We start from the raw sequence: 115,343 nt of genomic DNA, 5'->3' as shown, positions 1-115,343 counted from the left end.
GCGGTAACGATACAGATCCGGCAACGCTCGATCATCACCGGACGTCCACTGTTGCCGAAGGCAACGTATTGCGCGACCTCTATGACGGTCTGACCATTCAGGATGCGGACGGCAAGGCAATTCCTGGTGTCGCCAAGTCATGGGATATTTCCGAAGACGGGACTGTCTACACATTCCATCTGCGCGACAATGCCAAATGGTCAAACGGCGATCCGGTAACAGCAGGTGATTTCCAGTTTACCTTCCGCCGTCTGATGGACCCCAAAACGGCTGCCGGTTATGCCAGCATGCTGTTTGTCATCAAGAACGCTGAAGATATTGCAGGCGGTAAAAAGCCTGTCGACCAGCTTGGCGTCGAAGCTGTCGACGACCACACGCTTAAGATCACACTGAATGCCCCTGCTCCATATTTTCTAGAACTTCTGACGCACCAGACCGGCTTTCCGCTCAATCAGAAAAGCGTTGAGGCCAATGGCGACAAGTTCACCACGCCTGGCAAGATGGTGACCAACGGCGCTTATATGCTCGAAAGCTTCACGCCGAACGACAAGATCGTTATGAAAAAGAACCCGTATTATTACGAGGCCGATCAGGTCAAGATCGATACGGTAAACTGGATTCCCTTTGAGGACCGCGCCAGCTGCATGCGTCGCTTCGAAGCCAAAGAAGTGCAGATTTGTTCCGACGTTCCCGCCGAGCAGATGGACTATGTGAAGAAAAATCTCGCCAAGGAATTCCGCATGGCGCCTTATCTCGGCGTCTATTACCTGCCGGTCAAGGGTAAGTCGGCCGACAGCAAATTAAAAGACGTGAAAGTGCGTCAGGCGATATCGCTGGCTATCGACCGTGAATTTCTGGCCGATCAGGTCTGGCAGGGAACCATGCTGCCTGGTTATTCCATGGTGCCGCCCGGTATAGCCAACTATCTGAAAGACGCGCCGAAGCTCGATTATTCCGACGACATGCTGGAGCGTGAGGACAAGGCCAAGGAGCTTCTGAAAGAAGCGGGTGTCGAGCCCAATACGCTCAAGATCGAGTTGCTCTACAACACGTCCGAAAACAACAAGAACACCATGGCGGCCATTGCCGACATGCTGGGCAATATCGGCGTGAAGGCCTCGCTCAATGAAACTGAAGGCGCCACCTACTTCAACTTCATGCGCGATGACGGGCCGTTCGATATCGCGCGTGCCGGCTGGATTGGCGACTACAACGATCCTCAGAACTTCTTGTTCATCAGCCAGGGAAATGTCAGCTTCAACTATTCCAAGTGGAAGAACGCAGACTATGACGCGCTGATGGCCAAGGCGGAAAAGACCACCGATCTGGGTGAACGCGCCAAGGTTTTGGGCGAAGCCGAAAAAATCCAGCTCGACGAAGTGGGCAATATTCCTATCCTCTATTATTCGTCGCGCGCGCTCGTTTCCGATAATGTCGCCGGTTGGAACGACAACCTTATGGACAGCCACAAGACCCGCTGGCTTTCCCTCAAACAGTAATTTTAGACAGGGCTGCGCTTGATCGCGCGGCCCTTTTTTTGGGCGGAAGAGAGCTAGACACCCCTCTCCTGCCAGCGTTTCCGTTTTCATTCGGCAACAGATGACAACGGAAAAAATATTAGAAAACAATAATCTAAAAGCCCTTAGTGGGATTTGCCCGGCGGCTCTGTGCTGTCAGGCAAAGAAGGGACAAAGACATGCTGGGCTACACGTTCCGACGATTGGGTAGTGCGATACCCACGATCTTCATTATCATCACTCTGACATTCTTCCTCATCCGCCTTGCACCCGGCGGTCCATTCGACCTCGAACGCCCCCTCGATCCGCTGATCCTCGCGAACCTCAAGCGCGCCTACAATATGGATGCGCCGCTCTGGCAACAGTATCTGGTGTATCTTGGCAATCTCGTGCAGGGCGATCTCGGCCCGAGCTTCACGCGCCGCGATTTTTCCGTAAACGACCTGTTTGCTTCTGGTCTGCCGGTGTCGATCATGCTCGGCACTCTGGGTCTGACGCTGGCCGCGATCATCGGCACGTTTCTCGGCACGCTTGCCGCGCTGAAGCAGAATTCCGCTGTTGATTATTTCGTGGTCGCGCTCGCGACTTTCGGTATCACAACGCCCAATTTCGTTGTCGCCCCGCTACTGAGCTTGCTGTTCGGTGTCATTCTGGGCTGGGTTCCCGCAGGAGGCTGGTCATCGGCCAATGTCACCTACTGGATATTGCCGGTGTTGACGCTTGCCTTGCCGCAAGTAGGGGTTATTGCGCGTCTGGTGCGAGGTGCAACTATTGAAGCGCTGCGCGCCAATCATGTTCGTACCGCCCGCGCCTATGGCCTGCCGTCGCGTGTCGTGGTTGGCGTGCATGCATTGCGCGCCGCCATGCTGCCCGCTGTTTCCTATCTCGGACCAACTGCTGCCGCCCTCCTCACTGGCTCAGTTGTGGTTGAAACGATCTTCGGTATTCCGGGCATTGGCCGATATTTCGTGCAAGGCGCACTCAGCCGCGACTACACGCTCGTCATGGGCACGGTTGTGGTGATCTCGATCTTCGTCGTTGTGTTCAACCTGATTGTTGATCTTCTCTATGCATGGCTTGATCCGAGGGTTCGCTATGACTGATCTGACCGTACCAACGGAAACTGCCGAATTGAGCATGCCAAGCCGCTCGCTCTGGCAGGACGCATGGCTGCGCCTGCGCAAGAACAAGGCTGCCGTCGCCAGCGCAATAGTGCTCATGGTTCTGGCTCTTGCAGGTATTTTCGGGCCGATGCTCAGCCCGCATCCTTATGACAAAATCTATCCGCAGTTCGTGCGCGTTGCGCCAAGCCTCGAGGCCTATCCGCGGGCGGATACGATCCTGCCGGGGCTTGAGCGGGAACTGGCTCGTGCGCGGTTGAAGGCCTCCGCAGAGCCTGAACTGACTGGCAACACCATCGTTGTCGATTTCACGGCGCAGCGCCCGACCGACGACCGTGTTCTGCGTTATTTCCAGCGCTCCGACCTGTTCAGCAATCCGAAGGTGGAACTGGCCGCCGACGGTCTGAGTGGCAAGCTGACGCTTGATGTGACGCGCAATTATTTCCTGCTGGGCACCGATAATCTCGGTCGCGATCTGTTGACGCGCATCTTCATTGGGGTGCGTATGTCGCTGGCGATTGGCTTGCTGGCCTCGGCCATGTCGCTGGTGCTGGGTGTCTCCTTCGGCGCGATTTCCGGCTATCTCGGCGGACGTATCGACAATGTCATGATGCGTGTTGTCGATATTCTCTATTCGCTGCCCTTCATCTTTTTCGTAATTTTGATGCTTGTTTTCTTCGGGCGGTCAATATTCATCATCTTCATCGCCATTGGTGCTACGGAATGGCTGGATATGGCGCGCATCGTGCGCGGACAGACATTGAGCCTTAAGCGGCAGGAATTCGTGCAGGCGGCGGAAGCGCTTGGCGCGACGCGACGGGGGATTATCACCCGCCATATCATTCCAAATGCGCTCGGCCCGGTGATCGTCTTCGTCACCTTGCTGGTGCCGAAAGCCATCTTACTGGAAAGCCTCCTCTCCTTCCTCGGCCTCGGCGTGCAAGACCCCCTCACCTCGCTCGGTCTGCTGATCTCGGAAGGTGCCCAGAACATGCGCGGCGCGAGCTGGCAGTTGATCTGGCCCGCCGCAACATTGACCATCATTCTGTTTGCGCTGAACTTTCTGGGCGATGGCCTGCGTGATAGTCTTGACCCGAAGGATCGCTGAGATGACGAAGGAAACCATTCTGAGCGTTCGCGATCTGCGCGTAACCTTCGATACCCATGATGGTCCCGTTCCGGCTGTGCGTGGTATCAACCTCGACGTCAAGGCCGGTGAAACGGTGGCCATTGTGGGGGAATCCGGTTCCGGCAAAAGCCAGACAACCATGGCGCTGATGGGACTGTTGGCGCGCAACGGCAAGGCAACGGGACAGGCGCTCTATCGCGGTCAGGACCTGATCGGCATGTCCGACAAGGCGCTGAATACTATTCGCGGCGCGAAAATCACCATGATCTTTCAGGAGCCGATGACCTCGCTCGACCCGCTCTATCGCATCGGCGACCAGCTCGCGGAGCCGCTGCGCTATCACCGTGGCATGAGCAAGAAGCAGGCGCGTCCGCGCATTCTGGAACTGCTGAAACTTGTCGGCATTCCGGAGCCGGAACGCCGCATTGACAGCTATCCCTATGAGCTGTCCGGCGGGCAACGGCAGCGCGTGATGATCGCCATGGCGCTCGCCAATGAGCCGGATATCCTGATTGCCGACGAGCCGACTACAGCGCTCGATGTTACTATTCAGGCGCAGATACTCGACCTTCTCGCCGATCTGCAACAGCGTCTTGGTATGGCCGTTGTGTTCATTACCCATGATCTCGGCATTGTGCGCCGTTTTGCCGACCGGGTTTATGTGATGCGCTCCGGCGAAGTGGTCGAGAGCAATCAAACGGAGACGCTTTTTACCGAGCCGCAGCATCCCTACACCCGGATGTTGCTGGATGCGGAACCGGAAGGCGAAAAGCTGCCGCCGCCGGATGAAGCGCCCGTCTTGATCCGCGCCGATAATGTGAAGGTCAATTTCCTGATCCACAAGCCGTGGCTTGGCGCGGCCAATTATATGACCGCCGTGAATAATGTCTCACTGACGCTCAAGGAAGGTCAGACCATCGGCATTGTCGGGGAATCCGGTTCGGGAAAGTCCACGCTGGGACGCGCCATCCTGCGACTTCTCGATTCTGAAGGCCGTATCGCCTATCTCGGCAAGGAGCTGCCGCGCGATCCGCAAGCCATGCGTCCCAAACGCCGGGAATTGCAGCTCGTCTTTCAGGACCCGTTCGGTTCGCTCAGCCCGCGCATGACGGTTGGGCGCATCATCACCGAAGGGTTGCTGATCCACGAACCGCAGCTTTCCGCCAAGGAGCGTGACCGCAGGGCGCAGGAAGCGCTGAAGGAGGTCGGGCTGGACCCTTCCATGCGCAATCGTTATCCGCATGAGTTTTCAGGCGGACAGCGCCAGCGTATCGCAATTGCCCGCACGATGATCCTCAAACCCCGCGTCATCGTTCTGGACGAACCGACAAGCGCGCTCGACCGCTCCGTGCAGAAGCAGATCGTGGCGCTCTTGCGTGATCTGCAGAAAGAGCACGGCCTTTCCTACCTGTTCATCAGCCACGACATGGCAGTGGTTCGCGCCGTGTCGGATTATGTGGTCGTGATGCGCAATGGCAGGATCGTCGAACAAGGCGATACCGAGCAAATCTTCGATCATCCTCGCGAAGACTATACCAAAGCGCTGATGGCGGCAGCGCTCAGCGAGGAACGCTTCGGTTCAGCAAGCTGACGAAATCAACATCTCAGATAAGATCGTAAGAACGGGGCTTTGGCCCCGTTTTTTATTGCCGTTCACCTCCTGTTCGCGCTGTCCTGTTTGCAATTGCGAAGAAATATTTCGACAGAATTATTTAATTGGGATCAATAGATTAGGAGCAATTCATAGCGATTGCACAATATATTCTAAAATGACCAATGTGTCTTATTCCTAATAAAAAGAAGTAAAGTCCGAATTTAATTATTAGGATGTAAATAGATATTATTAGATCTTGAATATATGCGGGGGAAAATTATCAACAATTGAGAGAGGGAATCATGCGGAATTTCTATCCAATCGTTCGATTATTAACCGTGACTATAATTCTATTTCCTTCATCTTCTTATGCGCAGCAGGCAGAGCCAAATAAGGCATTCAGGTCCGATGCCGAATATAAGGCAAATTGGGCCTTGCCGATGATCAACGCAACGCCAGCCTATCAGCGCGGCTTTACAGGCAAAGGCATCACTGTGGCCGTGCTGGACACGGGCATTGATATCTACCATCCGGAATTTGCCGGAAAAGTGCATCCATGGTCGAGAAATTTCGGCACATATATGGGCGAACAAGACGTTCGGGATCTTCAACAAAATGGCAGACCGATTGGGCACGGAACGCATGTGAGCGGCATTATTGCCGCAGCCCGCAACGGAACCGGGATGCATGGCGTTGCCTATGATGCACAAATCCTTGCCTTGAGGGCCATCGTACCGGACCGAAAATATGATGCCATCAATAGAGCGCTGCGCTACGCGTCAACAACCAAGGTGAAGGTTCTGAATGGCAGCTATGGCCCATACGTTTTTCCTACCCCTTACGACAACCCAAATTACCAGCGGCTGAGCTATCAGCCGATCCTGTATGGCGGCTATCTCAAGAATGATTATGAAGCACTGAAAGTGGCCGCAAAAGCCGATATCGTCATGGTTTTCGCGGCGGGCAATGACTACAAGGTCCAGCCGATTTCGTCAGCGCATCCAAGTGGCAGCGCACTGTTTCCCGCAATCACTCCGCAGAACACTGCAATCGGAAAATATAAGTTCGTGGATGGACGCCGACGCGATCTCGACATGAACAACCCGAATACGTTTCACCTGCTCGCACCAAATGATCCGGCGGTTGCCAATCTCGACTTTTCGGATTTGAAAGGCTCCCTTATTGCCGTCGTTTCAGTTGGTCCGAACAGACAGATAGCGAGCTATAGCAATCGCTGCGGTATTGCCGCCGAATGGTGTATGGCGGCTCCCGGTGGCGATAATGGAGGCCCCATCTACTCGACCTATCCCGGGGGGAGTTATCAATATATGCAAGGTACATCCATGGCCTCGCCGCATGTGGCGGGTGCTGCTGCAGTCGTCCGGCAGGCCTTTCCCTACATGAATGCACGGCAGACCATTGAAACCTTGCTGACCACTGCCACCAATATCGGCCCCACCGAAATTTACGGTCAGGGATTGTTGAACCTCGGCGCTGCCGTCAACGGACCGATGAAATTTCGTTATGCGGAAGGTTTCGACGTCGACACACAAGGCTATTCGTCAATCTGGTCGAATCCCATTTCGGGCATTGGCGGTCTGATCAAGCGCGGCGTTGGCGAATTGCGTCTCACCGGTGACAACAGCTTTACCGGTAACTCCGCAGTCGTGGGCGGCACACTGATTTTTGATGGTGACAATGCTACATCTGTTCGTGTGGCCAGGGCTGGACGGTTAAGCGGCGTCGGCAGCGTCAACTCCGTGACCAATGAAACCGGTGGCGTAGTAGCGCCGGGCGAAAACGGAATTGGCACACTGACCGTCAAAGGTAATTATATCGGCAAAGGTGGCACGGTCGAAATTGCCACGGGCGTGGGAGCAAATAACAGCGAGACCAGCCATCTTGTCATCCGTGGCGATAGTTCCGGCAGCAGCCAGTTGAGACTGGTTTCCTATGGCGAGGCCAGCACGCAGATTGCTGATGGCACGAAGATCATTGAGGTAGCAGGCAATCCTGCGGGCACATTCGAACTGGCGGGCGATTACACAACGGCGAATGGCGAAGCGGCTGTTGTAGGGGGCGTCTATGCCTATGAAATCACCGCAACTGCCGATGAACCGACCGAAGCCCCCTTGGCCGCGGCAGCTGATGCACGCTCTTCGTCGCCTACCGTGAATAGTGTGGCTCTGTCGGGCGATGGCGGCTTTTATCTGCACAACACGGCGGCGAATGGCGAGACGCGCTACAATCCTTCAATGCCGATCTATGAAGGCTATGCGCGTAACATGCAGGCCTTGAACCAGATGCCGAGCTTGCAGCAGCGCGTCGGCAATCGATACTGGAACAATGATGCAATGCCGAGCGAAGATGTTAAGGACGGTCATGCGACGGCAGGTCGGGATATCCCCATCGACAAATATGGCGTCTGGGGACGCATCGAGGGAGCGCACAGCAAATTTGCTGCCAACGGTTCCACGGCGGGTGTGACGCAGGACATTGGCGTCTTCGTCATGCAGGCAGGTATCGATGCGCTGTTTCAGGAAAGCCAATCCGGTCGCCTGATCGGCAGTTTCATAGCGCAATATGGCAAAGCGAGCAGCGATATCTCGTCATTTAGCGGCGATGGCACCATCGACACAGACGGTTGGGGATTGGGTGGCGCCCTCACCTGGTACGGCGATACTGGCTACTACCTGGACGGACAGCTTCAACTGACCTGGTATGACAGCAAGCTGGTTTCCGACACGCTCGAAAAATCACTGGCCGATGGCAATAAGGGCTTTGGCTATGGCCTCAGCCTCGAAGGCGGACGCCGTATTGAAGTCAACGAGCATTGGTCGATTACGCCACAGGCGCAACTTGTCTGGTCGTCGGTGGATTTCGACAGCTTCCATGATGTTGCAGGCGTGCCCGTCGATCTGCGCAATGGCGACAGTCTCAATGCCCGCATCGGGCTGGCGGCGGAATATCGCAATGCATGGCGAGACGGTTACAACCGGCTGACCCAGACCAATCTTTATCTCGCAGCCAATCTCTATCAAGAGTTCATGGACAACTATAAGATCAGGGCTGGCGGCGTTGATTTCAAAAATGGCAATGACAAAACCTGGGGCGGGATCGGCGCTGGCGGAACCTATGCCTGGGCTGATGGCAAATATGCGGTTTTCGGCGAAGGCGTGGTCAAGACCAGCTTCGAGGATTTCGGCGATACTTATAGCCTTAAGGGAACCCTCGGTTTCAAGGTGAGTTGGTAGTCTCACCAGATAACAATCCGAAGACCCCACAAGGGGTCTTCAATTTGAAAGCAGAATTCGGGACGTTTCCACGCCGCTTTGTGCTAAAAAGCCTTATGAGAGATTTGTTCGATCAGCTTGAACCTGTTGAGATTCTTGCGCCCGGCGCTGTGCTTTTGCACGGATTCGCATTGCCGGATGAAGACGCCATTTTGAAATCAGTGGCGGAGGTGAGTGCAGCCGCGCCGTTTCGGCATATGGTGACGCCCGGCGGTTATCGCATGTCGGTCGCCATGACCAATTGTGGAAAGGCAGGCTGGGTGACCGATAAAAGCGGCTATCGATATAGCGCCGAAGACCCCGAAACCGGGACCCCTTGGCCCGCAATGCCGGAGGCCTTTCGCAATCTTGCGGAAAACGCTGCACAACAGGCCGGATATGCTGACTTTTCTCCCGATGCTTGCCTGATCAACCGATATGAGCCCGGCGCAAAACTCTCCTTGCATCAGGATAAGGACGAGCGTGATTTTACCAATCCGATCGTGTCCGTCTCGCTCGGCCTTCCGGCAACCTTTCAGTTTGGCGGTCTGAAGCGCAACGACCCGATCACCAAATATCCCTTGCACCACGGCGATGTGGTTGTCTGGGGCGGGCCATCGCGCCTTTATCATCATGGCATATTGGCGTTGAAAGATGGCAAACACGACAAGGTTGGCCGTGTTCGCCTCAATCTGACTTTCCGAAAAGCGCTTTGAGCCTTAAAGCAGTTGCGGAAAAAACGGAATCGTGGACCGCTCTTTCTATTTGTTTTACGCATTATCCCACGCAAAACCGCTTCGCACTTTTGCTGGAAATGCTCTAGTTCAAAGCCTGCTGGCGCGTTTCGACATTGATCAGGAAGGCGATCACGCCCGCCAGCGCCAAAAGCCCAGCAAACATTGCCACAGCAACATTGAAGCTTTGGCTGATGACGATGGTCAATGCTGATGGGGCCAGAAGGCCACCTAGTCGCGCCATCGCACCCGCCGCGCCCATGCCGCTGGCGCGAAGGGCTGTCGGATAAAGCTCCGGCGTGAAGGCATAAAGCGCCCCCCATGTGCCGAGCAGTGCGAAGCTCATGATGAGGATCGACGCGCCCACCACAGCCGAGCTATCAGCAATCGTGAACAAGGCGCAGGCCGCTGCGCTGATGAACAGGAAGGTTATCAGCGTCTTGCGACGGCCCCATGTTTCAACGCCATAGGCGGCAAGCGCGTAGCCCGGCAATTGCGCCAGCGCCACCACGACGAGAAAGCCGTAGCCTCGCACGAAACCGAAGCCGTCTCCGGCGAGCTTGGCCGGTATCCATGTGAAGATGCCGTAATAGGAAACGGAAACGAGAAACCAGATCGCGAGTGTTGCGAGTGTCCGCTGGCGCAGCTTTGGCGACAAAAGCCGTTCATTCGTTACAAGAAGTGGCGCTTCAAGCCGCGCCTTGGGCGGCAGTTCCGGCTTGCCATTGCGGCGTAGCACGCGGTTCATCACCGATTTCGCTTCATCCGCGCGACCGGATTTCAAAAGATGCATCGGCGATTCCGGCACCCAGAGGCGCAACCAGATCCCGATGAGCGCAGGCGCGGCGGTGACGACGAAAATATAGCGCCAGGCATCCTCGACACCGGCAAGACTTGCAGCCCATGCGGCAAGTGCGATGACGACGGTGCCGACTGCCCAAAAACCTTCAAGCATGACCAGCCAGCGGCCACGGTTCTTGGAGGGCAGAAATTCGGCCATCATGGCATAATCGACAGGCAGCGTTCCACCGACCGCCACGCCGGTCAGAAAACGCAAGGCCAGCAAAACTTCGAAGCCGGGCGCGAAGGCCGACAGCAAACCAAACACGGCATCGCAGGCGACCGTGACGAGCAGGACGCGGCGGCGGCCATATCTATCGGCAAGCCTGCCGAAAACGGCCGCACCGACCAGCATGCCGAAGAAGAAAAGCGTGCCGGTTTGCAAGGCTTGCGGCACCGTCAGCCCGAATGTCTTCGCTATGGAGGCAGCGGTAAAACCGACAGCCAGAACCTGCATGGCGTCCGCTGCCCAGACGAGGCCGAAGACGCCGAGCAAACCACGCTGGAATGCGCCCGTCCCCGCCTGATCAAGCGATTGTTCGATGGTGATCTTCATGCCGTCTATGTCCCTCTCCGGCTGAATAAAGTGCGAGCATTTACAGCGCTGCGCCTAGCGCCGTGTCAATCGCTGTTTTCTGAAACCGCACCGTCTTTTGCCTGCAAATAGGCCCACAGACTTTCGGCGCGCGGCGAAAGCGGTGCATCGTGACGGAAAATGCGAATTTCCGTCGTCAGATCCCAATAGGGATCAACCGATGCAGGCACCATATCGCCACGACTGATCTCATCCAGAACCAGACTTTCTGGTAGCCAGGCCATCCCCCATCCGGCCTGAACCATAGCCTTGAGTCCGATGGACATGGTGTTCTCATGCACGACCTTGCGGGAAAAATTTGGGCCGGACGCAAATTTATGCGACAGGGCTGCCCCGAAAAATGAAAAATCCCCATAGCTGAGATAGGGCAACGGAGCGCCGGTCTCGATCGCGCGATCCAGCAATGGCCCGTCGTCGGAAGGCAATGAGACCGGAATAAGCCGCTCTGTACCCAGAACGATGGACGGAAAGCGTTCTCGGTCGATGAGGATCGGCACTGATGGATGCGCATAGGTTAGGAAGAAATCGACCTCGCCTTCGGTCAGCGTGGCAATATTGTCTTCAAATCCGCCGCGATCTGGCGCCAGATGCGAATGAATATTACCGATGGCCGCATCGATCCCCTTTAGCCATTGCGGGAAGAATGTCACGGTCAAAGTGTGCAGCGCTGAAAATTTCAGCGCTGGATTCTGTCCCTGCCGACTTGGCTGAAGACTTTTGCGGGTGGCGTAAAACTGCCGGACGGTGTCCTCGGCGACGGGGAGAAATGTTTTCCCCTCACGGGTCAGCTGAGCGGGAAAAGTAGCGCGGTTGACCAGCGTTACCCCCAACCAGACCTCAAGCTGCTTGATACGCCGCGAAAACGCCGACTGCGTAACGTAGCGCGTCTCTGCCGCCCGAGAGAAACTCGATGTCGAAGCGAGCGCGATGAAGTCTTCCAGCCATTTCAGTTCCATGAGCGATCCTAGGGGAGTAGGTGAGTAGGGGAATAAGGCAGTAGGGCAGTATGTTCAGGTCGTGAATATGCGAAGCTATCCGCTTTTCACCTATTCCCTTACTCCCTTATTCCCCTACTCCCCTGCGCGTTATGCATTTTCTGCATAGTGATTGCAAAACATAGCATTGGCCAGCGAAATTCTTTTTTCCTACCGTCCTCCCAATCAAGAAATTCAGATGCCGAGGACGTATTTTGGCCAGAGTAATTTATTTGAACGGAGCCTTCGTCGACGAAAGCGAAGCGAAGGTTTCGGTGTTCGACCGCGGCTTTCTGTTTGGCGACGGGATCTACGAAGTCAGCGCCGTGATCGATGGACGTCTGGTCGATAATGAACTTCATCTCGCCCGGCTGGAGCGCTCGGTCAAGGAAATCGACATCGCCCTGCCCGTCTCTCTCGACGAGATACGCAAAGCGCAGATCGAACTCATCCGTCGCAATACCCTGCGCGAAGGCGTTGTCTATATGCAGGTCACGCGTGGCGAGGCTGACCGCGATTTCGTCTATGCAAGCGACATCAAGCCAAATCTGGTGATGTTCACGCAGGCCAAAAATCTGGCCAACGCACCGTCGGTGCTGAATGGCGTTCGCGTGGATGTCACGCCGGACACGCGCTGGGCGCGCCGCGATATTAAGACCGTCATGCTTTTGGCGCAGGTGCTGGCCAAGAAGCAGGCTAAGAGCAAAGGCTATCACGAAGTCTGGCTGGTTGAAGACGGTTTTGTCACCGAAGGCGCCTCATCGACCGCCTTCATCATCTCGCACGACAACGTGCTGGTGGCGCGTCCCAATTCCCATTCCATCCTGCCCGGCTGTACCCGCCGGGCCGTGATGAAAATCGCCGAAGAACAGAACCTCAAGGTCGAGGAGCGGCTTTTCACAGTGGAAGAAGCCAAGGCCGCCAAGGAGGCCTTTCTCACGAGTGCATCCAGCTTCGTGACGCCGATCATCGGCATTCAGGACCACACAATCGGCGATGGCAAGCCGGGTCCGCATACACGCCGTCTGCAGGAAATCTACATGGATCTCGCCCGCACGGGCGCAGAAGCAGTTCTCTAACCCAAAAGAAAGTAAGAGGGGAATATGACAATAAAAAACCTTTTAAAGACAGCAGCCTATAGCGCTTTGTTCGCAAGCGTCGCCGCAGTGGTGGGCGCAGGCAGTGCATCTGCTGCAACCGAAGGCTATGGCGATTGCCCGCTGATCGGCGACAAGGGATCGGCCACAATCACCCCCGCTGTACCGGGTCAGTTCACGGTCATCATCAACCTGCCCGCCATCGGCCAGTTCAATGGCGATACGCCGGAAACCATCAAGGACGGCTATGAATTCTGCATGGCCGTCAATATCGCGCATCGCCTCGGCCTTGAGAAGGTGAAGCTGGTCAATGCCTCGTTCGACTCCATCGTTGCCGGTCAGAACAAAGACTACGACATCGCGTTGGCGTTGATCTCTGTCACCGAACCGCGCAAGAAGGTGGTGGATTTCTCCACGCCATACATGTCTTCCGCTTATGGTGTTGCGGCCCGCGCCGACAAGCCGGTGACGGAAGCCGAAATGAAGACGGTGAAGATCGGCACGCAAGCCGGTACGACGCTGGTTCCTTTCGCGCAGGAAACGCTGAAAGTCGCGCATCTCGATGTCTTTGATGACACCGCGTCGATGTTCACCGCGCTTGCTGCTGGCAAGGTCAATGCCGTGATGACCGATCTGTCGATCATTCTCGGCCAGGTGAAGAACTCCAATGGCAAGCTTGCCGTTGTCGGGCAGTATGAATCCGGCGGCCAGACCGCAGGCATCTATCCGAAGGGCACGGAAAACAAAAAAGTCATCGATCAGCTGATCGCCGACATGGAAAAAGACGGAACGCTGAAGAAGCTGGAAACAGCTTATCTGCTACCGTCGTGGGGCACATCGCCGTCCGACGTTCCGGTTTGGAAGCCATGAGCTGATGATTTTCGGGCTGCAGCTACAATAGCTGCTGCAGTCCGGTCTTCCGATTTTGACACCGTGGCGGCACGCACCGCAAATGCAAGCGTGCGGCCACCTTGCCTCAGCGAGAATATCTATGTCCCATCCGGCACCGGAAGCCAGCGCCGAGCGCGCGCGGCAATGGCGCAGTCGTAACAAGGTCCGAACCCATAGCGGTCGGTCCCTGTTCGCATTCGCCTTTTCGTTCATCACCCTCCTGGCCTCCGCGCAGACCGTCTACAGCGTGACAAGCTATACAATCTCGCAGGGCTGGCCTGCGACACCCGTTCTCACCATCGGATGGGCACTGCTTTTGGCTCCGCTCTGCGTTTTGTGGTTCGCCTGGCGTGCTGTGCAGCTTTCCAGCCAAGCCGGAAAAAGCGCCGACATCTACAAGGGCCGTGAACTGGGTGCGCGCGCATCGGACGTGTCCTGGCAGGTTATTTCCTATGCCGTTGCCGTACTGATCTTCTGTGCGGGCGCATGGTTCATGATCGTCAATGACGCTGCGGTCAGCCGTACCTTCTTCGACGTCAATCTGATTGCCAAGTCGGCGGGAACGGTGCTCAAAGCCTTCGGCACCAACATCATCATCTTCTTTGTCGCCGCCATTTTGATCCTGATCTGGGCGCTGGTGATTGCGATTGCCCGCACGCTTCCGGGCAAGGCGGGCAAGCCGATCCGGCTGCTTGCCACCTTCTACAGCGATCTGTTTCGTGGCCTGCCTGCCATTATCACGATCTATCTCATCGGTTTCGGCCTGCCTTTGACGGGCCTGCCGATCCTGAAAGATCTGTCATCCAATGCTTATGCGATCATCGCGCTGACCCTGACTTATGGCGCCTATACATCTGAAGTTTATCGTGCTGGCATCGAAAGCGTCCATCCAAGCCAGATTGCAGCGGCGCGCTCGCTCGGTCTCTCCTATGTTCGCACCATGCGCTATGTCGTCGTTCCGCTGGCGGTGCGCGGCATCATTCCGCCGCTGATGAACAATTGCATCAGCTTGCAGAAAGATACGGCGCTGGTCGCGATCATCGGCACCATTGACGCCTTCAACCAGTCGAAGATCATCGCCAGCAACTATTTCAACCTGTCGGCTGTCACGACCGTCGCCATCCTGTTCATCCTGATCACCATTCCGCAGGCCCGTTTCGTTGATCGTCTGATCGAACGGGATCGTCGGAAAATGCGTTCGAGTATGTGAGGAATACGGATATGGCACTCGTTGAAATCGACAAGGCAATCAAACGCTATGGGTCGCTGGAGGTTCTGTCCGGCATCAGCCTCGACATTGAAGAACATCAGGTCGTTTGCCTGATTGGCCCGTCGGGCTGCGGCAAGTCCACGCTTCTGCGCTGTATCAACCGGCTCGAAACCATCGATGAAGGCGAAATTCGCCTGCATGGCGACCGCGTGACCGGACCGGGCGTTGACCTTGATGTCCTACGCCGCGAAATCGGGATCGTGTTTCAGGGTTACAACCTGTTTCCGCATATGACCGTGATGGAAAACGTCACGCTCGGCCCGACAAAAGTGCTGGGCATGCCGGTCAAACAGGCGCAGGAAAAAGGCCTCGCATTGCTGGCGCGTATCGGGCTCGACCACAAGGCGAAGGAATATCCTGACCGGCTTTCCGGCGGCCAGCAGCAGCGCGTCGCCATCGTGCGAGCGCTGATGATGGACCCGACACTGCTGCTGTTGGATGAAATTACCTCGGCGCTCGATCCGGAACTGGTGTCGGAAGTGCTTGATATAGTGCGCGATCTGGCGACAAAAGGCATGACCATGGTGTTGGCCACCCATGAAATGGGCTTCGCGCGGGAGGTTGCAGACAAGGTCTGTTTCCTGCAAAACGGCAAGGTCTATGAGGAGGGTCCGCCTTCGCAAATCTTCGGCAATCCGCAAGGCGAGCGCACGCAGGCCTTTCTCAAGCGTATTATCGAAGCCGGGCGTCTGTGACCCTGAGCCTTTATTAAAAACGGAACTCTGAAATGACTGCAACCGCGCGCGACTTCGGCATTATCTGTGGCATCATGCCGACAGGCAGCAAGAATGCCATTACCGATGTGCCGGGCGTGCGGGTCGGACACCACACTTTGCGCGATGGCGACATCAATACTGGCGTAACGGCCATTATGCCCCACGATGGCAATCTCTATCGGCGCAAGGTTCTGGCTGCCTGCGATGTCATCAACGGGTTTGGCAAAAGCACGGGTCTGGTTCAGATCGAGGAACTCGGCACGCTGGAAACGCCGATTCTGCTGACTAACACGTTTGGCGTCGGCACCTGTGCCAATGCCCTCATTCGCGAGGCGATTGCGGGCAATCCGGATATTGGCCGCACAACGGCGACCGTCAATCCGGTGGTACTGGAATGCAATGACGGTCCGCTCAGCGATATTCAGGCCTTGGCCGTGACCGAAGATCACGCACGCCTTGCGTTGAACGCGGCTGGCGAAAATGTTGCCCAGGGTAATGTGGGCGCTGGAACCGGCATGAGCTGCTTTGGTTTTAAAGGCGGCATCGGCACGTCGTCCCGGCAGTTCGTGCTGGATGGTTCAACCTATCATCTCGGCATTCTGGCGCTGACCAATTTCGGACGCGCGGGCGACCTCGTGCTTCCCGATGGACGCCGCCCCTCGCCCAAGGCCGAAGCGCAACCGGAAAAAGGCTCGGTCATTCTCGTACTCGCAACCGATGTGCCCATGGAGCACCGACAACTAAAACGCGTCACGCGTCGCTGCGGTGCGGGTCTGGCGCGGCTCGGCGCATTCTGGGGCCATGGCAGCGGCGATATTGCCGTCGGGTTTTCAACAGCAGTGACATTCGATCACGACGAGCCGCGCGACTTTATCCAGATATCGGCGCTCAATGAAAACCGCATCGATACGCTGTTTCGCGCGGCCACGGAAGCAACACAGGAAGCAGTACTGAATTCGATGTGCGCCGCCGAAGCCATGCGCGGTCGTGCCGCCAACCGCCGCTCATTGGCCGATTGGCTTGCCGCAAACGCCGCGTAGTCCGACCGCCCCTGCCATATCATTACAGTTCGACCGACTGGATGACGGGCAAATAGTTGGAATTGTCAAAGAGTTTCATATTTCATATTCCTAATCTGTTAGTTTAAAAATAATATTTAACTCTAATTGTGAGAATTGATTTGGATCCTATTTTTCCCATCTTATTCCCGGCATCGTAAATGTAGCGGGAATTTTTATTAAGATCATTCCGAGTACCATCGCCAGTATAGCTGATTTTTTAGCTAACAACTTAAAAGTTTTGGTGCCCATATACACTTATACAAATTCATACTAAAAAAATTGAATATTTTATTGCTTATTTTTTTGAGGAAATATCAAAATTACAAAAATTCGACTATGTGCGGTTTTGTTGTTTTTTCCTTTTGGCGCCGGATGTGTAGCAGTTGGACCGGATTATCGCTCACCTGTTATCAATACCCCTCCTGCGTGGAACAGTAAGGCCAGTACAGCGGCTCCGAATCTCGCAGACTGGTGGAAAAACCTTGGTGATCCAATTCTGGATCAACTCATTACTGACGGCATTGAGAGCAGTCCCGACGTTGCGACGGCAAAAGCGAAAGTGCGCGAAGCGCGCGCCGGTTATGCACTAGCTGGTAGTGTGCGTTATCCAGGCATTGACGGAACTGGCAGTTTCATGCGTGCTGGTGGCCATAGCAACGATGCCGCGAGCGCGTCGAGTTTTCGATTAAATCCCGCATGGGATATCGACCTGTTCGGCGCGAACCGGCGCGGTATCGAGGCGGCGTATTACGCAAAAGAATCGGCCAATGAACGCTTGCGAGCAGCGCTTGTCAGTCTGATCGGCGATATTGCAACCAATTACGTCCAACTGCGTGGCGTGCAGGCACAGATCGCAATCGCCGAGCGCAATGCCGCGTCCCAACGCCGAACCGTTGCGCTGACGCGCACGCAGCTGGATGCCGGCAACATATCGCAGGTCGATCTGCTTAGCGCACAAACGCAAGCGGATACCACAGAGGCTGAAATTCCTGCTCTGCGCATCAACTATGCAACTTATCTGAATAAACTATCCACCCTCACAGGGCGTTCATCGCTGGCTCTGACCACAATACTGGATAAGCCCCGCCCCTTGCCTTCCGTACCTCGCAGAATAGCAGCAGGATTACCGGCAAATCTCCTGCTCAGCCGTCCCGACATCCGCGCAGCGGAGCGGGATTATGCCGCCGCGACAGCCAGGATTGGACAGAGTCAAGCGGCACTCTATCCAAAGTTTTCGCTTGGCGGTGACATCAACACTGGTGGCGCGAATTTCGGCGATCTTGGCCGATTGTCGACAATAGGCTGGTCATTCGGCCCAAGTCTTTCACTTCCTGTTTTCCAGGGAGGCAAGCTGCTGGCTGATACTGATATAAAACGAGCCCAGCGAGATCAGGCATTTATCGACTATCGCAGCAAAATTCTCGTCGGCTTGAGCGATGTTGAAAATGCAAGCGTCGCGTTCAATCAAAACCGACTGCGCATCGCCCAGCTCCAGAAAATCGTCAGCAATAGCGCGAAGATCAATGCGTTGACGCTCGATCAGTTCAAGGCCGGATCCAAAAATTTCCTCGACGTCCTCAATGCACAACGCAGCCTGCTCGATCAGGAAAATGCGCTGGCGCAAGCGCGAGTGAACATTATCGACAACTATGTCGCTTTGCAAAAGGCGCTCGGCGGAGGCTGGAACGGCAGGATCGACGTCGCCAGACCCGAAGTCGTAGATGGCTATACCGGCCCCCATCTGGTGAAACCTCTCATGGCAACTGCGCCAGATCAATTTACGAGGCCGCAATGAATTCCTCGAAATCTGCATCGAAGCGACGTTTTCGCAAACGTTGGGGCGCACTTCTTCTTGTCTTGATGCCGACTGCCGGGCTGTCGTTCGAGCATTGGTCTGCCCATGATCCGCTGCCTGCAATGACAACAGTGGAGCGCGGCGACATTGAAAGTTCCGTCGTTGCAACGGGCACGTTGCGGCCTAAAAATCTGGTTGCAGTCGGCGCTCAGGTTACAGGCCGAATAATTTCGCTCAAGGTATGCCCCGGTCAGCAGATCAAAGAGGGCGACGTGATCGCGCTTATCGACGCAACCAATCAGCAGAACGAACTCGACAAGGCGCAGGCGACACTGCGTCAGAACGAAGCCACTCGCGAACAAAACCTCGCCGATCTGGAACTGGCGAGGCTGGACCTTGCCCGCAATCAGGCCATGATCGGGAAAAATGCAGTTGCGAGATCCGAATATGACAAGGCCGTTGCTGGGGTGAAGCGACAGCAGGCTGTGTTGGCTAATATAGAAGCGACCATCGCAGCGTCCAAAGTGGGGGTGCGCATAGCAGAAGCCAATCTGGCCTATACCCGCATTACAGCTCCCATTGATGGCACTATTCTTTCAACGGTGGCGCAGGAAGGTCAAAATGTCAACGCACAACAAACCGTGCCGACCATCGCAATCCTCGGCCAGGTCGATACGATGACGGTGGAGGCCGATATCTCGGAAGCTGATATTACGCAGGTGCATAGTGGTCTGCCGATTTACTTTACAATTTCTGGAAGAAATTCAAAGCGTTACGACGCACACCTCGAAGCCATCGAGCCTGCACCGGATTCCGTCGTGAGCGATAAGAGCTTCGGCCTCAGCAACGGCCTTTCCGCTGCAAGCGGCGTGACGGCCTCCGCCGTCTATTATAAAGGCAAGTTTAGCATTCCCAACACCGACGGTCTGCTCCGCACCTATATGACTGCCGAGATCCATATTGTTCTGGCGAAGGTCAAAAATGTATTGCTGGCGCCGGTATCGGCATTGAAACCGCTGGGAGATTCTGCCTCGAATGGCCCGGGCAAAGCGACCGTCCGCGTGCTGAATGCCTATGGAGCGCTGGAGGAGCGCACCGTGGAAACCGGCATTACCGACAAGATCAACACCGAAGTCCGCTCGGGCTTACAGGAAGGCGACAAGATCGTCACCGACAATCAAGAAACCGCTGGCACGGCTAACGGTGCCTGATATGAGCGATATGCCGTTGATTTCGTTGAAGTCTGTATCGCGTCATTATCCATCAGGCGACGGTTTCACCACGGTGCTGCGCAGTATCGACCTCACCATCCAACGCGGCGAGATGGTGACGATTGTCGGCGCGTCCGGCTCCGGAAAGTCCACGCTGATGAATATTCTTGGCTGTCTGGACCGTCCATCGGAAGGGCAGTATCTAATTTCCGGACGCTCGACTGCGAAACTTGACCCGGACGAACTGGCGCAGCTGCGGCGTGAGCATTTTGGGTTTATCTTTCAGCGTTATCATCTGTTGAATGAGCTGGACGCGGTCGGCAATGTCGAGATACCCGCCATCTATGCGGGACAGGCGCGCGAAGCACGGCGCGAGCGCGCCCATGCAATCCTGCGACGGCTTGGAATGAGCGGTCGGACGCACCACCGCCCCAACCAGCTTTCCGGCGGTCAACAACAGCGTGTATCGATAGCACGCGCGCTGATCAACGATGCCGATGTCATACTCGCGGACGAACCGACTGGCGCGCTCGACAGCCGAAGCGGTGAAGAAGTGCTCGACATTCTTCAGGAACTGAACCGTGAAGGCCACACCATCATCATTGTCACGCATGATCGTGCCGTCGCGGCGCGGGCAAACCGCATCATCGAAATTCATGACGGGGAAATTATAGCCGATGCAGTCCATCCTGATGGTTATCGCAAGGGACAGGACATATCTACGGTAACTGCATCAGACGCGCGAAACTCTAATCTTTTCAGTGGTATGCGCGATCGCTTTAAAGAAGCTTTTGCGATGGCCTTGCGTTCCATGAACGCACATCGCATGCGAACATTTCTAACCATGCTTGGGATCATCATCGGAACGGCCTCTGTAGTCTGCGTCACAGCGCTTGGACAAGGCTCGCAACAGCGTATCCTCGAACAGATCAGCAGTCTTGGCACCAACACTCTGTATATCGGCCCAGGTAGCGGCTATGGCGATTTGAAGGCAGCGCTCGTCACCACCCTGAGCGTTGACGATGCAAAAGAGCTGGCCAAGCTGCCCTATGTGGTTGCTGCGACCCCCGAAAGTTCCACGATGGGAACAGTCCGTGTCGGCAATAGGGAAGTCAGCATCACGGTCAATGGTGTCAGTGAGCAGTATTTTGCGACACGTAAAAGCAAGCTGATCGAGGGGCGTTTCTTCGACAGAAGAAGCCTCGATAATCTCGCACAGGACGCCGTGATCGACACAACTACCAAAAAGGAATTGTTCCCCAACGAACAGAGAGCCGTCGTCGGTAGAATAGTTTTTCTGAAACAGATTCCCGTGCGGATCGTCGGGGTGACCAAAGCCGACGAGCAAGGCATGTCGGGATCGAGCAAGCTGGAATTGTTTCTGCCCTACACGACTGTTCAGACGCGCATGACCGGCTCACGCGCCTTGCAATCGATAGCTGTCCGCATTCGCGACACCATGGACCCGGCGATCGCCGAAAAGATGGTGACGGCGTTTCTGGAAAGACGCCATGGCAAGAAGGATTTCTTCATCTTCAATACGGACACATTGCAGAAGACCATTCAGACGACGACGGCAATGCTTGCTCTTCTCGTCGCAAGCATTGCCGGCATTTCGCTTTTCGTCGGGGGAATCGGCGTGATGAACATCATGCTGGTCGCGGTCTCGGAAAGAATCAACGAGATCGGCGTGCGCATGGCAGTCGGCGCGCGGCCGAGCGATATCCTGCAGCAATTCCTTATCGAATCAATATTGGTCTGTCTGATCGGCGGCGTTGTCGGCGTGCTCATCGCGGGTGGCTTCGGCCTGCTATTTGCGCAGTTCAGCACAATGTTTCAGCTCGTCTATTCGCCGACATCCATTGTGGTCGCGCTGTTTTGCTCCAGCCTTATCGGCATTGGCTTTGGTTTCATGCCTGCCCGCAATGCCTCCCGACTCGATCCCGTCGTAGCGCTCGCCCGTGACTGATCCCTGCTCAAATGCCGCGCTGCGGGCGGCACCCTTTAAGGGAGTGTAATTATTTCAACAACCTAAACGGGTTTCTCCACTTTTCACATAGCGGATTACCTTTTAATCACAAGCATATGCTTTTAAATAATATTATTGATTCTGATCGAGATTTTTCCCCGTGAATGCTGACGGTTGACCGGACACACCCTGTCAGAATTTTCTGGGCATCCGCGAAATTATGAAGGGGGTTGTTAACCTTCATTTTTTATTACTTGGGCTCATTCAGGCGACAGTATCTATGGTTCAGGTATCATGCGTAATTTGAGAGAAAATTTCCCCCATTCCAACGGAAATCGTGCAGAGAACGCCTCGGACCCAAAGCCCCAGCGCGGCCAGACTGAGGCGCGTAATCCGACCGATGATGGCGCCTGGAAAATCCATTTTTCCCTTGGCGAGAATGTCCGTTTCACCCGTACGCCGGAAGTGGAACTGATGCGCCGTCGAGGCGAAGATTTGCCAGACGTTAATGCGCCGCGTTCGCAAGCTCAGCCCGTCGCGGAAGCGCCGGAAGCCATTGTGGAGAAAGTCGCGGAAGCCCAGCCTATGGCCGTAGCCGCATTGCAGCAGAGCGTTTCGCTCGGCATGGTGCAGCCGCCCGCCGTACCGGTTCCGCCTGCTCTGCCGGTTATGCCTGCTGCTATAGCAGCCCCTGCCGTTCAGATTTTGCCGGAACAAGCGGTAGTACAGCCAACCATCGCGCCCACAGCCGAGATCACCACGTCTGCTTTTGCCTTCATTTCCGACTTCGCCTTCTGGGAAGGTTGCGATGTCGACGCTAACCTCACACCAGCCGTGCCGGTTATGGCCGCAGCGCCTGTCGCCCCCAAAAAGCCAGCGCCGACCGTTGAATCCATTTTGGCGCAGTTTCGCATTCGTGAATGGAACAGCCAGCCCGAAGAAACGCCCATAGCGCCGCAGCCCGTGGCAAAAGTTCCGGCTCCTCAGCCTGTTGCAGCGCCAGAACCGGTCAGCGTAGCTCCAGCCATTGCTCTGGTCGCAAAGGCAATTGCTCCGAAGAAGGTCGAAGCTGCGCCGCAAATTGCGGAAGTTGCCGAGGTCTCCGGCGAAGCGACCGAAGACGATGTCGTGCTTGCCGTCGCGGAAGCTGAAGAGCACAGCGTCGAAGAAATCGAAGTGCCTGCCCCGGTCGCAGCACCAGCTCCGGCAAAGGCTGCGCCGTCGATTGCTCTTTATCAGCCTCAGCCCCTTCCCCGTGCTGAAGCGCCAGTGATCCATGGCGAATACGAATTCCCGCCGCGTGATCTGTTGCAGATGCCGCCTGCACTCGATGGCAATGTCATCACGCAGGAAATGCTGGAACGCAGCGCAGGCCTGCTGGAAAGCGTGCTGGAAGATTTCGGCGTGCGCGGCGAGATCATCCATGTCCGCCCCGGTCCGGTCGTAACGCTCTACGAATTCGAGCCTGCTCCGGGCGTGAAGTCCTCGCGCGTCATCGGTCTAGCCGACGATATCGCTCGCTCCATGTCCGCCCTCTCCGCTCGCGTTGCCGTCGTTCCCGGCCGCAATGTCATCGGCATTGAACTGCCGAACGCCAATCGCGAGACAGTCTATCTGCGCGAAATGATCGACTCCCGCACTTTCGAAGCATCGAATTATCGCCTGCCGCTTTGCCTCGGCAAGGGCATTGGTGGCGAACCGATCATCGCTGAACTGGCCAAGATGCCTCACCTGCTGGTGGCTGGCACCACGGGTTCGGGCAAGTCGGTTGCGATCAATACCATGATCCTGTCGCTGCTCTATCGGTTCAAGCCGGAAGAATGCCGTCTGATCATGGTCGATCCGAAGATGCTGGAATTGTCGATCTATGACGGCATTCCGCACCTGCTCACCCCGGTTGTGACCGACCCGAAAAAGGCCGTCGTCGCCCTGAAATGGGCCGTCCGCGAGATGGAAGAGCGCTATCGCAAGATGGCTCGCCTTGGCGTGCGCAACATCGAAGGTTTCAATGCCCGTGCGGCTTCCGCCAAGGGCAAGGGCGAAACCGTCATGTGCACCGTACAGGCTGGCTTCGACAAGGAAACAGGCGAACCCACCTATATTCAGGAAGAACTCGACCTGACGCCAATGCCATATATCGTGGTCATCATCGACGAGATGGCCGACCTGATGATGGTTGCGGGCAAGGATATCGAAGGCGCGGTGCAGCGTCTGGCGCAGATGGCGCGCGCAGCCGGTATTCACCTGATTATGGCGACCCAGCGTCCGAGCGTCGATGTCATCACCGGTACCATCAAGGCCAACTTCCCGACCCGCATTTCCTTCCAGGTGACGTCGAAGATCGACAGCCGCACCATTTTAGGCGAAATGGGCGCAGAACAGCTTCTCGGCCAGGGCGATATGCTGCATATGGCCGGCGGCGGTCGTATCGTCCGCGTCCATGGACCATTCGTCTCGGACGAGGAAGTGGAACAGGTCGTCAATCATCTGAAGGAACAGGGCCGCCCGGATTATCTGGCAACCGTGACAGAAGACGAGGACGCAGAAGAAGAAACTGCAGATTCCGCTGTCTTCGATGCGACGTCGATGGGTTCCGAAGACGGCGACGATGTCTACGATCAGGCGGTAAAGGTGGTGTTGCGCGACAAGAAGTGCTCAACTTCCTACATCCAGCGCCGTCTCGGCATCGGCTACAACCGTGCAGCCTCGCTTGTCGAGCGCATGGAAAAGGAAGGTCTGGTCGGACCCGCGAACCATGTCGGCAAACGTGAGATTCTCACCGGCAATCGGGACTGATCTAATCGATATAATAACTTTAAAAGGCCGGTTTGCGAAAGCGAATCGGCCTTTTCTTATCCAATCTCAAGCGCTTGCACGATGTTGCAAGAATGCCCTTGTCAATATGTAAATTATGATTAATACTTAGGATATTCGTACATTCTTGATGACCGGCCGGGGTAGCCCGGATGCTACTCTGTGCCCAAAAAACAGGGAGAATGGTTGATGAAGAGCATAATCATTGGGCCTACCGACAAGGATCGTACAGTTACGCAGCAAATACTGCATCGCATTCATGAGCAAATGCCAAAGCCGTCTGAAGACAAGACGCAAGTTTGCAATGTTTTACGCCGTTCGAAGGGCGGCTACTCGCATCGTCGGCACAAGATTCATAAGCTTGTCTGATTTTGCGTCATGAATTGAATATGTCGGTTTGTTCTCAGCGCCACATGCCATTCTCGGTTTGCTGGCGCTGTTATTTTATCCACTCCAAACTATCTAAATCCGCATTGCTGGTTTATGAGGGAGCATTGCTCCAGTTTCAGTAAATTCAGGAATGTGCGATGACGACCGAAGCCGATGGAAACGACGTGAAGAAGAAATCCGGTTTCTTCCTCGGTTTCATGGCGGTATTGGCCAGCCTGTTTTTTGTGCTGTTTGTCGGACTTGGCATCTGGCAGATCGAGCGTCTGCAATGGAAGCTCGACCTCATCGCCCGTGTAGACGCCCGTGTTCATGCCGAGCCTGTCGCAGCGCCGGGTAAAGATGACTGGGCCAATGTCAATCAGAAGGACGATGAATATCGTCATGTCACCATCACCGGCACGTATCTGAATGATAAGGAAGTACTGGTCAATGCGCTGACAGAGCGTGGAGCTGGGTATTGGGTTCTCACGCCACTGCGCACCGCAGATGGTTCGCTGACCTATATCAATCGCGGCTTCGTGCCGAGCGACAAGCGCGATCTGACAGCACGCCCGGAAACGCAAGTTGCAGGCGAAACAACTGTGACTGGTCTTCTGCGCATGCCGGAGCCGGACGGCTTTTTCCTACGGCCCAATGATCAGGCAAAAAACAGCTGGAACTCTCGCGACGTTGCGGCTTTCGCAGCAAAGGAGAACCTTGGCACCGTCGCACCCTATTTCATCGATGCGGATGCAAAGTCCAATCCCGGCAATCAACCTGTCGGCGGGCTGACGGTCGTATCCTTCCGCAACAGCCACCTGTCCTATGCAATCACCTGGTTTGCGCTCGCAGCCATGATCGTCGGGGCCGCGGTGTTCGTCTGGCGTTACGAGCGCAAATCGAAGTCTTAGAGCGGTTCCTGTTTTGACGGAATCGTCAGAACCGCTCTAAGTCTTTATTTTTACGCATTTCCGTACGCAAAACCGCTTCGCACTTTTGCTGAAAATGCTCTAGACATGCAACGCGTGGCCGAGTGCCTTCATGCTTGCCTCGGCAAAGCCCTCGCCCAATGTCGGATGCGCATGGATTGTTCCTGCAATATCTTCCAGGCGCGCTCCCATCTCAACGGCCTGCGCAAAGGCTGACGACAGTTCGGAAATACCGACGCCCACTGCTTGAATGCCCAGAATGACGTGATTGTCCGCCCGGGCCACCACGCGGATAAAGCCGTCTTCCCGTTCAACCGTCATGGCGCGGCCATTGGCCTGAAATGGAAAGATACCGATCTGCGTGTTATGGCCTGCTTTGCGCGCCTCATCAGGCAGCAGCCCCACTGTCACGATTTCCGGATCGGTGAAGCAGACAGCAGGAATGCAGCGCTTGTCCCAAGCCTGTTTGCCGCCTGCGATAATCTCGGCAACCATTTCGCCTTGCGCCATGGCGCGATGCGCTAGCATTGGCTCTCCCGTGACATCTCCAATCGCGTAGATTCCACGCATCGACGTACGGCAGCGATCATCGATGCGGATAAATCGCCCATCCATATCAAGCCGGATTTCGCTCAGGCCCCAGCCATCGGTCTGCGGTTTGCGTCCGACCGTCACCAGCACCTTATCGGCTTCGATGCGTTTCGCTGAACCATCAGCCGCCAACACTTCCAGCGCCTTGCCGTCGGCGGTCAGTCCCTTGGCCGATGTGCTGGTCAGCACGTCCACGCCAAGCGCCTTCAGGCGCGCCATAACGGGCCGCGTCAGCTCCGCATCATATTGCGGCAGGATGCGGTCGGTCGCCTCGACGACAGTGACTTTGGAACCGAGCTTGGCGTAAGCCATGCCGATTTCGAGCCCGATATACCCCCCGCCCACGACGGCCAGTCTTTCCGGTATCGAGCCCAGCGACAATGCTTCCGTGGAGGAGATGATATTGCCGCCAAAGGGCAGCGCCTCGATTTCAACCGGCACGGAACCGGTGGCGATCACGATATTTTCCGCATGAATGGTCTGGCGGCCCGTATCGGTGTCGACCAGCACGGTCTTGCCGTCCATAAAGCGCGCCTGCCCCTGAAACATGCGCACACGCGACCGTTTCAGCAGGTTGGCGACGCCACTATTCAGCCGGTTGACGATACCGTCTTTCCATTCAAGCGTTTTGACAAAGTCGATAGCCGGATTTTGCGCGGTGATACCGAGTGTGCCTTTGCTGGCAAAGGCGGTCAGGCGGTGGAATTCATCCGCAGCATGGATCAGCGCCTTGGATGGAATGCAGCCCACATTGAGGCAGGTGCCGCCGAGGCGCTTTCGCTCGACAAGCACGGTGTCGATGCCAAGCTGCCCTGCCCGGATGCCGCAGACATAGCCGCCGGGACCGCCGCCGATGATCAGAAGTTTGCAGTTAATCTCACTCATAAGTTCAGCCTTCCACAAAGATCATCGCAGGCGTTTCGATAAGGCTTTTCAGCTTCTGCACAAAGACAGCCGCATCCCAACCGTCGATCACGCGATGATCGAAGCTGCATGAAAGGTTCATCATCTTGCGCGGCACGAACTGGGTTCCGTCCCACATCGGACGCACGGCAATCTTGTTGATGCCGACAATCGCGACTTCCGGCCGATTGATGATCGGTGTCGTGGCTATCGCGCCAAGCGGTCCAAGCGACGTGATGGTGATGGTGGAGCCGGTAAGTTCCTCGCGCTTTGCGGTACCGTTGCGGGCGGCGTCGGTCACACGCGACAGTTCGGAAGCCGCTGCAAAGACCGTCATGCTTTCGGCGTGGCGCACCACGGGAACGATCAAGCCATTTGGCGTCTGTGTGGCGATGCCCACATGCACACCGCCGAACTGACGGATGATATCGGCTTCATCGTCGAAATGGGCGTTCAGACCCGGCTGCTCTTTCACCGCCTTGACGATAGCGCGGATGACGAATGGCAGCAGCGTCAGGCGCGGACGCCCTTCCTTTTTCTCATGGTTGAGACCGCTGCGCAGCTCTTCCAGCTGCGTGACGTCTACTTCCTCGACAATGGTGATATGCGGAATATGGCGCTTTGCTTCCGCCATACGCTCCGCGATCTTGCGCCGAAGCCCGATGACCTTGATCTCGTTGACGGTTGTATCGGCAGCATAGCCGGACAGTGCCGTTGCAGCTCCGCTTTCGGTCTGGAAGAATGCATCCAGATCTTCATGGGTGATGCGGCCCGCGGGCCCCGTTCCGCGAACACGCCGCAGATCAACGCCTGCATCGCGCGCCCGCAGTCGAACCGATGGGGTGGCTAGCGGCTTTTCACCTTCCGCCCGGACCGGGCCAGCACCCGCAAAAGCACGACCTGAGCTTTCACGCTTAGGCGCTTCTGATTTGGGTGGAACCGGCGTCTGCAACAAGACAGGCACTTCTGGCGTCTGCGGTTTGGGCGCTTCGACCGCTATCGGACTATGCGCAGGCTCTTCCGCTTTAGTTTCTTCGATTGCGCCGGAAGCACCTTCGACTTCAAGTCGCACCAGTTCGGAACCGACCGCGATCTTTTCACCCACTTCGCCATTGATCGCGATAACCTTGCCTGCGCGCGATGACGGGATTTCCACTGTCGCCTTGTCGGTCATGACCGCTGCCAGAAGATCATCCTCGCGAATGATATCGCCAACCTTCACATGCCATTCGACAAGTTCGGCCTCGGCAACGCCTTCACCGACATCGGGGAGTTTGATTGTAAAATGAGTCATGGTCTCTCCCCTCACGCTTCCATGATCGACACAAGTGCGCGACCGACACGATCAGGACCGGGGAAATAGGCCCACTCCTGCGCATGCGGATAAGGCGTATCCCAACCCGTCACGCGAATGACAGGCGCTTCAAGGTGATAGAAGCAATCGCGCTGCACGAGTGCGGCCAGTTCCGCACCATAGCCGCAGGTTAAGGTTGCTTCATGCACGATGACGCAACGACCGGTCTTGCGCACCGAAGCCATGATCGTCTCAGTATCGAGCGGCAAAAGCGTGCGCAGATCGATGATCTCGGCATCGACGCCGGTTTCTTCCGCGGCGGCCAGCGCCACATGCACCATGGTGCCATAGGCCAGAACCGTCACCGCGCTGCCTTCACGCCGAAGGGCGGCCTTGCCGAGCGGAACGGTGTAATAGCCCTCCGGTACTTCGCCCAGATCGTGCTTCTTCCAGGACGTCACCGGCTTGTCGTGATGGCCGTCGAAGGGGCCGTTATAAAGCCGTTTCGGCTCGAACACGATCACCGGATCGGGATCTTGAATCGCTGCAAGCAGCAAGCCCTTGGCGTCCGCTGGTGTGGACGGCATCACCGTCTTCAAGCCGGACACATGGGTGAAAAGTGCTTCCGGGCTTTGACTGTGCGTCTGCCCGCCATAAATGCCGCCACCGGATGGCATGCGGATCACGATGGGACACGTGAACTCACCTGCCGAGCGATAGCGTAGACGAGCGGCTTCGGAAACAATCTGGTCATAGGCCGGATAAACATAATCCGCGAACTGCACCTCAATGCAGGGGCGCAAGCCGTAAGCGGCCATGCCTATTGCCGTGCCGACAATGCCAAGCTCGCTGATCGGCGCATCGAAGCAGCGCTCCTTGCCGTATTTCTTCTGCAAACCGGCGGTGCAGCGAAACACGCCGCCAAAATAACCGACATCCTCACCGAACACGACCACATTCTTGTCGCGTTCCATGGCAATATCGTGGGCGTTCTGGATCGCCTCGATCATGGTCATTTTAGTCATGGATCAGAACCCCGCTTCCTGACGCTGGCGAACAAGATGCGGCGGCGTTTCTGCGTAAACATCCTCGAACATGTCACGCATGGAAGGCTTGCGCCCATCATGCAGGGTGCCGATGGCTTCCGCCTCGCGCTGCGCGCTGACGACAAGGTCCATCACTTCTGCTTCCGCCTGCTTGTGACGGTCTTCCGACCAGACGCCGCGCAGGATCAGATAGTTCTTCAGCCGCAAGATCGGATCGCCAAGCGGCCACGCATCGCTTTCGGCCTTGGGGCGATAGGCGGAAGGATCGTCAGACGTGGAATGCCCACCAGCACGATAGGTGACATATTCAATGATTGTCGGTCCGAGATTGCGCCGTGCGCGCTCGACCGCCCATTTCGCAACAGCATGAACGGCGAGATAATCATTGCCATCAACGCGCAGCGACGGAATGCCGAAACCGTGCCCGCGGGCCGCGAAAGTGCCCGAACCGCCCCGTGCAATGCCCTGAAATGTCGAGATCGCCCACTGGTTGTTCACGATATTCATTACCACGGGCGCCTTGTAGGTCGAGGCGAAGACGAGTGCTGCGTGAAAGTCGCTTTCGGCGGTCGAGCCGTCGCCGATCCAGGCTGCTGCGATCTTGGTATCATGGCTGATTGCAGAGGCCATCGCCCATCCCACAGCCTGCGTATATTGCGTCGCGAGATTGCCGGAAATCGTGAAGAAGCCGTGTTCCTTGGAGGAATACATCACGGGAAGCTGGCGGCCCTTTAGCGGGTCCTGCTCATTGGAGAAAATCTGGTTCATCATGGTGACGAGCGGATAATCATCGGCGATCAGAAGCCCCGCCTGCCGATAGGTCGGGAAGTTCATATCACCCTTGCGCAGCGCCTTTCTGAAAGCGCAGCTCACCGCCTCTTCGCCCAGATGCTGCATGTAGAATGACGTCTTGCCTTGACGCTGCGCCATCATCATGCGTGCATCATAGGCACGCAGGATCATCATGTGGCGCAGACCGTCTTTCAGCTCGTCATCGGTGAGCGTTCCAGCCCACGGACCGACCGCCTCGCCCTCGCGGTTCAGCACGCGAATGATGCTGAAAGCGAGATCGCGCATCGCTTCGGGCTTTTCGTCGATTTCCGGTCTTCTGACACTGCCGGCGCGAGGGATTTTGACATGGGAGAAATCCGGCGCATCGCCGGGCCGCCATTCCGGTTCGGGAACATGCAGGGATAGTACGACATCGTCGCTCATGCGGGCATACCTCGCAAAACTGGCATTGAATGTCGAACGGGTGGAATTCTGTTTGGTTCCGGCGGACAGGCTTCGTCGAAACCCGCTTTCCGGATGGCCTTTCATGCACAGATTGACCGCATTCCTCCCATGCGACGTGAAGCCGGTTTTCCTCCTCCGATTTCACTGCCATTCAGGGTGATACGGCTCTCAAAATAAAGCAAGATTATTTTTCTGCTATTTCCACAATCTCAAAATGAACAGTTCCGTTTGTGTACGTAAGCTCTATAAGGGGCTCAAAGAAATATGCTTATTTATCTGATATAAATACAATATTTTATGAAACGAATGCGCGGATTATACGTAATATAATTTCTTTTCCTTGGCCGCTAGATAAGTACCGATTGGTACTATAAGGGCGAACCAGACCGTTTTCAGATATTCGGAACAACATTAAAATTCCAAAACTCGGGCACGCCGCCTCACACCAAAGAGACGATTTTCCCTTGCCTTTACTGATTGAAGCATTGAAGCTGCCGCTTATGAGCAGGAAGAACCAACATGATCGCTACGGTCATTTCGGATATGCAAAGCGAAAGCTTTGAAACGCAACGTCTGTTCATCGGTTGTTGTGGCGTCGAGGACGCGCCTTCATTGAGCTCATTAATGAGTGCTGAGATCAGCCGGTGGGTTGCTTCCTGGCCTTTTCCCCTGACGCTCGGTCAATGCGAAAAGATGCTCCTGGCGAACCGCGCCGTTGCAAAAGAGGGAAAGGCTTTTCCCGGCATCATCATAGAAAAAAATACAGGGAGGATCATTGGTTGGATAAAGATCGCGGCCGCAGACGCATCCTGCCAGAGCTTTGAACTTGGTTACTGGATCGGTGAGAATTTTCAAGGCAATGGTTATGGATTTGAAGCAGCGAGCGGCGCTGTTGATTTTGCATTCACGACACTGAATGCGGCAAGTGTCAAAGCTGGTGCGCAGCTAGCCAATACAGCGTCCCATGAACTGCTTCGCAAGCTTGGCATGACGGAAGATGGTGAAACAGACATTTGGGCCCCGTCACGCAACCAGTTCGAAAGGTGCAAATACTGGAAGCTAGATCGAGTGAAGTGCACCGCTCCATGACGAGAAGCGGTGCACGCGATTTTTATCCTAGCGGATGGCCTTGCCGTCATCGTCAAAGCGATGCGTCTTGTCTGCTTCCGGCGACACGAAGATGATGTCATCTTCGGTGTAGTGGTGCTCACCGAACAGGCGAACGGTGATGAGGCCTGCCGCTTCGGTTTCCACATAGAGAATGGTATCTGCGCCGAGATGTTCGGCGTGGATGACCTTGCCCTTCCATTTGCCGCTTTCACGGCTGACACCGAGATGTTCCGGGCGAATGCCGATGGTCTTCGCACCGGTTTCGCCGATACGACCCGCATCGATGAAGTTCATCTGTGGCGAGCCGATGAAACCTGCTACGAACAGATTGTCAGGTTTGTTGTAAAGCTCCATCGGCGAACCGATCTGTTCGATACGGCCCGCATTCAGCACCACGATGCGGTCGGCAAGCGTCATTGCTTCGACCTGATCATGGGTGACATAGATCATCGTCGCCTTCAGCTCGCGATGCAGCTTGGCAATTTCCAAACGCGTCTGCACGCGCAGGGCGGCATCGAGGTTGGACAAGGGTTCGTCGAACAGGAACAGTTCGGGATCACGCACAAGTGCGCGACCAATGGCGACGCGCTGGCGCTGGCCGCCCGACAGTTCCGCCGGACGCCGTGCCAGATAAGGATCAAGCGACAGCATGGAGGAAGCGCGCGTCACGCGGCTTTCAATCTGCTCTTTCGGCGCTCCGGCCTGCTTCAGGCCAAGCCCCATATTGTCCTTCACCGTCAGATGCGGATAAAGCGCATAAGACTGGAACACCATCGCAATGCCACGCTTTGACGGCGGCGTGACGGTCACGTCCTTGCCGTTGATCAGCACCTGGCCCGAAGACACATCTTCCAGACCGGCTATCGAACGCAGCAGCGTGGACTTCCCGCAACCGGAGGGCCCCACGAAAATAACGAACTCGCCGTCGCGAACTTCCAGATTGATATCCTTCAGCACAGCCTGCGAACCGTAGCTCTTGTTTATCGACTTGAGTAGCAGCGATCCCACAGTCAAAAATCCCTTACAGTTTTACCGGCTGGCCAAGACGCACGCTTTCGTCGGCGGCGAGGCAGATACGCAGCGATTGCAGCGCATCGTCCATATGGCGGTTGAGATCGATATCCTCACGAATGGCTTTCAGCATGTAGGCCTGTTCGCGTTCGCACAATTCCTGATGGCCCGGCTCGTCCGACATGGACAGATCAGTATCCGGCTTCAGGAACTTCCCGTCCGCGCCGCGTTCGGCACGATGGATGCGGATGGTCGAGGTTTTGGTGTGGGCGTCCACATCGTCGGACTTGGTCACAGCCTCATTCATGACAATGGAAACACAGCCATTTGGCGAGATGACATCCTTCACAAAGAAGGCCGTCTCCGACATCATCGGCCCCCAGCCCGCTTCGTACCAGCCAATCGTGCCGTCATCGAACAGCACCTGAAGGTGGCCGTAATTATACATGTCCGGCTTGATTTCATCGGAAAGGCGCAAGCCCATGCCGCGCACTTCCACCGGCTTGGCATCGGTGATCTGGCACATGACATCGACATAATGCACGCCACAATCGACAATCGGCGACGTGGTGTTCATCAGGTTCTTGTGCGTTTCCCAGGTCGCGCCGCTGGACTGCTGGTTGAGATTCATACGGAAAACGTAAGGACCACCCAACTGGCGGGCTTCGGAAATCAGCCGCATCCAGGATGGATGATGGCGCAGGATATAACCGATGACGAGCTTGCGTCCGTTGGCCCGCGCGCAATCGATCACGCGGCGTGCGTCGTCCACACTTGTTGCAAGCGGCTTTTCAACAAAGACATGCGCGCCCTGCTCCATCGCGGCCACAGCATAATCGGCATGGCTTTCCGAATAGGTTGCGATGCAGGCCATATCCGGTTTCAGCTCTGCCAAGGCCTCGTGAAAGGACGGATGGATTTCATAGCCGGAAAGCTCATCCGGCAGGTCAACCTTGGTCCGGTTGACCAGCCCGACAATTTCGAAACCCCGATTGCGGTGATAGGCCAGCGCATGGCTGCGGCCCATATTGCCGAGACCGGCGGAAAGTACACGGACAGGATTTTGCGTTGCAGAACTCATTTTACAGCTCCGGCTGTGATGCCGCGGATCAGTTGCCGCGAGAAAATGACGTAGAGGACGAGGATCGGGAACATGGCCAGCGAAAGCGCCGACAGGACCGCATTCCAGTTGGTGACAAACTGGCCGATGAAAAGCTGCGACCCCAGTGTCACCGTCTTGGTGGCTTCGCTCGGCGCGAGGATCAGCGGGAACCAGAGATCGTTCCAGATCGGGATCATGGTGAAGACAGCGACCGTCGCCATGGCAGGCCGGATCAGCGGCAGCACCAGCTTGAAGAAGATGGCATATTCCGACATACCGTCTATCCGCCCGGCATTTTTCAAATCGTCGGACACGGTTCGCATGAATTCGGACAGGATAAAGATCGCAAGTGGCAGGCCCTGCGCCGTGTAGACGAGGATCAGCGAGGTGAGGCTATTGACCAGCCCCACCGCCACCATGCCCTGCAACAAGGCAACCGTTCCAAGCCGGATCGGGATCATGATGCCGATGGCCAGATAAAGTCCCATCAGCGTGTTGCCCTTGAACCGATATTCCGACAGGGCAAAGGCTGCCATCGCGCCAAAGAGGATGACAAAGAATATGCTCGCCACCGTGACAATGGTGCTGTTCTGGAAATAGGTCAGGAACGAGCCCTGTTTCAGCACCGTCTCATAGCCGATCAGGCTAAAGCTCTCAGGCGTTGGGAACTGAAGCGGCGTGCGGAAAATCGCATTGCGGTCCTTGAAGGAATTGATCAGCGTCAGCGCCACCGGAAAGACGGCGACAAGCATATAGATGATCAGCGCCGCATGAACGAATGTTGTGCGAAGGGGCGAAGTGCGTGCTTTCGACATGATTTCTCGCTCCTCAGAACTGATAGCGGCGCATGCGACGCTGGATGCCGAACAGATAGAGCGACACACCGGCGAGGATGATGAGGAACATCACGGCGGCGATGGTGGCGCCCATGGACGGATTACCAAGCTGAAGCTGGAAGCCGAAGAACGTGCGGTACAGGAAGGTGCCGAGAATATCAGTCGCCTTGTCCGGTCCCGCGAGCGCACCCTGCATCGAATAGACAAGGTCGAACGCATTGAAATTGGCGACGAAGGTCATGACCGAGATCAGGCCGATGGACGGCAGGATGAGCGGCAACTTGATCTTCCAGAACTGGCTCCAGCCGGTAATGCCGTCGCATTCGGCAGCTTCGATGATTTCATCGGGAATGTTGAGCAGCGCCGCATAGATCAGCATCATCGGAATGCCGACGAATTGCCAGACCGAGACAAGCGATACGGTCACAAGAGCCGACTCGGCCTTTCCCAACCATGGCGCGAAGGCCCATTTCATGCCGACCAGATCCATCATCCATGGCGCAACGCCCCAGATCGGGGACAGGATCAGCTTCCAGATGAAGCCGACAATCACGAAGGATAGAAGCGTCGGCAGAAAGATGGCCGTGCGATAGAAAGCGGCAAAACGCAGTCTCGGCAGCGACAGCATCGCGGCCAGCAAAATGCCGATCGGGTTTTGAACCAGCATGTGAATGCAGAAGAATATAACGTTGTTTTTCAATGCATTCCAGAAATCGCGCGACCAGTTTAAGTCGCCGAAAAGCGTCTGGAAATTGGCAAAGCCGACAAAGACGCGCTGCCCGTCAACGACATTGAAGAATGCCTGCCGCAATGTCTCGATCAGCGGCAGCACCATGACGGCGGTATAAACCAGCACGCAAGGCAGCAGAAACACAAGAATGTGCCAGCGCCTCGGGCGTTTTTGCTCAATGATTGGCAGGTCGGCAGACTGGCTCATCAACACTCGCTGTTCTTCGGCTTATGCGGTTCTTGCGAACATTCTTTTGCCGTGAGACTGACACGGATCGCGCATCGCGCGAAAGAAAAACTGCCCGCAAGACTATCCGGTAGGTCTGTTCGGCATCGAAAATGCACACGGGCGGCCCTGCTCTGTCGCAAAGCCGCCCATGCATTATTGCTTTACTTGGCTGGCTTGTACCAGCTGTCCAGGCCTTCCTGCAGCTTCTTGGCGGCATCTTCCGGCGTTACAGTGCCGTTGATGACGTTAGCCGACTGAACCCAGGTTTCGTTTTCGAGGTTCGGCGTGCCGCGCGACAGGATCTGGTAGGTCGAACGGATCGTCGGCTTGCACTTTTCGCGCCAGGACACGAATTCCTGCGCCAGCGGATCGGACATCTTCACAGCGGTCGAATTCAGGCTGAAGAAGCCCGGCAGCGCGTTTGCGTAGATTTCCGCGAATTCCGGTGAAGCGACCCAGTTCAGGAACACCTTGGCCTGTTCGGCATTTTTGCTCGAAGCATTGAGGCCGAGACCGATATCGTTGTGATCCGAAATGTAGCAGCTGTCGCCTGCATTCTTCACCGGCGGCGGGAATGCGCCCATCTTGAACTGCGCCTGCGTGTTGAACAGGCCGATTTCCCACGAACCGGCCGGATAGATCGCAGCGCGACCGAGCGTGAAGAGGTTCTGGCTGTCCGGATAGGTCTGCGCTTCGAAACCGTCGCCCAGATAATTCTTCCACTTGGCAAGAACCTTGAACGGTTCGACCCATGGCTCGTCGGTCAGCTTCTGCTGGCCAGCGATGAGCGCTTTGCGGCCTTCCTCGCCCTTCCAATAGGTCGGGCCGATATTCTGGTAGCCCATGGTTGCGGCTTCCCACATATCCTTGGTGCCCATGGCCATCGGGATATAGGTGCCGTCCGCCTTGATCTTGTCGAGCATCGCGAAGAATTCGGCTTCCGTTGCCGGTGCCTTCAGGCCGAGCTTGTCAAAAGCTTCCTGATTATAGATGAAGCCGTGAATGACCGAAGCCATCGGCACGCAGAAGCTCTTCTTGCCATCGTCGGTGGTCCACGCGGACTTGGCGACGTCGGAGAAGTTCTTCATGCCTTCAAGATCGGTGAGGTCGGCAAGCTTGCCCTTGTTGAACAGCTCCAGCGAGGTGTCGAACGGACGGCACGCAATAAGATCGCCGCCCGAACCAGCATCCAGCTTGGCATTGAGTGCGGCGTTATATTCCGTCGGCGCGCTTGGCGCGAAATTGATCTTGATGCCCGGATTCTTGGCTTCAAAGGCCGGAATGATCTTTTCCTGCCAGATCTGCAGATCGTCATTACGCCAGCTTTCAACCGTCAGCGTGACATCCTGAGCCAATGCGGCAGAACCCGACGCCAAAAGCGTCGAACCCAGCAGCATGAATTTCAAACTATTGCGAACCATTTGACCTTCTCCCGTTTTTCTGAACGCAGACGCACAAAAGAGGCGAGATACGCCTGTCCATTTCGAGACGCCACGGTTATGACGACGGCCCATCGCGGTGCGGGATAAATGCCGGCTCCGCCGGTCTTCGTTCCATCCCATTTCCGCGCGACCCTCGCCTGTCAACAACCTTTGGCGACCCCTGGCGGCATTGCGCTCCCCTTTGATTGAAATTAATGCCAAAAACGTACCAATTGTCCAGCGAAGTTTACGATATTCTCGCATAAAAATTGGAAGCAAGATAATTTACCTTATTTTATCAACACATTAATCAATTTTTCTCGGCTTCGCTGAATCTGCTTGGTTAATGGTATTTTTTTGGTATCTTCAAGTTGGAGGTATCTTCATGGCAGAGTTTTTCATTGGCGTGGATGGCGGCGGCACCGGATGTCGCGCTGTGGTGGCAGATGGCAACGGTGCGATTCTCGGAACGGGACGCAGCGGATCGGCCAATATCGTCACCGATCCGCAGACTTCGCTCGTCAATGTACGCGCAGCCATCGACAATGCCTTCGCCGATGCAGGGCTGGACCAGAGCCATTACGGCGAAAGCCATGCGGTGCTGGGCCTTGCTGGCGGCAATGTGCAGGGCGCGGGCCTGCCGATTGAACGCGGTCTCCCCTTTGCTCACGCCAATGTCGAATTCGACGGTCTCATCGCATTGCAAGGTGCGCTCGGCGATCAGGATGGCATCGTCGCCATTCTAGGCACTGGAACGGCCTATATCGTCCGCCAGCAAGAGCGCATTCATTCTGTCGGCGGCTGGGGTTTTCCGCTCAGCGATCTTGGCAGCGGCGCGCGGCTTGGACAAAGCCTGTTGCAGGAATGCCTGCTTGTGCATGATGGCATCCACCCTCGCAGCCGCCTGACGACAGATGTGCTCAACGAGTTCGGCAACAACCCCGACAATCTGGTCGAATTCGCCTGGACGGCCAAGCCCGGCGATTTCGGCAAATATGCGCCGCGTATTTTCCAATATGCCGCCGAAGGCGACGAGACGGCACGCATGCTTCTGGAACGATCGGCAGGCTATGTCAGCGAAACGCTGGAGATGCTGATTGCTCAGGGCGCAGAACGGATCAGTCTGTTGGGCGGCATGGCGCCGCTTTATGTGGAGTGGCTTCCCGCGAGCCAGCAAAAGCTCATTGTCCAACCGGCAGCTGACGCTTTGACCGGAGCATTGCAACTCGCACTCAAGCGCTATGGCCACAAGATGGATGAGGCGCGTGCATGAGCGGCAATTTCAGCGCCTTTCTCCCCAAGAACCTTCAGGGCACCGGGCCCTCTTCTGGCGCGGGACCGCTTTACATGCAATTGCGCCAGTCGCTGGAAGCAGCCATCCGTGCCGGGCATCTGGCCGATGGAGAAGCGCTGCCGCCCGAGCGGGACATTGCGGAATATGCCAATATCAGCCGGGTGACCGTCCGCAAGGCGGTGGATGATCTCGTCAAATCGGGACTTCTCGTGCGCCGCCATGGCTCCGGCACCTTTGTCGTGCGCCCCAGCGAGCGCGTGCAGCAATCGCTTTCCATGCTCACGTCCTTTACCGAAGACATGGCGCGGCGTGGCATTGCCACCCAATCCAAATGGCTGGAACGCGGCCTTTATTATCCCTCGCCCGAGGAAATGATGAAGCTCGGCGTTTCGTCTGAAACCCGGATTGCCCGGCTTGGGCGCTTGCGCATGGCAAGCGATCTGCCGCTGGCTATCGAACGTGCGACCTTGTCGAGCGAAATTCTGCCCGATCCGAACGCTGTACAGGGGTCGCTTTATGCTGAGCTCAGTCGTACCGGCTTTCGTCCGGTGCGCGCTGTGCAGCGTATATCCGCCTGTAACATCAAAGACCCCGATGCCCGGATACTTGGCGTCACGACTGGCGATGCCGGTTTGTCCATCGAGCGTATTTCCTATCTCGCATCGGGTCGCGCGGTGGAGTTCACCAAATCGCTCTATCGTGGCGACGCCTATGATTTCGTAGCGGAACTCTCGATACCATCGGCCTAAAATCCGAAATTAGCCGATACAAAAAACGGCCCGTTTCCGGGCCGTTTTCTTTTGTCTAATGATGCTTCGTGCCTTGGCGCGCCAGATCTGCAGTCGGATCGGCTGCAAGACGCTTGCGGGCACGGTCATCCATCAGCTCGTACCACATGGCATTGAGTACAGCAAAAGCTGCGGCGAGCGGCAGGCCCAGAAGCCAGGAAAAATACCACATATTGCTTTCCTTTCTTGGATTGAAAGGCGCGGACGGCTTGGCCGTCCGCGGCCCGATCAATAAGCGTGGTTGCTCTCGTCCTCGATCATTTCCTTTTCCACCTTGCCCCACAGCACCCGGTAAACCCAGGAGGTGTAGGCAACGATGATCGGCAGGAAGATCAGGGTCACGACCAGCATGATGAAAAGCGTCATATGACTGGAAGACGAATCCCAAACCGTCAGGCTTGCCCGGGGATCGAGCGAAGACGGCAGAATGAACGGGAACATCGAGACGCCGACCGATGAGATGATGCCGAAGATCGTAAGCTTTCCCAGCAGAAGCGGTGCAACTTCACGACCGCCGCGCAGCGTCAGGAACACCGCAATCGCACCCAGAATGCCAAGTGCTGGAGCAATCAGAAGGATCGGATGACTTGCATAGTTGGCGAACCATGCACTGTGATCCAGTTCCACGGTCTTGCGCAGCGGATTGGAAGGTCCATCAGTGACGATGGCGCTTGTGATACGGTAGCCTGACACCCAGAACCAGCTGGCAACGCCGGCAAGAGCATAAAGAACAAGCGTGAGAAGTGCAGCAATGCTGCCATAACGCCGTGCTCTTTGCTGGATCTCTCCCGAAGTTTTGAGAACCAGCCACGAGGCGCCATGCATCGCCAGCATGGTGACCGACAACACGCCGCACACAAGTGCAAAGGGGTTGAGCAGACCGAAGAACGAGCCCTCATAGAAAATCTGAAGATCATCGTTGAGACGGAATGGGACGCCCTGCAACACATTGCCGACTGCAACGCCGAAGATCAGCGCGGGCACGAAGCCGCCGATGAACAGGGCGATGTCCCATCCGCGACGCCAACCCTGGCCCTCGCGCTTCGACCGATACTTGAAACCGACCGGACGCAGGATGAGGGCAAAAAGGATAGCGAACATCGCCAGATAGAAGCCCGAGAAAGACACCGCATAGAGCGGTGGCCAGGCGGCGAAGATAGCGCCGCCGCCGAGGATCAGCCAGACCTGGTTTCCTTCCCAGACCGGGCCAATCGTGTTGATGATGATGCGGCGCTCGACATCTGTTTTGCCGACGACAGGCATCAGAATATCCACGCCGAGATCAAACCCGTCCATCGCGGCAAAGCCGATCAGCAGCACGCCGAGCAGTACCCACCAGATGATGCGAAGGGTTTCATAGTCCAACAATTCGCTGAGTATCATGGTCATTACTCCGCAGGCGCAATGCTAGCAGGTGCAAGCATGGCTTCAGGTTTGCTGTCGGGTTCCGGTCCAGCTTTGATCGCGCGTATCATCAGGCCCATTTCGATGATGAACAGGACCGTGTAGATCGCGCAGAACCCGATGAGGGTGAGCAGAACCGTCGATGCACCGAGATTGGAGACGGCAACCGCTGTCGGCAGAATACCTTCGATAATCCACGGCTGACGCCCGAATTCAGCAACGATCCAGCCCATCTCGGCAGCGATCCACGGCAGCGGAATTGCAAAGACCGCCACTTTCAAAAGGAAACGATGCTGATCAAGCTTGCGCCGCGCCGACAGCACAAAGAACGTGCCAGTCAGCAAAATCAGGAAGAACCCGATGGCGACCATGATTCGAAATGCCCAGAACAGTGGCAGAACGCCGGGCACCGTGTCGTTCGCGGCCCTGGTGATCTGTTCGTCGGTGGCCGTGCGCGGATCGTCCACATAGCGTTTCAGGAGAAGAGCGTAGCCGAGCCATTGGCTGTTATCGGCGAAAACGTCCTTCACATCCTGCGGCACTGTGCCGGTATCGCCAGCGGCGCGAATTTTCTGCAACGCATCATAGGCGACGATGCCGTTGCGGATATGGTTCTCAGCATTTTCGACCAGCTCGTTGATGCCCTGGATCGGTGTCGTCAGCGAACGTGTGCCGATCAGACCCATGACCCATGGAATATGCACGGCGAAATGGGTTTCGCGCGCTTCCTGGTTCGGGAAGCCGAAGACCGTGAACGAAGCCGGAGCGGGTTCTGTTTCCCACATCGCTTCAATGGCCGCGATCTTCATCTTCTGGTGTTCGTTGGCCAGATAGCCGCTTTCATCACCCAGAACGACGACCGAAAGCGATGCGGCCAGACCAAACGAAGCGGCAACTGTCATCGAACGCTTGGCGAGTTCCACCGAGCGGCCTTTCAGGAGAAACCAGGCGGAAACACCCAGAACGAAAATCGAAGCGGTTGCGTAACCGGCCGAAACCGTATGCACGAATTTGGCTTGCGCCACAGGATTCATCAAAACCGCGAAGAAATCGGTGATTTCCATGCGCATGGTTTCAGGGTTGAACGCCGACCCCACCGGGTTTTGCATCCAGCCATTGGCGATGAGAATCCATAGCGCGGAAAAGTTCGAACCTGCCGCAACGGCATAGGTCGCGATCAGGTGGCCGACCTTGGAAAGACGGTCCCAACCGAAGAAGAACAGACCAACGAAGGTCGCCTCAAGGAAGAAGGCCATCAGGCCCTCAATGGCGAGCGGCGCGCCGAAAATATCGCCCACATAGTGGCTGTAATAGCTCCAGTTCATGCCGAACTGGAATTCCATTACAATGCCCGTCGCGACACCGATCGCGAAGTTGATGCCAAACAGAGTACCCCAGAATTTCGTCATCTGTCGCCAGATGAGTCGCCCCGTCATCACATAAACGGTTTCCATGATGGCCAGCAGCACGGAAAGACCCAACGTCAGAGGTACGAAGAGGAAGTGATAAAGTGCCGTGATTGCAAACTGCAATCGCGACAGGGAGACAATATCGAGTTCCATCTTTTTCAGCCGGTAGTTCCCGGCCCTCCTAGAGCATTTGCGACCAGGAAATTCCCTGGCATCGCAGAATGCGACCAAAACGATTTAGTGTTGCACGTCGCATAAATCGGCAGACGCGACGCGCCTTCGCGTAACGGACCCCGTCATGACATTGTCCGTCTCGAAACGAAAAGCGGATGAGAAACCGCCCGTCGTTCCCATTCTCGATTGTCGGCAAAGCCCCAGTATCTGGGCTTTTGCCCGCCCGGTTCACCTCATGGATTCGAGGATTTCACCGAAACGTTGGTCACTCATGCGCACAGACTCAACGAGAGCGCCTTGATTCAAAACAATGATCCGGTCGCAAATCCGCGCTTCGCGCCGGATATGTGTCGCGACCAGCAGCGTGTGTCTGCCCGACTGCGTCCGCAATCGGGTCAAGACATCTTCGGCGGTTGCAGCATCCAGTCCTTCGGTCGGTTCGTCGAGCAGCCACAATGAAGAATCGCTTAAGAACAGTCGCGCCAGAGCCAGACGTCGCGCCTGCCCACCGGACAATCCCAAACCGCCCTCACCCAGCATCGTATCGAGGCCTGCCGGCAATGTTTCGACAAATTCTCCGAGACCGGCTGTGTGCAAAGCCTGCATCAGCTTCGCGTCATCGGCATCGGGTTTGGCGAGCCGCAGATTATCGCGCAGGCTATCCTGAAAAAGCTCGGTGCGCTGGGTCAACAAAGCGCTGGCCAACACTTCCGCGCTGTCATCCGTCCCCGGGATTTCGCCTGCGAGCAGGTTGAACAAGGTCGACTTGCCCGCGCCGCTGGTTCCGACAATGGCGACACGCTCACCGCTTTCGACAATGAGATTGATGGATTTCAAGGCATCGACGGCTGCGTCTTCATGGCGGACAGAAAGATTACGAAGCTCCACGGCAATGCCATCCGGTGGCGTTGGCAGACTTGTAATCGACGCTCCTTCACGCAATTTTGGCCCAACTCGCCGCGCAGCCAGAATGGTGCGCCCCAGTTCCATCGCACCGCGCCGCAGCGCCGCGAAAGGTTCCATCGCGCCGAGAATAACAAGCATCGCCAATGCGGCTACCGGAGCGCCGATTGTCCCGGCCTGAACAAGCCAGCCGGCGCCGATCAGTCCACCGGCCAGAAGTGCGGCATGTGCCACGCCGAGGCCAGCGCCGGTTCGAATCTCAATGCGATTGAGGGTGCGGTCCGCCGCTGCCACATAATTGTCAGCCCGGATGAGCGCTTCTTTTTGCGCCTGCATCCGTCCGGCCATGAGCAATTCCGTCTGGCCCGCGACCAGATCGATTGTGCGGGCGCGCAAGGCCTCGGTGCCCTTGGCTCGTCTGCGCATCGGCTTTTCCGAACGCAGCGCAGCCAATAACGGCAGGCTCAGGCCTACGATCAGAAGCACAAGTGCAACAGAAAGCCCGAACAGCGGGCTCATCAGCGCAAGCGCAATTCCCGCCACCAACGCGGTTGCAAGTGCGGCACCAATCGGCACGACGACACGCAGATAAAGCGAATCCAGCGCATCGATATCTGCGGTCAGACGGAATAGAAGACGCGCAGGGCGTTTCAAAAGTGTATTGGCCGCTGCCGGTTTTGCCCAGCTTCGAAACAGCTTTTCGCGCAATGCCGCCAGAATGGCGAGCGTTGCGTCATGCGTGACAAGTCGTTCGAGATAACGCGCGCCCGTCCGCACAATGGCAAGAAACCGGATACCGGCTGCCGGTGCAAAGACATCAAACACAATAGCCGTGGCGATACTCAAGCCCGCAATGGCCGTTGCCGTGATGAACCAGCCGGAAAGGCCAAGGAGCGCGATGCCAGCCAGAACAGTCACTGTCGCGGCTGCGATGCCTGCGTAAAGAGCAGCAGCTTTGGTTCTGAAAAACAGGCGCAGGATTGGACGGAGCGCTTGCAAACCGTTCATTCGGCTGCCCTCCTCTGCCACAGCGGATCGGTATTTTGATTGTCGTTCAATCGTATAATGCGGTCCATCCTGCGCGCCAGTCCCTCATCATGGGTGGCGACGATCAGGGTTTTGCCCTTGGCCAGCCGTAACAGGCTGTCGGCAATATGCGTGGCCGTCTCGTGATCGAGATGGGCCGTCGGCTCGTCGGCAAGAATGATATCGGCCTTGGGATCGACCGCGATGCGGACCAGTGCAAGCCGCAAGGCTTCGCCGCCCGAAAGCCCGGCACCGTTTTCCCCAATAACGCCGTGACCGGTGACGCCAGTCACATGCGCGAGCGCCATATCTTCGATGATGGTCGCGGTCGGTCTGGCAACAGCTTCACGCCCAAGCGTGATGTTGTGGCGTGCGGAGCCTGCAAATATATGCGGCTTTTGTCCGACCCAGCTCATGCGTTGGCGTAACGCCTCCGCATTTTCAGGTGCCATGCTCGTGCTGCCGATACGTATTGCGCCTGTTTGCGGCGCTGCCAGCCCGGCGATCAACGCCAGAATGGTGGACTTGCCATAACCGCTTGGCGCAAGCAGAGCGACATGCTCCCCCGCCTCGATTGCCAGGTTGAAATCTGTCAAAACCGAAGGCCCTGCCGGATATTGAAAGCCGACATCGCGCAGTTGAACGGAGGGGGCCGTTTCTTCCAGTTCACCCGCCGTGGCGCTGCTGTTGCCGACAACCGGCATGGAATGACGGCTGAGCTTCTCCAGCGCATCGATGGCGGCTTCGCCCGATGCACGGTCATGCCAGACTGCGGAAAGGTCACGCAACGGCTCAAAGAAAGCGGGCGACAGAAGCAGGATAAACAAGCCTTCGCCGAGCGTCAGCTGGTGTCCCCAGGCACCGAACTGCAATGTGCCGAGCAGGTGGAAGCCGATATACACGGCAACCATGGCTACGCCAAGCGCCGCAAAAAGCTCCAGCACAGCGGAAGACAGAAATGCAATCCGCAGAACCTTCATGGTTTTGGTGCGCAGGGTCTCCGCGTTCTCACGCAGCCGCGTGGCGGTGGCATCGACAGCATGAAAACTGCGAATCGTGGTCAGGCCACGCAGCCGGTCCAGCAGAAAACCATTCATGCCGCCAAGCGCCACGAGCTGCTTTTCGCTCGCGGCCTTCGCACGCCAGCCAATCAGCGCCATGAAGATCGGGATCAAAGGCGCTGCAACGAGCAAAACGAGTGCCGCCGCCCATGAAAACCAGAACACAGCCAGCAGGATCGCCAACGGCATCAGCATGACCCGGATGCGCACCGGTACGAAACGGGACAGATAAGGCACAACCATTTCCGCCTGTTCGGCGAGAATGCTCGCAGCCTCCCCCGACGATGGCCGGGCTGTGTCGAGCGGAGACCGGCTGGAAAGCGCTGCAAAAGCCCGTTCGCGCAAGGCTGTCAGTTCACCGCGGGCGGCGTCGAGTGCCTTGGCCGCGCCAGCACCGTCGATCAGACTGCGCAGGCAACCCAGCACGAATATGCCGAAAGCTGCATAATAAATTCTGTTGTCGAACCCCGTATCGGCGAGACATCCGATGGCATAGGCAATCAGCCCGGCCTGCGGCAGCCACAGAAGCGCTGCCAGTGCCTGAAGATTTGCCCCCCGGCGAAGCATGGTCGGAACCGCCCGACGCCCGGAACGACGCTTGGAGGGACTTGCGCGGCGGTTGCCGCCTGTCGCCTCTCCGTCGACTAGCGTCAGTTTTTCCGCCAGTTGCTCCGTTTGGGGGACATCAGATGTCAATCTCGCTTAGGCTCCTTCTTGGCCGATGTTCGCCCGCGTCCCAAAGCCACGATCCTGTCAGTGGTTTCGAGGAAGCGGGTCACCTTGGCGCCAAGCGCCAGCAGGCTTGTCAGACGGTCAGTATCGAGTTTCTTGACGTCGTCGTACCAGTTGGTCAGACGCTCGATCAGGCTGTACATGTCTTTCATGCGCTCTTGCGCATAACGATCGCCGTCGTCCTGCGGGGCTTCCATCAGCACTTCGCGCAAAACGGACAGGGTCGGATCGATCTCGCGCTTCTTGCGCTCTTCGGCAAGCGTGCGCAGAATTTGCCAGACATCATCCGGCGTCGTGAAGAAATCGCGACGGTCGCCGGGAATGTGCTTCAGAAGCACAAGGTTCCAGCCCTGCAGTTCGCGTATGCCCATGGAGACATTCGAGCGTGACACACCAAGCGCGTCAACGATCTCGTCGGCGCACATCGGCTGAGGCGACAGATAAAGCAGCGCGTAAATCTGCCCCACTGTGCGGTTGATGCCCCAACGGCTGCCCATCTCTCCAAAGTGGAGCACGAACGACTGAACGATTGGCGACAATTCCAAAATTCTCTCTCCCGTATTTTCTGAACTTTCAGAAATTACTGAAATCCAGATAATCTAAATGATGAAAACCTTCAATCCGCCTGACCATCGATGCGCCGCATCTGGACAATTGGCCGCAGCCGCCAGCACTCCTCCAAATGCCATTGGCCGCTCCTTCCGGACCTAACTGGCCGCAGGCAATACGCTTCAGATTCGGGAAAGAGCGAATATCGAGACCGAACAAGAGGATATGAGTCTTTAAGCGAACCCGAAAAAGCTCAGTCCGTTCGTCCGAAAAACGATGGCGGCCCTTACCGGAAGAAGCCGCTGATTTTCCCCGTTCTGCACTGCGGAAAAGCCGAAAACGCCCCTTCCGCACCCTCAAGCATGATGTCTGCCGGCCTCAATCGGGGTCGGAAGATGAAGGCAGCTCCCTGCTGTCCTGCGTCGTGTCGCGATGGATCACGGCGCGGCTGAGCAGCATGAGCGTCACCGGCGTTGTGATGACCACAAAGACGGTAATCAATACTTCATGCAGAATCGGCTTCGATTGCAAGATGGAGAAAAACATGATCGATGCGATCAAGATTCCGCCAGCCCCAAAAGACGTGCCGATGGTCGGCGCGTGAATGCGTTCGTAGAAGGTCTTGAAACGCACAAGGCCAATGCATCCGACGAGCGTCAGGAAAGCACCGGCGACGAGAAAAAACGAAATGAGGATGGCGGCCCAAAGCGGAATTTCGGCTGCATGAATCATTCGATCACCTCCCCGCGCATCAGGAATTTGGCGAGCGCGACAGTAGCGACGAAACCAAGCAACGCGATGATCAGCGCAGCCTCGAAATAGATATCGCTGCCAGTGCGAATGCCGAAGGTGATCAACAGCAGCAAGGCGTTTAGATAAAGGGCGTCGGTGGCGAGCACACGGTCCTGTGCCCGAGGGCCGACCAGCAAGCGATAAACCGCGCAGCCCATGGCCGCGATCAGCATCAATTGTGCTGCGAGCAGAGACCAGAAGATGATAACGGCACTCATGCGGATTTCTCCTTCTCGACAACGTCTGCTGCCCCGAAAATCGCAATCAGCGGCTTCTCATATTTCTGTTTAATCAGATCGCGCCAGACTTGTGCTTCTTCAAGGTCGAGCACATGAATGGTCAGTTCGCGGCGCGCGCTGTGATGATCCACCCAGGCTGTGCCGGGTGTCGCCGTCACCACGCAGGCGAGTACCGCCAGCGCCGTGCGATTTTCGAGCTCCAGCGGGATAACCACGAAACCGGGGCGACGCTTTCTTCCAGACAGAATAATGCGCGCCACAGTGATGTTCGATTGCAGAATATCGAGGCTGAACGTGGCGAAAAGCCGGAGCATAGTCGGGATCGAGCGCAGATGATTTTTCTGCGGCTGCAGCGCCGTCATGATCTGGCAAGCAAACAGCGCAATGACCGCACCAAGGATCAGCTGAGCGCGAGTAAATCCGTTCAACAGCAGCCAGAACAAAAGCAGTGACGCGAACAGCAGCGGATAGGGCAGGATTTTTCTCATTCTACCTCCGCCGCCTGCGCGCCTGTTGCCTTGGAGGGCCCATATTCGATCTTGGGCGCTTTCAGGACACTGTTGATATAATCGGACGGATGATGCAGCGAGCGTGCCGTTTCGTCCATGTAACGCATGGCGGGACCGGCTGCGATTGTCAGCGCAAGGCAGAGCGCCAGAAGCCCCGCAATCGGCACCACTTCGCGCACCAGAACGCGCGGAACATTACCTTCGAGGGACGCCCAAAAGGTGCGGATGCCGGTACGCGTCATGGCGATGAGCGCCGAAAGACCTGAGAGCAGGATCAGCGCAATCAGCGCCCAGCTTGCCGGACTGACCGGCATGGCCAGTTGCGGCGCCGCCCCGTCGCCGTTGAAGACAGCTGCAAGGATCAGGAACTTGGCGATGAAACCCGAAAATGGTGGTAGGCCGATCAGCAAAATGGCGCATATCGCGAAGAATGTACCGAGGATGGCAAGGGTCGCGGGCAAGACTGCACCGACCTCTTCCTCTTCTTCTTCCTCCTCATCGTCGCCATAGGCTTCCATCGTCACCGCAAGAACGTTGGCGGCAGCGTCCTGTCCGCGTTCGACAAGCTCAATCAGCAGGAAGAATGCGGCAATCGTCAGCGTGGAACTGACCATGTAGAACAGTGCTGCACCGGCCATTGCTGTATTGCCGCTGCCAATGGCGGCCAAGAGCGTTCCGGAGGAAACGAGAATACTGTAACTCGCAAGCCTGCCCATGGCCTGCGACGCGACCACGCCGATCAGGCCGAAGGCAAGCGTGACCATGCCGCCGAAATAGAGCCAGTCATTGCCGAAACCATAGGACGAGCCAGCATTGATGCCGAACATCAGCGGCGACAGGCGCAACAGCACATAAATGCCGACCTTGCTCATGATCGCGAAGATCGCGGCAATCGGCGCTGCCGCTGCCGTATAGGTCGGCGCTAGCCAGAAATTGAGCGGCCACATGCCCGCCTTGATCAGGAAGGCGACGCCCAGTACCGCAGCTCCCGCTTCCAGCAGCATCCGGTCTTCAGGCGCAACCTGCGTAATCCGCTGCGCGAGGTCCGCCATGTTGAGCGTGCCGGTGACACCGTAGATGAGGCTCACTCCGATCAGGAACAGCGACGATGCTACCAGATTGACCGCGATATAATGGAGGCCCGCCTTGACGCGCGCCGGACCGGAACCATGCAGCGCCAGACCATAGGAAGCGGCCAGCATGACCTCGAAGAAGACGAACAGGTTGAATAGGTCGCCCGTGAGGAACGCGCCATTCAGCCCCATCAGCAAAAGCTGGAAGATCGTGTGGAAATGCGGGCTTGCCTTGTGCCAATGCGCCAGCGCGAAGCTCAGCGCGGCCATGCCGAGGAGGCTCGCCAGCAACAGCATCATCGCCGCCAACCGGTCGAGCACCAGCACGATGCCAAACGGTGCAGGCCAATTGCCGATCAGATAGACGATGGCTTCTGGCGCCTTTTCGCTGGCCATGCCGACAAGCACGCACGCAATGCCGATGAGACCGAGCGTCGAAAGCGAGTTGATCGCCATCTTCAGCTTGCGGTTGCGCTCGTCGATTAACAGCAAAACCGCAGCCGTCACCAGCGGCAGAACGATGGGAGCAACGATGAGGTGTGATTTCCAATCCATCTCAGTTCTCTTTGCCGTCGACATGGTCGGTGCGTGTCAGACCGCGCGAGGCGAGCAGCACGACAAGGAAGAGCGCCGTCATGGCGAAGCCGATAACGATTGCCGTCAGCACGAGCGCCTGCGGCACCGGATCGGTATATTGGGCGGCCTGCACGTCCAGACCGGAGTCCAGCACCGGCGCAGCGTTGGAGCGCAGCCGCCCCATCGAGAAGATGAACAGATTGACCGCGTAGGAAATCAGCGACAGGCCGATTGCCACCTGAAACGTGCGCGGGCGCAGCACCAGCCAGACGCCGGACGCCATCAGCACCCCGATTGCGAGAGCAAGAACCAGCTCCATCAGTTCTCCTCCTTCGCAGTCGCCGCGGCGAGTTTTTCGACGCGATGTTTACGGATCGATTGGTGCGCCAGCGCGATCAAAACGATGACGGTTGCACCCACGACGAGCGTGAAAACACCGAAATCAAACAGCAAGGCGCTCGCCATTGGCATTTTTCCGACATGCGGTATCTCCACATATTGGAAGAATGTCGTCAGGAATGGATAGCCGAAGAGCCACGCGCCGGAGCCGGTTGCCGCAGCGCTCAGCAAGCCGATGCCGATCCACCGCAGCGGCAGAATGCGCAGCCTGTCTTCAACCCAGCGGGTTCCGGCAGCCAGATATTGCAGGATGAAGGCAATCGCCAGCGCAACGCCAGCCGCAAACCCGCCCCCCGGCAGATCGTGCCCGCGCAGGAACAGGTGCACGGCCAGAACGATGATGACCGGGAACAGCCATTGCATGATGACCGACGGCACAGCCAGATAATCGTTCAGCGTTTCGCCCGCCTTGCGATCCGGCATGGCTTCGTCATAGGCGTCCTGAATCTTCTGCTGGGCGGTCGAGCCGGTGGAATCCGGTGCCGGACGGAAACGACGCAGCAGCGCGAAGACGGTCAGTCCGACAATGCCGAGAACGGCAATTTCACCGAATGTATCGAAGGCGCGGAAATCAACCAGAATGACATTCACGACATTCTTGCCGCCGCCGCCCGAATAGGCATTTTGCAGGAAATAATCGCCGATGCTGTTAGGCGACGGGCGCGTCATCATCGCATAGGCAATGATCGAAACACCGACGCCGCTGGCAATAGCCAGCACAAGATCGCGATAACGGCGGATGCGCGGTCCGATCTTCACCGGAACTGGATCGGGGTCTTCCCAGCGCTTCGGCAGCCAGCGCAGACCGAGCAACAACAGAACCGTCGTGACGATTTCCACCAGAAGCTGGGTCACCGCGAGATCAGGCGCTGACAGCCAGACGAAGGTGATGCAGGTGATAAGCCCTGCCCCGCCGAGCAGGATCAGAGCAGCCAGACGGTGATACTTGGCCTGATAGGCTGCACCGACAGCGCATGCGCAGCCGAGCAGCCAAAGGCCCGCAAAAATCGGATCGACCGGCTGCGCGCCCAAAGTGCCGGAACGCAAGCTCCCCTCGATCAACGGCCAGCCAGCGACCACAACGGCTATGGCAACAATGATGCGCAGCTGCGGCTGCAGGCGGCGTGTGCTGAGGAAATTTTCAGCCTTGCGCGCCCAGTTCCACGATAGTGTCACCAGTACGCGTTCGAAAATGCGCTGGCCTTGCAGATGACGGAATAGCGGTGGTCCGTCCTCGCTGGTTGCCAGATAGTTTTTTAGACACCAGTGCAGAAGCACGCCGCCGATCATTGCAGCGATACTCATCATCAGCGGCAGATTGAAACCATGCCAGACGGAAAGGCTGTATTCCGGCGTTGCATCACCAAGCACCGAGCGCACCGCCGAATGCAGGAATGGGCCGATGGACAAGCTAGGAACGATGCCGATCAAAAGGCAGAGCATTACAAGAAGCTCGATAGGACGACGCATCCAGTGCGGCGGCTCATGCGGTTCACGCGGCAGATCATGCGGCGGCGGGCCGAAGAAAGTGGAGTATATAAAGCGGATCGAATAGGCCACCGTGAAGATGCTGGCGAGCGTCGCCACGTATGGCGTAATCGTGTCGAGCCAGGATGCCAGATGCGTTTCGACCGCCTCGGCAAAGAACATTTCCTTGGAAATGAAGCCATTCAACAACGGAACGCCAGCCATGGCAGCACTCGCCACCATGGCAAGTGTCGCCGTATAGGGCATTAATCGGAACAATCCGCTCAGGCGGCGCATATCGCGCGTGCCCGTTTCATGGTCGATGATGCCTGCCGCCATGAAAAGCGACGCCTTGAAGATAGCGTGGTTGACCATGTGGAAGATCGCAGCCACTGCGGCAAGCGGACTTCCAAGACTCAACAGCGCAGTAATCAGGCCCAGATTGCTGATCGTCGAATAGGCGAGCAGACCTTTCAAATCCTGCTGAAAAACGGCAAAAAAACTTGCCAGCAACAGCGTGATGAGCCCCGCAGAACCCAATATCCAAAACCATTCTTCGGTTCCAGCCAGTACCGGCCACAGGCGGGCGAGCAGAAACACACCAGCTTTCACCATGGTGGCCGAATGGAGATAGGCCGAAACAGGCGTCGGTGCGGCCATCGCATTCGGCAGCCAGAAATGAAACGGAAACTGGGCGCTTTTGGTGAAAGCGGCGAGCAGAATCAAGACAAGTGCGACGGTATAAAGCGGATGGGTGCGAACCTCGTTGCCCGCTGCCAGCACTACGTCGAGATCGTAACTGCCGACGATATGGCCCAAAAGCAGCATGCCGGCGAGCAGGCAGAAGCCGCCAATCCCCGTGACTGTCAGCGCCATACGCGCGCCATCGCGCGCACTGGCATTGTGATACCAGTACCCGATGAGCAGGAACGAAAAGATACTCGTCAGTTCCCAGAACACGGCAAGCAGGATGATGTTGCCAGACAGAACGATGCCGAGCATTGACCCCATGAAAGCCAGCAGGAACGAGAAGAAGCGCGGAACCGGATCGTCCGGCGACATGTAATAGCGCGCATAGATCACGACCAGAAGACCGATGCCGGTGATCAGCATGGCGAACAGCCAGGCAAAGCCATCCATGCGCAAGGTTACATTGAGACCGTAGGCGGGCAGCCATTCAACTGTACCGCGCAAGACCTTCCCATCGGAGACAATCGGATAAAGACTGGCGGTGAGAATGAAGGCGACGAGAGCGATGGCTGCTGTGAACCAAGCGGACCCGCTTCGGTCGGCGCCTCTGAACAGGCCCGGGACGACGCTGCCCATAAAAGGAAGAAGGACAAGCAGGAAAAACATTCTGCCGTCCATCGTCATGCGCCCAAGGCCTCCAATCCGCTCTTACGTTTTATAATCACACACCTCCGGTCCGAAAGCTGTTCGCACTTTCCGGGATGCGCTCCATTTTATCTTAATTTCCGGGCGCAAAACCGTCAGGCACTTTGCAGGAAATATAGGATCAACTGATCCAGCGCATGCGCAGCTCAGGCAAGCAGCAACTGAAATGCTCCGGTCAGATGTTGTGAGGAATCATATATTCCAATGTCGTTATTATGACCGGCCCGACAATATATTGGCAATAGCTTTTGATCGTTTATATGCGACAAATCAGAGGCTTATCGCAATTTTCTGACTTTTTTACCGCAGAAAGCGATGCGAATCTCTTTCGTTTGCCGCAAGCTCAGCCCTGCAACCTTACCTTGAAGGGCAACCTGCGGCGAAAATCATAAGGGCGAATGATAGGAACAAGGCGTCGCTGACCGAAAGATTCTTATCAGGTTTCTCCTTCAAATAAGATATCCACCAGCTTGGCGGCCTGAACGCGCATATCTGGAACAGCGGTCGATTCCCAGAAGACGCCCTTCGTGACCGGACCGAGCGCAAAGAACGAGCCCGACGGTTCACCCCGCGCATTGATCAGCTGGAAATCCTTGGTGACATCCAGACCGAGATCAAGCGCATCGGGCTTTGCCAGCCCATGCTCCATCAGGCCGAGCAAGGCGGGATTGCGTGTCGTTGAAAACCTTGGGTTTCCGCCGCGGCAATCGATGATTGTCGCAATTCTCAGCTTGTGGAATGAACCCGTGTGGCGCTCGCGGTAGCGTATCGTCATATCGGTTTCATTTTCCTGCACCGAAAGAAGCCGCCCGGCAGCAATTTCAAGCTGTCCTGAAGCGCGTGCCGCGTCGATCCGATCAGCCACAGCGGGCGCCATACGATGGCGGTGCGTGTCCCACCAGGGCCGCAAATGACGCAGAAAACTTTCGCGTTGCGCCAGCGGCAGCCGTGTCCATATCTGCTGGGTGTGGGGCCGCAGTGCATCCATGACGGCGCGCCAGTTCGAACCCGAGCTTTCGGCTTCCTGCATGAGTGCGCGAACGCGACGCAGCAGACTGACAATACCGGAAGCGACAAACAATGAATCTGTGTCGACTTCGAAAGGCTCCGCAGGCGCGTGACGGGCGGGCACCAGTCCGCGCCGCGATATTGCGTGTATCTGCCCCCGATGCCCGCGATCGAGCAACGACAACACACTGTCGACCATGGACAGTCCGGTCCCGAAGATCGCCACCGGCGCGTCCGCTGGAATGTCGAAATAGCCTTTGCTGGACCAGTATTCAGCGACATTCGCGCCAGAAACGGCGATTGCCGTTTCATTGCCGGTCGCGACAATGATCGCTTCTGCCGACACAACGTCGCCTGAATCCGCGACAACAGCAGGCCTGCCGCCTTCGAGAACGACATCGACAATCTCGCGTGGGTCGACAACCAATCTCGGTGTGTCGCCTGCACGGTATTCTTCGACGATATCGTTCAGATAATCGCGGTAAAGCTTGCGGGGTGCGAAAGACTGCGGTTGCCATTCATTGGCGATTTGCGCACCCGCCACCGTTTGCCGGGCATGAAGCCAGTTCAGGAAATGATCGGGTTTGCCAGGAAAAGCGCTCATGTTGCTGGCGCGAACATTGAGGAGATGGCTGGGATTTTCCGTGGAATAAGCGATTCCCCTGCCGATCTGGCCGGATCGCTCAAAAATGCGAACCATCGCATGACGCGAGCGCTCCAGCACTTGCGCCGCAAGAATGACGCCGCTCGCGCCGCCGCCGATAATGACAAAAGACTTCAAACTATCGTGACCTATCCCATTTCGCGACGGTTTGGCCCTCTGAACAGGTTCCGTCGTCCTTCCCATAACCCCACCAATTTAATAAGATTCCAACATCGTGCCCAAGATGTAAACCCTGGTTTGGCTGGGAATTTTCCCACAACGCACAGGCTCCAACCCGCTAACTCTGATCAATACGGAAACAATGGCGGCTTCACCATCCCTATTTGTTGACAGTGTGTCTCTGAAAAGCGGGCTGGCGTTGAACGGTTTTACCCCAATATCTTGGGGCACGTCATGAATGTAACTTCTGGACATTCTGCATCGATAGATGTGTCAGGAAGTTCACAAGCTACTGCAACATCAGGATTAGAACGAATGAACAACAGCCATCTCGCATCCATCAAGAAGCGTCGCACTCAGTATGCTCTTGGCAAGAACCTCCCGCTCGCCAAGGAACAGGTTGCGGAACTGATCCGCGAAGCCGTCAAGCACACGCCTTCGTCGTTCAATTCCCAGAGCTCGCGTGCAGTCATCCTGTTTGGCGCTGAAAGCGACAAGCTGTGGAACATTGCCAAGGAAGAACTTCGCAAGATCGTTCCTGCCGATGCCTTTGCGCAGACGGAAGGCAAGCTCAACAGCTTCGCAGCCGGTGCCGGCACGGTTCTCTTCTTCGAAGACCAGAACGTTGTGAAGGGCCTGCAGGAACAGTTCGCACTTTATGCCGATAACTTCCCGGTCTGGTCGGAACAATCGGGCGGCATGGCGCAGCATTCGGTCTGGACGGCGCTTGCCGACGCCGGTATTGGCGCGAGCCTTCAGCATTACAACCCGCTGATCGACGCAGAAGTCGCCAAGACCTGGGATATTCCGTCCTCATGGAAGCTGCGCGCCCAGATGCCGTTCGGCTCCAATGAACAGCCTTTCGGCGAAAAAGCCTTCATGGACGATGGCGAGCGCTTCAAGGTATTCGGCTGATCCCGAATTTGAGACTATGAGACAGGGCCGGAGATTTTCTCCGGCTTTTTCTTTTTTAGCGGGAACAATATTGCCTGATCGGCGCAGTCTATATTGTGAACCTTCCCCAAATAGGAATCTAATGGCGCGGTGCCAGAGCGAGTCGCGAACATCCGGCTTCTCAAACTATGAGGCGCTATTTTTATGCATGGTCAGGCCCAAACGATGGCTATGACCGAAGGGGAAGTTGCATGACCACCGGAATCCTGTCCTTCAATCACCGTCGCCTTGGCGATATGGCATCCAGAACGAGCCTCCAGTCTGGCTTTGCGCAGCGTCTGTTGCGCAGCGCAATTCCCGCTGCGCTGGCCTTTGGCCTGTTGCTGTCGGCAGCGCCGAAAGCGGCGCAAGCCGCCACGCCTGCCGATACGCTGGTCATCGCCATGGGCATTGATGACGTCATTTCGCTCGATCCAGCCGAAATTTTTGAAATCACCACCTCGGAAGTGCTCACCAGCACCTATGAGCGTCTGGTGACGACAGACACCAAGGACCCGACCAAGATCATCCCGCAGATCGCCGAAAGCTGGACGTTCTCGGACGATGGCCGCTCCATCACTTTCAAGATTCGCAAAGGCCTGAAATTCGCCTCCGGCAATCCTTTGACGGCGCAAGATGCAGCCTATTCGCTGCAACGCGCAATCAAGCTCGACAAAAGCCCGGCTTTCATTCTCAGCCAGTTCGGCCTGACACGCGACAATGCCGATCAGAATATTGTCGCTCCCGATGACGAAACGCTGGTTTTCACAACCGGAAAGGCGTTTGCACCAAGCTTCGTTTTGAATTGCCTCACCTCCAGCGTTGCATCGATCGTAGACAGCAAGCTGGTCAAAGAACATGAACAGAAGTCTGAAAAGACAGACGCTTATCCTTACGATACCGACTTCGGCTATGAATGGCTGAAAACCGGCTATGCCGGGTCCGGCCCGTTCGCGTTGAAGCAGTGGCGCGCCAATGAAGTGCTGCTTCTCGAACGCAATGAGAATTATGCCGACGCCAAGCCAGCCATGAAGCGCGTGATCTATCGTCACGTGAAGGAAGGCAGCTCGCAGCGTCTGCTCTTGCAGGCTGGCGATATCGATATTGCACGCAATCTTGAACCCGGCGATCTGGAAACGCTCAGCAAGGACGACAAGTATCACGTTCTCGCAGCGCCGAAGGGGCGGGTCTATTATCTGGTCGCAAACCAGAATGTGCCTGAATTGGCCAAGCCGGAAGTGCGTCAGGCAATCAAATATCTCATCGATTACAACACTATCGAATCCCAGCTCATAAAGGGCATTGGCCGCACGCATCAATCCTTCCTGCCAACTGGTATGTTCGGCGCGGTGGATGACAAGCCTTTCACCTATGACGTCGACAAGGCCAAGGAACTGCTGGCCAAAGCCGGTTTGAAAGACGGCTTCAAGGTGACGCTCGATGTCCGCAACACGCAGCCCGGTGTGGGTATTGCCGAAAACATCCAGCAGACCATGCGCAAGGCCGGTATCGATGTGGAAATCCTGCAAGGCGACGGCAAGTTGACCACGACCAAGGTGCGTGCGCGCAAGCATCAGCTGGCGCTGGGCATCTGGGGCCCGGATTATTGGGACCCGCATACCAATGCCGTGACCTTCACCAACAATCCGAACAATGGTGAAGACGTATCCATGCGCACCAATGCCTGGCAGGCGCATTGGGATATTCCTGAACTGACGGCTGAAACCATTGCCGCCGCGGAAGAGCGCGATACGGCCAAGCGTGAAGCCATGTATCACGATCTTCAGAAGAAGTTCCAGGAGACCAGCCCGTTCGCGATCCTCTATCAGCAGATCGAAACGGCGGTGACTGGCGCGAATGTGCAAGGTTTCAACATGGTTGCAGACGCCAACTACGTTCAGACGGTGACGAAGGACTAATCAGAACGACCGGGCATCCTCCGATGCCCGGTCTTCTCTTTTAAAGAGCTGTGATTTCTTACTTCGGATCGTCGAAACTGAATGGCGGCAACTGAATCAGTGCCGATTTCAGTGCTTCGGACCAGCTTTCGGATACCGTCTGATAATAAGGGTCCGTTGCCTCGAAGCGCCGCTGCACGCCCGTCTTGAGGCTGTCGGTTTCATAAATCTGCATGTCGAGCGGAAGCCCGACAGAGAGATTGGCCTTCAGCGTGGAATCGAACGAGACGAGCAGCAGCTTCACCGCTTCCTCGAAGCTCATATCCGGTTGATAAGCACGCACCAGAATAGGCTTGCCATATTTGTTCTCGCCGATCTGGAAGAAAGGCGTATCGACCGAGCTTTCGATGAAATTGCCTTCCGGATAGATATAGAACAGGCGCGGCTGGCCGCCCTTGATCTGCCCGCCCAGAATGAAGGAAGCGCCGAAAGCATCCGCCGCCTTCTGACCACCGGTAGCAGAACTCTGAATGACTTCCTTGACCGTGTCGCCGATCAGCCGCGCGACCTGAAACATCGATGGTGCATCAAAGATGGAGGGGTGGCGGTCGGCGGGCGCCTTCATCCGCTCTTCCAGAAGACTGGCGACCGACTGCGTCGTAGCGAGATTGCCAGCCGAAAGCAGAACGATGACGCGATCGCCGGGCTTCGACCAGCTCCGCATCTTGGAAAATTTCGATATATTGTCGAGCCCTGCATTCGTCCGCGTGTCGGACATGAACACAAGGCCGCGATCGATTTTCATTCCAACGCAATAGGTCATCGGCAGTATCCGGCAGGCAATATCATCGTTCTTGTCCGATCACTGCCCTACATTGATGTGAACCGCAAGGCTTTCCGCCGTTCCACCGAGCCTAACCCCCGAAATTGGAGCCGCATCGCGATAATCAAGCCCTGTCGCCAGACGCACATAGCGGTCATTCGGGCAGATATTGTTGGCCGCATCGAAACCAACCCAGCCCAGCCCATCGATATGCGCTTCCGCCCAGGCATGACTGGCAGTCTGGTTTTCCACGCCCTCCATCATGAGATAGCCGGAGACATAACGCGCAGGTATGCCGAGCAGCCGCGCGACCGACAGGAAGATGTGGCTATGGTCCTGACACACGCCTTTGCCCGCGCCGAGCGCCGTCTCCGCGTCGGTGAAAACGCTGGTTGTGCCGGGTACATAGGCCACCGAAGCGTGGACACGGTTCATCAGCTCATGAAGCAAAGCAAGCCGCTCCTGACCGGTTGAAATTTCGCCCGCCAGCGCGCGAATGCCCTCGCCGGGCAGGGTCAGTTCGGTTTCGCGCTCGAACAGCCACAATGGCGCATAGCCATAGACTGGGCCCAGCACGCCGACGCGGTCTTCCACTTCGACGCTACCGCTGGCGGTAATGATAATCTCGCTGATATTGCGATGATGCTGCACCAGATCGGTCTTGTTGCCAAAACCGTCGACATAAGAGACTTCCGGTTCGCCGCCTTCGATCGTCAGCTCCCAGTGCTTCACCACCTGTCCCGGAACGGTCGGCGGACGCAAACGCAAACGCTGCACCGCATAGGGCACTGGGTGTTCATATATGTAATGCGAAACGTGCCGGATATGGAGCTGCAAGCAAGGACCTCAATAGAAATTATAGGTTTCAGCGATCTCGTTGCCGAGCCGGTTGTTGCATTTGATGAAGTCCGTCAGGAATTCGTGCAGCCCCATATCGAAGATGGCGCTTATGTCCTGATTTTGCAGGGTCGAAAAGATTTTCTCCCCCGTTTCATGACAAGTGGCGCGGCTGTCATAATCCTTGGACAGGAAATCCAGATGCTCGTTGATGCTGCGATAGCAATAATTCAGCGAGCGCGGCATGCGCCCGTTCAGGATCAGATAATCCGCGACATGCGCCGGGCGATAATCGCCATCATAAACCCAGCGATAGGAGCGATGCGCCGAGACCGAGCGCAGGATCGATTCCCACTGATAATTATCAAGTGTCGTCCCGACATAGGAAATGGCCGGCAGCAGCACATAATATTTCACGTCGAGGATGCGCGCCGTGTTGTCGGCGCGCTCTATGAAGGTGCCGAGCCCCGCAAAATCGAAAATCTCGTTGCGCAACATTGTGCCGTGAAAAGCCCCGCGGATCAGCGCCGTTTCGCGCTTGATCTGGTCGAGAAGCGGCGGCAAATCGCTTTCCTTCAAAGGCTTGCTCAGCGAATTCTTCAAAAGCATCCACGCTTCATTGACGCTTTCCCAAGCTTCACGCGTCAGCGCGGTGCGCACCATGCGTCCATTGGAACGGGCCGTCTCGAAACAGGACATAACGCTCGACGGATTGCTGGTATCGCGCAGCAGGAAATCGGCGACATTCGCCGCATTATAAGCATCATATTTCGCGGAAAAGGCCTGACTTGCACCCGCTGAAACCACCACGGAAGACCATTCTTCCGGTGCGTCAGATGTCTTGGTTAGCGCCATGCGCAATCCGGCATCCACCAGGCGAGCCATGTTTTCCGCCCGTTCAATGTAACGGAACATCCAGAAAAGCCCGTTTGCCGTGCGGCCTAAAAGCATGAAATCATTCCCCTTATCGAGCCATCTTGGCTCCATCTTTGCGCTCCGGTCTTGCTGCCGGTTTCCACGCGCACAAAATCGTATTCACGTAACGGCTAGTCGTCCAGCACCCAGGTATCCTTGGTGCCGCCGCCCTGACTGGAGTTCACCACGAGCGAGCCTTCCTTCAGCGCCACGCGGGTCAGGCCACCGGGCGTGATGCGGATCCGGTCGGAAACCAGCACGAACGGGCGCAGATCGACATGGCGCGGCGCCAGACCTTTTTCGGTAAAGATCGGCGTCGTGGAAAGCGCCAGCGTCGGCTGCGCGATATAGTTGCGCGGACGCGCCTTCAGCTTCTTCGCAAAGGCTTCGCGTTCAGCTTTGGTGGATGCCGGCCCGACCAGCATGCCGTAACCGCCGGAACCGTGCACTTCCTTCACGACGAGTTCGGCCAGATTGTCGAGCACATAGGCCAGACTATCGGGTTCCGAGCAGCGCCATGTCGGCACATTTTCGAGGATCGCCTTGCGTCCCGTATAGAACTCGACGATTTCCGGCATGTAGGAATAAATCGCCTTGTCGTCCGCAATGCCGGTGCCCGGCGCATTGGCAATGGTGATATTGCCCGCGCGATAGACATCCATGATGCCGGCAACGCCGAGCGTCGAATCCGGACGGAACGTCAGCGGGTCGAGATAAGCGTCGTCCACGCGACGATAGAGCACGTCGATGGCGCGATAGCCCTGCGTGGTGCGCATCGCCACGCGCCCGTCAACGACCCGCAGATCGCTTCCTTCCACCAGCTCAACACCCATCTGGTCGGCCAGAAATGCATGTTCGAAATAAGCGGAATTATAAATGCCGGGCGTCAGCACCGCGACGGTCGGCACACCTTGCGTGCCGGGAGGTGCGACGCTGGCCAAGGACTGGCGCAGCAATTGCGGATAGTTCTCGACCGGGCGCACCTTGACGTTCTGGAACAGCTCCGGGAAAAGCTGCATCATCGTCTCGCGATTTTCCAGCATGTAGGATACGCCAGACGGCGTGCGGGCATTATCCTCCAGCACATAGAACTGGTTTTCCGCCGTGCGTACGATATCGACGCCGATGATATGCGTATAGACATTGCCCGGCGGACGAAAACCGATCATCTCGGGCAGAAACGCCTCGTTTTTGGTGATCAGCTCCTTCGGGATACGCCCTGCCCTGATGATTTCCTGCCGATGATAAATATCGTCGAGAAAGGCGTTGAGCGCCATGACGCGCTGCTCGATGCCCTGCGACAGGCGTCGCCACTCCTGACCGGAAATGATGCGCGGGATAATATCGAAGGGAATAAGCCGTTCGGCGGCTTCCTGATCGCCATAGACCGCAAAGGTGATGCCGGTTTTGCGAAAGACGCTTTCGGCATCCTGAGATTTCTGCAAAAGCTTGCCAGAATCCTGGCCATCGAGCCATTGTTTGAGAAATTCGTATGGTGGGCGGACATTCCCGCCATGGTTGAGCATTTCATCAAATGGCTTCACTGAGTACCCCTTTTTTTCGCCATTATTCAGCGCGGCTTGGGGGAAAAGCAAGCACGGAAATCATATAAAAGCGCAAAGCAGGGTTGCGCAATTCGTCGTGATGACACCGAGCGAAAGGCAATGTAGAATTCCGTCCAAATCGGGAATCGCTGCGCGGTTTTTCTTATCCCGGACGATGTGCTTTGACGACCGCAGGGTCGGTTTCAATCCGGCCTGCCCCGATCAGATCCAGACAATAAGGGATGGCCGGAAAGACCGCCTGCAACGTCATCGCGATGGATGCAGGCTTGCCCGGCAGATTGAGAATAAAGCTCTTGCCGCGACTGCCTGCCGTCTGACGGGAGAGAATGGCCGTCGGCGTCTGTTCAAGACTGACGCGGCGCATCAACTCGCCAAAACCTGGCAACTCCTTGTGCAGCACAGCCTGCATGGCTTCCGTTGTCTCGTCGCGCGGGCTCGGCCCCGTGCCGCCGGTGGTGAGGATCAGATCGCAAGCCTCATCATCGCAAAGCGCCATCAGCGTATCGCGGACTGACTCCATCCCATCGGGAATGACGCGCTTCACCGTTTCATAAGGCGTGACAATTGCGTTCTTTAGCCATGCTTCGATGGCCGGCCCGCTCAGATCCTCATATTCGCCGCGGCTGGCACGGTCCGAAACGGTAACAACGCCGATTTTCAAGGTCTTATCCTCACATCCGGTAAGCCGGAACGCTTATAACGTCCGACCACCGCAATGTGAAGGCGTCGTGTTCCGTCTTTGCTTGACGCGAGCGCAAAACCGCTATCAACGTCAATCGTAGCCTGCAAGTCGAACGATCCCCAACATCATCACCAAAAGCTTCTTTCCGGTCATCATGCTCATCAAGCGCAACGATCTCATTTTTGCGGTACGCACCACCGCCGCATCGCTGACCGCGCTTTATATTGCCTTCCTGATGAACATGGATGACCCGAAATGGGCAGCCATGACGGTGTGGATTGTCGCTCAAAGCAGCCGCGCAATGAGCGTCTCGAAGAGCATTTATCGCCTGATGGGTACGGCAATCGGCGTCGTGGTCGCGGTGTTGCTCACGGCAATCTTCATCCAGACGCCAACCTTATTTCTACTGGTGCTTGCGAGCTGGATCGGCCTTTGCACGGCCCTGTCGACGGGATTGCGCAACTTCCGCTCTTACGGCGCGGTGCTCGCTGGCTATACGGCAGCCATTGTCGCCATCGACTCGCTGTCCGATCCAGACAATGTGTTCGAAATCGCCGTCTCCCGGTTGATCTATATCGCACTGGGCATCGTCACCGAAGCGATCATCACCTGGCTGTTCAGCACCGATAATCCCTTTGAGGAAGCGCGCGCGCAGCTTGGAAAATTCATGCGGCAAACGACAAAACTCTGCGCGGAAATGCTTGGCGGAGAAGCCGGAACTGGTGCACTCCAAACCGCTTACCGCAACGCTATCGCCTTCGACACGGCCATTGAATACAAGGCCGCGAGTTCCGTCACGGTCAGGCGAAGCGTCGGTTATCTTCGTCAGGCCATGGTCGTCACGCTGCAACAGGCATCCGCTGTTCGCGCCATATTGGAAATGCCGCCGCAGACCACCCGCGACGACCCTTTACTGCTGGAAGCCAAGGACGCCATGGCGCGCATCGCCGATGGCGACGAAAGCGTCGATCTGGAAGGCTTGCGCGAAAAGATCCTCCGGACGGCGGAAGAAGAAACCGCCGGAAATGCCGATCTCGCATCCGGGCGGCTGATGTTTTTGTATCGCCTGCGCAGTATGCTCGGTTTTCAGGAACAGGCGCTGGCCATCGAAGCTGAACTCGACACCGCGCGACCGAAAACAAACCGCGTGCGCCTTTCCTATCACGTCGATCACACGGCAGCGGTGATCAACGGCATTCGCGCATTCGTGGCCCTAACTGCGGCTTCTGCGATCTGGATCTTTACCGCATGGCCGTCAGGGGCCGGTTTCGTCATCGTCGTTGGCGTGGTCAATGCCCTTTTCGCAACCCGGCCAAACCCGGTTGCCAGCGGCACGGAATTTCTAAAAGGTTCGGCCATTGCCGCAATCGTCGCCGCGATCATGAATTTCGGTGTACTGCCCGCCATTTGGGGTTTCCTGGCCTTCAGCATCGTCATTGCCCCCGTGCTGATCTGTGCCGGGCTGGCCATGCGCAATCCCTCCACCATCGCCAAAGGATCGGCGTTCGCCATCTTTTTCTGGGATTTGATCGGACCCGATAATTTCACGCGGCCCGACGCCACGTCTTTTCTGAACGGCGTGATTGCCCTTCTTCTGGGCATAGGCATCGGTACGCTTGTCTTTTCGCTGCTGTTTCCGCCGAACACCCATGCCGCGCAGCGTCGCATGAAGCGAGCCATGCGCGACAGCCTGAAGAAGATCGGGACGGCGCCGCGCTCCATGACAATTGAGGCATGGATAAGCCAATGCGCAGACCGCATATCGCGTCTGCTGGTGACTGAGACCTCGGCGGAAGCGCCCGAAGCGCATCAGGATCTGCGCGGCATGCTGGCCGTCCTGAACCTTGGCTCGGCAGCGCTGGAACTGGTGCAATTGACCGACCATCACGTTTCCGATGTGCGCATTGCGGTACAAAACATGCTGCGGACACTGGCCGTATTCGAGCCAGCAAGTTTGATCGAGACGACCAAGGCTGGTGCAGGCCGAATTCTCGCCGTCTCGGAGAGCGCCAGTGGCGCAGAGAAGGACCGCTTGCTGCACGCGGCGGCGTTAATGCAGGCCATGGCAATGACGACGGAAGCGAACAGCGCCTTCCTGCGCTAACCGCTCGAAAAGCGCCAAAAATTTTACAAGCCATAAACAATTGGCCGCTATGATCTTTGGTCATATGCTATAGTTAGCTCTAGCAGATGAGGAAGTTTCCGAACACTGACCTGCGTGGATCGTCTTCACAGGTCGCATTGCGGAATGCATGGGAATGCCATTTTCGAGGGACTATTACTTCGGACGGTTTAAGGCCGATGAGCTGGCAAGGTTGCAGCAGGCCTATATCCAGACTTGCACAACTATTGGCTGTTGTCCGGTTACCTCGCCTCTGAAGGATGAGCTGGTCCGTGAAATCATCCAGATTTATGAGTGCGGCGTCTCCCAACCGGAGAAGATCGCCGAACTCATGAAGCAGATCGAGAGTGTCAAGCACCGTGCAGATAAGGGTCCCACGCTCGACCAGTTCGCCGTCATCCGCTCCAAGACGGCATAGGCCCGGTTAGATATCCAGCCCTATCCCGCCGCTTCCGTCACATAGCCGAATTGCAGCACATTCTGCGGCGCTTTCACGCCCGGCAACAGGCGTTCATCATCAATCGGCTCATCTATCTGCGTTCTCACCGGTATGACACCGGCCCAGATTGGCAGTGCATAATCCGCCTCGTCGTCCTTCGGCGGACCTGAGCGGACTTTCGCCGATGCTTCATTTAGCTCGAGTTCTAGAAGCATGGTCGCCTTCAGTTCCTTGGCCATCATCGGACGCAGCCCTTCCCAGCGATCTGGAAAAAGCCCATTCACGAAGTTGCGCAAATGCCGTTCCTTCGCCGCGATATCCGTAATCTTCTTCGCCGTGCCGAAAGCCATCACGGAACGATAATTACAGGAATGGTGAAAGGCGGAACGCGCCAGAACGAACCCGTCCAGAGTTGCGAAGCTGACACAGACTTCCGCTTCTTCGCAGGCTTCCAGCATGCGGCTTGCTGAAGAGCCGTGCCAGTAGATGAAATTGCCTTCCCGCCATACGAGCGTCGGCGACACGTAGGGCGTGTCATTGAAAACATAAGCCACATGAGCAAGTGGCTGCGCATCGATGATCGCGTGAACGCTGTCCGCATCATAGCGACCGCGATCATGCAGGCGTTTCACTCTGGTTCTGTCTGTTGGGGCATTCGTCATGCTGGTCATTCCCGTTTGCACTTGCACTTTCAATGCATGCAAAATGCCGCCATAGTGGTATGTGGAAAATAACCACTTTAATAATAAAGAACCATGCCACTTATTGCATCAATCTCTGAGTTCGGAATTGACCGGACGAGTGAAACGCCGCTCGCTATGCAGCTTGCCGAGCAGATAAGACAGGCCGTTCTGACCGGAAGGCTGAAGCCCGAAAGCCGCCTTCCCTCCACCCGTGCCTTTGCCGAAGAATTGGGCGTGTCGCGAGCCACGGCACTGGCAGCTTATGACCAGCTGATCGCGGAAGGCTATCTGGAAGGCAGGCACGGTTCAGGCACGCGCGTGGCAGCTCAATTGCCGGATGTGGCATTGAAAACCGGTCCAACCCGGGCTTTCAGTCCTGCAAGGACGCCCATAAAGGCAGCGCAATCCCCGCAGCCCTTTCAGCAAGGCGTATTCGACAGCGATCATTTTCCCCATGCGGAATGGGGCAAGCTGCTTGGGCGCATCTGGCGCAACCCTGCCGCCAGCCTGCTGAGCGGTCACGACCCTTTCGGCTATCTGCCGTTGCGCGCTGCTCTCGCCCGCCATCTGCATGAATGGCGCGGCATGGCGGTTGACGCCGCGCAAATTCTGATTACCGGCGGCAGCACCGACGCTTTTTCGCTACTCCGCGAAGCGATATTTACGCCGGGCGACATAATCTGGATGGAAGAACCGGGCTATTCACCTGCCCGTAACATTCTCGGCGGTCAGGGAATTGACGTCGTCTCGGTGCCTGTCGATGGCAATGGACTGGACGTCGCCGCGGGGCGACAAACCGCCCCGCATGCGCGCGCCGCATTTGTTACACCTGCCCGTCATCACCCGACAGGTGTGACCATGCCGCTGGCGCGGCGGCTCGATCTCATTGCCTGGGCACGCGAGAGCGATGCGTTCATCATCGAGGATGACTATGACAGCGAGCACCGCTATATCGGCCAGCCGCTTCCGGCCTTGATGTCGCTCGACCGCGACCGCATTCTTTATATCGGCAGTTTCTCGAAAGTGTTTTCGCCCCTCTTGCGGCTCGGCTTCCTAGTTGTGCCTCCGCAGATGACCGGCAAATTTCGCACCCTCCGGCAGGAGCTTTTTCCGCCGCCATCGCTCCTTGCGCAACCGGCACTGGCGCAGTTTATCGAAACTGGTGCCTTCGCCCAGCACATCAGGCGAATGCGCCGCCTTTACGCGTCCCGTCGCAACAGGCTTATCGCGGCATTGTCGCCCGGTGAATCGTCGCTTTTCATGATCGAAGCGCCGCCTGCTGGCCTAACATTGCTGCTGACGCTTTCCGACCAGCATGACGATGTAGCGCTTACGCAAAAACTCGCAGGCAGTGGGATAGAGGTGCAGCCTCTCTCACCCCTCTATAGTTTTTTCAAGCCAAGACAGGGACTTATCCTTGGTTTCTCAGGCTTTGATGAAACCCCTTTGGAGAAATCTGCAACAGCACTGATAAAAATCCTCGAAAGCTCAATTTGAACCGCGTGCGTTAGCACTTTCGTAAACTTTGGATTCAGTTTTTGCCGGTAATCTTGTCTGAGCAATGACTCGGGAGAGCGTTGCAGCCCATTTGTTTTGAGTACGGGTGCCTATGCGTTCTTCGCCTTCGCGTTCTTTGGTCGTGTCTGCCATTGCGCTCGCTTGCGCCGCCCTTTCGGGCTGCACATCGAGTTCCGGCATCGACAGCATCATGCTTCAGCCGAAACCCTCGGCAGAGGTGACCAGTTCTGTCGTGAGGCCGGTTCCGCCCGCAGCCGTAACCGAAACGGCAAGCGCGCCGCGCGCCCAACCGCTCCCGCCTCAGGAAGAAGTGCTCGCCTGGGCCGGGCCTGTTCCAGATGGCGGACCGTTCAAGGTCCAGCCGCCTGCGCCTGTTGCGCCACAACCGCGCGCGCCATTGCAGGAGCGTCCCGTCGCGCAGATGCCCACACCAGCGCCACAAACTGAAGCGCCTCGCATGCCTGCTCCACAGGTTGCGGCCTATCCGGCCGTGCGTCTGGAACCGCAAACACGCACGGCACAAGATCGCACCAGAATTTACAGCCACCGTTTCCGTGACGCAAAGCCCATCAATTTTGGCCGTGCATCGCCGCGTAAACTCGCGGTCCACGGCGTAGACGTGTCGCGCTGGCAGGGCGATATCGACTGGCCGAAACTGCGCACGCAAGGCGCGAACTTCGCCTATATCAAGGCGACCGATGGCGGCGATCATCTCGATCCGATGTTCCGCAAGAACTGGCGTGAGGCCAAGGAAGCAGGCATCAAGCGCGGCGCCTATCACTTCTTCTACTGGTGCCGTGTCGCCAGCGAACAGGCCGATTGGTTCATCCGCAATGTGCCGAAAGACCCCGATGCGCTGCCGCCGGTGATCGACGTGGAATGGAATGGCGATTCCGCCTGCCGCCGCCGCCCATCCCCGCAACAGGTGCGCGAGAAGATGCAGGTCTTCATGGACAAGCTGGAGCGCCATTACGGCAAGCGACCGGTCATCTATACCGCACCGGATTTCTATGACGACAATCTGAAAGGCGCGTTCAACGACTATCCGTTCTGGCTACGCGCTGTCGCCCAGCATCCATCCAAGGTCTATCCGGGACGCCCATGGCTGTTCTGGCAATATTCGGGATCGGGTCTGTCTCAGGGCGTGAGCAACAAGATCGACCTGAACGTGTTCCACGGCTCCGAAGCCGAATGGCATCGCTGGCTCGATCGCGTCGGCAGCTGAGTTCGCTTCATCTCAAACAAAAACCCCGGAACGGAAGTTCCGGGGTTTTCTGTATTCAGTGGCAATCACTTCTTGCCGATATTTTCCAAATCATAAGGCGTTGACTGGTAAATTTCATTGATCCAGTTGCCGAACAGGAGATGCGCGTGGCCACGCCAACGGTTTTGCGGCGGGCGCGTGGCGTCGTCTTCCGGGAAATAATTCGCAGGCACCTTGGTTTCAGGCTCGGCCTGAATATCGCGGAAATACTCGTCGGCGAGCGATGTGGTGTCATATTCGACATGGTTGAACATATGCAGTGCGCGATGTCGCGTGTCTTCCAGCAGACAAAGGCCGGATTCGGCGCTATCGACGAGAACATTCAGGCCGCTGTCCTGTGGAATGTCTTCCTTGCGCACTTCCGTCCAGCGCGAAACCGGAATGGTGAAATCATCCGAGAAGCCGCGCAAATAAGGCGATGACGGCGCAAGATTCTGCTGGCTGTAAACGCCCGATGCCTTGGCCGGCAGTTCATACTTGCGCATACCATGGAAATGATAGACGGCAGCCTGCGCCGACCAGCAGATATTCAATGACCGATGCACATGGGTCTGCGTCCAGTCGAAAACGCGTCGCAGCTCATCCCAATAGGTCACCTCTTCGTAGTTCAGTCGTTCCACCGGCGCGCCGGTGATCACGAAGCCGTCGAAGCGCTCGTCACGCACATCTTCCCACGGGCGATAGAAGGAGAGCATATGATCGGCGGAGGTGTGGCGTGCCACATGATTGGTAATGCGCACAAGCGTCAACTCCACCTGAAGCGGCGTTGCGCCCAAAAGGCGGGCAATCTGCGTTTCGGTGGTCGCCTTGTTGGGCATGAGATTGAGCAGACCGATGCGGAGAGGCCGAATGTCCTGACGCACGGCATCCGCCTCGCGCATGACCATAACGCCCTCGGCCTGGAGAACACTGGTTGCTGGCAGATCGTCAGGAATTTTTATCGGCATGATCGCGTCGGTCCCTAGTTCTGTCAGGTAGACGCGAGTGGCTTTCTCCGCATAGTTGCCGGTTTGGCCACATCCTCCCTTGTTAGGGAGTACCACCTTGCCCGGATTGGCAGGTTGGCGTTGGGCGTCTCCCCAACTCTTGATGTATGCGCACTTTTACTCAAACGCGGATGGAATGGCAATAGCTTTACGCAACGACAGCCAAGACTGGAACAAATGTCCGCTTTCCGCGTTGTTTGAAGTGCCCGCATACTGACTCAGGCTACCGTTTCGGTTTGAGGGCAACAGGGAGGGAGAAAATGAGCAACATCATATTCTGGACGGGAATTCTGATTCTGCCGATCCTGGTGGGAACAGCATTCGCCTATCTGCGCCATTATCATCACGAAGACGACTTCTGATTTAGAACCAGAAGCCGCCTGTCATTTTGAACTTTTCATGCGCTTCCGCGCAAGGTCTTTATTATTTCGCTGAAACCAGCGAGAAAGCCACGCCCTTTGGATCGAGACACTGGATGATCCATTCGCCGTTTGGCACTTCTGTCGGTCCGAATGTCACCTTACCGCCCAACGATTTCACGCGTTCGGCAGCTGCGCTCGTCCCGTCGACCATGAAATAAAAGCCCCAGCCGTTCGGCACATTTGGCGGTGCGGTCATGATCCCGCCCGCGTCAGCACCGTTTATGCTGAATATCTTATATTTGCCCATTGCGCCCATGTCGAAGTCGCGCGAGAGCTTCCAGCCAAACACTTTCTCATAAAAACCAAAGACTTCCTCACCGTTCCTGGCGTAAAGCTCATGCCAGCCGGGGTGGCCAACCTTCCGCGAACCAAAATCAGCTGGCGGCTCCGGCGGGTCTTTCGGCTCGAAGAGTGCAAAGACCGCGCCCTGCGGGTCTGCCACGACGGCAAATCGCCCGACGCTTGGAATTTCATGAGCCGATTGCAGGACTTTGCCGCCTGCGGCGGTGACCTTCTCCGACATGGTATCCACGTCGGCCACGCCGATATAGCCAAGCCAGCCGGGTTTTGCCTCGCAATCTCCGCTCGGCATGCTGGAAAGCGCCATCATACCGGCAACGGCACAGCCCGGTGCTTCAAACAGTGTGTAATTCACGCCCGGGACGCCTGAATCTTTCCTGGTCCAGCCAACGACCTTACTGTAAAAATTCGCCGCCTCGGCGGCATCTTCAGTCATGAGTTCGTACCAGACGAACGGTGATGCTCCGTTATTCATTGTCATTCCTCCCAGAATTTGAATTCAGCGTTCAGCTGCAGCAGCTGTGTTTGGCCGCTGGCGCCCGATATTCATCGTGCCGTTTTACGAAATGCATGGTGCTATCTTCATTGCGCCCTTTCGGCGCCCGGTCGAGGATCATCAGCGTGCTGATCCACTCCTCAATGCCACGCGCATAGCTGGAATATGTATGATAGATCGTGCCGTCATCGGCCTTGATAAAGGCGCTCATGCCTGGCAATTCGTCATGCGCCTGTTCCGGCGCCAGTCTGTCGAAATTATAGAAGACGCGCCCTGCTTCGATCTCGGCCTTGTCGAACGACACATGAAAATCAAAGTTGAAATCGCCGCCATAGGACGACACCCATGGGAAATGCCAGCCCATGCGCTGCTTATAGCCTTCAAGCTTCGCGAGCGGTGCACGCGATACGGCGACAAGCGTAACATCATGGTTGTTGAGATGCGCCAGTGCGCCATCGAGATTATCGGCGAGGAATGAACAGCCAACACAGCCCTGCTCCCATTCCGGCCCGAACATGAAATGATAGACGACCAACTGGCTGCGGCCGTCAAAAAGCTCTGCCAGCGTTCGACGCCCAGCCGGGGTGTCGAAGACATAGTCTTTTTCCACCTTGACCCAGGGCAATGCCTGTCTTTCCTGATTGACGCGATCGCGAAGATGCGTCGCTTCCTTTTCTCTAGCCAACAGCGCGCGGCGCGCCTCGAGCCAGATTTCGCGGGATACGACCTCATTCATGATGCAAGTCCTCCTCCGCCCCCGGATGGTAAAACGCCCAGTTTATATCGGGATATTTGCTTGACGATTTACATTGATATCAATATTAATGGATCATGTCAAACACTGCCGAAGTTCCTTTTGCAACAACCATTTTGGTTAGAGATACCTGCCTTTGCCTGCATGTCCAGCGGGCGGCTCGCGCGCTTGCGCGGCGATTTGACGAGGCTCTTCGTCCGGTTGGCATGACGAATGGGCAATTTTCACTGATGATGTCGCTTAATCGACCCGCGCCGCCGCCGATGAAGCCGGTGGCTGAATTGCTGGCAATGGATCAGACCACCCTTACCGCAGCTCTGAAACCACTGCAAAGGCAGGGCTGGGTGGAAATATTGGTCAACCCCGCAGATCGTCGTGAGCGCCTGCTGCAACTGACGACCGCCGGGAAAGCAGCGCTGGCTGCCGCCGTTCCCATTTGGACCGCGACCCATGCAGAGATCGAAAAGAACCTTTCGCAAGGCAATGGCGACACGATCCGGCGTGATCTGATCGCGCTTTCGGTGTAGGGGTTCTCAAATTTGTTTAATCATAAACTCTGCATGAATTCATGCAGCACGACGGCTTGGTTGTGTTCCTCGTCCTTCGCGCCATAGAGCAATGTCAACGGCGCATCGCCGGCCTTTGCAACCAGTGCTTTGAGGTCAGGCAATTTATCCTGCAGTTCGGCAAGATAGCGTTTTTGAAACTCGCTCCACTTCGCCGGATCATGATTGAACCATTTGCGAAGTTCCGTGGACGGGGCAACATCTTTTGCCCAAAGATCAATAGCGGCTTTCTCCTTCGTCATACCGCGCGGCCAGACACGATCGACCAGAACCCGATAGCCATCATCGCTTGACGGCGCATCATAAATCCGTTTGAGGCGAATATCGGTCATGTTGAAATCTCCGCATCGTCGCTACCACCTGCTGTTTTAGCGAAACTGCGCGGAATAGGCGACCACAGAAGCGCTGCGCGGGGGCACAGCGCTTCCGTGTTTCGCAGGGTTACGCGGCTTTGCCGAGCATACCGTGCGGATCCAGAACAAACTTCTTCGCTACGCCCTGATCAAAACTCTCATAACCAGCTGCTGCATCTTCAAGCGAAATGACTTCCGCATTGACGATTTCAGCAATATTCAAACGCCCATGCAGGATCGCCTGCATCAATTGCCGGTTATATTTCAGAACCGGCGTTTGACCGGTATGGAACGACTGCGCCTTGGCCCAGCCGAGCCCGAAGCGGAGCGACAGGCTGCCCTGTTTGGCCGCACCGTCCACAGCGCCCGGATCTTCCGTCACATAAAGCCCCGGAATACCAACGGAACCGGCAGGGCGCGTGATTTCCATCATCTGGTTCAGCACGATTGCCGGCTGTTCACCGCCGCTATGGCCTCTGGCCTCGAAGCCCACGGCATCAATGGCGCTATCTACCTCGTTGCTACCGGTCACTTCCGCGATCATGTCGCCGAGACGGTCGCTGGCTGAAAGGTCGATCGGTTCGAAACCGACCTTGCGGGCATGTTCCAGACGTTCCTTGTTGAAGTCTCCGACCATCACGACGGCGGCGCCGAGAATTCGCGCCGAGGCTGCGGCTGCAAGCCCAACCGGACCGGCACCAGCCACATAGACCACCGATCCCACGCCGACCCCCGCCCTCACCGCGCCATGAAAGCCGGTCGGCAGAATATCCGACAACATGGTGAGATCGCGGATCTTCTCCATCGCCCGGTCGCGATCCGGGAATTTCAGCAGATTGAAATCGGCGTAAGGCACCATGACATAGCGAGCCTGCCCGCCGATCCAGCCGCCCATATCGACATAGCCGTAAGCGCCGCCAGCACGTGACGGATTGACGGTCAGGCAGACGCCCGTGTCCTGCTCCTTGCAGCAACGGCAACGGCCGCAGGCGACATTGAACGGCACGGAAACGATGTCGCCGACCTCGAGCATCTCGACATCGGAACCTTTCTCGATGATCTCGCCGGTAATCTCGTGACCCAGCACAAGTCCAGGCATCGCCGTTGTGCGTCCGCGCACCATATGCTGGTCCGACCCGCATATATTGGTGGAGATGACTTTGAGAATGACACCGTGACCGAGTTTCCTCCCGTCGGGTGCAGCCAGCACCGGGTCTTCGATATCACGGACTTCGACTTTTCCGGGTCGCATATAGACGACGCCACGGTTCCTGCTCATGTCTACCTCCTCCAGGTTGGACAACAAACGAAGATGCCAGAAACTGAAAGCGTAACGGCGATGGCGGTAAGGTTCAGTCTCAATCGCGACACGTCTCATTCAATTTGCACGTCACAGAACAGCCGTCATAATTGCGGGTGATGATAATAGAACATTGTATATATTAGCGAAGCAGCTTGACTCAGGGTTGTGCGCAAGCTTCACATGACGCGGATTCTTTCCGCTCTGCCAGGGGACATTGGTCGGGCACCGAAATCGCAAGGAGAGGCAAATGCTTAACGGTTTCAAACGGCAGCACGGACGCCCGCTTTGGGCACAGGTTTTTCTGACGCTCTGTGCAATCACCGGTTTGACTGCCGGGCTTGCCATTGCGCCCGCTCCGTCGAACGCCGCCGAAACGCGCCGTATCGAGATCACCGACGATGGCGATTACTTCGGCTTCGACCTGCGCACCCAGAAGAACGTGACGCTGGACCAGTGCAAGAGCACCTGCCTCGGTGACAATGCCTGCCGCGCCTTCACCTATAATCCGAAGGTCAAATGGTGCTTCCTTAAGACGGATTTCAACAAGCTCAATCCTTCAGTTGGCTCCATCGCCGGTAAGGTCGTATCGGGCGCGGCCAGGGATACAGCCAAGGCAGATATCGGCGCACCACCGGCCATTACCTTCTTCGCCGAAAATCTTGTCGATGAAGCCCGCCGTTTCCGCACCACTATTCTGGCTGCGGACAGTAACGAAGGCCTCAGCACGCTGAAGGCGGATGCGGCCACGGCGCTCGCCAATAGCGACCCGCGCACGGCGATGGAGAAATTTGCCGCCGCAGCCGGCGCTTCGCCCGACGACAGCACGCTCTGGACTGGGTTGGCTCTCGCCACTTTGGCAACAGAACCTTCCAACAGCGAAGAGACGGCCAAGTTCAAGCGCGACGCCACATCGGCAGCATGGAACGGCTATCAGACTTCGCGCAGCAAGGCCGCGCGCGCCGATGCCCTGAATGCGATGGCGCAGGCGCTTGACCGTCGCGAATTGTCCCGTCCTGCCCTTCAGGCCTATGATGCGAGCCTCAATCTCGTCAATTCGGCTTCCGTTCGCGCTGCCTATGAAGACCTCAAGGCACGCAAAGGTTTCCGCATCGTCGACCACAGTGTCGATAACGACAACGCATCGCCGCGCATCTGCGCGCAGTTTTCCGAAGAACTGGTCAAGAGCGGCACCGATTATTCGACCTTCGTGACGCTGGACAGCGCCGCACCCAAGGCCATTGAAGCCAAGGATCGCCAGATCTGCGTCGAAGGTCTGGAACATGGCCACACCTATAGCGTCACCTTCCGCGCCGGTTTGCCTGCCGCCATTGGCGAAACACTGCCAGCGCCGGTAACGCTTTCCGTCTATGTGCAGGACCGTGCACCATCGGTACGCTTTACCGGCGACAGCTTTGTGCTGCCTGCCAAGGCGCGTCGCGGCATTCCGCTGGTCAGCGTCAATATGGATGCGGCCAAGGTCAAGCTCTATCGCATCGGAGATCGCTCGCTGGCGCAGCTTCTGTCCGGCTATCAGTTTCTGCGTCAGCTCGACGGTTATGACGTCAGCACTATTTCCGACCAGATGGGCGCACCGGTCTGGGAGGGCGAGATCGAAACGGCTGGCGGTGAGCTGAACAAGGAAGTCACCACCAGTTTTCCGATTGATGAAGCACTGCCGCAGCGCAAGCCCGGCGTCTATGTGCTGACGGCAGAACCGATCAAGGCGAGCGGCGAAAGCTATGACACCAAGGCGACGCAATGGTTCGTCGTTTCGGATATCGGGCTTTCGACCTATACGGGTCAGGACGGCATCAATATCTTCGCGCGTTCGCTCGAAGCGGCGGAGCCGCTTTCCGGCGTCAAGCTGACATTGCTGGCTCGCAATAACGAAGTGCTTGGTGAAGCGACCACCGACAGCGACGGCCGCGCCACCTTTACCGCAGGCCTCACCCGTGGCTCCGACGGCATGGTTCCCGCCGTGCTGATGGCCAATCAGGGTGAAGATGATTTCGTCTTCCTCGACATGGCGCGCGCAGGCTTCGATCTTTCTGACCGCGGTGTCACCGGTCGTGCCGCCCCGAAAGCGCTCGACGTTTATGCCTGGACCGAACGCGGCATCTATCGTGCAGGCGAAGTGGTTCATGCCGCAGCCCTTGCCCGGGATGATGCGTCGCTCGCCGTGGATAATCTGCCGCTGACCTTCATCTTCACACGCCCGGACGGCGTGGAAGATCGTCGCCTTGTATCGGATAGCAGCAAGGCTGGCGGGCATTCCGTCGACCTGACATTGGCCGCCAATGCCATGCGCGGCACATGGAACCTGAACATCTACACCGACCCCAAGCAACCGGCGGTCGCCTCGCAGATGTTCCTGGTTGAAGATTTCGTGCCGGACCGCATCGAGTTCGACCTGACATCGGACAAGCCGGAAATCGCCAGCGGCGAAGCTGCCAATGTAACCGTCGATGGCCGCTTCCTCTATGGTGCGCCCGCCGCCGGACTGGCGCTGGAAGGCGAAGTCACGCTTTCGACCAAGCGCGACTGGGACCGTTTCAAGGGCTATTATTTCGGGCTGGCCGACGAAGGTCTGGGCGAAGCCACCCGCCTGCCGCTGGATCAGTTGCCCAAGGTAGGCGACGATGGCAAGGCGACCTTCCCGGTCGTGATCGATGACCTGCCATCCACCACCCGTCTGATCAATGCAGCCGTCACCGTTCGCATGCGCGAAAGCGGCGGTCGTGCTGTGGAACGCAAGCTCGACCTTGCTGTTCGTCCGCAAGGATCGATGATCGGCATCCGACCGGATTTCTCCGGTGACGAAGTTCCGCAAGGCGGCACTGCAAAATTCAGCTTCATCGCTTCGGATGCCAAGGGCAACCGCACCAACCTTGATGGCGCCGTCTGGTCGCTGGTAAAGGTTGAGCGCAATTACCAATGGTATCGCAGCGGCAATAGCTGGAACTACGAGCCGGTCACCTTCACCAAGTCGGTCGCAACCGGCAAGATTGACCTCAAGGCCGATGCGGAAGCCAGCATCACCCAGCCGGTCGACTGGGGCCGCTATCGCCTTGAAATCGAAACCGGCGATGCATCCGGTCCGGCTTCGAGCTACGAATTCGACGCAGGCTGGTATGTGGCCGCGACTTCGACGGAAACGCCCGACGGTCTCGAAATCGCGCTCGACAAGGATCATTACGCAGCCGGTGAAACCGCGAAGCTGAAGGTCAGCCCGCGTTTTGCCGGTGAGCTGCTGATCACCATCGGCGCGGAAAAGCTGCTGACGACCATCAGCGAGAGCGTATCGGCTGACGGTGCAACCATCGACATTCCAGTTGGCGAAGACTGGGGCGCTGGCGCTTATGTCACCGCAACGCTCTTCCGTCCGGGCAGCGCGCAGGAAAGCCGCATGCCGGCTCGCGCCATCGGCCTTAAATGGCTGAAGGTCGATCCCGCCGACAAACAACTGGCCGTCACGCTGACGCCACCGGAGAAGATCACTCCACGCGGTACGCTCTCGGTTCCCGTTTCGGTGGAAAATGCTGGCGGCGAGCAGGCCTATGTCATGGTTGCCGCCGTCGATGTCGGCATTTTGAACCTGACCCGTTATCAGGCCCCGAACCCGGAAAACTGGTTCTTCGGCCAGCGCCAGCTTGGCCTTGAACTGCGCGACATGTATGGACGCCTTATCGACGGTTCGCTGGGTACCACCGGCAAGCTGCGCACCGGCGGTGACGGCGGCAACATGGCTGCGGAAGGCAGCCCGCCGACCGAAAAGCTGGTTGCTCTCTTCTCTGGCCCTGTCGAGCTGGATAGCGATGGCAAGGCAACCGTTGATTTCGATATCCCGCAGTTCAACGGCACCGTCCGCGTTATGGCCGTGGCCTGGACAGCTAAGGCCGTGGGCCACGCATCCAGCGATGTGATCGTGCGCGATCCGGTTGTCATTACGGCTGGCCTGCCGCGCTTCATGGCGCCGGGTGATCAGGCAACACTGCGCCTCGATATCGCCAATACGGACGCACCTGACGGAAATTACCGTCTGAGCGTCGAAACGAGCGACAATCTCGGCACGGAAATCGGCTCTTATCCTGACACGCTTGCGCTTGCCGGTGGCAAACGCCAATCGGTCGCCGTGCCGCTCAACGCGCAGAAGACGGGACAGGGCAATATTACGATACGCCTTGCCAATGATGCCGGACTATCCATCGAACAGAACTTGTCGCTACCGGTGCGCCCGGTCGATCTGCCGGTCACGACGCGTCAGGTGGTCAGCCTTCCGGCCAATGGCGGCAGCCTCAAGATTGATGGCGGCCTGCTGTCGGAAAGCCTGCTCGACGGTGCTTTCGTCAGCGTCGGTATCACCCGCAGCGCAGCGTTCGACGTGCCGTCGCTTCTGATGGCGCTCGACCGCTATCCATATGGTTGCGCCGAGCAGACGACGAGCCGCGCCCTCCCCTTGCTTTATCTGAGCGAAATGGCGGCTGGCTCCGAAGCAAGTGCTGGTCTTGGCGATCAGGACGAACTGAAGAAGCGCGTGCAGGACGCCATCTATCGCGTGCTGAGCTATCAGTCTTCGTCCGGTTCGTTCGGCCTGTGGGGACCGGGTTCTGGTGATCTTTGGCTCGACGCCTATGTCACCGACTTCCTCACCCGTGCCCGGGAAAAGGGTTATGTGGTTCCACAGGAAGCCCTGCTTTCGGCGCTGTCGAACCTGCAAAACGCGCTTGGCTATACGACTGACGCCAAGGATCGCGGCAACGAGATCGCCTATTCGCTCTATGTGTTGGCGCGCAATAAGAAGGCATCAGTCGGCGATCTGCGTTACTACGCGGATACGCAGCTCGATAACTTTGCAAGCCCGATGGCAATTGCCCAGCTGGCCGCAGGTCTGGCGCTTTACGGCGACCAGCAGCGTTCGGATCGGGTGTTCAACGTCGCCCTCGACCGCGCAAGCACCAACACAGCGTTCGACTATAATCGCTCCGATTATGGTTCGCGGTTGCGTGATGGTGCGGCCATGCTGGCACTGGCCGCAGAAAGCAAGCCCGCACCGAAAGTGCTGCCATCACTCGTCACGCTGGTTGGTTACGAACGCGACCAGGCGAAATATCTCAGCACGCAGGATCAGGCCTGGATGCTACTCGCAGCCCGTGGTCTCAAGGAGAACAATGCCGCGATCAATCTCGACATTAACGGCACGGCCCATGAAGGCGCTTTCTCCGAACGCGTCAACGGCAACGCGCTTGAAGCACAGCCGCTTGTCGTAACGAACCGGGGCAGCGATGCCGTGGACGCCGTGGTGACAGCCGTTGCGCCGCCTGCGCAATCACTGCCTGCCGGTGGCGAAGGCTTCAACATCGAGCGCGCCTATTACACGCTCGACGGGCAGGAAGCGAATATCACCAGCATCAACCAGAACGAGCGTTTCGTTGTGGTGCTGAAGATCGACGATCTGCAACAATGGCAGTCGCGCCTGCTGGTCACCGATCTTCTGCCAGCCGGTCTGGAGATCGACAATCCGGGTCTGGTTTCCAGTGCCGATCTCGGCAATTTCCCGTGGCTTGAAAGCACCGAAGCCGCGCATCTCGAATTCCGCGATGATCGCTTTGTCGCAGCATTCGACCGTTCGGCAGGCGAGAAAAAGCAGATCGTACTTGCTTATGTGGTGCGTGCGGTAACGCCGGGGCTTTACACCCATCCCGCGGCCACCGTCGAAGACATGTACCGTCCGCAATATTCCGCCCGCACTTCGACCGGAATGATGGAGGTGACTGCGCCCTGACCGTTTTCGGTGAGGCCATGATCAACACATGAAACGGCGTTGGAAAATAGCGATTGGCGGTGCCGCAATTCTCGGCATCGCCGCTCTTGCGACGGTCAGCCTTGACTGGCTTGACCGCGCTTTTCCTCCACCCTTACCTGAACGCCTGACCATCTCCACCGAAGTGATGGATCGAGACGGCGAATTGTTACGGGCCTATGCGACACCGGACGGCTATTGGCGGCTCAACACGCGCATTGAAGATGTCGACACGAAATTCGTGAAAATGATGATCGCCTATGAGGATAAGCGGTTCTACGATCACAGTGGTATCGATCTATGGGCGTTGGCGCGCGCAGCGGTGCAGCTTGCCGGTAACCGGCGTATCGTGTCAGGTGGCTCCACCCTCTCGATGCAGCTCGCCCGGTTGATTGAACCACGCGAAAGCCGCAGCTTCGGCTCCAAATTCCGCCAGCTTGCCCGCGCCGTGCAGATTGAGCGCCGTCTAAGCAAGGACCAAATATTGGAGCGCTATCTGACGCTCGCCCCCTATGGCGGTAATCTAGAAGGCGTGCGGTCGGCGTCACTTGCCTATTTCGGCAAGGAACCGCTGCGGCTTACCACATCGGAAGCCGCAATACTGGTCGCCCTGCCGCAATTGCCGGAACGTCGTCGCCCGGACCGCGCCGCCAGCACCGCGCGCGCAGCGCGTGATCGCGTTTTAACACGGATGGTTCAGGCCGATGTTCTGACCGCCGACGAAGCCCAACGCGGCAAGCGCGAGGCCATTTCCGCCACGCGTCATGCTCTGCCAGCACTTGCTGCCCATTTTGCCGATCTGGCGCTGAAGAAAGCGCCGACTGAAGCCCGTCACACACTGACGCTGAAGAAATCCGTCCAGCGTGGTCTCGAAGCTTCGGCCCGGGAGGCGGCATCGAAACTCGGCTCTAAAGTTTCGGTGGCCATGGTTCTGGCCGACAGCCGCAATGGCAATATTCTTGGCGAAGTCGGATCGGCGAATTATTTCGATGGCAGACGGCAAGGCTGGATCGATATGACCCGCGCCGTGCGCTCGCCCGGATCGACGCTGAAACCCTTCATCTATGGGCTTGCCTTCGAACAGGGCATGATCGCGCAGGAAACCATTATCGAAGACCGCCCGCAGGACTTTGCCGGTTATCGTCCGCGCAATTTCGACATGAGCTATCAGGGCGATGTCAGCATAAGACAGGCGTTGCAAATGTCGCTGAACGTGCCGACCGTCAGCCTGCTGGATGCTATTGGCCCTGCCCGTTTGACCACGCGCTTCCGGCAGGCGGGCGTCAATCTGCAATTGCCGAAGAACGAGCCGCCCGGTCTCGCCATCGGGCTTGGCGGCGCCGGGATCAGCCTGCGCGATCTGGTGCAGCTCTATACCGGGCTTGCCAATGGCGGGCGTGGCGCCGCCTTGCGCGACGGAACCGAAACGGCTGAGCCGACACAACCCTCCGGCCCCATTCTCACCGAACAGGCGTCATGGCAGATCGGAGATATTCTGGCTGGTGTCGTGCCGCCGCAAGGTGCACCGCGCCGGGGCCTCGCCTACAAGACCGGCACATCCTATGGATATCGCGACGCGTGGTCGGTCGGCTATGACGGGCGTTATGTTCTCGGCGTATGGGTTGGCCGCGCCGATGGCGGCTCCGTGCCGGGGCTTGCCGGCTATGCGTCCGCCGCGCCGATCCTGTTTGATGCATTCGTCAAGTCGGGCGTGGTTTCCGTGCCGTTGCCGCGCGCGCCAGCGGGAGCATTCCGCACGGCACGTGCAGACCTGCCGGTAACGCAGACGCGGTTTTCATCGGCCAGCGATCCACTTCCGGTGTTGAAGGCGGCAACAGAACCAGCGCCGCGCATTATCTTTCCGCCCGAAGGCGCACATGTGGACTTGAAAGCACTGACTGAAACCGCATCGCCGCTCGTGCTGAAATTGCAGGGTGGCCGCGCACCGTTTCGCTGGCTCGCCAACGGCAAGCCCGTCGCAGAACCTGAACGCCGCCGCACCGCCACCTGGCAACCGGACGGTACTGGCTATTCAACCCTGACCGTCATCGATTCCGCGGGCCGTGCGGCAAGCGTCAAGATTTTCGTCGAGTAATGTCTATTGCGCAGCTTCCGAAATGGGCTCGCTCATCACGACTTTCTTTTCCAAAGACATGACTTTCAGATTGCCGGAGAACAATATGCCGGAGATCGGCAAAACCGGTTCAGCTGGCAGTTCATCCTGACGAACACTGTCTTTCGGAACGTGCAGCTTATGCTCCACATCACTATCCGCACTAGAAAGTGTCAACGCCACATTGCCCCGCGCATCAAGCAGACTGGCACCATAGAGAAACTCGAAGCTAAGCATTGAGGCGAGGAACTTGTAGGTTCCATCACGCACACCGCCTTTCATCATGGCAGCGCGGTGCAACTCGTCACCGATGCGCACATCAAGCGGTGACGTGCGTGGATCGCAGACATAGCCAACCGCCAGCAACTGGCCGTTCTCCACTTCAAAGCGCATGCGCTCATTGCCGAGGTTCAGGGCGGAAATGGAAAAGCGGCGGTTGCTATACTCCACTGGAACGCGCCCCAGACGTTTGCTAAGCTGCACGCCGCTGAGCGCGCGTGCATTGGCAAAATGGTCCGGATCGATGGCAAAGGGCAGCGCCTTTGGCCGATGGGGCGCGGAAAGCGCCGGTTCCAGCACATCGGCAATCAGATTGGCAACGATGGCGGTAGCGACGGGGCGCGAATAATGGCCCTGATCGAGATAGAAAGACGGGTGGGTCACGGCATCGCGGCCATATTGCTGCATCAGCATGCGCGAGACATCGGCGCAGATCGTGCCATACCACTGCGAAATATAATTAATGCCCGCATCAATGGAGGGAACCGAGTTCAGAAACGACCCGTTGCGCGCGCCGAAGACGAGCGTTGCGATGCGCAGGTTCGGATTGCGTTCCAACGCGTAACGGATAATCCCTTCATAGAACCGCGCCCAATGGCGGAAAGGCCTGCGCTCATCGCCATAAACAAATGCATCATTGATCGCATATTCGATCAGCAGCAGTTCGCAATCTTCGAGCTGCTCGAAAATCTTCAGCTGGTAAAGGCCGAAGGCGCTCGTCGTGCCGCCAACCGCGAGATCCGCTACAATACCCAGCCCCCCCCCGCGGCGCGCCATGGTAAAAAGCAGGGTCGGCAGATAGCCGGGCAGCATGACGGTGTTGGAACCGCCAATGATTACAGTCTTGAGTTTCATTTCGTCACCGTTGCGGTCTGGCCTGCCGGAGTCAGAGCCCCGCAGCGCCAGACGCCGTATGTTCCCTCATCCCAATCGAAATAATAAGCGGCCGCGATCTGGCCGCTATCCATCATCTGGCGGAAGTGTTCCCGCGCCTTTTCGATGAGTTGCTGGCGATTATCGTCATCTGCCGGGCAGGTCTTGGATTTGTTGGCAAAGCCCCATTCGGTGATCCAGCATGGCTTTCCATCCGCGCCGCCGCAGAAAGAAAGCGCCTTGTCGACATGCTTTGCCCGCGCCGCCCGCGTTCCACTGCTGCCGGGATAAATATGAATGCCATAGCCATCGGCCACCGTATCGAGGCCATGCTTTTTCAGAAGATCGGTGAAGACCGCCGGATCGACCGTATCGATCCCGCGCCGATCCGCATCGGCAAAGGGGATATCCGAAAGCCCCGCCGAAACCACCTTGGCGCTTGTGTTGTACCTGGTTTTCGCCAGTTCGGCACGAACGGCGCGCAGCAATTCGACATATTTCTCCGCGCCCTTCTCCACGAGCGGCAGTTCTTCCATTTCACTCAACGAGCGAGCGGTCTTTGTCTTTTCGCTCGGCAGAATGGCCAGATCGCCATTATAGGCGCCCCAGTTGATTTCATTGCCGGTCTCAACGCCAATGAGCGGCACGCCAAGCGCGTCGATCTTTTGCAGCGCATCGCCAATCGCTGTCTGGAAACGTATCGGATCAATGTCCGATAGCCGGTACATGTCCCAAATGCGTCCGCGCCCGGAACGCGGCTTGGTGCCTTCCGGATAAAAATCCACATTGTTCAGCGAGACTTCCAGCAGTACGGCGAGTTTCTTTTCATGCGCAAGCCGGACTGCATCTATGCTCTGGTCGATGGGTCGCGTCAGCGAAAGACGCACAGCGACAACGCCATTCTTCACCATCTGGTCGAATATTTGTCCGCGCTCAGCGGCAGGCAACCAGGCCATATTGACGCGGTTGACGCCGAAGCGCGTATCGGCAAGAGCGCCGTTCGGCACGATGCCGAGCAGGACAGCACCCAAAAGCGCTGCGATTGCCCGTTTTCTGCCCCCGGTGCTCCTGACCGTCCGTTTCATCTTATGCCGATATCCTTCAACGCGCCGTTGAAATTAGCTTCGCATTCCGAATAACGATTGATGGCGGCAGGCACATCGATCTTGGAAAGGAAGTCGCGCAGATAAGCCTTCTTCTGCGGTTCGCGGTTCCAGACGCTGGCATCGATATGCGGAAAGCCGACAAAGCCCAGCATTTCGCGCATACGATCATCAACGGCGATCATCAGTCCCGGGATACCGGACTGCATGCCGATAATCGTGCCGTGGAAGCGGCGGCTCAGGCCGAAATCCTGACTGGAAATCCAGCTGCGCCATTTGTGCGTATCGAAGAACACCAGCAGCTCATTCTTGCGCTGCCATTTTTCCATATGCTTGTAATCGACGGGGGCCGTGATACGGCTTGCCGCTTGATCATAGGCTTCGGAATGGTCTTCACCGGCCATGTTCATATTGTAGACGATCACTTCGTCCTGAATGACATAGCTTGCGACACTGTCCTTTTCGAGCAGTGCATGCGCATCGACAATCGTATCGGCAACGCTGCCGAGATAACCGCCGAAGGAGATTTTCTGTGCGTCCGCGAGGCTTGGATCGGCAAGACGGCTCAGCGAGCGCTTCATCTGATCCGGTGCGTAATAGAGCGACGGACAGCCGGTCGGGCGGACATATTTCATGCCCGCATCTTTCAGGAATTCAGCCGTGAAATGACCGCGTGTCAGGAAAAAGCTCTCCTTGCGACGCAGAACTTCAAGGAAGCGGCGCGTACCTTCCGGCAGCTCCTCCTTCAGATTTTCCTTCTTCTGAATACCGATGCCCATGACGACAATCGGCATGTTCAGCTTTTCAAAGACAAAGGATTCGGTCGTTGCCGCATAGCCCGGGCGCAAGAGATTGGCCGAGGCGAACAGGCACAGGTCGAAGCTCTCATTGAGCTTCGCATAGGTGTCCGGTGAATTGAGGCTGTTGGCCAGATGCCAGAACGGAACATAGGTCACGTCGTGGCCGCGCACGGCGTTGGCAGCGCCCTCACCGATGAGATAATTGCCCGTATTGGCAATCTTCTTGACCTGATCGATCACATCCTTCTTCGTGCGGATGGGTTCGAAATAGGGGCGATGCTTCACGCTCGCCCCGGAAACGCTTTCGACGGTCCGCATCAAATATGACGGGATGCCGGTAATCATTATGCGCATGATGATCCATCTTCGCTGGAGTTATGAGACGGCTTCTTGGATCGGGAGTTATCCAATGCCGATTTCTGAAAGGGCGCTTCGGAAGTTGCGTTCGCGGTCCGAATATTTTTCGATCACGTCGGGGATGTTCATCGCCGCAATATGATCGCTCACAAAGGCACGCCGGTCGTTGGCGGCGTTGAGATCGCGCGCGTCGATCTTCGGTAGACCAGAGAAATTCAACATTTCGCGCATGCGGTCATCGACGGCCACCATCAGGCTCGGCACACCGGCCTGCATGGAAATGACATTGCCGTGGAAGCGGCGACCGAAGGAGAAATCCATGGTCGAGCACCAGGCACGCCACTGATTGGTGTCGAGAAAAGCGTGGACGCTGATCTTCTTCTTGAGATCGCCGGAGCCTTTATAGGTAAGCGGACCGACCAGCTCGCCCGTCGTTGAATCGTAGGCGCGACCATTGGCATCCGGCTCAAGCTGCATATCGAAATGCAAAAGCTCGTCCTGCACGACATAGGCCGAGCGTCCGTCATCGGAGCTGAGCGCATTCATGTCGCCGATGGTTTCCAGCTCCGCGCCCATATAGCCGGTGAAGACGGTGCGGCCCTCGCCCACCTTCACATCCGGCAGACGGCTGATCGCCTTGCGCATATTGTCGGGACGGAAATAGAGCGACGGACAGCCAACCGGGCGAACATAGGAAAAGCCCTGATCGCGCAGATAACCGGCTGCGTTCTCACCACGTGTGAGGAAATAATGCTCGCGGGACTTCAGCACTTCGAGAAGCTTCTTCGTGCCTGCTGGCAGACCGTCTTCTCCTTCAATGTCCGGGCGGTTCTGAATGCCGATGCCGAGCATTACCACGGGCATGTCCAGTTTGGACAAAACCAGAGCTTCCGCATCCGCAGACAGGCCCTTGCGCAAAAGATTGGCGCAAGTGAAGACGCAGATATCGAATTCCTTATTGATCTCTTCTAGACCCGTTCCGTTATTGACACAATTATAGAGATGCCAGAACGGAACATGCTTGGCGGATGGCAGAAGGGCGGTCATGGCGCCCTCCCCGATCAGATAATTACCCGTATTGCTGATGTTCTTCAGTTCCTGGATAAAATTATCCTTGGATTCCGGTACACGCTGCTTTTCCGAATAATAAACCTGCGCCTTTTCCGCTCTCTGGATGAGGCGGGTCAAATGGCTCGGAATGCCAGTGACGAGAATTCGTGGGTTGGCTGGGCGGCTCATAGGTCGACCTTTCTGGTATAATCAGGCAACTGCGCGGCCGGGGAGAACGGCAACCGCGCTGGCATCATCTGCAACGTCCGGCTGGGAAGACCGGGATTTCGGGTAGACAGGGCTGATTTCATTGGCCCAATCCGTGAAGTCGGAAAATGCAGCACTCCATGTGCGGTGTGCTGCGGAGGCAAGAGCGCCTTCCGCCGTGCGCATAAGGGCGTCATTGTCCTGCGCAAGAATGGACAGAATGCGCGTCATGTCGGCGACGATCTGTGCATCATTGCCATTGCGGATCAGGATGCCGTCGCGGCCATGATTGATGAGTTCATCAACCGCACCAACCGCTGTTGCCACCGGCACACAGCCAAGCTGTTGCGCTTCGGCAATCATCAATGGCGCACCTTCCCAACGAGAAGGCATCAAAAGCACATCGGCCCAGGCAAGATGGTTCGCGATATCCTTGCCGTCGAAGACCGGGGGCGACACACGGACACCCGCCTCTTGCAGCTTCGTCATCCAAGACGCGCTCGGATCATCAGAGAGAATCTCCCCGCCAATCGCCTGCGCATCGAAGGAAATGCCCTGTTCTCTGAGCTTCATGATCGCGTCATGCAGCCGGTCGATGCCCTTCTGGCGGTCGAGGCGTCCCATATAGAGGATGCGCATGGGGCGGCCTTTACGGCCTTCCTTCCGGGCTGCAGTCACCTGCGCGCGCTGTTTCGCATCGATGGAGAAGCTCGCGCCATTCGGCACCGAGAAGACTTTTTCGAACGGCACGCCGAAACTATGCAGATAGATTTTCAGCTGATCCGAACAGGTGAGAAAGGCGTCATAGGCATGTTCAAAGGCGATGGCCGCATAGGGCTGCCCGGCCTGACGGCGGAAGACGGTTTCGTCCACCACATGCAGATAACAGGCCGTGCGCGTTCCCTCTGATCGCAGCTTACCCATCAGCGGATGCGCCGCCATGACGTGGTTGTTCACGACCAGATCGAAGCCCGACAGCTGACCGCGCAAGATGCTCCAGTCGAGCGGATGGTCCTCGGTGATGAAGTCCTGTCCGAGAAAGCGATTCGTATCGCCCCAGGCCGGAATACCATCCTTCCAGAAGTGGAGATAATCGAAGGACTGGTCGAACTCGTCCAGCACGTCCATGCGTTCGTTGCCGAGCACAAAAAGATGGGTTTCAAAACCCTGATTCTTCAGCTCGCGGCCAGCCGCATAGGCCACCTTTTCCGCGCCGCCGAACGATGCATTCGGCACCAGAACGGCAGCTGTCTTCTTCTTCGCAGGATTATGTGCGAGCGGCAGAACAGGCCCGCCGCCAAGCTCGTCACGCAGCACCTGATACATATCCGACAAAGCGGGCAAGCGGCGCGGACGCCACGTCCAGCGCATGGCCGCGCTCTGCTTCAGCGGACTTGTGGCAATCGACGTGACCAGATTGAGCATGGATTGCTCCGGTCGCGACAAGGCGCGGCGCTGGCGCACCCGCGGGAACGGAAAGCGGACTTTCATGCGCGCCGATGTGGGCCACAATTGCTGCGTGCCGAGCGACGCAAACCAGTTGAGCGCATCGTTCTCGATGATGTCGCGGATCAGCTTGGTCGAAACGAAAATCAGATCGGCGTGCGGTTGCCTTGCACCGGACGGCATCATTTCGGTATCGATCCGCCGCTCGTTTTCAACATTCGTCAATTCCACGAAAACGATGTTGGCCTGCTCGGCGAGCTTTTCCAGTCGCGACAGAATGTTCGGAAACAGACGCGAGCGTGTCAGCAGTTTCAGAGTCTCGGTGTTGGACGAGGCGAGAAATGGCGGGAAATGGAAATTGTCGGGTTCGGACACACTACCCCAGAAGGCCCGGATCGCATCATCGAACTTGAGATCAGTCGCGCCAAGGCTCGGATCGGTAAAGAAACTGACCGTTCCCTCCCCTGCACGAATGACGCCGTAACGCGGGCATTCCTCATGCTCGAAACCAACCAGTGTCGGACGGCGAAACAGTGCCTTATGTCGCTTGCGCAGAAAGTTGATCGAACCGGAACGGTCGCGATTGGCTTCCTTGAAGCGGCTTTCGGCACGCAGGCGATATTCGAAGCCCGTGTCATGGCATGGCGTGCCGACAAAGCCTGCCTCAATGGCTGAAAGCCAGAATTCCCAGTCTTCAAAGCCGTTCTGGCGGTCGTCATCGAAGCGAACGCCACTGCGGAACACATCCGCGGAGATCATCGAGCCAGTATCGCAGATATTGTCTGTGATGCAGTGAATGAGTCGCGAATAGCTGTCGCCGTAATGGGCGCGCCAGTTGACCGAAAACGTATCGATGTTCGTGTAAACCCAGCCCGCATTCGACGCGAGAAGCTTGCGGTAAAGCGTATCAATCGTGTGCGGTTGCACGCGATTGTCGGCATCGACAAAGTAGACCGCCTTAACGTCCGGCATCTCTTCGAGAATGTATTCGACAGCGCGGTTTCGCGCCCCGCCTGGCCCCGCATTCTCGCCGAAGATTACATGGATATTCGGATGGGCTGCGGAATAAAGTGCCAGACTGTCGAACACTTCGCGACGCGGGTCACCGTCCACCGATACAACGATTTGGGTGCGAAACACCGTCTGCGATGTGAGGATCGATTCCAGCGCTTCAAGCGCCAGCGCCGCATGTCCGTAGAGCGGCATGGCGACGACGATCAAATCCTTCGATCTATCGTACATTCGCGGCCTCTTTCAGCACCTCTTGAGCGGGACTGGTTTCGACATGCTTGACGAGGCGGAAGTTGAACACCTTCAGCCAGGAGAAATCGACGGACTCCCCAGCGGCCCGGCTCAACACAACCAGATCCATGGTACGGTCGATTGGCTCTTCGAGCATGAAGTTGATATCTATAGGGCGATTGGGTGCCACCTCCGACCAGCCACTGAACAGAACCTGCGAACGCCGCCTGTCCATAGAAGCCAGCGCGCCGATTTCGTCCTGCGCATTGGATGCCAGATTGACGAGCAGCAGACCGACCGCGCAGGGCTGGCCTTCCGGATGGTCAATCACAGCCCGGGCGGAAATCCGCACAGTTCCCGGCGCAACAACCCGGCGGATGGCAGCGGCGGTGATGCCTTCTTCCAGCGGATGGCAACCGACGGCGTCTTCATGTTCCAGAAAGCGTACCGTCGGGAAATCCGGCGTAAGCGGTGTGACGGACACATTGGCGACATTGCGCAGAAGCTCGATCGGCAGACGATAATCATCCACCTTGCGACCATTGATCATCGAGGTCGGCACAATGGCATTCGGCAGCGATGCCGGACGCACGCCCGGCAGGCCGGTGAAGATTCTCAGCGCCAGCGGGCGCATATCGAGATCGGCATGCGGTATACGCGCGCGAGCGGCGTAGCGCTCATTGGCGATCACATTGCCCAGCGATAATTCCGGCGGCACGCCGCCCGTCGCCGAGATGCGCAGCCGTAAGGTGCGATGGCTGCCGTCACAGGCTTTGGGGAGCGAGAAGAAATTCCACTCCGAATGCAGCGTGCCATACGGCACCAGCCATTCGGCAATGCCCTCGCCGTTTTCGAGATAATCCAGCGTGACGATCAGCTGACCGTTGCGGTTGGCGGGCAGATCGCGGAAATGCAGCGCAAAGCCCGAGACGGCATAGCTCGAAACCGGAAAAAGCTGTTCAATTTCGGATTCGCGCAGCAGGCGCGCAAAGCCTTCATCCTTGGGGTCAACCAAAGGCGCGTGACTGAAGATCTCGGTCGAGGAATCCCAGTTGCGTGCATGAAAGGCGTCTTCGATGGCGCGGTAGTTCTCGAACATCGTTTCGCGTTCGCGGCGCAGCATGGCGAGTTCCGCATGCACCTTGCTGACATGCCCGACAAGGCGGTCCAGACTGCTTTCCAGCAACTGGGTCACCAGCATGGGCACGGTTTGCGGCCCTGCCTCATCAACGCGCACGACCGGCACTTCCGGTATGGTGCGCATGCGATAAAGCTGCTGCAGTATAGAGTTCAGTTCGTGTGCGCCTTCATCGGAAGCTGCAACCGCAATGAGCGGAAATGTATTCGCCAGACGCAGACGCTTGCCGTCGCCTTCGACGAAAGCAGTCACATCGCCCAGAGAAGTCGCTTCCAGCGCTTCACGATCACGCATCGAAGCAATGGCATAGCGGCGGTTCTTCCGCCCCGAGATCGCAGGAAGTGGTGTGCTCAACATAATCGTCCATTGTCTGATAGCCGATTGGGAGGTTCGGCCTACAAGTACAATGAGAAAATACAGACCATGTATTGTCAACAGTGATATAGCATCAACTATATGATAATATTGCGAATATTTGTAATTTATTTAATTCAAAATTTGAAACAATATGGATACATATTCATTATACCTCGTAAACACGCAGAATTGCGGGCTATTATATTATAATACAGGCACTTGAATGCCCGATTATCGCCACATACTGCTCATCGGACATTCAATACTGCATCGATCAACGTTTTTTGCTGACGTAAACATTCCGACAACCGAAAGCGGTTTTCGATGGTTCGGCGCGCCGCCGCCCGCATCTTGAGGCAGGCATCAGGGTCGGCGAGAACGTCCAGCACCGTTTGAGCCAGCACTTCGGTGTCATAAAATGGAACAAGCAGCCCATTTTGACCGGCGCGGATCACCTCGCGCACCGGCGGCGTATCGGAGCCGATGATCAGCGCGCCGCACGCCATCGCCTCGATCACCGACCATGACAGCACGAACGGATAGGTCAGATAGATATGCGCCGTCGATATCTGGTAAAGCTTGCGCAGATCAGCGTGGGGGATGGAACCCAGAAACACCACCCTGTCGGACGGCAGCTCGTGATCGCGCAAGAGATGCTCCCGCCACGATCCGCCGCCGGGTGGAGGCGTGCCATAGCTGACGCCGTCTCCGCCGACGAAGACGAAGATCGCATCCTTGTTCTGACGAATGACTTTCGCTGCCGCTTCCAGCGCTTGTGGAAAGCCCCGATAGGGTTCGAGATCGCGCGCCACAAAGGTGATCACGCGCGATTCTCCGGCTTTCAGAACACGACCGTCAGGCAGCTGCAAAGATGCGTGACGGTCGGGATAGAAAACCTTGGTATCGACGCCTTCATGCACGACCGCGATGCGGTTCTGCGCCGCCTTCGGATAAAGGCTCTTCTGCCAATGTGTTGGGCTGAAACCGCCATCCATGCTTTCGAGCGTCACGAGCTGCGCCATATTTCTAAGCCGCAGCCTCTTCCGCATCTCTACATCAGGCTTGTCATCGGGCGCAAAGCCGACATCCGCACCATGCGCCCGATAGAAAAATTCGCAATAGCCAAGCGCCGGCGTCGAGGGCAGCACGTCCTTGACGAACATCATGCTGCCCCAGCCGATATGACCGATAACGATGTCCGGCGGTTGCCCGTGTCGCGCCATCGATTCAAGCGTTTCCGCGACACGGTAACCGATCCGGGTATGATGATCCGGAACCTCGAGATATCTGGCCATCGCACCATCGGCGCGAGGACCAGATTCAACTCTGTGGCGAATGACGCGGACCGCAGGGAGGCGACGGTCCACCGTTTCGCAAATCAGGCTTACATCATGTCCGCTCTCGGCCAGATGCCCGGCTAAAGCAGCGAACTGACCAAATCCACGTCTGTGCACAAAAGCTATATGCATGTCACAAAACGTGTAGGTTTTTTGGTCGATATTCGTCGATCAACATCAAATGCCATACCGTGCGGCGTTGCCCCACAGCAATTCCAGTCTGTGTAAAGTCTGGTATGCGATTTCGAGATTTCGCAGATCATCGTCATCACGAGCAAGGATGTGATGATAGTCCCTGCTGGCGTTTCTCAGGTTGAGGCAAAGGCGTTCACCCTTGTCTGTCAGACGAATGCGCGCAGACCGCTTGTCTCGCTGCGAGGCAACGCGATCAACATAACCGCCATCGGTAAGCTGTTTTAAATAATAGGAAATGTTGGACCCGACATAGTGCCCGCGATCCAGTAGTTCACCCACAGTGAGTTCGACATCGCCGATCGCCATCAGAACAAGTGTCTGTGCCGGGCCAATGTCCTCTACGCCCAACTTGGTCAGCTCCGTCTTCAGGAGGCTCACAAAGCGGCGGTTCACTCTTTCAATCATCCGGGCCAGTTCGAAATGAGTAATTACGACTGTATGCACCGGATTTCTGCGTTCCTGTTTCTCGGCGGTTACTTCAGGAAAATCGACGGCTGAGTATCCGTCAATTGATGTTTCGACTTCCACTCCCTCGTGCAGAAGCTTTTGCATCTCTTACTCTCCATTTTCAATTTTACTTCAAATTTTGAAGAAATTTTCAATTAGATTTTCTTGTCTCCTTTCGCATTTCCCCGCCGTAATAACTTTTTTCCGTCACATTCTAAGCGGTATTACTTGAATAATACTGATAGATGGGTGACTCTCTTTAGGGATATCCACGACCTGTGACCATACCAAGGCAGACCGCGTATGATTGATACTGGCCAAAAGAACCTAAATGGCAAGAGCCCCGCTGGCAAAAAAGCCACCGATGAAGTGGGAGTTTCGCCCAAAAGCCTAATTTACAGGGCCCGGCGCGTCTTCCTGTCGGGACTGCTTTATGCGGTGCTTTTGAGTGCCTGTATCAATTTGCTACAACTGACCGTACCGCTCTACATGTTGCAGGTTCATGACCGCGTCCTGAACAGCCGCAGTCTCGACACGCTGACCATGCTGACGATTCTCGCTGTCGGTGCGATGATCGTTTTTGGCGTTCTGGAGTTCATCCGGGCGCTATCATTTCAGGCCATGGGCACCGCGCTGGTGCGCCGTCTCAACCTGGCCGTGTTAACCGCTGCCGTTCAGGCCTCGGTGGATCAGGGTTTGCCGAAAGCAACCCAGACCCTACGCGACTTGACCGAGCTGCGCAGCTTCCTCACTTCACCAGCCATCAATGCGCCGCTTGATGCGGCGTGGTCGCCGATCTTCCTCGGCGTGTTGTTCCTGCTGCATCCGATGCTCGGTGTCATCGGCGTTGTAGCGGTCGTCATTCTGGTCGCTTGTGGCCTCTTGACCGACCTGCTGACTCGCAATCTCATCCAGGAGGCCAATCAGGCCAATATCGAAGCGGTGACGAAAATCGGCAGCAGCCTGCGCCATGCGGAAGTTATCGAAGCCATGGGCATGCTTCCGGCCCTCGCCCGCCGCTGGCGCACCGTGCAGATGCAGGCGCTCGAGGTTCTCGATCTCGGCGGCACCCGCGTCAAAGCGCTGTCGTCGATCGCACGCACGGCGCGTTTCATCATCCAGATTGCCTCGCTTGGCATCGGCACGCTGCTTGCCATGCAGCAGGAAATCACCCCGGGTGCGATGATCGCGACCAGCATCATCATCGGTCGTCTGCTGATGCCCTTCGACCGCATCGTGGAGAACTGGCGTCAGTGGGTCAGCGCCATAGCGAGCTGGAAGCGCGTTCAGTCGCTGCTTTCAGAAAACCTCGCCGTCCGCCAGACCATGCCCACGCCGCGCCCCAATGGCGATCTCGTCGTTGACAAACTGATCTATGCTGCGCCCGGCGTTGAAGTTCCGATCATCAAGGGCATCTCATTTTCGATTTCGCCCGGTGAAGTGCTGGGTGTTGTCGGTCCCTCGGCAGCAGGTAAGTCCACACTGGCGCGGCTGCTGATCGGCATCGTGAAGCCCACTTCGGGTGGCGTCTTCCTCGACGGCAACAACGTCTATCTCTGGGAACGCGGTTCGTTCGGCGAGATTGCAGGCTACCTTCCGCAGTCGGTTTCGCTGCTGGACGGCACCATCAAGGACAACATTGCGCGTATGGGCGACAGCGATCCGCACCGCGTGCTGGAAGCGGCCCGCCTTGCCGACGTGCATGAAATGATCGGGCGCATGCCGCTCGGTTACGACACACCGGTAGGCGACGGACGACTGACGCTTTCCGGCGGCCAGCGCCAGCGCATCGGCCTTGCGCGCTGCCTCTATAATCGCCCACGCCTGATCGTGCTTGACGAGCCCAATTCCAATCTCGACGCCATCGGCGAACGCGCGCTGATGCGCGCCATCGAGCACGCACGCGATGATGGCGCCATCGTCATCATGATCGCACATCGCCCTACGATCATGCAGGTTGCCGACAAGCTGCTGGTGCTTGAAAACGGTCGCATCACGCAATTCGGCCCGCGCACCGATGTTGTGGCGTCGCTGACGCCCGGCAACAACAATCCGCAGGCAGGAGCCGTAAATTCATGACTGGAAAATCCGTCATTCCCCGCCGCGTTTCGAATCTGCTCGCACCGCGTGCAGAATCATCCGACCACAAGGCGCTCACCCGCTTCGGCAGTGTCAAACCAGAATGGGTCTATGATTTGGAGCGCGAAGACAACCAGTCACCGCTGCGCCGCCTGATCATCGCCGGGCTGGCCACCATCGGCGTTGCCTTTGGCGGTTTCTTCGCCTGGGCCTACTCCGCCGAACTCGGTAGCGCCGCCGTTGCCAATGGAACCGTCATCGTCGATTCCAAACGCAAGACCATCAGCCATCTGGAAGGCGGCATCCTCGACCGTCTGCTGGTTCAGGAAGGCGATCTGGTCAAGGTCGGCCAGCCGCTTCTCCGTCTCGACGCCACCAAGGCACGCTCGCAGCTGCAATCGCTTGAAAGCCGCCGCATCGGTCTCATCGCCAAGCTGGCACGCCTGAGGGCAGAACAGGCTGGCGAACACCAAATCACCTTCCCGGATAAATTCGAGGAAGGGGGCGAGAACGCGAAGAACGCCATTCGCGCCGAGCAGATCTTTTTTGAAAAGCGGCAGACGCAAAAACGAAGCAAGATCGACATTCAGCAGAAAACCATCGAGCAATATACCGAGCAGGCCAAGGCTTCGACGGCGCAGATCGCCGCGACCGACCGCCAGATCGCTTTGATCGAAGAGCAGCGCAAGGCTATCGCCAGCCTTGTCGAAAAAGGCTTTGCGCAGAAATCCAAGCTGACGGAGATCGAAACCCGGTTGAGCCAGCTTGCCGGCGACCGCGGCGAATATACCGGCGACAAGGCCAAGGCGGAGCAAGCCAAGGCCGGTGCCGAATTCGCTCTTTCCGGCATTGAAAGCGACCTCCAATCGGAAATTGCCGGTGAAATCACCACCAGTCAGGTCGAACTTTCTGATGCGGAAGAGCAGATCATCGCTGCCAAGGATGTGATGCGCCGCGTTGAGGTGCTCGCTCCACAGGAAGGCATCGTTGCCAATATTCGCCTGCGTACGCCGGGCGGCGTCATTTCTCCTGCCGAAGCGATCATGGACATCGTTCCTGAAAACGAACCGCTTGTGGTGGAAATGAAAGTCAGCCCCAACGATATCGACAGTGTGGCGGTGGGTTCGAAGGCGCAGATCAAGCTGACCGCCTACAATCAGCGCTCCATGGCGCCCTTCGATGGCAAACTGACCTATATCGCCGCCGACCAGACGATCGATGACAAGACCAACACGGCCTATTTCGTGGCGCGCGCTGAAATCAATCCAGATTCGCTTGCAGCCAACCCAACAGCCCGCATGTATCCGGGCATGCCTGCGGAAGTCATCATCGTGCACAAGGAACGTCGCGCAATCGACTATATTGTTTCGCCGATTACTGACAGTCTGAACCGCGCCTTCCGCGAAGATTAAAACCGGGCTGTTCGAAGTTTCGAGCAGTCTGCAAGCATGATGTTCCAGAAGGGAATTGGTTAGGTTTCGTCTCTGACAGTCTCTCTCCTGGAAGATTCAAACCTTGGCTTCCATTCATAAAGAAACGGTATTCCACAGTATTCCCTCAAGGAAGACCGGGTTTCCAAACTTTTAAGGCGCTGCGCATTGAAAACGATGCGTAGCGCCATCATTCTGAAAAATAGACATTTTCTTGTCGATTTCGTGACGTTTCAATTTTTGAAGTAAATTGATCTTAAATATAATCCAAATACAAATTATAATTGATACAAAAGTAATTTTAAAAGAAGTTCACAATTCCCGAATATAAATTTTTCGTAATAAATTGTTACACGCTATTTCTTTAATTATACCATTTTCCGATGTTGTATTTATCAAAGATACGTATCAGACTACTACGAGCATAATGGTCGGAGCATTCCGGCTTGTGAAACCCAACGGAACACAAGGAGAAGCAGATGGCCACTCTAGAAGGCGGCGCCTACGACGACGTGTTGTTCGGCTCCCGCTTTGACGATTTCATCCGTGCCCATGGCGGCGATGATCTCGTCTTCGGAGGGGATGGCAATGACACCATCTTCGGTGGGAATGGCAGCGACATTCTTTTCGGCGGCGCAGGTAATGACATCCTGTTCGGCGAGAATGGCAATGACATTCTTTACGGCAATGAAGGAAACGACATCCTGAGCGGTGGCAATGGCAGCGATGTGCTGTTTGGCGGCAATGGAGATGACATTCTCCAGGGCGGCAACGGCGATGACCTGCTCTATGGCGGCGCTCACAACGATATCCTGTATGGCGGCAACGGTAACGACATCCTTGATGGCGGCACCGGCGACGACATCCTTATCGGTGGCAATGGGAGCGACACGTTCCTGTTCAACGGTGGCGGCGGAAACGACGTCATTCTCGACTTCAATCCTGGCGAGGATATCCTTCAGATTCAGAAGGGCATCAATGGCCTCGATATTACGTCTGCGGACGATCTTGCTGATCGCGTCACGCAGGTTGGCGGCAATGTCGTTGTCGATCTCGGCAATGGCGACACCGTTACCCTCGTGAACACCAATGCTGACGACATTCAGTCACATCCCGACCAGTACTTCACTGTTCACTGATTGAACCAATAATGGCGTGCCCGGCAGCCTCCCGCCGGGCACGCTTTTGATTTTGAAGCGTATTCCGAAAAGTGACTGTCAGTTTTCGGATCAGAATGCGGGCTCCTCGTTAGAACGCGCTTCGATCTGATTAGATCAGATCGGCGTTCTAACCATTTGTTTTTACGCACATCTTTTCCGAAAGCCGTTTCACACTTTTCGGGATGTGCTCTAATTTTCCTGCATCCGACAAGAATGAAAGGGTATTCGCATTGAACCTCGACCATTCGGCGGAAATTGCAATCGGCACCGGCCCAAATGATATCGGAACGCGTGATATCCGGGAAAGCAAACCCGAAAATCTTTCCATTTGCCGCCTTTGCGCCGACGTTGCTGTGATCGTCTGGGATATTCCGAGCCCGGCGCGCCAGTCGACCAAATGCGCGCTCGAAATGCCCGTCCAGCCTGTGCCATTGCTCAGTGTCGGCATTCCACTGGAAAGCGGCGGTACGCGCATGTTCTGGGCCATGCGCACCGGTAGCGAGCCGGTTGAATTTGCTCTTTCTGCGGGCTCCCTCGGCCCGACGGTTCAGTCGATTCTCTACCCGGCCAACGAGCTTGCCTCCTTTGATAGCGAGCGCATCCTGTCAGACCTGACCCTGCCGGGGCATATCAAGCTGCTTTCGACCATATTGACGACATGGCGCAGCGCGTTTCGCCTGTCGCGCAATCAGACTTTTGCATCCCTCGTTCGAGACATCACGCTGGCGTTGACGCCAGAACCGCGGGAAATTCAGAACTGCGGTCAGCCGGTTGCCGGGCACCACCTCCTGGAAACCGCTGTCGATCCGATGCTGGGCGAAATCTCTGCCGTTTATGGTGTGAGCAACGGAAGCGTCATCGTTATCCCTCCGCGCTTCACAGTCGGCCAGCAATCGCAAAAAGCATGGCAGCCTTTCCACCTGCTGGTTGAATCTCCTCAAAGTCTGCCCTCGTCGTTTCTATTCGTTCTGACCGGACAGAAGGGCGTTGCGATCCGCAAACTCTCCGATGCATCGTCAGAACCGATGGATTTCGGCAAATGGTGGACGAAATGGCAGGGCAATGCGGATCTGCGTGAATTTCTGGTCAACCAGCTCGCCAAACTCGGTCCAAGCGGCCCGGCTGTAGCCATCGACCTGCAAAGCCGTTCGCCTCTGCCTGTGCGCCAGATCACACAATCCGCCAGTCATAACCCCGCGGCAGAAATCGACCTTGCCCTTGCTCTGGATAGTGGGCTGATCGTCGGCGGGTGGTATCACGATCCGGCGGCGATGCTAGGCGATATTGAATATCTGCCTGCCAATGGCAGCGCTATTTCACTGAAAGCGCATTTTCACAAATTCCCCGGCAAGATCGCCAAGAGCGAGGATGCGCCACAGGCCGATGTAACGGGATTCGTTGCGTGGCTACCTGCGGCCAAGAACCTTGGTCCGCTTCTGCAACCGCGTTTCCAGATGCGGCTCACGTCCGGCGCAACCGCGCCGCTTGTCCCTGCCCCGCAGCCATTCGAACCGGCGGAACAGCGCAAGCGCATCTTGCGCGCTGTGCCGCCGCAGCATACCCGCCCGAAAGTGTTTGAAACCATTCTCGCTCCTGCTCTGACCGAAGTGGAAAAGAAGCTGGGCGCGACTGTGCGCATTTCGGAAACCAAGGATTTCGGCACGATACCCGCCAACCCGGTCGCGTCAATCGTCATCCCGCTTTATCGCAATCTCGATTTTCTGCGCTTTCAGTTTTCAGCACTCGCCACCGATCCCTGGATCGTCGCCAATGCCGAACTGATTTTCGTTCTCGATTCGCCGGAAATACACGACGATACCGAACACATGCTGGGCGGCCTGCATATATTGCATGACCTGCCGTTTCGCCTTGTCATCATGAATCGCAATGGCGGTTATGCTCGCGCCTGCAACGCGGGTGCGAGTGTGGCAACTGGTACGGCCATTGTAATGCTGAACTCCGACGTCGTGCCGGAAAAGCACGGTTGGCTGCAAGAACTGCTGCAACCGCTCTTCGACAACAAGCGGCTGGGTGCTATCGGTCCCCGCCTGCTCTTTGAGGACGGCTCGCTCCAGCACGCAGGCCTCTATTTCGCCCGTGACCGCCACGGCGTCTGGCTCAACCATCATTATTACAAGGGCATGCCCGGCAGCTACGCGCCCGCTCTTGTCGGACGCGATGTTCCCGGCGTCACAGGTGCCTGCCTGATAACACGTAAGGATATCTTCGACCTCGTCGGCGGATATACTGAAGACTATGTCATTGGCGACTATGAAGACAGCGATCTTTGCCTGAAAACCCGCCAGCTTGGCTTTCAGGTCTACTATGACCCCGCCGTTGCGCTCTACCATTTCGAACGCCGTTCAATCCGCCGCAGCGCCGATTATATGCGCGGTCTCGCCAGCCAATATAATTCCTGGCTGCACACCCAGCGCTGGGATGACGACATTACCGAGCTGATGGCTCCGCCAGAAGACGACACGCAGACTGCACCATCGTCCAATGTGATCGTAGCCAAATATGAAAGGAGCGTCGCTTGACCGACGTGGTAGCGCTGAAACAGCCTGAAACCAAACTTCCAATTCCCGAAGAACAAATCGGCTGGCTGACACATGCCGTATTGAAGAACCGCTTCCTGCCCTCACCCGACCCGAACAGCGTGTTTGTGGGCGATGGCGATTTCCGGGCTGTGGGTGCCGAGTTTCTTGGCCACTTCATCCGCAAAGGCGGCCTCAAGCCTGACGCGCGCGTTCTCGATATCGGTTCGGGCATCGGGCGCATGGCCGTGCCGCTGACGCAATATCTCGACCCCGCCAAGGGGCGTTATGCTGGCATAGACCCCGTTGCGAGCGGCACAAGCTGGTGCCGCCAGCATATCAGCGCGCTTTATCCAAACTTCCAGTTTCAGCATCTCGACATTGCCCATGCGCTTTATAATCCGCGTGGCGCTGTCGATGGGCTTCACCTCGTTCTGCCATTTCCGGACAAGAGCGTCGATTTCGTTATCATGACATCGGTGGTGACGCATCTGGCCGCTGACGAAGTCAAAGTCTATCTGCGAGAAATTGCCCGCGTGCTGGCACCGGGCGGCAAACTGTTCATGACGGCTTTTGTCGTCGATGATATTGCCGCGCGCGACCGTCATAGCAAACGTGACCCGCGCCTCAGTTTCGAACGCAGCGGCACGGGTCCGTGCTGGTATGTGCCGGAGCTTCCGCCGCTCGCCGCCGTCGGCTTTGAGAATGGCTTTCTGGATCGCGCCCTTGCAGGCGTCGGCCTGTCGCTGGAACTGAAATCCTTAGGCCACTGGCGCGGGATCGCATCCGACCACTATCAGGACCTGTTCATCGCAAAACGTGGAGGCGTTGCCTGATGGCCGAACGCGTGCTCGTCGCTGCCCATAACCATCCCTCGCTGCATCCCGGCGGGACGGAAATCTTTGCGCATGACTTGTTCCGCGCCTATCAGCGCGCCGGTTGCGAAGCGTTGTTTCTTGGGGCCACTAACAAGGTTCACCGTCAGGAACGCCCGGGCACGAGCTTCCAGAGCATTGGCAACGGCGGCGACGAAATTCTGCTCTGGTCTGGTCATTTCGACCGTTTCAACATGAGCCAGGTCGACCTCTACGGCATTGTGCCAGACATTGTGGAACTGCTGAAGGATTTCCGCCCGGATGTGGTGCATCTTCACCACCTTCTGCTGCTCGGTGCGGAATTTCCGCATATTGTCCGTCGCACATTGCCGGATTGCCGTATCGTGCTGACATTGCATGACTATTACCCGATCTGCCACCATGACGGGCTGATGGTGCGCACGACGGGCAAGGAACTTTGCTATGGCGCCAGCCCGGATCGCTGTCATGCCTGTTTCAAGGACATCCCGCTCGACAAATTTGTGCTGCGCGAGCGCCACATCAAGTCATTGTTGAGCGCGGTCGACGCCTTCGTGTCTCCAAGCGAATTCCTGAAACAACGTTATGTTGACTGGGGTCTGTCGGAAGAGCTGATCAGCGTCATTCCAAACGGCCAGCCGGAGCGCCCTGTGATCGACGCCCCGCGCCGCGAACGAACCAAACCTGTCTTTGGCTATTTTGGCAATCTGAACCCGTGGAAGGGCGCGACTGTTCTGCTCCGTGCGGCGCAGCAACTGATCAATGAAGGCTTCGATTTCGAACTGCGCGTGCATGGTGCCGCCCCCTTTCAAAGCGAGAGCTTTGTCAGCGAGATCGATCAGCTTTTTGCCGAAACGGCCCCTTTCGTGCAACGGCGTGGCGCTTATCGGCGAGAAGATATCGCGCAACTGATCCGCACCGTCGATTGCGCCATCATGCCGTCGATCTGGTGGGAAAATGCGCCCCTCGTCATTCAGGAAGCACAGGGACAGGATTGCCCGGTCATCTGTTCCAATATTGGCGGCATGGCTGAAATGATTACGGACGGCGTAAACGGCCTGACCGTTCCGCCCAATGATCCGCAGGCGCTGGCGGAAGCCATGCGCCGTATGGCGGAAAACCCGGAGTTGCGTCAATCACTCAGCGACAATGCACGCCATCCGGACACCATCGACACGACAGCATCGCGCTATCTCGATCTGATTGGGACATTGCGTACGGCCCGTGTCGAGGCAGCATAAGAGGTAGATCATGAACATCGCGACCAAAGTTCCAACCGAAGGGGCAGCAAAACCGGCAGCAGCACAGGCTGCATCCGCCGCACCTCAGAGGACCGAAGCCATGAAAGGACGCGTTGACGCCATCGAGGAAGGCCGCCTTTACGGTTGGGCGTTCGATCCCGGAGCACCCACCGAACGGCTTTTGATCCGCGTTCTGCTTGATGATAAACCCATCGCGGAAGCACCAGCGGACAAGGAACGTCCCGACCTGAAGCGCAACGGCATTGGCGACGGCCTGCATGCTTTCGAAGTGATGCTGCCGCAATTCGCCGCCGCTCGCGCCGGTGAGCTTGTTGTCGTCGCAGCCAATGCGGCGGGCAATGAGCAGAAACTGCGCGTACCGAAGCCCGATGAACAGGCCGCCGAAGCACTGATTGCAGCGCCGATGACGCGCATTCTCGACAAGCTCGACATGTTGATGGCCGCGCAGCGCCAGTTGCAGGTCAATCAGCGTTCGCTGCAACGCGTGGCCCCGGTGCTCGATAGTTCCGGCAATGCCGCGCCTGCCGAAATGGCGGACATCGCCGCATCCGTCGATGGCCTGCGCACCGATCTGCATCAGCGCATGACCGAACTCGACGTGCATATCATGCGCATGGATGGCGTGGTCGCGGGACTTGAAAAGCGCATGGATGACGTGCGCAAACGCGCCGGTGGCGACGTGAAGCTGCTGTTCATGTTGATGTACGTGATGGCTGGTTTTGTCGCAGGCGCCATCCTGACGCTTTTCGTGATGCGCTGAGGGGAAACCCATGACGCAAGACGAAAGACCCGTCACGCAGCAATCGGTAGCAAAACCTGCCCGGCCATCGGAACGCCCGCCCATGATGATGGAAGGCGAGATGGTTGTCGGCTGCGTGATCGAAGACACGCTTCTGCTCGTGCTTGGCATCGGCAATGCGAGCGGCGATCAGGTCACGGCCTTTCTGAATGGCGATCCGGCGCTCAGCGTCAAGGTGAACCTCGTCACCTGGCCGCTGAAGGAGCCGTCGCCTGCCGGAACCCATGGATTCGTCGCGATTGTGCCGACCGGCATTTTGCGCCGGGGCATCCTCAAGACGGTGATGTTCCAGCACAAGGCCAAGGTCGCGCGTTACAATTTCGCCTCGCGGGCAGCGCCTGTCGCCGATTTCGTGGCCATGATCGGCGATCTTGCCGGACCAAGCCTGCCAACCGTCATCGATGAACTGGTGGAAGGACTGATTTCCGGTCCTATCGGGCGCAAGAAGCTTGCCGCAATCACCGTACTGTTGCAGGTCGGTGCGCGCTCCGATGGCTGTGTTGAACTGATTGGCGGTAGCGACGAAGGCGAAATTTTCGTTCAAGGCTGGGCGCAGGATCTGACGCCTGCCGTCACACGACTGCTCATCAGCGGCAAAAACTCTTCACTGGCGGAATGTTCGATCAGCGTGTTTGCGCGTCCCGATCTCAACGATCAGGCGTCGGGTTTTGCCGGATTGCTGCTTGCCAATGAGCCGGTGGAGCCGAACGACATTGAACGACTGTTGTTTCGCGGACGACGCGGCTGGCGCTTCACCGAAGTCTATGATCGCAGGCTGCTGGCCGGGTCGCGCGAGACGCCGGGGCATATTCGCGCGATCCTGCCGCGTGTGCGCAGTTCAACGGATATTCTGCTGCGGCTGCGTTCTGCCGCCAACCGCTTCGACGGCAGCGAAACCGTCTCCGGCCTGCCCTTTCCGGTGCGGCTTGGCATCGACAATGTGTTCCGCGTCGAAGGCAGCGGCATACTGGTTTCCGGCTGGCTGCTCGATCCAGACAGCCATGTGGAAAGCGTCAAGCTGCGCCGCCATCGCGGCGAAATACAGATCGACGGTACATGGACCCGCTATGACCGGCCCGACGTGACGCGTGAATTCGACAATCAGCCGCCCTTCAATGCTGGTCTCGACCCCAATCGCCACGCGCACGGTTTCGTGGCCTTCGCGCCTGAACTTGCGGGCGACAGCACATCGCCGTTTTATATCGAGCTGGCCATCAGCGATGGACGCCGCGCCTTTCATCCACTGACGCCGACCCGTGTGACATCACGCGATGCGATTGTCCGGCAGATACGCGCAACCGACCCCAATGCCTGGGCGCTGCGCCACATCGTCGATCAACAGCTTGTTCCCCTGCTGAGCGGCGTCAGCCGCCCGGCGCCGGAAGTGTTCGGCGTGGTCGATCTTGGCCCTTTCGAAGACGCGGTCAATCACGCCGCTAATCTGGCGATCATCATCGGTGTCGATGAACGCGTGGAAGAGATAGAGCCTCTGCTGGCTCTGCTCGCACTCGATCCAGAAACCCGCATCGCGCCGATTGTCGTGGCGGCAGCAACGGAAATCATCGACCGCATCGGGGTGCAGGTTCGAAGGCTCGCGGACTTCTATCGCCTGCGCATCCGCCTCGTTTCGGCAAGCGGTTCGGAAGACCTTTACGATGCGCTGGAAGTTGGTGCGCGCGCTGTCACAACCGACAAGGTGGTGTTTCTGGCAGGCTCGCTGCTGCCGCGGCGTGCAGGCTGGCTGAACAAGCTCGTCTCGGCTTATGACTCACACCACGACTGCGTTTTGTCGCCAACGCTGGTTTACGAAGACGATTCCATACGCTGGGCCGGAACTTGGGTTGCTGGGCCGCAATCGGATCGCGCTTTGATCAGCCGTTATGCCGGTTATCCGATGGATTCCGTTTCCGGCATGTCGCTCACCGAAGTCGCCACGGCGACCTTCGAATGCTGCATCCTGCCGCGTGACGCGCTGTTTTCGGTCGGCGGTTTCACACGCGGCTATCTCGGCACGCATGAAAAAGGTCTCGACCTTGGCCTGAAGCTCAAACAGTCCGGCCTGCGCTCCTACTGGCTGCCGTCAGCGCAAATGCTCGGCTCCGATGATGTGTCGGTCACCGACCGGGCATCAACCATCGCATTGATCGAGCGGATCGACCGACAGGTCTTTGATGCGCGCTGGTCGAATATTCTTGCCGGCAGGCGCAGCGCACCGATTGAGGAACCCGCATGAGCGATAAACTCCGCGTTCTCGTCATCTCGCACGCCCACCCGTCGATCTCGCTCGGCGGGGGTGAAATCGCATCCTATAATCTGCATAAGGGGCTGAACGCCATTCCCGGCGTGCAATCGGTCTATCTGGCGCGCGCCGGTCACCCGATCCCGCGCCACGGCACCACAGCATTGATGAGCATGCGCCGCGCCAGCGACGAAATCCTGTTTCATGCCGACGAGTATGATCACTTCTACCTCTCGAACAAGAATACGGACGAAATCCGTCGCGATCTCCTGCGTTTCGTGCGCGATTTCGATCCAGATATCGTGCATTTCCATCATGTGATGGGGCTGGGGCTGGAAACGCTTTATGCAATCCGCGAGACCCTGCCGGATCGCATCATTCTGGTCACGTTCCACGAATTCCTGTCCATCTGCAACAATGACGGCCAGATGGTGAAAGCCGGAACCTCGAAGCTTTGCAACGAGGCATCGCCCATCGATTGCCACGCCTGCTTTCCACAGATTCCGCCAGCGCGTTTTCTCAAGCGCGAACGCTTTGTGCGTGGGATGCTGGAATTGGCCGACGCCTTCATCTCGCCAAGCCAGTTTCTGGCAAACCGCTATCACGAATGGGGCCTGAGCCCTGACAAGATGGCTGTGATCGAAAACGGCATCGCCATTCGCGAGGTCACGCCTCCACGCGAACTGACCGGCCCGAACCCGCGCCGCAGCCGCTTTGCCTTTTTCGGCCAGATCAACCCGTTCAAGGGCATCGACGTGCTGGTGGATGCGGTATCACGCGTGCCGGAACAGGTGTGGGGTGAAGATTCCCGCCTGATGATTTTCGGCGGCAATCTGGAAAAGCAGCCGCCTGCCTTTCAGGAGCGAATGCAGAAACTGATCGAGGAAGCCGGTCCCCGCGTGCGTTTTTATGGCGCTTACCAGAATGCGGAAATGCCGCGTCTCATGCAGTCGGTCGACTGGGTGGTGATGCCGTCCATCTGGTGGGAAAACTCGCCCATCGTCATTCAGGAAGCGTTGCATCATCGGCGTCCGGTGATCTGCTCCAATATTGGCGGCATGGCCGAGAAAATCCGCGACGGCGAAGACGGACTGCATTTCCGTGTCCGCAGCGCTGAAGATCTGGCCGACCGTTTCACGGAAGTCCTAAGTGAGCCGAGCATATGGGACCGACTTCACAATTCCATTCGTCGTCCTGTACACTATGTGGACTGCGCCAAGGAGCATCTCGACCTTTATAACCGATTGCGCGAGGCGAAGCCTCGCAAAGCGAAGCCGGCAGTGAGTGAAACTGTCCTCTCTCAGGCAAGCTGAGCCTGGCTCGTCTGGAACCATTATCTTACGCATTTCCGAACGCAAAACCGTTTCACACTTTTGCTGGAAATGCTCTTACTAAAGGAAAACCGAATGGCCCGTGCCCCCCGCGCCCTCGTGATGATTCCCGCTGGAGAAGTGTATGACCACGACAATGTGCGCTGGTATCGTCACACCGACGTGCAGGGCAGCATCAATCACTATCACAATATTGGCGACGCCTTCGTGTTCGAGTCATCGCTCAAGCTGATGAACTATGAAAAGGCGTCCGAGCTTCCCATAACCACTTATTCGCCGGAAAAGATCGACCAACTGCGCGAGGAATATGACTATGTCATTCTGCGCGGGTCGAACTATGTGAACAAGGACATGAACTGGCGCGAAAGCATAGCCGTCTTGCAACGGTTGAAACTGCCGGTCATTGCTTTTGGCATCGGCGCGCAGGCCCCCTCCAAGGGCGCGCTGGAACTTTCCGAAGAAACCAAGGCCGTACTGCGCATTATTGCGGATTCGACCGTTTCCATCGGCGTCCGCGGCGCTTATACGGCGCAGGTGCTGAACGATATCGGCATTCGCAATGTCCGCATCATCGGCTGCCCCACGGCCTTCCGCCGCAACAACCAGCATTTGCGCATCAAGCTGCCGCCACTCGACAGCGTAGAGAAGGTTGGCGTCACAGTGCGCCGTGAGGTTTCACCCGCCTACGCAAAGGACATTGAGCAATATCTCACCCGTCACCGCGACCTCATCAAGACGATGGCGCAGCGTTTCGACGTCACGCTGATGGCGCAAGGCGAGATCGATGAGAAAAAGATGGTATTCGGCACACCCGAACAGAAGGAAGAGGCCATCGCCGCACTGAAAGGCCATCGCTGGACCGCCGACTGGTATTTCGATGATGAAATCGAAAACCTCTACCGGAACAAGATGTTCTATTCCGATGTTGTGGCCGATTATGAGAACCTCGTGCGCCAGCAACAGCTTGTGCTTGGTTATCGCCTGCACGGAAACCTGATGGCGCTCGCCAATGGCGTGCCGTCGATCTATTTCACCTATGACAGCCGCACCGCCGAATTTGCAGAGACCTACAAGATTCCAAGTTATGACGTTTTCAGCGACAAGCCGTTCCGTCTGGAAGATTACTGGGATCAGTCGCTATTCGACAAATACAACCGCGCATGGTTTGAAACCTATGCGGAGATGAAGCAGTTTCTCGATGAAAACGGTATCGACAACAAAATGACCGATACCGGCCTGCCGGTCGAAACGCTCAAAGTCGCCTGATCCCTTGATTATTTTGAGCGTCTGGCCTTCACCGCCGATGGTTTCGGACTGTCGGCGGCAATGGGCTTGTCTTTCTGCTCTTCAGCAAGCAGTGACCATGCGGCAATGAACATGGCGGCTATCAACGGCCCGATTACGAAGCCATTGATACCGACCAGCGAAATACCGCCAACCGTCGAGATCAGCACCACATAGTCCGGCATGCGTGTGCCCTTGCCGACCAGCGGCGGGCGCAGCAGATTATCCACGAGACCGGTAACCAGCGTTCCGATCAGGACGAGAATGACGCCTTTGCCCCAGTCGCCGCTGACAAAGAACCATATCGCGGCAGGCACCCAGACGAGAGCCGCGCCGACCGCTGGTAGCATGGAGAAGAAGGTCATCATCACACCCCACAACAGGGCAGCTTCGATCCCCAACAGCCAGAAAGCAACGCCGCCGATGGCCCCTTGAATGATCGCGATGATGATGTTGCCCTTGACCGTCGCGCGGATGACGGCGGTGAATTTTTCCAGAAACTGGCGGGTGTAGTCGTCACTCAACGGAATGGCCTGCCGGATTTTTCGTCCAAGATCCGCACCGTCGCGGAAAAGGAAAAACAGCAGATAAAGCATAATGCCGAAGCCGATGAAAAATTGCAGTGTATTCTGGCCGAAGCTGACGAGACGACCGGCAAAAAGCTGGCTGCCTTGCAGGATTGTCGATGAAATTCGCGAGCGCCATTCAGCGAAACTGCCCAGCTCGAAGCGCTTGAGCCAGTCTTCCAGCGAATCCGGCAGCACCGATAAAATGCTGTTGATATAGCTGTTGAGGTCAAATTCGCGACTGCTCAGCCGCTGATAGAGCGAGTTTCCCTCCTGGACGAGCGAGCTGAAAATGATCAGCATCGGGATGATGACCAGACAGATACACATCAGCACTGACAGAAAGGCCGCGAGATTGCGCCGTCCGCGCAAAACCCGCAGCAGATATTGCTGAACCGGATAGAAGATAACGGCGAGAATGACCGCCCACAGCACTGCGGTGTAATAAGGAATGAGCAGCCAGGCGAAGGCGATCGTGACGAGCGCCAGTAGAATATAGAAGCTTACGCGATGGACGGACATATTCACTCACCGACATTGTCTTGGGAGTGAACCCTGCCCAAAATCTGCTTTTTATTCAATAGGGTATTTCCGGCAGAGCCGTGAGAGACTTTGCCGGAAACAGGTAAGAGCTTTGGCTGAAATGTCACGCTGCGGCCCGGATGGAAACCGGTGCGGCTTGAGGCAGCACACGCGCAATGGCGCTGAGAAGATCACTTTTCGACACGACGCCGACCACAAACCTGTTCTCGTCCACGATCACGGCCACATGGGTCAGACCGTCGGTTAGGACAGGAAGCAGGCTCAACGCGGCGTCATCCGGCCCAGCCGTAATGGCCGGAATCACATGATCTTTCACGCTTTCGCCCGGCTGAATCAATTCACGCAGGCCAACCATGCCGGTCAGTCGCCCGTCCGCGCCCGTCACTGGCAAGGTCAGGATGCGATGGCGCAGCAGCAAATTGCGGGCCTGATCGGCGGTGTCGTTTTCCCCAATGCTGATAACATCACGCGACATGATATCGGCGCAGGTCAGGTCGCCATGGGCGCGGATCGATGCCTGCAACTCCACCTGACGCAACAACCGGCCAAGATCGTTGCGGTCGATGTCGAAGCTCTCATCCAGCGTGTTCAGCGCCTCGTCGATATCCTCTTCGCGGATGCCGGTTCGCACCGAAGGCGGCAAGTCCTTCGTTTCGTGCAGACTTACTGGAACGGCTGCCGCGGAATGCGGATATTTCCGCCGGGAGAGCCTGTGGAACAAGATGCCCAGCCCTACCAGCAGACAGGAATTGAAGCAGACCGGCACAAGCGGGAACCACAGGCCCCAGCTTGCGACCGCCTGACCGCCCAGCACTGCCGTCAGCGCGGCAGCGCCACCGGGGGGATGCAGGCTGCGGGTCACGGACATGGCGGCGATTGCAAGTGCAACGCCAAGCCCGATAGCGAGAGCCGGGTCGCTGACATAGCGAGCGACAATCACGCCCACCAACGCCGAAATCGTGTTGCCGCCAATGATCGACCATGGCTGCGCCAGCGGACTGTTCGGTACGGCAAACAGCAGCACAGCCGATGCGCCGATGGGTGCTACGATCAATGGCAGATGTGAACCATTGCCCAGCAGAAGCCCCGAAGCAAAACCGGTGACAGCGATACCAATCAACGCGCCAACGCAGGCAATCGCGCGCTCTCGCAGTGTTGCGCCCGCAAGAAGTGGATTAAACAGCCGGAATCGCGACGCAGGCGAGCCTTTATGGTCAGGAGATTTATGTCGGGTCATGTCACACTACAGCCAGAGGCGGCCTGTCTATTCCGAGCTTTCCCGGGAACTGAAACAGATCCCGCAATTCACGCAGCGTGAGTATCTTGTCTCCGGCATATGCGAACAAGAAAGCAAATCCGTATGTATTGGAGGAGAAAAGAAAATTCTTCCGCTATTGAAAGCTTATCAAGAATAGCGGCCTCACCAGCATTTCCGTTCCCAATAGCATAAGCCCGACGAGAAACCAGAGGCGAAACCGTTCCGGACTTATTTTCTGGCGAAAAACCTGCCCAAGTGCCATGCCAGCCAGCGCGGGCAAGACAGCAGCAAGCGAAATCAGAAGAATATCGCCGCTATAGGCCTGATGTGAGGAAAGCCCGATCGCCAGCGCAATCGTCGATACCGTGAAGGAGAGTCCCAAAGCCTGCACGAGATCGTCTTTCTTCAAGCCCAGCGCCTGAAGATAGGGAACGGCTGGAATCACAAACACACCAGTCGCACCGGCAATCAGGCCGGTCAATAACCCGATCAGCGGCGACAGCCAGACTTCATGCCGCCGCGATACCTGCCACTGTCGGGCAAAAAGGGTGTATCCCGCATAAATGACCAGACATGCGCCGAGCAGCGACGTCGTCAGGACCGTTTCACCGCCAACGAGCATGAAAGAACCGATCCACGTTCCAGCGATAATTGCGACCATCATCGCCCACAAGCGCAGGGCCAGCGCACGAAAACTTGGCCCGGCCAGCAGCTGCCAGACATTGGTAACGAATGACGGAACAATCAGCAGGCTCGCGGCAGTGAGCGGCGAGATCAACGCCCCCAATACGCCCATGGCAACAGTCGGCAACCCCATGCCGGTCAGGCCTTTGACAAAGCCTGCGCCGAGGAAAGTAAGCGTAATCGTGACGAGAAGTGCGACTGATTGGGTCATGCTTCCGCTATAGAGAATTCCTCCTTTTGCGAAATGCGGAAGTTCCATATTCTACCTTCGGCTTTACCGAAGGCAGAATATAAGCGATAAATATGCATGCGTTTTGACCTCACAGACCTTCGCCTTTTCATCGCCGTCGCCGACGCCGGAAGCATCACGCATGGTGCAACGGAAGTGGGGCTCGCCCTGCCCTCGGCAAGCGAACGCCTGCGTGACATGGAAGCCATTGGCGAGGTCAAGCTTCTTGAACGCGGCAGACGAGGCGTCACCCTCACTGCGGCTGGCGAAGCGCTTGCGCATCATGCGCGGCTCGTGCTGTGCCAGATGACTGACATGCATGCCGACCTCATCACCCATGCCAGGGGCATGCGCTCAACCGTGCGTGTGGCAGCCAACACAGCCGCCGTGACTGAATATCTTCCCATGCGGCTCGCGCAGTTCATGACAGACAATCCACAGATCGACGTCGAACTGAAAGAACGGCAGAGTGCGGAAATCGCAAAATCTGTTTCCGGCGGCTTTGTCGAGATCGGCATATTGTCGGACGCTGTCGATACCGCTGGACTGACACTCCTCCCCTTCACCATCGACCGACTGGTTCTGATTACGGGACCAGACCATCCCCTCGCCGCCGGAAAATCGACATGCCTTGCCGATGTCCTTCATGAACCGTTTATCGGGCTCTATTCAGGCGCACTTTACGATCACATCGAAACCCATGCGGCACGTCTGGGCGTTAAGCTGAAGACGCGCACGCGACTGCGCACATTCGAAAGCATCTGCCCGATGGTCGCCGCAGGCGTCGGTCTGGCAATCATTCCGGAACTGGTTGCGCACCGCATGATGACAACAACCAGCATCGTACCAATCACGCTGATGGATGCATGGGCCACACGGCACTTGTCGCTTTGCATACGTTCGCTGGATGAGCTGACCTCATCGGCGCGTGCGCTGATCGACCACCTGTCGGCAGAGCGTCCATTGAACAATGCAAACGTCCCGACGATTTAATCTCTACTGGAACGCTCTAGAAAACTTGCGGAGCCGTATCCTCTTGTCTATCACACGGCATCGAAGAACATGTCGTTTGGAAGCCGATGGCCACGCAGGACAAAGCAATCATCAGGACGGCTGGCGCCTCCGTCAGTTTTGACGGCGCGATGGCTCTGAATTCGGTCGATGCCTCCGTTCGGGCCGGGCGCATAACCGTCATTTGCGGTGCCAACGGATCAGGCAAAAGCACGCTGTTGCGTAGCATGGCGCGGCTACAGACGCCAACGAGTGGTCAAGTCCTTTTCGACGGGGAAGACATCAACCGTCTGAAACGTATTGATCTCGCTCGCAAGATCGCCGTGCTGGGGCAAATGCCGGAAGTCCCCGCTGGCCTGACAGTAGAAGAACTGGTCGAAAATGGACGCCACCCGCATCGGGGCCTGTTTTCCCGTCTCGGCGATAATGACCGACAGGCAATCGAACGCGCCATCACGCAAACCGGCCTGCAAGCCCTGCGTCATCGTCAAGTGGCTTCGCTATCCGGCGGTGAACGTCAGCGCGCATGGGTGGCGTTGGCGCTGGCGCAGGAACCGTCCGTCCTGTTTCTCGACGAGCCGACGAATTTTCTCGACATTCGCCATCAGGCTGAACTGCTGACGCTGCTCAAGCAACTAAACCGCGACCATGGCCTGACCATCGTAGCCGTTCTGCACGATCTCAATCAGGTGCTGGAACTGGCCGACGATGTTATTCTGATGCGCAAAGGCCACTTGATGGCCTCCGGTAGTCCCGAAAGTGTTTTCACAACAGAGCGCCTTAGAGAAGCTTTCGATTTCGACATCGAAGTGACGGCGCATCCGGTTTTGCCGATCCCGTTCTGCATGCCCCGCTGGGTCAATGATCCAACGGTTCAGCCATCCGCCAAACATGAGCGGAACGCGGAATGACCCCGCAGCCTCTGGCGTCGAACCAGACAAAAACGGCGACCTTCACGGTTGGCATTGTGGTTCTGGCAATCCTGCTGCTCGTCGCGCTGACGGCCGCCGAACTCGTCATCGGCAGTGGAAATGTGACGCTACAGGACGTTTTGCAGTCGCCGTCGCGACCCAAAACGCTGTCGCAGATTATCATCGAAACCATTCGCCTGCCCCGCGCAATCGCAGCCATATTGGTCGGCGCAGCACTTGCTGCCGCTGGCACGGTGATGCAGACTATTTTGCGCAACCCGCTCGCGGCACCCGACATTCTGGCCGTCACCAGCGGCGCGCAACTGGCACTGGTTGTTTCCAACCTGCTGCTTCCTTTTGCCTTTCCGGGCTTTCTCGCCACCATCATCGGCGGCGCACTGGGCGGAACATTATGCCTGCTGGTCGGCGGCGGATTGCGCGCCCAAGCGGTTCGGCTGGCACTGGGGGGCGTGGCCGTCTCGCTTGCCTTCTCAGCGCTTTCTTCCGCTATCATATTGATTGCAGATGATCGCGCATCGGGCATCATCCTGTGGTCTTCCGGCATGCTGGAACAAACAGGCTGGGCTAAAGTTGCGCCGCTCGCGCCCTTTATCGTCGGAGCCATCCTGCTGCTGGTCGCCCTTGCCCGCCAGTTCGACGTCATGGCGCTCGGCAGCGACATGGCGGCTAGTCTCGGGCTTGGCAAGGTAACCGCCCTGACCGGCCTTCTCGCCACAATCGTGCTATCAGGTGCTGCAGTCACCATCGCGGGACCTATCGGCTTCATCGGTCTCGCAGTGCCCAATCTGCTACGCGCCACCGGCATGGTTCGGCACAATGTGCTTTTGCCCGCTGCCTGCCTTTGGGGAGCGGTTGCGCTGCTTTCAGCTGACATCGCCGCGCAGTGGCTGAGCAGCGCTGGCACCCTCATCCCGACAGGCATTCTCGCTGCCTGCTTTGCGGCACCGGCGCTGATCTTCGTCTTGCGTCGCATGAAAGCTGAAGCACCGGCACGCAGCACACACATCCTTGGGAAAACAATATTCAAGCAACCCGCCACACTTTACGCGAGCCTCGGCGCAGTTCTGTTCGCAGCTCTTCTGGCCGGATTGCTCTTCGGCGACGGCGTTGCCGGACGTGACATCGACTGGCAGGCGATACAGGCACTGCGCGCGCCACGCGTGTTGGTGGCCATGGGCGCGGGCGCTTTGCTCGCAATGGCTGGATTGTTGTTGCAGGCCGTGACGCGTAACCCGCTGTCCGGCCCAGAAACTCTGGGCCTTGCACAAGGCGCAGCACTCGCAAGCCTCGTCGCACTGCTCGGCGGCATCATTCCGGGAAGCGCGCTTTTTGCGCTCTGCTCCGCAGGCGGCGCCTGTCTTGTGGTCGTGCTTTTAAGCCTGCTCGGCAAAAACCTGTCGCCGACACGCACGGCACTGACCGGCCTTGCCGTCGCAGCCAGCCTTTCAGCATTGAGCACGGTCGTGGTAATTGAAGCAAAGCTTCAGATTGCCGAAGCACTTGCCTGGCTTGCGGGCTCCACCCATGGGCGCAACTGGCTGGACGTGAATGCACTTGCCCCCTGGCTTTTGCTGATCGCCGTTTCTATGGCATTTGCGAAACGCCTCGACATTATGGCGCTCGGTCGCGACGCTGCGGAATCGCTTGGCGTCGATACGGCCATGACCCGCTTATGGCTACTGCTACTGTCAGCCCTTTCTGTGGCTGGCGCTGTGTCCGCCGTGGGAGCAATCGGCTTCGTAGGGTTGATTGCGCCGCACGCAGCGCGCCTTTGTTGCGGCGCGCGCTATCGGCATCTGCTACCAGTGACGGCGCTGATCGGCGCAATATTGACCGTTCTGGCGGATATGCTGGGCCGGGCGATCTTCGCACCGCAGGAAATCCCGGCAGGCATCGTGACAGCTTTTATCGGCACACCACTCTTCATTCTGCTCATGCGCAGACAATCGCGCTGAATGTTCAAACCAGGGATGTTTTGAGGAAAATGGGAGAGAGAGCCGCATATCGTGAGTGAGCGTCCCAAAAAGGGTTTGTGCTAAGCATGGAATAAACGTGAAAGCATAACCCGAAGTGCGGAAATTTATTCCAGTGCAGTTACAAGAGGAGCAATCTGTTTCTCGAAAAAGTCAGAAAAAATGGCAATCCGCAGCGGCAGGCTCTCACAGGGCGGGTGATAGAGCTTAAACCAGAGTTGAGACATGCGCCATAATGCGCGAGATAAACGCGCTCGGCGTGACCAGCGTGATTAATGTCGGCGGTGGTTGCAGAATTATTCCAACGACTACGCGATCATCGAGAAGCTGCACACCGATAACCAGTTGACCGTGCGCATCCGCTATAATCTCTTTACCCAGAAACCTGGAGCGTTCTCTGGTGCGGATGCTGAGCAGCCTAAGAGCCTACGCGAAAATTAAGTTGAGCGATTTCAGTTGTTTATGGTTCTCTGTGGTTTACCAAGACTACCTGGACTGAAACCGCCCGTCACGGCTATGCCAGAGGAGGCTTACGCTATGCA

88 protein-coding genes and 1 riboswitch (1 of these 89 running past the window's edge) are annotated in these 115,343 nt (G+C 57.1%); of the genes, 42 read left to right on the top strand and 46 right to left on the bottom strand.

Annotated features, from left to right (window positions below; all coding sequences use genetic code 11):
* The 6 genes from JAU75_RS18095 to alkB all read left to right on the top strand — a co-directional run.
* Window positions 1-1,499 carry the 3' portion of a peptide ABC transporter substrate-binding protein gene (locus JAU75_RS18095; protein WP_199057862.1) on the top strand. The gene continues 79 nt to the left of window position 1, outside the view, so the window shows 1,499 of its 1,578 coding nt (coding positions 80-1,578); the start codon falls outside the window, past its left edge; its stop codon occupies window positions 1,497-1,499.
* Between the two features lie 197 nt (window positions 1,500-1,696).
* Window positions 1,697-2,620 carry an ABC transporter permease subunit gene (locus JAU75_RS18090; RefSeq protein WP_199057861.1) on the top strand — a complete coding sequence of 308 codons (924 nt, stop codon included), beginning with the start codon at window positions 1,697-1,699 and terminating at the stop codon, window positions 2,618-2,620.
* On the top strand, window positions 2,613-3,746 hold the full coding sequence (locus tag JAU75_RS18085; protein ID WP_199057860.1) for an ABC transporter permease subunit: 1,134 nt from the start codon (window positions 2,613-2,615) through the stop codon (window positions 3,744-3,746). The genes JAU75_RS18090 and JAU75_RS18085 overlap by 8 nt, the downstream gene beginning before the upstream one ends.
* Window position 3,747: 1 nt before the next feature.
* On the top strand, window positions 3,748-5,358 hold the full coding sequence (locus JAU75_RS18080; RefSeq protein WP_199057859.1) for an ABC transporter ATP-binding protein: 1,611 nt from the start codon (window positions 3,748-3,750) through the stop codon (window positions 5,356-5,358).
* Window positions 5,359-5,801: 443 nt separating this feature from the next.
* Window positions 5,802-8,615, top strand: coding sequence for an autotransporter outer membrane beta-barrel domain-containing protein (locus JAU75_RS18075; protein ID WP_199057858.1), 2,814 nt, complete (start codon window positions 5,802-5,804; stop codon window positions 8,613-8,615).
* Window positions 8,616-8,710: 95 nt separating this feature from the next.
* On the top strand, window positions 8,711-9,349 hold the full coding sequence (alkB, locus tag JAU75_RS18070) for a DNA oxidative demethylase AlkB (RefSeq protein WP_199057857.1): 639 nt from the start codon (window positions 8,711-8,713) through the stop codon (window positions 9,347-9,349).
* Between the two features lie 103 nt (window positions 9,350-9,452).
* Here alkB and JAU75_RS18065 read toward each other — a convergent pair whose 3' ends face one another.
* Window positions 9,453-10,763 (bottom strand): MFS transporter, encoded by a 1,311-nt coding sequence (locus tag JAU75_RS18065; protein ID WP_199057856.1) that lies wholly within the window; start codon window positions 10,761-10,763, stop codon window positions 9,453-9,455.
* 65 nt (window positions 10,764-10,828) lie between these two features.
* The gene (locus tag JAU75_RS18060; RefSeq protein ID WP_199057855.1) at window positions 10,829-11,758 is read right to left on the bottom strand and encodes a LysR family transcriptional regulator; all 930 of its coding nucleotides are present in this window, start codon (window positions 11,756-11,758) and stop codon (window positions 10,829-10,831) included.
* Window positions 11,759-11,991: 233 nt separating this feature from the next.
* On the opposite strand from JAU75_RS18060, the gene JAU75_RS18055 reads away from it, so the two are divergent.
* The 11 genes from JAU75_RS18055 (at window position 11,992) to JAU75_RS18005 (ending at window position 25,880) form a co-directional block, all read left to right on the top strand.
* The gene (locus tag JAU75_RS18055) at window positions 11,992-12,855 is read left to right on the top strand and encodes a D-amino-acid transaminase (protein ID WP_199057854.1); all 864 of its coding nucleotides are present in this window, start codon (window positions 11,992-11,994) and stop codon (window positions 12,853-12,855) included.
* Between the two features lie 24 nt (window positions 12,856-12,879).
* Window positions 12,880-13,743, top strand: coding sequence for an ABC transporter substrate-binding protein (locus JAU75_RS18050; RefSeq protein ID WP_199057853.1), 864 nt, complete (start codon window positions 12,880-12,882; stop codon window positions 13,741-13,743).
* Window positions 13,744-13,864: 121 nt separating this feature from the next.
* Window positions 13,865-14,974 carry an amino acid ABC transporter permease gene (locus JAU75_RS18045; RefSeq protein ID WP_199057852.1) on the top strand — a complete coding sequence of 370 codons (1,110 nt, stop codon included), beginning with the start codon at window positions 13,865-13,867 and terminating at the stop codon, window positions 14,972-14,974.
* A gap of 11 nt (window positions 14,975-14,985) precedes the next feature.
* On the top strand, window positions 14,986-15,729 hold the full coding sequence (locus tag JAU75_RS18040; protein WP_109367395.1) for an amino acid ABC transporter ATP-binding protein: 744 nt from the start codon (window positions 14,986-14,988) through the stop codon (window positions 15,727-15,729).
* A gap of 32 nt (window positions 15,730-15,761) precedes the next feature.
* The gene (locus JAU75_RS18035) at window positions 15,762-16,790 is read left to right on the top strand and encodes a P1 family peptidase (protein ID WP_199057851.1); all 1,029 of its coding nucleotides are present in this window, start codon (window positions 15,762-15,764) and stop codon (window positions 16,788-16,790) included.
* Between the two features lie 370 nt (window positions 16,791-17,160).
* Window positions 17,161-18,606 (top strand): efflux transporter outer membrane subunit, encoded by a 1,446-nt coding sequence (locus tag JAU75_RS18030; RefSeq protein ID WP_247880536.1) that lies wholly within the window; start codon window positions 17,161-17,163, stop codon window positions 18,604-18,606.
* Entirely contained in the window at window positions 18,603-19,817 is a 1,215-nt protein-coding gene (locus JAU75_RS18025; protein WP_199057850.1) for an efflux RND transporter periplasmic adaptor subunit, read from the top strand. The genes JAU75_RS18030 and JAU75_RS18025 overlap by 4 nt, the downstream gene beginning before the upstream one ends.
* Before the next feature lies 1 nt (window position 19,818).
* Window positions 19,819-21,786, top strand: a complete 1,968-nt coding sequence (locus tag JAU75_RS18020; protein WP_199057849.1) for a MacB family efflux pump subunit — start codon at window positions 19,819-19,821, stop codon at window positions 21,784-21,786.
* Between the two features lie 417 nt (window positions 21,787-22,203).
* Window positions 22,204-24,582, top strand: coding sequence for a DNA translocase FtsK (locus tag JAU75_RS18015; RefSeq protein WP_371836202.1), 2,379 nt, complete (start codon window positions 22,204-22,206; stop codon window positions 24,580-24,582).
* Window positions 24,583-24,789: 207 nt separating this feature from the next.
* On the top strand, window positions 24,790-24,969 hold the full coding sequence (locus JAU75_RS18010; RefSeq protein ID WP_199057847.1) for a hypothetical protein: 180 nt from the start codon (window positions 24,790-24,792) through the stop codon (window positions 24,967-24,969).
* A 158-nt stretch (window positions 24,970-25,127) separates the two neighbouring features.
* Window positions 25,128-25,880, top strand: coding sequence for an SURF1 family protein (locus JAU75_RS18005; protein ID WP_247880535.1), 753 nt, complete (start codon window positions 25,128-25,130; stop codon window positions 25,878-25,880).
* Window positions 25,881-25,979: 99 nt separating this feature from the next.
* On the opposite strand, the gene lpdA is transcribed toward JAU75_RS18005, so the two are convergent.
* Genes lpdA through JAU75_RS17985 form a run of 4 tightly spaced genes read right to left on the bottom strand, consistent with a single transcriptional unit; the run spans window position 25,980 to window position 30,947 of the window.
* Window positions 25,980-27,374, bottom strand: coding sequence for a dihydrolipoyl dehydrogenase (gene lpdA / locus JAU75_RS18000; RefSeq protein WP_199057846.1), 1,395 nt, complete (start codon window positions 27,372-27,374; stop codon window positions 25,980-25,982).
* Between the two features lie 4 nt (window positions 27,375-27,378).
* The gene (locus JAU75_RS17995) at window positions 27,379-28,686 is read right to left on the bottom strand and encodes a dihydrolipoamide acetyltransferase family protein (RefSeq protein ID WP_199057845.1); all 1,308 of its coding nucleotides are present in this window, start codon (window positions 28,684-28,686) and stop codon (window positions 27,379-27,381) included.
* Window positions 28,687-28,697: 11 nt separating this feature from the next.
* The gene (locus JAU75_RS17990; RefSeq protein WP_199057844.1) at window positions 28,698-29,711 is read right to left on the bottom strand and encodes an alpha-ketoacid dehydrogenase subunit beta; all 1,014 of its coding nucleotides are present in this window, start codon (window positions 29,709-29,711) and stop codon (window positions 28,698-28,700) included.
* 3 nt (window positions 29,712-29,714) lie between these two features.
* Window positions 29,715-30,947: a 3-methyl-2-oxobutanoate dehydrogenase (2-methylpropanoyl-transferring) subunit alpha gene (locus JAU75_RS17985; protein ID WP_078337087.1), complete on the bottom strand. Its 1,233-nt coding sequence runs from the start codon at window positions 30,945-30,947 to the stop codon at window positions 29,715-29,717.
* 540 nt (window positions 30,948-31,487) lie between these two features.
* On the opposite strand from JAU75_RS17985, the gene JAU75_RS17980 reads away from it, so the two are divergent.
* Window positions 31,488-32,057, top strand: coding sequence for a GNAT family N-acetyltransferase (locus tag JAU75_RS17980; RefSeq protein WP_199057843.1), 570 nt, complete (start codon window positions 31,488-31,490; stop codon window positions 32,055-32,057).
* Window positions 32,058-32,084: 27 nt separating this feature from the next.
* On the opposite strand, the gene JAU75_RS17975 is transcribed toward JAU75_RS17980, so the two are convergent.
* The 5 genes from JAU75_RS17975 to JAU75_RS17955 all read right to left on the bottom strand — a co-directional run bounded on the left by JAU75_RS17975 (window position 32,085) and on the right by JAU75_RS17955 (window position 37,406).
* Window positions 32,085-33,086 carry an ABC transporter ATP-binding protein gene (locus JAU75_RS17975; RefSeq protein ID WP_199057842.1) on the bottom strand — a complete coding sequence of 334 codons (1,002 nt, stop codon included), beginning with the start codon at window positions 33,084-33,086 and terminating at the stop codon, window positions 32,085-32,087.
* Between the two features lie 13 nt (window positions 33,087-33,099).
* The gene (locus JAU75_RS17970) at window positions 33,100-34,170 is read right to left on the bottom strand and encodes a Gfo/Idh/MocA family protein (protein WP_199057841.1); all 1,071 of its coding nucleotides are present in this window, start codon (window positions 34,168-34,170) and stop codon (window positions 33,100-33,102) included.
* Window positions 34,167-35,006 (bottom strand): carbohydrate ABC transporter permease, encoded by an 840-nt coding sequence (locus JAU75_RS17965; RefSeq protein ID WP_171317281.1) that lies wholly within the window; start codon window positions 35,004-35,006, stop codon window positions 34,167-34,169. The genes JAU75_RS17970 and JAU75_RS17965 overlap by 4 nt, the downstream gene beginning before the upstream one ends.
* A 13-nt stretch (window positions 35,007-35,019) precedes the next feature.
* Complete coding sequence (locus JAU75_RS17960; protein ID WP_199057840.1) at window positions 35,020-35,964, bottom strand: carbohydrate ABC transporter permease; 945 nt, start codon at window positions 35,962-35,964, stop codon at window positions 35,020-35,022.
* A gap of 182 nt (window positions 35,965-36,146) precedes the next feature.
* Window positions 36,147-37,406 carry an ABC transporter substrate-binding protein gene (locus JAU75_RS17955; protein ID WP_199057839.1) on the bottom strand — a complete coding sequence of 420 codons (1,260 nt, stop codon included), beginning with the start codon at window positions 37,404-37,406 and terminating at the stop codon, window positions 36,147-36,149.
* A 385-nt stretch (window positions 37,407-37,791) separates the two neighbouring features.
* Between JAU75_RS17955 and JAU75_RS17950 the strand changes: the two genes are divergently transcribed.
* Window positions 37,792-38,679: an N-acetylglucosamine kinase gene (locus tag JAU75_RS17950; RefSeq protein WP_199057838.1), complete on the top strand. Its 888-nt coding sequence runs from the start codon at window positions 37,792-37,794 to the stop codon at window positions 38,677-38,679.
* On the top strand, window positions 38,676-39,449 hold the full coding sequence (locus JAU75_RS17945) for a GntR family transcriptional regulator (protein WP_199057837.1): 774 nt from the start codon (window positions 38,676-38,678) through the stop codon (window positions 39,447-39,449). The genes JAU75_RS17950 and JAU75_RS17945 overlap by 4 nt, the downstream gene beginning before the upstream one ends.
* Window positions 39,450-39,504: 55 nt before the next feature.
* On the opposite strand, the gene cydX is transcribed toward JAU75_RS17945, so the two are convergent.
* The 13 genes from cydX to JAU75_RS17880 all read right to left on the bottom strand — a co-directional run bounded on the left by cydX (window position 39,505) and on the right by JAU75_RS17880 (window position 54,985).
* A complete protein-coding gene (gene cydX, locus JAU75_RS17940) occupies window positions 39,505-39,660 on the bottom strand; it encodes a cytochrome bd-I oxidase subunit CydX (RefSeq protein WP_078337005.1) in 156 nt (51 codons plus the stop codon).
* 56 nt (window positions 39,661-39,716) lie between these two features.
* Entirely contained in the window at window positions 39,717-40,871 is a 1,155-nt protein-coding gene (cydB, locus tag JAU75_RS17935; RefSeq protein WP_199057836.1) for a cytochrome d ubiquinol oxidase subunit II, read from the bottom strand.
* Window positions 40,872-40,876: 5 nt separating this feature from the next.
* Window positions 40,877-42,454 (bottom strand): cytochrome ubiquinol oxidase subunit I, encoded by a 1,578-nt coding sequence (locus tag JAU75_RS17930; protein WP_199057835.1) that lies wholly within the window; start codon window positions 42,452-42,454, stop codon window positions 40,877-40,879.
* A gap of 249 nt (window positions 42,455-42,703) precedes the next feature.
* Complete coding sequence (gene cydC, locus JAU75_RS17925) at window positions 42,704-44,386, bottom strand: thiol reductant ABC exporter subunit CydC (protein ID WP_199057834.1); 1,683 nt, start codon at window positions 44,384-44,386, stop codon at window positions 42,704-42,706.
* Entirely contained in the window at window positions 44,383-46,161 is a 1,779-nt protein-coding gene (cydD, locus tag JAU75_RS17920) for a thiol reductant ABC exporter subunit CydD (RefSeq protein WP_371836201.1), read from the bottom strand. Before cydD ends, cydC begins: the two co-directional genes overlap by 4 nt.
* Window positions 46,158-46,742 (bottom strand): GbsR/MarR family transcriptional regulator, encoded by a 585-nt coding sequence (locus tag JAU75_RS17915; RefSeq protein ID WP_171058827.1) that lies wholly within the window; start codon window positions 46,740-46,742, stop codon window positions 46,158-46,160. The genes cydD and JAU75_RS17915 overlap by 4 nt, the downstream gene beginning before the upstream one ends.
* Window positions 46,743-47,124: 382 nt before the next feature.
* Window positions 47,125-47,478 carry a monovalent cation/H(+) antiporter subunit G gene (gene mnhG, locus JAU75_RS17910; RefSeq protein ID WP_199057833.1) on the bottom strand — a complete coding sequence of 118 codons (354 nt, stop codon included), beginning with the start codon at window positions 47,476-47,478 and terminating at the stop codon, window positions 47,125-47,127.
* Window positions 47,475-47,756 carry a K+/H+ antiporter subunit F gene (locus JAU75_RS17905; RefSeq protein ID WP_138786931.1) on the bottom strand — a complete coding sequence of 94 codons (282 nt, stop codon included), beginning with the start codon at window positions 47,754-47,756 and terminating at the stop codon, window positions 47,475-47,477. Before JAU75_RS17905 ends, mnhG begins: the two co-directional genes overlap by 4 nt.
* A complete protein-coding gene (locus JAU75_RS17900) occupies window positions 47,753-48,265 on the bottom strand; it encodes a Na+/H+ antiporter subunit E (protein WP_199057832.1) in 513 nt (170 codons plus the stop codon). The genes JAU75_RS17905 and JAU75_RS17900 overlap by 4 nt, the downstream gene beginning before the upstream one ends.
* Window positions 48,262-49,914: a monovalent cation/H+ antiporter subunit D gene (locus tag JAU75_RS17895; RefSeq protein WP_199057831.1), complete on the bottom strand. Its 1,653-nt coding sequence runs from the start codon at window positions 49,912-49,914 to the stop codon at window positions 48,262-48,264. Before JAU75_RS17895 ends, JAU75_RS17900 begins: the two co-directional genes overlap by 4 nt.
* 1 nt (window position 49,915) lies before the next feature.
* Window positions 49,916-50,254, bottom strand: coding sequence for a Na+/H+ antiporter subunit C (locus JAU75_RS17890; RefSeq protein WP_199057830.1), 339 nt, complete (start codon window positions 50,252-50,254; stop codon window positions 49,916-49,918).
* Complete coding sequence (locus tag JAU75_RS17885; RefSeq protein WP_199057829.1) at window positions 50,254-53,175, bottom strand: monovalent cation/H+ antiporter subunit A; 2,922 nt, start codon at window positions 53,173-53,175, stop codon at window positions 50,254-50,256. The genes JAU75_RS17890 and JAU75_RS17885 overlap by 1 nt, the downstream gene beginning before the upstream one ends.
* A gap of 457 nt (window positions 53,176-53,632) precedes the next feature.
* Complete coding sequence (locus JAU75_RS17880) at window positions 53,633-54,985, bottom strand: FAD/NAD(P)-binding protein (protein ID WP_199057828.1); 1,353 nt, start codon at window positions 54,983-54,985, stop codon at window positions 53,633-53,635.
* A 357-nt stretch (window positions 54,986-55,342) separates the two neighbouring features.
* Here JAU75_RS17880 and JAU75_RS17875 point away from each other — a divergent pair, with 357 nt between their 5' ends.
* Window positions 55,343-55,942, top strand: a complete 600-nt coding sequence (locus tag JAU75_RS17875; RefSeq protein ID WP_199057827.1) for a nitroreductase family protein — start codon at window positions 55,343-55,345, stop codon at window positions 55,940-55,942.
* A gap of 230 nt (window positions 55,943-56,172) precedes the next feature.
* Window positions 56,173-57,879: an ABC transporter substrate-binding protein gene (locus JAU75_RS17870; protein WP_371836200.1), complete on the top strand. Its 1,707-nt coding sequence runs from the start codon at window positions 56,173-56,175 to the stop codon at window positions 57,877-57,879.
* A gap of 58 nt (window positions 57,880-57,937) precedes the next feature.
* Here JAU75_RS17870 and JAU75_RS17865 read toward each other — a convergent pair whose 3' ends face one another.
* From JAU75_RS17865 to mog, 5 genes are all read right to left on the bottom strand, one after another.
* Complete coding sequence (locus JAU75_RS17865; RefSeq protein ID WP_199057826.1) at window positions 57,938-58,681, bottom strand: proteasome-type protease; 744 nt, start codon at window positions 58,679-58,681, stop codon at window positions 57,938-57,940.
* Window positions 58,682-58,720: 39 nt separating this feature from the next.
* Window positions 58,721-59,518 carry a transglutaminase family protein gene (locus tag JAU75_RS17860; RefSeq protein ID WP_199057825.1) on the bottom strand — a complete coding sequence of 266 codons (798 nt, stop codon included), beginning with the start codon at window positions 59,516-59,518 and terminating at the stop codon, window positions 58,721-58,723.
* A gap of 9 nt (window positions 59,519-59,527) precedes the next feature.
* Complete coding sequence (locus JAU75_RS17855; RefSeq protein WP_199057824.1) at window positions 59,528-60,469, bottom strand: alpha-E domain-containing protein; 942 nt, start codon at window positions 60,467-60,469, stop codon at window positions 59,528-59,530.
* Window positions 60,470-60,564: 95 nt separating this feature from the next.
* Window positions 60,565-61,977: a circularly permuted type 2 ATP-grasp protein gene (locus JAU75_RS17850; protein ID WP_199057823.1), complete on the bottom strand. Its 1,413-nt coding sequence runs from the start codon at window positions 61,975-61,977 to the stop codon at window positions 60,565-60,567.
* Between the two features lie 163 nt (window positions 61,978-62,140).
* Complete coding sequence (mog, locus tag JAU75_RS17845) at window positions 62,141-62,659, bottom strand: molybdopterin adenylyltransferase (RefSeq protein WP_199057822.1); 519 nt, start codon at window positions 62,657-62,659, stop codon at window positions 62,141-62,143.
* 175 nt (window positions 62,660-62,834) lie between these two features.
* On the opposite strand from mog, the gene JAU75_RS17840 reads away from it, so the two are divergent.
* A complete protein-coding gene (locus JAU75_RS17840) occupies window positions 62,835-64,784 on the top strand; it encodes an FUSC family protein (protein ID WP_199057821.1) in 1,950 nt (649 codons plus the stop codon).
* A gap of 154 nt (window positions 64,785-64,938) precedes the next feature.
* Complete coding sequence (locus tag JAU75_RS17835; RefSeq protein WP_199057820.1) at window positions 64,939-65,220, top strand: hypothetical protein; 282 nt, start codon at window positions 64,939-64,941, stop codon at window positions 65,218-65,220.
* A gap of 20 nt (window positions 65,221-65,240) precedes the next feature.
* On the opposite strand, the gene JAU75_RS17830 is transcribed toward JAU75_RS17835, so the two are convergent.
* The gene (locus JAU75_RS17830) at window positions 65,241-65,903 is read right to left on the bottom strand and encodes a pyridoxamine 5'-phosphate oxidase family protein (protein WP_199057819.1); all 663 of its coding nucleotides are present in this window, start codon (window positions 65,901-65,903) and stop codon (window positions 65,241-65,243) included.
* A gap of 93 nt (window positions 65,904-65,996) precedes the next feature.
* Here JAU75_RS17830 and JAU75_RS17825 point away from each other — a divergent pair, with 93 nt between their 5' ends.
* The gene (locus tag JAU75_RS17825; protein WP_199057818.1) at window positions 65,997-67,421 is read left to right on the top strand and encodes a PLP-dependent aminotransferase family protein; all 1,425 of its coding nucleotides are present in this window, start codon (window positions 65,997-65,999) and stop codon (window positions 67,419-67,421) included.
* Between the two features lie 112 nt (window positions 67,422-67,533).
* On the top strand, window positions 67,534-68,667 hold the full coding sequence (locus JAU75_RS17820; protein ID WP_199057817.1) for a GH25 family lysozyme: 1,134 nt from the start codon (window positions 67,534-67,536) through the stop codon (window positions 68,665-68,667).
* Window positions 68,668-68,732: 65 nt separating this feature from the next.
* On the opposite strand, the gene metA is transcribed toward JAU75_RS17820, so the two are convergent.
* From metA to JAU75_RS17805, 3 genes are all read right to left on the bottom strand, one after another.
* Window positions 68,733-69,653 carry a homoserine O-succinyltransferase gene (metA, locus tag JAU75_RS17815; protein WP_199057816.1) on the bottom strand — a complete coding sequence of 307 codons (921 nt, stop codon included), beginning with the start codon at window positions 69,651-69,653 and terminating at the stop codon, window positions 68,733-68,735.
* Between the two features lie 41 nt (window positions 69,654-69,694).
* Window positions 69,695-69,804: riboswitch (SAM-I-IV-variant riboswitch) on the bottom strand.
* Between the two features lie 311 nt (window positions 69,805-70,115).
* Window positions 70,116-70,889 carry a VOC family protein gene (locus tag JAU75_RS17810; protein WP_199057815.1) on the bottom strand — a complete coding sequence of 258 codons (774 nt, stop codon included), beginning with the start codon at window positions 70,887-70,889 and terminating at the stop codon, window positions 70,116-70,118.
* Between the two features lie 31 nt (window positions 70,890-70,920).
* Window positions 70,921-71,649, bottom strand: coding sequence for a thioredoxin family protein (locus tag JAU75_RS17805; protein WP_199057863.1), 729 nt, complete (start codon window positions 71,647-71,649; stop codon window positions 70,921-70,923).
* Between the two features lie 92 nt (window positions 71,650-71,741).
* Between JAU75_RS17805 and JAU75_RS17800 the strand changes: the two genes are divergently transcribed.
* A complete protein-coding gene (locus tag JAU75_RS17800) occupies window positions 71,742-72,191 on the top strand; it encodes a MarR family winged helix-turn-helix transcriptional regulator (RefSeq protein WP_199057814.1) in 450 nt (149 codons plus the stop codon).
* Window positions 72,192-72,211: 20 nt separating this feature from the next.
* Here the strand turns inward: JAU75_RS17800 and JAU75_RS17795 are convergent, their stop codons facing one another.
* Both JAU75_RS17795 and fdhA read right to left on the bottom strand, forming a co-directional pair.
* The gene (locus tag JAU75_RS17795; protein WP_199057813.1) at window positions 72,212-72,562 is read right to left on the bottom strand and encodes a DUF488 domain-containing protein; all 351 of its coding nucleotides are present in this window, start codon (window positions 72,560-72,562) and stop codon (window positions 72,212-72,214) included.
* A 109-nt stretch (window positions 72,563-72,671) separates the two neighbouring features.
* Window positions 72,672-73,862, bottom strand: coding sequence for a formaldehyde dehydrogenase, glutathione-independent (fdhA, locus tag JAU75_RS17790; RefSeq protein ID WP_199057812.1), 1,191 nt, complete (start codon window positions 73,860-73,862; stop codon window positions 72,672-72,674).
* 271 nt (window positions 73,863-74,133) lie between these two features.
* On the opposite strand from fdhA, the gene JAU75_RS17785 reads away from it, so the two are divergent.
* Window positions 74,134-79,668, top strand: coding sequence for an alpha-2-macroglobulin family protein (locus tag JAU75_RS17785; RefSeq protein ID WP_199057811.1), 5,535 nt, complete (start codon window positions 74,134-74,136; stop codon window positions 79,666-79,668).
* A 28-nt stretch (window positions 79,669-79,696) separates the two neighbouring features.
* Entirely contained in the window at window positions 79,697-81,781 is a 2,085-nt protein-coding gene (pbpC, locus tag JAU75_RS17780) for a penicillin-binding protein 1C (protein WP_199057810.1), read from the top strand.
* Between the two features lie 3 nt (window positions 81,782-81,784).
* On the opposite strand, the gene JAU75_RS17775 is transcribed toward pbpC, so the two are convergent.
* From JAU75_RS17775 to JAU75_RS17740, 8 genes are all read right to left on the bottom strand, one after another.
* Window positions 81,785-82,933: an SGNH/GDSL hydrolase family protein gene (locus JAU75_RS17775; RefSeq protein WP_199057809.1), complete on the bottom strand. Its 1,149-nt coding sequence runs from the start codon at window positions 82,931-82,933 to the stop codon at window positions 81,785-81,787.
* Entirely contained in the window at window positions 82,930-84,036 is a 1,107-nt protein-coding gene (locus JAU75_RS17770) for a glycosyl hydrolase (RefSeq protein ID WP_199057808.1), read from the bottom strand. The genes JAU75_RS17775 and JAU75_RS17770 overlap by 4 nt, the downstream gene beginning before the upstream one ends.
* A complete protein-coding gene (locus tag JAU75_RS17765) occupies window positions 84,033-85,208 on the bottom strand; it encodes a polysaccharide pyruvyl transferase family protein (RefSeq protein WP_199057807.1) in 1,176 nt (391 codons plus the stop codon). Before JAU75_RS17765 ends, JAU75_RS17770 begins: the two co-directional genes overlap by 4 nt.
* Before the next feature lie 48 nt (window positions 85,209-85,256).
* Window positions 85,257-86,450 (bottom strand): polysaccharide pyruvyl transferase family protein, encoded by a 1,194-nt coding sequence (locus JAU75_RS17760; RefSeq protein ID WP_199057806.1) that lies wholly within the window; start codon window positions 86,448-86,450, stop codon window positions 85,257-85,259.
* Between the two features lie 21 nt (window positions 86,451-86,471).
* The gene (locus JAU75_RS17755) at window positions 86,472-89,156 is read right to left on the bottom strand and encodes a glycosyltransferase (RefSeq protein ID WP_199057805.1); all 2,685 of its coding nucleotides are present in this window, start codon (window positions 89,154-89,156) and stop codon (window positions 86,472-86,474) included.
* Window positions 89,146-90,651 carry a DUF6212 domain-containing protein gene (locus JAU75_RS17750; protein ID WP_199057804.1) on the bottom strand — a complete coding sequence of 502 codons (1,506 nt, stop codon included), beginning with the start codon at window positions 90,649-90,651 and terminating at the stop codon, window positions 89,146-89,148. Before JAU75_RS17750 ends, JAU75_RS17755 begins: the two co-directional genes overlap by 11 nt.
* A 248-nt stretch (window positions 90,652-90,899) precedes the next feature.
* Window positions 90,900-92,120 (bottom strand): glycosyltransferase family 4 protein, encoded by a 1,221-nt coding sequence (locus tag JAU75_RS17745; protein WP_199057803.1) that lies wholly within the window; start codon window positions 92,118-92,120, stop codon window positions 90,900-90,902.
* Between the two features lie 45 nt (window positions 92,121-92,165).
* Window positions 92,166-92,735: a MarR family transcriptional regulator gene (locus JAU75_RS17740; RefSeq protein WP_199057802.1), complete on the bottom strand. Its 570-nt coding sequence runs from the start codon at window positions 92,733-92,735 to the stop codon at window positions 92,166-92,168.
* A gap of 198 nt (window positions 92,736-92,933) precedes the next feature.
* On the opposite strand from JAU75_RS17740, the gene JAU75_RS17735 reads away from it, so the two are divergent.
* The 10 genes from JAU75_RS17735 to JAU75_RS17690 all read left to right on the top strand — a co-directional run bounded on the left by JAU75_RS17735 (window position 92,934) and on the right by JAU75_RS17690 (window position 107,587).
* Window positions 92,934-94,709: a type I secretion system permease/ATPase gene (locus JAU75_RS17735; RefSeq protein ID WP_199057801.1), complete on the top strand. Its 1,776-nt coding sequence runs from the start codon at window positions 92,934-92,936 to the stop codon at window positions 94,707-94,709.
* Window positions 94,706-96,121, top strand: coding sequence for an HlyD family type I secretion periplasmic adaptor subunit (locus JAU75_RS17730; RefSeq protein WP_199057800.1), 1,416 nt, complete (start codon window positions 94,706-94,708; stop codon window positions 96,119-96,121). Before JAU75_RS17735 ends, JAU75_RS17730 begins: the two co-directional genes overlap by 4 nt.
* A gap of 497 nt (window positions 96,122-96,618) precedes the next feature.
* Window positions 96,619-97,278, top strand: a complete 660-nt coding sequence (locus JAU75_RS17725) for a calcium-binding protein (protein WP_199057799.1) — start codon at window positions 96,619-96,621, stop codon at window positions 97,276-97,278.
* A gap of 251 nt (window positions 97,279-97,529) precedes the next feature.
* Window positions 97,530-99,839, top strand: coding sequence for a glycosyltransferase family 2 protein (locus JAU75_RS17720; protein ID WP_247880534.1), 2,310 nt, complete (start codon window positions 97,530-97,532; stop codon window positions 99,837-99,839).
* Window positions 99,836-100,672: a class I SAM-dependent methyltransferase gene (locus JAU75_RS17715; RefSeq protein ID WP_199057797.1), complete on the top strand. Its 837-nt coding sequence runs from the start codon at window positions 99,836-99,838 to the stop codon at window positions 100,670-100,672. The genes JAU75_RS17720 and JAU75_RS17715 overlap by 4 nt, the downstream gene beginning before the upstream one ends.
* Complete coding sequence (locus tag JAU75_RS17710; RefSeq protein ID WP_199057796.1) at window positions 100,672-101,931, top strand: glycosyltransferase family 4 protein; 1,260 nt, start codon at window positions 100,672-100,674, stop codon at window positions 101,929-101,931. The genes JAU75_RS17715 and JAU75_RS17710 overlap by 1 nt, the downstream gene beginning before the upstream one ends.
* A 10-nt stretch (window positions 101,932-101,941) precedes the next feature.
* Complete coding sequence (locus tag JAU75_RS17705; RefSeq protein WP_199057795.1) at window positions 101,942-102,712, top strand: hypothetical protein; 771 nt, start codon at window positions 101,942-101,944, stop codon at window positions 102,710-102,712.
* Window positions 102,713-102,722: 10 nt separating this feature from the next.
* Window positions 102,723-104,984 (top strand): hypothetical protein, encoded by a 2,262-nt coding sequence (locus JAU75_RS17700; RefSeq protein ID WP_199057794.1) that lies wholly within the window; start codon window positions 102,723-102,725, stop codon window positions 104,982-104,984.
* Window positions 104,981-106,303 carry a glycosyltransferase family 4 protein gene (locus JAU75_RS17695; RefSeq protein WP_199057793.1) on the top strand — a complete coding sequence of 441 codons (1,323 nt, stop codon included), beginning with the start codon at window positions 104,981-104,983 and terminating at the stop codon, window positions 106,301-106,303. The genes JAU75_RS17700 and JAU75_RS17695 overlap by 4 nt, the downstream gene beginning before the upstream one ends.
* 93 nt (window positions 106,304-106,396) lie before the next feature.
* Window positions 106,397-107,587, top strand: coding sequence for a polysaccharide pyruvyl transferase family protein (locus JAU75_RS17690; RefSeq protein WP_199057792.1), 1,191 nt, complete (start codon window positions 106,397-106,399; stop codon window positions 107,585-107,587).
* An 8-nt stretch (window positions 107,588-107,595) separates the two neighbouring features.
* Here JAU75_RS17690 and JAU75_RS17685 read toward each other — a convergent pair whose 3' ends face one another.
* The 3 genes from JAU75_RS17685 to JAU75_RS17675 form a co-directional block, all read right to left on the bottom strand.
* Complete coding sequence (locus JAU75_RS17685) at window positions 107,596-108,693, bottom strand: AI-2E family transporter (protein ID WP_199057791.1); 1,098 nt, start codon at window positions 108,691-108,693, stop codon at window positions 107,596-107,598.
* A 124-nt stretch (window positions 108,694-108,817) separates the two neighbouring features.
* A complete protein-coding gene (locus JAU75_RS17680) occupies window positions 108,818-109,951 on the bottom strand; it encodes an HPP family protein (RefSeq protein ID WP_199057790.1) in 1,134 nt (377 codons plus the stop codon).
* 154 nt (window positions 109,952-110,105) lie between these two features.
* A complete protein-coding gene (locus JAU75_RS17675) occupies window positions 110,106-110,867 on the bottom strand; it encodes a sulfite exporter TauE/SafE family protein (RefSeq protein WP_199057789.1) in 762 nt (253 codons plus the stop codon).
* Window positions 110,868-110,963: 96 nt separating this feature from the next.
* On the opposite strand from JAU75_RS17675, the gene JAU75_RS17670 reads away from it, so the two are divergent.
* The 3 genes from JAU75_RS17670 to JAU75_RS17660 all read left to right on the top strand — a co-directional run bounded on the left by JAU75_RS17670 (window position 110,964) and on the right by JAU75_RS17660 (window position 114,783).
* Window positions 110,964-111,878: a LysR family transcriptional regulator gene (locus JAU75_RS17670; protein ID WP_199057788.1), complete on the top strand. Its 915-nt coding sequence runs from the start codon at window positions 110,964-110,966 to the stop codon at window positions 111,876-111,878.
* A gap of 86 nt (window positions 111,879-111,964) precedes the next feature.
* A complete protein-coding gene (locus JAU75_RS17665; RefSeq protein WP_199057787.1) occupies window positions 111,965-112,807 on the top strand; it encodes an ABC transporter ATP-binding protein in 843 nt (280 codons plus the stop codon).
* Complete coding sequence (locus tag JAU75_RS17660) at window positions 112,804-114,783, top strand: iron ABC transporter permease (protein WP_199057786.1); 1,980 nt, start codon at window positions 112,804-112,806, stop codon at window positions 114,781-114,783. The genes JAU75_RS17665 and JAU75_RS17660 overlap by 4 nt, the downstream gene beginning before the upstream one ends.
* Window positions 114,784-115,343 lie beyond the last annotated feature (560 nt).

It is taken from the genome of Ochrobactrum sp. Q0168, from assembly GCF_016427605.1.
In the GTDB taxonomy this organism is placed as follows: Bacteria; Pseudomonadota; Alphaproteobacteria; order Rhizobiales; family Rhizobiaceae; genus Brucella.
Note: the sequence above shows the minus strand (reverse complement) of the source record. Positions and strands in the feature narration are given on the sequence as shown.

What these genes read in the sequence shown, in the direction of transcription:
- JAU75_RS17960 (WP_199057840.1), bottom strand. Translation starts at nt 35,964, where the DNA reads ATGAGCCAGTCTGCCGACCTGCCAATCATTGAGCAAAAACGCCCGAGG.
- JAU75_RS17830 (WP_199057819.1), bottom strand. Translation starts at nt 65,903, where the DNA reads ATGACGAATGCCCCAACAGACAGAACCAGAGTGAAACGCCTGCATGAT.
- JAU75_RS17765 (WP_199057807.1), bottom strand. Translation starts at nt 85,208, where the DNA reads ATGCGCATAATGATTACCGGCATCCCGTCATATTTGATGCGGACCGTC.
- JAU75_RS17800 (WP_199057814.1), top strand. Translation starts at nt 71,742, where the DNA reads ATGTCAAACACTGCCGAAGTTCCTTTTGCAACAACCATTTTGGTTAGA.
- JAU75_RS18045 (WP_199057852.1), top strand. Translation starts at nt 13,865, where the DNA reads ATGTCCCATCCGGCACCGGAAGCCAGCGCCGAGCGCGCGCGGCAATGG.
- JAU75_RS17895 (WP_199057831.1), bottom strand. Translation starts at nt 49,914, where the DNA reads ATGGATTGGAAATCACACCTCATCGTTGCTCCCATCGTTCTGCCGCTG.
- JAU75_RS17690 (WP_199057792.1), top strand. Translation starts at nt 106,397, where the DNA reads ATGGCCCGTGCCCCCCGCGCCCTCGTGATGATTCCCGCTGGAGAAGTG.
- JAU75_RS17735 (WP_199057801.1), top strand. Translation starts at nt 92,934, where the DNA reads ATGATTGATACTGGCCAAAAGAACCTAAATGGCAAGAGCCCCGCTGGC.
- JAU75_RS17900 (WP_199057832.1), bottom strand. Translation starts at nt 48,265, where the DNA reads ATGAGAAAAATCCTGCCCTATCCGCTGCTGTTCGCGTCACTGCTTTTG.
- JAU75_RS17695 (WP_199057793.1), top strand. Translation starts at nt 104,981, where the DNA reads ATGAGCGATAAACTCCGCGTTCTCGTCATCTCGCACGCCCACCCGTCG.
- JAU75_RS17675 (WP_199057789.1), bottom strand. Translation starts at nt 110,867, where the DNA reads ATGACCCAATCAGTCGCACTTCTCGTCACGATTACGCTTACTTTCCTC.
- JAU75_RS17785 (WP_199057811.1), top strand. Translation starts at nt 74,134, where the DNA reads ATGCTTAACGGTTTCAAACGGCAGCACGGACGCCCGCTTTGGGCACAG.
- JAU75_RS17795 (WP_199057813.1), bottom strand. Translation starts at nt 72,562, where the DNA reads ATGACCGATATTCGCCTCAAACGGATTTATGATGCGCCGTCAAGCGAT.
- JAU75_RS17990 (WP_199057844.1), bottom strand. Translation starts at nt 29,711, where the DNA reads ATGACTAAAATGACCATGATCGAGGCGATCCAGAACGCCCACGATATT.
- JAU75_RS17980 (WP_199057843.1), top strand. Translation starts at nt 31,488, where the DNA reads ATGATCGCTACGGTCATTTCGGATATGCAAAGCGAAAGCTTTGAAACG.
- JAU75_RS17970 (WP_199057841.1), bottom strand. Translation starts at nt 34,170, where the DNA reads ATGAGTTCTGCAACGCAAAATCCTGTCCGTGTACTTTCCGCCGGTCTC.
- pbpC (WP_199057810.1), top strand. Translation starts at nt 79,697, where the DNA reads ATGAAACGGCGTTGGAAAATAGCGATTGGCGGTGCCGCAATTCTCGGC.
- JAU75_RS17890 (WP_199057830.1), bottom strand. Translation starts at nt 50,254, where the DNA reads ATGGAGCTGGTTCTTGCTCTCGCAATCGGGGTGCTGATGGCGTCCGGC.
- JAU75_RS18035 (WP_199057851.1), top strand. Translation starts at nt 15,762, where the DNA reads ATGACTGCAACCGCGCGCGACTTCGGCATTATCTGTGGCATCATGCCG.
- JAU75_RS17945 (WP_199057837.1), top strand. Translation starts at nt 38,676, where the DNA reads ATGAGCGGCAATTTCAGCGCCTTTCTCCCCAAGAACCTTCAGGGCACC.
- metA (WP_199057816.1), bottom strand. Translation starts at nt 69,653, where the DNA reads ATGCCGATAAAAATTCCTGACGATCTGCCAGCAACCAGTGTTCTCCAG.
- JAU75_RS17725 (WP_199057799.1), top strand. Translation starts at nt 96,619, where the DNA reads ATGGCCACTCTAGAAGGCGGCGCCTACGACGACGTGTTGTTCGGCTCC.
- JAU75_RS17745 (WP_199057803.1), bottom strand. Translation starts at nt 92,120, where the DNA reads ATGCATATAGCTTTTGTGCACAGACGTGGATTTGGTCAGTTCGCTGCT.
- JAU75_RS18065 (WP_199057856.1), bottom strand. Translation starts at nt 10,763, where the DNA reads ATGAAGATCACCATCGAACAATCGCTTGATCAGGCGGGGACGGGCGCA.
- JAU75_RS17730 (WP_199057800.1), top strand. Translation starts at nt 94,706, where the DNA reads ATGACTGGAAAATCCGTCATTCCCCGCCGCGTTTCGAATCTGCTCGCA.
- JAU75_RS17755 (WP_199057805.1), bottom strand. Translation starts at nt 89,156, where the DNA reads ATGTACGATAGATCGAAGGATTTGATCGTCGTCGCCATGCCGCTCTAC.
- JAU75_RS17670 (WP_199057788.1), top strand. Translation starts at nt 110,964, where the DNA reads ATGCGTTTTGACCTCACAGACCTTCGCCTTTTCATCGCCGTCGCCGAC.
- JAU75_RS18025 (WP_199057850.1), top strand. Translation starts at nt 18,603, where the DNA reads ATGAATTCCTCGAAATCTGCATCGAAGCGACGTTTTCGCAAACGTTGG.
- JAU75_RS17995 (WP_199057845.1), bottom strand. Translation starts at nt 28,686, where the DNA reads ATGACTCATTTTACAATCAAACTCCCCGATGTCGGTGAAGGCGTTGCC.
- JAU75_RS18005 (WP_247880535.1), top strand. Translation starts at nt 25,128, where the DNA reads ATGACGACCGAAGCCGATGGAAACGACGTGAAGAAGAAATCCGGTTTC.
- JAU75_RS17875 (WP_199057827.1), top strand. Translation starts at nt 55,343, where the DNA reads ATGAACAACAGCCATCTCGCATCCATCAAGAAGCGTCGCACTCAGTAT.
- JAU75_RS18080 (WP_199057859.1), top strand. Translation starts at nt 3,748, where the DNA reads ATGACGAAGGAAACCATTCTGAGCGTTCGCGATCTGCGCGTAACCTTC.
- JAU75_RS17740 (WP_199057802.1), bottom strand. Translation starts at nt 92,735, where the DNA reads ATGCAAAAGCTTCTGCACGAGGGAGTGGAAGTCGAAACATCAATTGAC.
- JAU75_RS18010 (WP_199057847.1), top strand. Translation starts at nt 24,790, where the DNA reads ATGAAGAGCATAATCATTGGGCCTACCGACAAGGATCGTACAGTTACG.
- JAU75_RS18075 (WP_199057858.1), top strand. Translation starts at nt 5,802, where the DNA reads ATGATCAACGCAACGCCAGCCTATCAGCGCGGCTTTACAGGCAAAGGC.
- JAU75_RS17685 (WP_199057791.1), bottom strand. Translation starts at nt 108,693, where the DNA reads ATGTCCGTCCATCGCGTAAGCTTCTATATTCTACTGGCGCTCGTCACG.
- JAU75_RS17835 (WP_199057820.1), top strand. Translation starts at nt 64,939, where the DNA reads ATGCCATTTTCGAGGGACTATTACTTCGGACGGTTTAAGGCCGATGAG.
- JAU75_RS17665 (WP_199057787.1), top strand. Translation starts at nt 111,965, where the DNA reads ATGGCCACGCAGGACAAAGCAATCATCAGGACGGCTGGCGCCTCCGTC.
- JAU75_RS17950 (WP_199057838.1), top strand. Translation starts at nt 37,792, where the DNA reads ATGGCAGAGTTTTTCATTGGCGTGGATGGCGGCGGCACCGGATGTCGC.
- cydC (WP_199057834.1), bottom strand. Translation starts at nt 44,386, where the DNA reads ATGAACGGTTTGCAAGCGCTCCGTCCAATCCTGCGCCTGTTTTTCAGA.
- JAU75_RS18020 (WP_199057849.1), top strand. Translation starts at nt 19,819, where the DNA reads ATGAGCGATATGCCGTTGATTTCGTTGAAGTCTGTATCGCGTCATTAT.
- JAU75_RS17965 (WP_171317281.1), bottom strand. Translation starts at nt 35,006, where the DNA reads ATGTCGAAAGCACGCACTTCGCCCCTTCGCACAACATTCGTTCATGCG.
- cydX (WP_078337005.1), bottom strand. Translation starts at nt 39,660, where the DNA reads ATGTGGTATTTTTCCTGGCTTCTGGGCCTGCCGCTCGCCGCAGCTTTT.
- JAU75_RS17870 (WP_371836200.1), top strand. Translation starts at nt 56,173, where the DNA reads ATGACCACCGGAATCCTGTCCTTCAATCACCGTCGCCTTGGCGATATG.
- JAU75_RS18085 (WP_199057860.1), top strand. Translation starts at nt 2,613, where the DNA reads ATGACTGATCTGACCGTACCAACGGAAACTGCCGAATTGAGCATGCCA.
- JAU75_RS17770 (WP_199057808.1), bottom strand. Translation starts at nt 84,036, where the DNA reads ATGAAACGGACGGTCAGGAGCACCGGGGGCAGAAAACGGGCAATCGCA.
- JAU75_RS17750 (WP_199057804.1), bottom strand. Translation starts at nt 90,651, where the DNA reads ATGTTGAGCACACCACTTCCTGCGATCTCGGGGCGGAAGAACCGCCGC.
- JAU75_RS17700 (WP_199057794.1), top strand. Translation starts at nt 102,723, where the DNA reads ATGACGCAAGACGAAAGACCCGTCACGCAGCAATCGGTAGCAAAACCT.
- JAU75_RS18050 (WP_199057853.1), top strand. Translation starts at nt 12,880, where the DNA reads ATGACAATAAAAAACCTTTTAAAGACAGCAGCCTATAGCGCTTTGTTC.
- alkB (WP_199057857.1), top strand. Translation starts at nt 8,711, where the DNA reads ATGAGAGATTTGTTCGATCAGCTTGAACCTGTTGAGATTCTTGCGCCC.
- JAU75_RS17820 (WP_199057817.1), top strand. Translation starts at nt 67,534, where the DNA reads ATGCGTTCTTCGCCTTCGCGTTCTTTGGTCGTGTCTGCCATTGCGCTC.
- JAU75_RS17705 (WP_199057795.1), top strand. Translation starts at nt 101,942, where the DNA reads ATGAACATCGCGACCAAAGTTCCAACCGAAGGGGCAGCAAAACCGGCA.
- JAU75_RS17865 (WP_199057826.1), bottom strand. Translation starts at nt 58,681, where the DNA reads ATGACCTATTGCGTTGGAATGAAAATCGATCGCGGCCTTGTGTTCATG.
- JAU75_RS17885 (WP_199057829.1), bottom strand. Translation starts at nt 53,175, where the DNA reads ATGACGATGGACGGCAGAATGTTTTTCCTGCTTGTCCTTCTTCCTTTT.
- JAU75_RS18060 (WP_199057855.1), bottom strand. Translation starts at nt 11,758, where the DNA reads ATGGAACTGAAATGGCTGGAAGACTTCATCGCGCTCGCTTCGACATCG.
- JAU75_RS17810 (WP_199057815.1), bottom strand. Translation starts at nt 70,889, where the DNA reads ATGAATAACGGAGCATCACCGTTCGTCTGGTACGAACTCATGACTGAA.
- cydB (WP_199057836.1), bottom strand. Translation starts at nt 40,871, where the DNA reads ATGATACTCAGCGAATTGTTGGACTATGAAACCCTTCGCATCATCTGG.
- JAU75_RS17710 (WP_199057796.1), top strand. Translation starts at nt 100,672, where the DNA reads ATGGCCGAACGCGTGCTCGTCGCTGCCCATAACCATCCCTCGCTGCAT.
- JAU75_RS17775 (WP_199057809.1), bottom strand. Translation starts at nt 82,933, where the DNA reads ATGAAACTCAAGACTGTAATCATTGGCGGTTCCAACACCGTCATGCTG.
- JAU75_RS17930 (WP_199057835.1), bottom strand. Translation starts at nt 42,454, where the DNA reads ATGGAACTCGATATTGTCTCCCTGTCGCGATTGCAGTTTGCAATCACG.
- JAU75_RS17825 (WP_199057818.1), top strand. Translation starts at nt 65,997, where the DNA reads ATGCCACTTATTGCATCAATCTCTGAGTTCGGAATTGACCGGACGAGT.
- lpdA (WP_199057846.1), bottom strand. Translation starts at nt 27,374, where the DNA reads ATGAGTGAGATTAACTGCAAACTTCTGATCATCGGCGGCGGTCCCGGC.
- JAU75_RS18040 (WP_109367395.1), top strand. Translation starts at nt 14,986, where the DNA reads ATGGCACTCGTTGAAATCGACAAGGCAATCAAACGCTATGGGTCGCTG.
- JAU75_RS17840 (WP_199057821.1), top strand. Translation starts at nt 62,835, where the DNA reads ATGCTCATCAAGCGCAACGATCTCATTTTTGCGGTACGCACCACCGCC.
- fdhA (WP_199057812.1), bottom strand. Translation starts at nt 73,862, where the DNA reads ATGAGCAGGAACCGTGGCGTCGTCTATATGCGACCCGGAAAAGTCGAA.
- JAU75_RS17955 (WP_199057839.1), bottom strand. Translation starts at nt 37,406, where the DNA reads ATGGTTCGCAATAGTTTGAAATTCATGCTGCTGGGTTCGACGCTTTTG.
- JAU75_RS17660 (WP_199057786.1), top strand. Translation starts at nt 112,804, where the DNA reads ATGACCCCGCAGCCTCTGGCGTCGAACCAGACAAAAACGGCGACCTTC.
- mnhG (WP_199057833.1), bottom strand. Translation starts at nt 47,478, where the DNA reads ATGATTCATGCAGCCGAAATTCCGCTTTGGGCCGCCATCCTCATTTCG.
- JAU75_RS17760 (WP_199057806.1), bottom strand. Translation starts at nt 86,450, where the DNA reads ATGAGCCGCCCAGCCAACCCACGAATTCTCGTCACTGGCATTCCGAGC.
- JAU75_RS17985 (WP_078337087.1), bottom strand. Translation starts at nt 30,947, where the DNA reads ATGAGCGACGATGTCGTACTATCCCTGCATGTTCCCGAACCGGAATGG.
- JAU75_RS17855 (WP_199057824.1), bottom strand. Translation starts at nt 60,469, where the DNA reads ATGCTTTTAGGCCGCACGGCAAACGGGCTTTTCTGGATGTTCCGTTAC.
- JAU75_RS18090 (WP_199057861.1), top strand. Translation starts at nt 1,697, where the DNA reads ATGCTGGGCTACACGTTCCGACGATTGGGTAGTGCGATACCCACGATC.
- JAU75_RS17905 (WP_138786931.1), bottom strand. Translation starts at nt 47,756, where the DNA reads ATGAGTGCCGTTATCATCTTCTGGTCTCTGCTCGCAGCACAATTGATG.
- JAU75_RS17680 (WP_199057790.1), bottom strand. Translation starts at nt 109,951, where the DNA reads ATGACCCGACATAAATCTCCTGACCATAAAGGCTCGCCTGCGTCGCGA.